Annotated in this window: 88 protein-coding genes and 1 pseudogene (1 of these 89 running past the window's edge); 41 read left to right on the top strand and 48 right to left on the bottom strand. The window is 59.9% G+C overall.

Translation table 11 applies throughout. The annotated features are described in order from the left end of the window. The coding region (locus tag MMG91_RS19440; RefSeq protein ID WP_310660417.1) for a carbon starvation CstA family protein at positions 1-369 on the bottom strand (369 nt) is incomplete at its 3' end. Between the two features lie 158 nt (positions 370-527). Here MMG91_RS19440 and MMG91_RS19435 point away from each other — a divergent pair. After that, on the top strand, positions 528-896 hold the full coding sequence (locus tag MMG91_RS19435) for a PilZ domain-containing protein (protein WP_050681428.1): 369 nt from the start codon (positions 528-530) through the stop codon (positions 894-896). Between the two features lie 36 nt (positions 897-932). On the opposite strand, the gene radA is transcribed toward MMG91_RS19435, so the two are convergent. The 3 genes from radA to katB are packed head-to-tail and all read right to left on the bottom strand — an operon-like array spanning position 933 to position 4,499. Continuing rightward, positions 933-2,300 carry a DNA repair protein RadA gene (gene radA, locus MMG91_RS19430; protein ID WP_007895270.1) on the bottom strand — a complete coding sequence of 456 codons (1,368 nt, stop codon included), beginning with the start codon at positions 2,298-2,300 and terminating at the stop codon, positions 933-935. Between the two features lie 45 nt (positions 2,301-2,345). Next, positions 2,346-2,900, bottom strand: a complete 555-nt coding sequence (locus MMG91_RS19425) for an ankyrin repeat domain-containing protein (protein WP_310660416.1) — start codon at positions 2,898-2,900, stop codon at positions 2,346-2,348. Positions 2,901-2,957: 57 nt separating this feature from the next. Beyond that, positions 2,958-4,499, bottom strand: a complete 1,542-nt coding sequence (katB, locus tag MMG91_RS19420; protein WP_305503371.1) for a catalase KatB — start codon at positions 4,497-4,499, stop codon at positions 2,958-2,960. Between the two features lie 285 nt (positions 4,500-4,784). Here katB and mscL point away from each other — a divergent pair, with 285 nt between their 5' ends. Then, a complete protein-coding gene (gene mscL, locus MMG91_RS19415; RefSeq protein ID WP_305446982.1) occupies positions 4,785-5,198 on the top strand; it encodes a large-conductance mechanosensitive channel protein MscL in 414 nt (137 codons plus the stop codon). A 45-nt stretch (positions 5,199-5,243) separates the two neighbouring features. On the opposite strand, the gene MMG91_RS19410 is transcribed toward mscL, so the two are convergent. Beyond that, on the bottom strand, positions 5,244-6,020 hold the full coding sequence (locus MMG91_RS19410; RefSeq protein WP_305503374.1) for a ferredoxin--NADP reductase: 777 nt from the start codon (positions 6,018-6,020) through the stop codon (positions 5,244-5,246). 294 nt (positions 6,021-6,314) lie between these two features. On the opposite strand from MMG91_RS19410, the gene MMG91_RS19405 reads away from it, so the two are divergent. Further along, positions 6,315-7,022 (top strand): autoinducer binding domain-containing protein, encoded by a 708-nt coding sequence (locus MMG91_RS19405; RefSeq protein WP_310660415.1) that lies wholly within the window; start codon positions 6,315-6,317, stop codon positions 7,020-7,022. Between the two features lie 188 nt (positions 7,023-7,210). Next, entirely contained in the window at positions 7,211-8,335 is a 1,125-nt protein-coding gene (locus tag MMG91_RS19400) for a class I SAM-dependent methyltransferase (protein WP_310660414.1), read from the top strand. 66 nt (positions 8,336-8,401) lie between these two features. Here the strand turns inward: MMG91_RS19400 and MMG91_RS19395 are convergent, their stop codons facing one another. The 3 genes from MMG91_RS19395 to MMG91_RS19385 are packed head-to-tail and all read right to left on the bottom strand — an operon-like array spanning position 8,402 to position 11,072. Then, entirely contained in the window at positions 8,402-8,569 is a 168-nt protein-coding gene (locus tag MMG91_RS19395) for a DUF2474 domain-containing protein (RefSeq protein ID WP_305449862.1), read from the bottom strand. A gap of 49 nt (positions 8,570-8,618) precedes the next feature. Next, positions 8,619-9,626 (bottom strand): cytochrome d ubiquinol oxidase subunit II, encoded by a 1,008-nt coding sequence (cydB, locus tag MMG91_RS19390; protein ID WP_310660413.1) that lies wholly within the window; start codon positions 9,624-9,626, stop codon positions 8,619-8,621. 3 nt (positions 9,627-9,629) lie between these two features. Beyond that, positions 9,630-11,072: a cytochrome ubiquinol oxidase subunit I gene (locus MMG91_RS19385; protein ID WP_305446986.1), complete on the bottom strand. Its 1,443-nt coding sequence runs from the start codon at positions 11,070-11,072 to the stop codon at positions 9,630-9,632. A gap of 403 nt (positions 11,073-11,475) precedes the next feature. Here MMG91_RS19385 and MMG91_RS19380 point away from each other — a divergent pair, with 403 nt between their 5' ends. After that, entirely contained in the window at positions 11,476-12,714 is a 1,239-nt protein-coding gene (locus MMG91_RS19380) for an MFS transporter (protein ID WP_310660412.1), read from the top strand. A 22-nt stretch (positions 12,715-12,736) separates the two neighbouring features. Here the strand turns inward: MMG91_RS19380 and MMG91_RS19375 are convergent, their stop codons facing one another. Together MMG91_RS19375 and MMG91_RS19370 are read right to left on the bottom strand one after the other, a co-directional pair. Further along, positions 12,737-13,288 (bottom strand): DJ-1 family glyoxalase III, encoded by a 552-nt coding sequence (locus MMG91_RS19375; protein ID WP_305446988.1) that lies wholly within the window; start codon positions 13,286-13,288, stop codon positions 12,737-12,739. Positions 13,289-13,355: 67 nt separating this feature from the next. After that, positions 13,356-13,811: a DUF4879 domain-containing protein gene (locus MMG91_RS19370; protein WP_310660411.1), complete on the bottom strand. Its 456-nt coding sequence runs from the start codon at positions 13,809-13,811 to the stop codon at positions 13,356-13,358. A gap of 225 nt (positions 13,812-14,036) precedes the next feature. On the opposite strand from MMG91_RS19370, the gene MMG91_RS19365 reads away from it, so the two are divergent. The 6 genes and pseudogenes from MMG91_RS19365 to MMG91_RS19340 all read left to right on the top strand — a co-directional run. Next, the gene (locus tag MMG91_RS19365; RefSeq protein WP_123498645.1) at positions 14,037-15,332 is read left to right on the top strand and encodes an NCS2 family permease; all 1,296 of its coding nucleotides are present in this window, start codon (positions 14,037-14,039) and stop codon (positions 15,330-15,332) included. Then, positions 15,329-16,408, top strand: a complete 1,080-nt coding sequence (gene trmA, locus MMG91_RS19360) for a tRNA (uridine(54)-C5)-methyltransferase TrmA (RefSeq protein ID WP_310660410.1) — start codon at positions 15,329-15,331, stop codon at positions 16,406-16,408. Before MMG91_RS19365 ends, trmA begins: the two co-directional genes overlap by 4 nt. Positions 16,409-16,542: 134 nt before the next feature. Next, positions 16,543-17,454, top strand: coding sequence for a LysR family transcriptional regulator (locus MMG91_RS19355; protein WP_310660409.1), 912 nt, complete (start codon positions 16,543-16,545; stop codon positions 17,452-17,454). A gap of 133 nt (positions 17,455-17,587) precedes the next feature. Next, positions 17,588-18,028 carry a type II 3-dehydroquinate dehydratase gene (aroQ, locus tag MMG91_RS19350; RefSeq protein WP_030129491.1) on the top strand — a complete coding sequence of 147 codons (441 nt, stop codon included), beginning with the start codon at positions 17,588-17,590 and terminating at the stop codon, positions 18,026-18,028. A gap of 5 nt (positions 18,029-18,033) precedes the next feature. Further along, on the top strand, positions 18,034-18,888 hold the full coding sequence (locus MMG91_RS19345; protein ID WP_310660408.1) for a shikimate dehydrogenase: 855 nt from the start codon (positions 18,034-18,036) through the stop codon (positions 18,886-18,888). A 7-nt stretch (positions 18,889-18,895) separates the two neighbouring features. Next, positions 18,896-19,021: pseudogene (locus tag MMG91_RS19340) on the top strand (shikimate dehydrogenase); the annotation flags it as partial. 104 nt (positions 19,022-19,125) lie between these two features. Here the strand turns inward: MMG91_RS19340 and MMG91_RS19335 are convergent. Both MMG91_RS19335 and quiC read right to left on the bottom strand, forming a co-directional pair. Continuing rightward, entirely contained in the window at positions 19,126-19,803 is a 678-nt protein-coding gene (locus tag MMG91_RS19335; protein ID WP_310660407.1) for a TetR/AcrR family transcriptional regulator, read from the bottom strand. A gap of 103 nt (positions 19,804-19,906) precedes the next feature. Beyond that, a complete protein-coding gene (quiC, locus tag MMG91_RS19330; RefSeq protein ID WP_310660406.1) occupies positions 19,907-21,808 on the bottom strand; it encodes a 3-dehydroshikimate dehydratase QuiC in 1,902 nt (633 codons plus the stop codon). Positions 21,809-22,300: 492 nt separating this feature from the next. On the opposite strand from quiC, the gene MMG91_RS19325 reads away from it, so the two are divergent. Continuing rightward, complete coding sequence (locus MMG91_RS19325) at positions 22,301-23,638, top strand: MFS transporter (RefSeq protein ID WP_405046550.1); 1,338 nt, start codon at positions 22,301-22,303, stop codon at positions 23,636-23,638. Between the two features lie 48 nt (positions 23,639-23,686). Here MMG91_RS19325 and MMG91_RS19320 read toward each other — a convergent pair whose 3' ends face one another. Both MMG91_RS19320 and MMG91_RS19315 read right to left on the bottom strand, forming a co-directional pair. Beyond that, a complete protein-coding gene (locus MMG91_RS19320; RefSeq protein WP_310660405.1) occupies positions 23,687-24,571 on the bottom strand; it encodes a DMT family transporter in 885 nt (294 codons plus the stop codon). Positions 24,572-24,707: 136 nt separating this feature from the next. Next, the gene (locus tag MMG91_RS19315; protein ID WP_048396459.1) at positions 24,708-25,484 is read right to left on the bottom strand and encodes an IclR family transcriptional regulator; all 777 of its coding nucleotides are present in this window, start codon (positions 25,482-25,484) and stop codon (positions 24,708-24,710) included. Between the two features lie 242 nt (positions 25,485-25,726). Here MMG91_RS19315 and MMG91_RS19310 point away from each other — a divergent pair, with 242 nt between their 5' ends. Together MMG91_RS19310 and MMG91_RS19305 are read left to right on the top strand one after the other, a co-directional pair. Continuing rightward, positions 25,727-26,620, top strand: a complete 894-nt coding sequence (locus MMG91_RS19310; protein ID WP_310660404.1) for a neutral zinc metallopeptidase — start codon at positions 25,727-25,729, stop codon at positions 26,618-26,620. Next, positions 26,620-27,579, top strand: a complete 960-nt coding sequence (locus MMG91_RS19305; RefSeq protein ID WP_305446997.1) for an alpha/beta fold hydrolase — start codon at positions 26,620-26,622, stop codon at positions 27,577-27,579. The genes MMG91_RS19310 and MMG91_RS19305 overlap by 1 nt, the downstream gene beginning before the upstream one ends. Positions 27,580-27,611: 32 nt before the next feature. On the opposite strand, the gene MMG91_RS19300 is transcribed toward MMG91_RS19305, so the two are convergent. The 3 genes from MMG91_RS19300 to MMG91_RS19290 all read right to left on the bottom strand — a co-directional run bounded on the left by MMG91_RS19300 (position 27,612) and on the right by MMG91_RS19290 (position 29,747). Further along, positions 27,612-28,205, bottom strand: coding sequence for an HAD family hydrolase (locus tag MMG91_RS19300; protein ID WP_305446998.1), 594 nt, complete (start codon positions 28,203-28,205; stop codon positions 27,612-27,614). Then, positions 28,202-29,071: an acyl-CoA thioesterase II gene (gene tesB / locus MMG91_RS19295; protein WP_305446999.1), complete on the bottom strand. Its 870-nt coding sequence runs from the start codon at positions 29,069-29,071 to the stop codon at positions 28,202-28,204. Before tesB ends, MMG91_RS19300 begins: the two co-directional genes overlap by 4 nt. Before the next feature lie 106 nt (positions 29,072-29,177). After that, on the bottom strand, positions 29,178-29,747 hold the full coding sequence (locus MMG91_RS19290) for a GNAT family N-acetyltransferase (protein ID WP_310660403.1): 570 nt from the start codon (positions 29,745-29,747) through the stop codon (positions 29,178-29,180). A gap of 85 nt (positions 29,748-29,832) precedes the next feature. Here MMG91_RS19290 and MMG91_RS19285 point away from each other — a divergent pair, with 85 nt between their 5' ends. Then, positions 29,833-30,753, top strand: a complete 921-nt coding sequence (locus MMG91_RS19285) for a histone deacetylase (protein ID WP_310660402.1) — start codon at positions 29,833-29,835, stop codon at positions 30,751-30,753. Positions 30,754-30,938: 185 nt separating this feature from the next. Next, positions 30,939-32,180: a TIGR03862 family flavoprotein gene (locus tag MMG91_RS19280; RefSeq protein WP_310660401.1), complete on the top strand. Its 1,242-nt coding sequence runs from the start codon at positions 30,939-30,941 to the stop codon at positions 32,178-32,180. 117 nt (positions 32,181-32,297) lie between these two features. On the opposite strand, the gene MMG91_RS19275 is transcribed toward MMG91_RS19280, so the two are convergent. Continuing rightward, positions 32,298-33,632, bottom strand: a complete 1,335-nt coding sequence (locus MMG91_RS19275; protein WP_305447002.1) for a DEAD/DEAH box helicase — start codon at positions 33,630-33,632, stop codon at positions 32,298-32,300. A gap of 78 nt (positions 33,633-33,710) precedes the next feature. Then, a complete protein-coding gene (gene yedA, locus MMG91_RS19270) occupies positions 33,711-34,637 on the bottom strand; it encodes a drug/metabolite exporter YedA (RefSeq protein ID WP_007895363.1) in 927 nt (308 codons plus the stop codon). A gap of 163 nt (positions 34,638-34,800) precedes the next feature. On the opposite strand from yedA, the gene MMG91_RS19265 reads away from it, so the two are divergent. Next, positions 34,801-35,256 (top strand): Lrp/AsnC family transcriptional regulator, encoded by a 456-nt coding sequence (locus MMG91_RS19265; protein ID WP_052967442.1) that lies wholly within the window; start codon positions 34,801-34,803, stop codon positions 35,254-35,256. A 273-nt stretch (positions 35,257-35,529) separates the two neighbouring features. On the opposite strand, the gene MMG91_RS19260 is transcribed toward MMG91_RS19265, so the two are convergent. The 4 genes from MMG91_RS19260 to MMG91_RS19245 form a co-directional block, all read right to left on the bottom strand. After that, on the bottom strand, positions 35,530-36,045 hold the full coding sequence (locus MMG91_RS19260) for a Bro-N domain-containing protein (RefSeq protein ID WP_310660400.1): 516 nt from the start codon (positions 36,043-36,045) through the stop codon (positions 35,530-35,532). Between the two features lie 466 nt (positions 36,046-36,511). Then, positions 36,512-37,123, bottom strand: coding sequence for a 3'-5' exonuclease (locus tag MMG91_RS19255; RefSeq protein ID WP_310660399.1), 612 nt, complete (start codon positions 37,121-37,123; stop codon positions 36,512-36,514). Between the two features lie 22 nt (positions 37,124-37,145). Next, a complete protein-coding gene (locus tag MMG91_RS19250) occupies positions 37,146-37,625 on the bottom strand; it encodes an NYN domain-containing protein (protein WP_030129509.1) in 480 nt (159 codons plus the stop codon). A gap of 138 nt (positions 37,626-37,763) precedes the next feature. Then, positions 37,764-38,525, bottom strand: a complete 762-nt coding sequence (locus MMG91_RS19245) for a DUF2076 domain-containing protein (protein WP_310660398.1) — start codon at positions 38,523-38,525, stop codon at positions 37,764-37,766. A gap of 177 nt (positions 38,526-38,702) precedes the next feature. Here MMG91_RS19245 and MMG91_RS19240 point away from each other — a divergent pair, with 177 nt between their 5' ends. Further along, complete coding sequence (locus tag MMG91_RS19240) at positions 38,703-39,377, top strand: YciC family protein (RefSeq protein WP_310660397.1); 675 nt, start codon at positions 38,703-38,705, stop codon at positions 39,375-39,377. A gap of 74 nt (positions 39,378-39,451) precedes the next feature. After that, positions 39,452-40,534, top strand: a complete 1,083-nt coding sequence (locus tag MMG91_RS19235) for an endonuclease/exonuclease/phosphatase family protein (RefSeq protein ID WP_310660396.1) — start codon at positions 39,452-39,454, stop codon at positions 40,532-40,534. Positions 40,535-40,579: 45 nt separating this feature from the next. On the opposite strand, the gene hrpB is transcribed toward MMG91_RS19235, so the two are convergent. Next, positions 40,580-43,099 (bottom strand): ATP-dependent helicase HrpB, encoded by a 2,520-nt coding sequence (gene hrpB / locus MMG91_RS19230; RefSeq protein WP_310660395.1) that lies wholly within the window; start codon positions 43,097-43,099, stop codon positions 40,580-40,582. Between the two features lie 109 nt (positions 43,100-43,208). Between hrpB and MMG91_RS19225 the strand changes: the two genes are divergently transcribed. Both MMG91_RS19225 and MMG91_RS19220 read left to right on the top strand, forming a co-directional pair. Continuing rightward, a complete protein-coding gene (locus MMG91_RS19225) occupies positions 43,209-43,628 on the top strand; it encodes a polyribonucleotide nucleotidyltransferase (RefSeq protein WP_237883098.1) in 420 nt (139 codons plus the stop codon). Positions 43,629-43,658: 30 nt separating this feature from the next. Then, the gene (locus MMG91_RS19220) at positions 43,659-44,555 is read left to right on the top strand and encodes a cation diffusion facilitator family transporter (protein WP_310660394.1); all 897 of its coding nucleotides are present in this window, start codon (positions 43,659-43,661) and stop codon (positions 44,553-44,555) included. Here MMG91_RS19220 and MMG91_RS19215 read toward each other — a convergent pair. Further along, positions 44,549-45,547 carry a DUF6515 family protein gene (locus MMG91_RS19215; RefSeq protein ID WP_310660393.1) on the bottom strand — a complete coding sequence of 333 codons (999 nt, stop codon included), beginning with the start codon at positions 45,545-45,547 and terminating at the stop codon, positions 44,549-44,551. The two genes, MMG91_RS19220 and MMG91_RS19215, sit on opposite strands and share 7 nt — an antisense overlap. A gap of 435 nt (positions 45,548-45,982) precedes the next feature. Between MMG91_RS19215 and MMG91_RS19210 the strand changes: the two genes are divergently transcribed. Both MMG91_RS19210 and MMG91_RS19205 read left to right on the top strand, forming a co-directional pair. Then, entirely contained in the window at positions 45,983-46,462 is a 480-nt protein-coding gene (locus MMG91_RS19210) for an Lrp/AsnC family transcriptional regulator (RefSeq protein WP_007894448.1), read from the top strand. A 243-nt stretch (positions 46,463-46,705) separates the two neighbouring features. Then, positions 46,706-46,915 (top strand): DUF2788 domain-containing protein, encoded by a 210-nt coding sequence (locus MMG91_RS19205; RefSeq protein WP_310660392.1) that lies wholly within the window; start codon positions 46,706-46,708, stop codon positions 46,913-46,915. Here MMG91_RS19205 and MMG91_RS19200 read toward each other — a convergent pair. The 4 genes from MMG91_RS19200 to MMG91_RS19185 form a co-directional block, all read right to left on the bottom strand. Then, positions 46,910-47,551, bottom strand: coding sequence for a pseudouridine synthase (locus MMG91_RS19200; RefSeq protein WP_310660391.1), 642 nt, complete (start codon positions 47,549-47,551; stop codon positions 46,910-46,912). The two genes, MMG91_RS19205 and MMG91_RS19200, sit on opposite strands and share 6 nt — an antisense overlap. A 72-nt stretch (positions 47,552-47,623) precedes the next feature. Beyond that, positions 47,624-49,123 carry an AMP nucleosidase gene (amn, locus tag MMG91_RS19195; protein WP_161794734.1) on the bottom strand — a complete coding sequence of 500 codons (1,500 nt, stop codon included), beginning with the start codon at positions 49,121-49,123 and terminating at the stop codon, positions 47,624-47,626. 190 nt (positions 49,124-49,313) lie between these two features. Next, complete coding sequence (locus MMG91_RS19190; RefSeq protein WP_310660390.1) at positions 49,314-50,963, bottom strand: acyl-CoA dehydrogenase family protein; 1,650 nt, start codon at positions 50,961-50,963, stop codon at positions 49,314-49,316. A 75-nt stretch (positions 50,964-51,038) separates the two neighbouring features. Further along, a complete protein-coding gene (locus MMG91_RS19185; protein ID WP_310660389.1) occupies positions 51,039-53,417 on the bottom strand; it encodes a 7TM diverse intracellular signaling domain-containing protein in 2,379 nt (792 codons plus the stop codon). Between the two features lie 343 nt (positions 53,418-53,760). Here MMG91_RS19185 and MMG91_RS19180 point away from each other — a divergent pair, with 343 nt between their 5' ends. The 4 genes from MMG91_RS19180 (at position 53,761) to MMG91_RS19165 (ending at position 57,294) form a co-directional block, all read left to right on the top strand. Then, the gene (locus MMG91_RS19180) at positions 53,761-54,558 is read left to right on the top strand and encodes a hydroxymethylpyrimidine/phosphomethylpyrimidine kinase (RefSeq protein WP_030129523.1); all 798 of its coding nucleotides are present in this window, start codon (positions 53,761-53,763) and stop codon (positions 54,556-54,558) included. A gap of 32 nt (positions 54,559-54,590) precedes the next feature. Beyond that, positions 54,591-55,214: a thiamine phosphate synthase gene (thiE, locus tag MMG91_RS19175; protein WP_305447014.1), complete on the top strand. Its 624-nt coding sequence runs from the start codon at positions 54,591-54,593 to the stop codon at positions 55,212-55,214. 17 nt (positions 55,215-55,231) lie between these two features. Next, positions 55,232-56,515, top strand: a complete 1,284-nt coding sequence (hemL, locus tag MMG91_RS19170; protein WP_052967419.1) for a glutamate-1-semialdehyde 2,1-aminomutase — start codon at positions 55,232-55,234, stop codon at positions 56,513-56,515. 224 nt (positions 56,516-56,739) lie between these two features. After that, positions 56,740-57,294 (top strand): tetratricopeptide repeat protein, encoded by a 555-nt coding sequence (locus tag MMG91_RS19165; RefSeq protein ID WP_305447015.1) that lies wholly within the window; start codon positions 56,740-56,742, stop codon positions 57,292-57,294. Between the two features lie 121 nt (positions 57,295-57,415). Here the strand turns inward: MMG91_RS19165 and MMG91_RS19160 are convergent, their stop codons facing one another. Continuing rightward, on the bottom strand, positions 57,416-57,745 hold the full coding sequence (locus tag MMG91_RS19160) for a DUF1820 family protein (protein WP_007894425.1): 330 nt from the start codon (positions 57,743-57,745) through the stop codon (positions 57,416-57,418). A 134-nt stretch (positions 57,746-57,879) separates the two neighbouring features. Here MMG91_RS19160 and miaB point away from each other — a divergent pair, with 134 nt between their 5' ends. From miaB to lnt, 5 genes are all read left to right on the top strand, one after another. Next, on the top strand, positions 57,880-59,208 hold the full coding sequence (miaB, locus tag MMG91_RS19155) for a tRNA (N6-isopentenyl adenosine(37)-C2)-methylthiotransferase MiaB (protein ID WP_038983596.1): 1,329 nt from the start codon (positions 57,880-57,882) through the stop codon (positions 59,206-59,208). Between the two features lie 204 nt (positions 59,209-59,412). Beyond that, a complete protein-coding gene (locus tag MMG91_RS19150; protein WP_305447017.1) occupies positions 59,413-60,417 on the top strand; it encodes a PhoH family protein in 1,005 nt (334 codons plus the stop codon). Next, entirely contained in the window at positions 60,410-60,904 is a 495-nt protein-coding gene (gene ybeY, locus MMG91_RS19145) for an rRNA maturation RNase YbeY (protein WP_305447018.1), read from the top strand. Before MMG91_RS19150 ends, ybeY begins: the two co-directional genes overlap by 8 nt. 5 nt (positions 60,905-60,909) lie before the next feature. Beyond that, positions 60,910-61,749: an HlyC/CorC family transporter gene (locus MMG91_RS19140; RefSeq protein WP_030129528.1), complete on the top strand. Its 840-nt coding sequence runs from the start codon at positions 60,910-60,912 to the stop codon at positions 61,747-61,749. Positions 61,750-61,763: 14 nt separating this feature from the next. Next, positions 61,764-63,287, top strand: coding sequence for an apolipoprotein N-acyltransferase (gene lnt / locus MMG91_RS19135; RefSeq protein ID WP_305447019.1), 1,524 nt, complete (start codon positions 61,764-61,766; stop codon positions 63,285-63,287). Between the two features lie 37 nt (positions 63,288-63,324). Here the strand turns inward: lnt and MMG91_RS19130 are convergent, their stop codons facing one another. Together MMG91_RS19130 and MMG91_RS19125 are read right to left on the bottom strand one after the other, a co-directional pair. After that, positions 63,325-64,086 carry a YdcF family protein gene (locus tag MMG91_RS19130; RefSeq protein WP_310660388.1) on the bottom strand — a complete coding sequence of 254 codons (762 nt, stop codon included), beginning with the start codon at positions 64,084-64,086 and terminating at the stop codon, positions 63,325-63,327. Between the two features lie 106 nt (positions 64,087-64,192). Further along, positions 64,193-64,513, bottom strand: coding sequence for a hypothetical protein (locus MMG91_RS19125; RefSeq protein ID WP_052967118.1), 321 nt, complete (start codon positions 64,511-64,513; stop codon positions 64,193-64,195). A gap of 280 nt (positions 64,514-64,793) precedes the next feature. Between MMG91_RS19125 and leuS the strand changes: the two genes are divergently transcribed. From leuS to MMG91_RS19100, 5 genes are all read left to right on the top strand, one after another. Further along, entirely contained in the window at positions 64,794-67,400 is a 2,607-nt protein-coding gene (gene leuS / locus MMG91_RS19120; protein ID WP_310660387.1) for a leucine--tRNA ligase, read from the top strand. An 89-nt stretch (positions 67,401-67,489) separates the two neighbouring features. Beyond that, positions 67,490-68,095 (top strand): LPS assembly lipoprotein LptE, encoded by a 606-nt coding sequence (gene lptE, locus MMG91_RS19115; protein ID WP_305447022.1) that lies wholly within the window; start codon positions 67,490-67,492, stop codon positions 68,093-68,095. Positions 68,096-68,134: 39 nt separating this feature from the next. Continuing rightward, positions 68,135-69,172, top strand: coding sequence for a DNA polymerase III subunit delta (gene holA / locus MMG91_RS19110; RefSeq protein ID WP_305447023.1), 1,038 nt, complete (start codon positions 68,135-68,137; stop codon positions 69,170-69,172). 131 nt (positions 69,173-69,303) lie between these two features. Further along, entirely contained in the window at positions 69,304-69,468 is a 165-nt protein-coding gene (gene arfA, locus MMG91_RS19105; RefSeq protein WP_052967114.1) for an alternative ribosome rescue factor ArfA, read from the top strand. A 62-nt stretch (positions 69,469-69,530) separates the two neighbouring features. Further along, positions 69,531-70,853 (top strand): lytic murein transglycosylase, encoded by a 1,323-nt coding sequence (locus tag MMG91_RS19100; RefSeq protein ID WP_310660386.1) that lies wholly within the window; start codon positions 69,531-69,533, stop codon positions 70,851-70,853. A 116-nt stretch (positions 70,854-70,969) separates the two neighbouring features. Here MMG91_RS19100 and MMG91_RS19095 read toward each other — a convergent pair whose 3' ends face one another. The 13 genes from MMG91_RS19095 to MMG91_RS19035 all read right to left on the bottom strand — a co-directional run bounded on the left by MMG91_RS19095 (position 70,970) and on the right by MMG91_RS19035 (position 83,549). Then, positions 70,970-71,920, bottom strand: coding sequence for an LD-carboxypeptidase (locus MMG91_RS19095; protein ID WP_310660385.1), 951 nt, complete (start codon positions 71,918-71,920; stop codon positions 70,970-70,972). 175 nt (positions 71,921-72,095) lie between these two features. Further along, a complete protein-coding gene (gene lipA, locus MMG91_RS19090) occupies positions 72,096-73,118 on the bottom strand; it encodes a lipoyl synthase (RefSeq protein WP_007946663.1) in 1,023 nt (340 codons plus the stop codon). A gap of 1 nt (position 73,119) precedes the next feature. Continuing rightward, positions 73,120-73,767 (bottom strand): lipoyl(octanoyl) transferase LipB, encoded by a 648-nt coding sequence (gene lipB / locus MMG91_RS19085; protein ID WP_105343620.1) that lies wholly within the window; start codon positions 73,765-73,767, stop codon positions 73,120-73,122. Beyond that, on the bottom strand, positions 73,767-74,042 hold the full coding sequence (locus tag MMG91_RS19080; RefSeq protein WP_310660384.1) for a DUF493 domain-containing protein: 276 nt from the start codon (positions 74,040-74,042) through the stop codon (positions 73,767-73,769). Before MMG91_RS19080 ends, lipB begins: the two co-directional genes overlap by 1 nt. Positions 74,043-74,122: 80 nt before the next feature. Beyond that, positions 74,123-75,280 carry a D-alanyl-D-alanine carboxypeptidase family protein gene (locus MMG91_RS19075; RefSeq protein ID WP_310660383.1) on the bottom strand — a complete coding sequence of 386 codons (1,158 nt, stop codon included), beginning with the start codon at positions 75,278-75,280 and terminating at the stop codon, positions 74,123-74,125. Between the two features lie 183 nt (positions 75,281-75,463). Further along, complete coding sequence (locus MMG91_RS19070; protein WP_305447027.1) at positions 75,464-76,474, bottom strand: septal ring lytic transglycosylase RlpA family protein; 1,011 nt, start codon at positions 76,472-76,474, stop codon at positions 75,464-75,466. Then, the gene (gene mltB, locus MMG91_RS19065; protein ID WP_310660382.1) at positions 76,474-77,484 is read right to left on the bottom strand and encodes a lytic murein transglycosylase B; all 1,011 of its coding nucleotides are present in this window, start codon (positions 77,482-77,484) and stop codon (positions 76,474-76,476) included. The genes MMG91_RS19070 and mltB overlap by 1 nt, the downstream gene beginning before the upstream one ends. 17 nt (positions 77,485-77,501) lie before the next feature. After that, on the bottom strand, positions 77,502-78,605 hold the full coding sequence (gene rodA / locus MMG91_RS19060) for a rod shape-determining protein RodA (RefSeq protein ID WP_305449866.1): 1,104 nt from the start codon (positions 78,603-78,605) through the stop codon (positions 77,502-77,504). Positions 78,606-78,636: 31 nt separating this feature from the next. Further along, on the bottom strand, positions 78,637-80,532 hold the full coding sequence (gene mrdA / locus MMG91_RS19055; protein WP_305447029.1) for a penicillin-binding protein 2: 1,896 nt from the start codon (positions 80,530-80,532) through the stop codon (positions 78,637-78,639). 10 nt (positions 80,533-80,542) lie between these two features. Beyond that, positions 80,543-81,010, bottom strand: a complete 468-nt coding sequence (rlmH, locus tag MMG91_RS19050) for a 23S rRNA (pseudouridine(1915)-N(3))-methyltransferase RlmH (protein WP_003185785.1) — start codon at positions 81,008-81,010, stop codon at positions 80,543-80,545. A 9-nt stretch (positions 81,011-81,019) separates the two neighbouring features. Continuing rightward, the gene (gene rsfS / locus MMG91_RS19045; RefSeq protein ID WP_038981377.1) at positions 81,020-81,514 is read right to left on the bottom strand and encodes a ribosome silencing factor; all 495 of its coding nucleotides are present in this window, start codon (positions 81,512-81,514) and stop codon (positions 81,020-81,022) included. 72 nt (positions 81,515-81,586) lie between these two features. Further along, complete coding sequence (gene nadD, locus MMG91_RS19040) at positions 81,587-82,276, bottom strand: nicotinate-nucleotide adenylyltransferase (RefSeq protein ID WP_007894355.1); 690 nt, start codon at positions 82,274-82,276, stop codon at positions 81,587-81,589. A 1-nt stretch (position 82,277) separates the two neighbouring features. Beyond that, the gene (locus tag MMG91_RS19035; protein ID WP_310660381.1) at positions 82,278-83,549 is read right to left on the bottom strand and encodes a glutamate-5-semialdehyde dehydrogenase; all 1,272 of its coding nucleotides are present in this window, start codon (positions 83,547-83,549) and stop codon (positions 82,278-82,280) included. 189 nt (positions 83,550-83,738) lie between these two features. On the opposite strand from MMG91_RS19035, the gene MMG91_RS19030 reads away from it, so the two are divergent. Beyond that, the gene (locus MMG91_RS19030; protein ID WP_310660380.1) at positions 83,739-84,437 is read left to right on the top strand and encodes a DNA-3-methyladenine glycosylase; all 699 of its coding nucleotides are present in this window, start codon (positions 83,739-83,741) and stop codon (positions 84,435-84,437) included. A gap of 176 nt (positions 84,438-84,613) precedes the next feature. Then, positions 84,614-85,930 carry a bifunctional DedA family/phosphatase PAP2 family protein gene (locus tag MMG91_RS19025; protein WP_310660379.1) on the top strand — a complete coding sequence of 439 codons (1,317 nt, stop codon included), beginning with the start codon at positions 84,614-84,616 and terminating at the stop codon, positions 85,928-85,930. Between the two features lie 76 nt (positions 85,931-86,006). Here MMG91_RS19025 and MMG91_RS19020 read toward each other — a convergent pair whose 3' ends face one another. From MMG91_RS19020 to MMG91_RS19010, 3 genes are read right to left on the bottom strand one after another with little or no spacing between them, the layout of a single operon-like run. After that, positions 86,007-86,597: an LON peptidase substrate-binding domain-containing protein gene (locus MMG91_RS19020; RefSeq protein ID WP_310660378.1), complete on the bottom strand. Its 591-nt coding sequence runs from the start codon at positions 86,595-86,597 to the stop codon at positions 86,007-86,009. 10 nt (positions 86,598-86,607) lie between these two features. Then, positions 86,608-87,324, bottom strand: a complete 717-nt coding sequence (locus MMG91_RS19015; protein ID WP_305447034.1) for an LrgB family protein — start codon at positions 87,322-87,324, stop codon at positions 86,608-86,610. Beyond that, complete coding sequence (locus MMG91_RS19010; protein ID WP_183682903.1) at positions 87,321-87,683, bottom strand: CidA/LrgA family protein; 363 nt, start codon at positions 87,681-87,683, stop codon at positions 87,321-87,323. Before MMG91_RS19010 ends, MMG91_RS19015 begins: the two co-directional genes overlap by 4 nt. 194 nt (positions 87,684-87,877) lie before the next feature. Here MMG91_RS19010 and MMG91_RS19005 point away from each other — a divergent pair, with 194 nt between their 5' ends. Both MMG91_RS19005 and MMG91_RS19000 read left to right on the top strand, forming a co-directional pair. Next, positions 87,878-88,333 carry a MaoC family dehydratase gene (locus tag MMG91_RS19005; RefSeq protein WP_305503425.1) on the top strand — a complete coding sequence of 152 codons (456 nt, stop codon included), beginning with the start codon at positions 87,878-87,880 and terminating at the stop codon, positions 88,331-88,333. A 114-nt stretch (positions 88,334-88,447) separates the two neighbouring features. Next, a protein-coding gene (locus tag MMG91_RS19000; protein WP_310660377.1) for a C13 family peptidase crosses the window boundary here: on the top strand, positions 88,448-90,142 show its 5' portion. The gene runs 21 nt beyond the window's last position; the window shows 1,695 of its 1,716 coding nt (coding positions 1-1,695); its start codon is at positions 88,448-88,450; the stop codon falls past the right edge of the window.

Below are 90,142 nucleotides of genomic sequence, written 5' to 3'. Positions count from 1 at the left end.
CAGCCACAGCGTACCGGGCAGGTAGCCCATCTGCGCCGCCAAGACCGGGCCGACCAGAGGCCCTGCGCCAGCGATGGCCGCAAAGTGGTGTCCGAAAAGGATGTGTTTGTTGGTCGGCACGTAGTCCAGACCGTCATTGTTGAGCACGGCTGGGGTAGCCCGACGCGGATCGAGTTGCATCACATTATTAGCGATGAACAGGCTGTAGTAGCGGTACGCGACCAGATAAATGGCCACGGCGGCGACCACAATCCACAAGGCGTTGATCGCCTCGCCTCGGCGCAATGCCACTACGCCCAGGGCGCACGCTCCCAGGATTGCCAGCAGCAGCCAGGGTAAGTGGCGTAGCAGGCTATTATTATTTTTCATTTTATGATTCCAGCCAGAGTGGACAAGAAAGACAGCCATCCGGAGTTTAGCGCTACTGACGGCAAAGGCCATACCCCGACATTGATCCAGAGCCTGTCTTTGCTGGCAGGCTTTAACAATGCGGGTCTATAGTCAGCGGACATTCAGAGGATTGCGCCATGAGTGACCACCCTGCTGATCGCCGCCGCTTCAAACGTATTGCGTTCGATGCCCGAACCGAGCTGAGCCAGGGGGAATTCATCTGGCCGGTGAAGCTGATTGACCTGTCACTCAAGGGGCTGCTTATCGAGAAGCCCGAGCCGTGGCTGGGTAATCCAGACTGGCATTTCCTGGTTGATATTCATCTTAACGAAGACGTCGAGATCAAGATGGATGTGATGTTGACCCACGATGACCATGGTCAACTCGGGTTTGTCTGCAAACACATCAGCCTGGAATCGATTGAACGGCTGCGGCGATTGATCGAGTTCAACCTGGGCGATCCCGAGGAACTGGAGCGCGAATTGGGCGCCCTGATCGAAATCTGAAGGCCAATCCCACAGGGTTTTCGTTCGGGTTACCAGCTATTCGAACAAAGCGTCAAGCGCCTGTTCGAGACGCGTCACCGCAATAATCTGCAACCCCGGCGGCGCCTCTTTCGGCGCATTGCCCTTGGGCACGATAGCGCGCTTGAAGCCGTGCTTCGCCGCCTCTTTCAAGCGTTCCTGGCCACTCGGCACCGGGCGCACTTCACCCGACAAGCCGACTTCGCCGAACACCAGCAGATCATGGGGCAGTGGCCGGTTGCGCAAACTGGACATGACCGCCGCCATCAGCGCCAGGTCAGAAGCGGTTTCCAGCACCTTCACCCCACCGACCACGTTGAGGAACACATCCTGATCGTGAGTCGGGATGCCGCCATGGCGATGCAACACCGCCAACAACATGGCCAAGCGATTCTGATCCAGACCGAGTGTTACCCGGCGTGGATTGGCCATATGGCTGTCGTCCACCAACGCCTGCACTTCCACCAGCATCGGCCGGGTGCCTTCCCACGTGGCCATGACCACGCTGCCCGGGACTTCTTCCTGAGCGCGAGTCAGAAAAATCGCCGAGGGATTGGAGACTTCTTTCAAGCCCTTGTCGGTCATACCGAACACGCCCAATTCATTCACCGCACCGAAACGGTTTTTTACCGCCCGCAGCAGACGCAGGCGGCCATCGGATTCGCCTTCGAAATACAGAACGGTGTCGACCATGTGTTCCAGCACTCGAGGGCCGGCCAGTGCGCCTTCTTTGGTGACATGGCCCACGAGGAAAATCGCCGTGCCGCTTTGTTTCGCGTAACGCACCAGCAACGCCGCGCTTTCCCGAACCTGGGAGACGCCACCCGGTGCCGATTGCAGCTGCTCGGTGAAAATCGTCTGAATCGAGTCGATCACCATCACCTTGGGTTTTTCCTGCCTGGCCGTGGCGATGATGGTTTCGATGCAGGTTTCGGTCATCACCCGCAGCTGATCCTGAGGCAAGCCCAGCCGCCGGGCGCGCATGGCCACTTGCTGCTGGGACTCTTCGCCGGTGACATACAGCGCCGGCATGCTCTTGGCGAGGTTGCACAAGGTTTGCAACAAAATGGTCGACTTGCCGATGCCGGGATCACCACCGATCAACACCACCGAGCCATCCACCAGGCCGCCGCCCAGAACGCGATCCAGCTCGCTGGACGCCGTGGAGAAACGCGGAATCTCTTCAACGCTGACTTCGGCCAGGGTCTTGATCTGCGCCTGCTGGCCGGTCCAACCGGTGCGACCACTGGGGGCTGCGGCGCCGCCGCTCTCGACCATGGTTTCAGTCAGCGTGTTCCAGGCCCCGCATTCGCCGCACTGGCCGGCCCACTTGGGGAAGGTTGAGCCACACTCGGTGCAGCCGTACATGCGCTTGGCCTTGGCCATCTGAACTCCCGGCAAAAACCGCGATGATAGCTCAGCTCGCGCGGATCAGCGCGGCGCCGCCGTACGGATTTCACCGCTGGCCAGACGCGCGGCACTATTGCCCAGCGGATCTTCGGCATTCATGTCTGCCCCTTTGGCCTTGAGTGCGTCCAGCAACTCGACGCGCTTGAACAAGCCGGCATACATCGCGGCAGTCTGTCCCGCGCCGTTACGTTGGTCGGGACTGCACTGGGCGGTCAGCAAGGTCCTGGCGATCTGCACTTCGCCTTTGAAAATCGCGCCCATCAACGCCGTATTACCGCGTTGATCCTGAGCGCAGGCATCCGCCCCGGCAGCGAGCAAACGCTCCACGGCAGCGCTCTGGCCGTGATAGGCGGCCAGAATCAGCGCGGTGTAACCCTTGTTGTCGCGGGTATCGAGGGAATAGCCGGCCTCGATGAAGGTCTCGAGCATGGGCACATCACCGCGTCGAGCGGCATCGAAGTAGTAATCCTGTATTTGGGCTCTCAACTGCGCGGGGTCCTTCGAGACTGGCGCATCAGGCCCGGCGAACACGCTGAACGACACGCACGCCAGAAACACAGACAGATAAAAACGCATGGCGCAACTCCTTGATCAGACGGGACCTCGCATGAGGTCCCGCTTCAGGCAGATGGATCAGTCGACCAGTTTGGCCGCCAGCGCCTTGACCCGAGCCAGATCACCCTTGGCTACTTTGGCCACCCCGGTCCCGTATTCCGGGTCGGCCTTGTAAAGAAAGGACAGGATGATGTGCTTGCTCTCGTCATCGGTGGTGGCCAGCGAGCCACCGAAGCTGTCGATCAGGTCCTGACGTTCCTTCGGGTTGAACGAGCGATACAGATCGCCAGCTTGCTTGAAGTTCTGCTCACGCTGAATCTTCGCCTGCTGCGTGCTGCCCGACAGGGCCGACTGGCTGTAACGCGCGGTTTGCGGTTCTTCACGGGCCAGCAGGCGACTTGGCTGGTAATTCACGCCTGTGCTGCTGGCGCCGATGTTCATTGCGCCATCCTGGTTGCCGTTGTTCACGGCGATTTTGGGTGCATTGATCGGCAACTGCAGAGCGTTGGCCCCCAGACGATACAGTTGGGTATCGGCATACGAGAACACTCGACCTTGCAGTAAGCGATCTTCCGAAGGTTCGATACCCGGCACTAAATTGGCCGGGGCCATGGCCACTTGTTCGGTTTCCTGGAAAACATTCGCCGGATTACGGTTCAACACCATTTGTCCAACTTTCCGTTCAGGCACACCGGGCCAGATCTTGGTCGCGTCCAATGGATCGAAATCAAACTTGGACAAGTCTTGAGGATTTAGAACCTGGATGTACAAGTCCCATTTCGGGAAGTCACCCTTGTTAATATGTGACACCAAGTCGTTAGTCATATGACTGTAGTCTTGGCCTTGAACACCCGTCACTTCTTTAGGGTCGAGGTTTTTTATCCCCTGCAAACTTTTCCAGTGAAACTTTACATAGTGCACATCGCCTTTGGCATTAACCAACTTGTAGGCATGCACACTATTGCCGTCCATTTCCCGATAACTGGCCGGCGTGCCGGAGTTGGAATACAACTCGGTCAAGGTACGAGTGGCTTCCGGAACATGGGAGAAAAAGTCGAAACGACGGGAATCGTCGTCGAGGTTGGTACGCGGATCCGGCTTGAAGGCGTGGACCATGTCTGGAAACTTGATCGCGTCACGGATGAAAAAGGTCGGGAAATTGTTGCCGACCAGGTCCCAGTTGCCGTCTGCAGTGTAGAACTTGGTGGCGAACCCCCGCGGATCACGCAAGGTTTCCGGGGAATGGTTGCCATGGACCACAGCGGAGAAACGCACAAATACCGGCGTACTTTGGCCGCTGGCAAATACCTTGGCCTTGGTCAGGTCGCTGAGGTCGTCGGTCACGGTGAACGTGCCATGGGCGCCCGTGCCACGGGCATGCACCACGCGTTCGGGAATGCGTTCACGGTCAAAACGCTGGAGTTTCTGGATCAGTTGCACGTCTTGCAGCAGCACCGGCCCCGTCGCACCAGCAGTTTGCGAGTTCTGGTTGTCGCCGACGGCGGCCCCGTTATCGCGGGTCAAGGTCGCAGCATTGACGGAGAAGGACAGCAGGCTGGCGGTCAGAACGCCAAACGTACGACGGTGGGGAAAAGCCCCGAGGCCGAGGGGAGTTGTCATGGAAGTTTCCTCTGATTTTATAAGGCGCATCCAGGTGCGCCCTACAGAGGCTAGTGACCCAAAGACCAAAACATAAATAGAAATCCCGCACCGAGGCGATAGAGAAAAGGTTCTGGAAAGCCCGGTCTAGAGCGGGTAATCGCGCGCGACTGGTGGCACTTTGTAAACTAATTGCCGGAAGATGTGTCGATAAGAGCGAGCATTGTAAGACGGTGTTTCGAGCATGAGCCGTTTTGCTGACTTACACTGCGTTCACCAACCTCATCTGTAACAAGGAAATAACCTATGGGCGTGATAAGTGAGTTCAAGGCCTTCGCGGTCAAAGGTAATGTGGTCGACATGGCCGTGGGTATTATCATCGGCGCGGCCTTCGGCAAAATCGTTTCGTCGTTTGTCGGCGACGTGGTGATGCCACCCATTGGCTTGCTGATCGGTGGTGTGGACTTCAGTGACCTGGCCGTTACGCTCAAGGCTGGCAATGGTGAAGTCCCGGCGGTGATGCTGGCCTACGGTAAGTTCATCCAGAGCCTGATCGACTTCATCATCGTCGCCTTCGCCATTTTCATGGGCGTCAAGGCCATCAACCGCCTGAAACGCGAAGAGGCCGTGGCGCCAACCCTGCCGCCGGTGCCGACCAAGGAAGAAGAGCTGCTGGAGGAGATTCGCGATCTGCTCAAGGCCCAGAACAATCAGCCCTGATGACTGATCACCCGGCACAAACGGCGCCTTCGGGGCGCCGTTTGTTTACCAGTAGTTTTCCACCGCCACTTGGCCGGGACGTCGACTGAGGCTCAAGTGCATGTCCCGTTGCTTGAGCAATTTGCGCGTGTCATCGATCATCTGTGGATTACCGCAGAGCATTACCCGCGAATGCTCGGCTGTCAGCGCTACACCGGCTGTCCGCTCCAGCTCGCCACTTTCCATGAGTGTCGTGATCCGCCCATTCAAGGCACCCGAATGCTGCTCGCGGGTAACGGTGGCGATGAATTGCAGCTTGTGCGCGTACTCGGCCAGATAATCACGCTGCGCCAGCCCCGCAATCAGCTCCTGATACGCCAGCTCCCGCGCTTCGCGCACGCTGTAAACCAGGATGATTCGTTCAAATCTCTCCCAAACCTCGAAGTCCTGCAGGATCGACAGAAACGGCGCCAGCCCCGTGCCTGTGGATAACAACCAGAGGTCACGGCCATCGACGAAGCGATCCAGCGTCAGATAACCAAAGGCTTGGCGATCAACCAGCAGCGTATCGCCGACTTCCAGTCGACTCAGTTCACTGGTGAACTCCCCTCCCGGCACAACAATAGAGAAGAACTCCAGAAACTCGTCATAGGGTGACGAGACCATGGAATAAGCTCGCCACACCGTGCTGCCATCTGCCTTGGTCACGCCTAGTCGGGCGAATTGTCCTGCGCGAAAACGAAAGCCTGGATCCCTGGTGGTCCGCAGAGTGAACAGATTCGGAGTCAACGGCCGAACTTCAAGCAGCATTTGGCGCGTGAATTTTTCTGCACTGGCAGTCATGGCTCGCTCCCTTCGACATATGACGCCCAGTGTCCCGCAAAGCGGGCTGCGTAAACACCGGTGATTTGTAATGGCTTTCGTACACGCTCACTAATAATGTAATCAACATATACCAACAGTCGTTTGATCCTGTTTCTTTTAGAGTAACAAACCTAAGAACCGGTTATGCAGTCGCCTGCCTCTTAAAGAACGAAAAATTCGAGCACGCACGTATGAATTCTCCTACACTGCGAAACGTGCAGGATCTTGGATCCAATTAGCACCAATTCAAGTAAGTCCGAATGGAGTTACCCAATGAAAGTGTGGAAGGAATCACAGTTAACGCAGCTTTCTTACGCTCAGACAATAGAGACCGCGTACGAGATTGCCCTCAATCTCGTTAAAAACCTTGGCTTTAATTTCTGTGCCTTTTCAATAACATCTCAAACAAGGGGGATATCCCACAACAGGATCCAGCTGAATAATTACCCCGCAGAATGGAACACGAAGTATGAGCAAGAGCACTTCAGTGAAGTCGACCCGATACTAGCCCATTGCAATCATTCCGAATTACCGATTGTTTGGCAGAAGGAGGTCTTCTCCAAGACACCTATGCTGTGGCAAGCACAAGAAAAACAAGGTTTGCGCTATGGCTGGTCCCAATCCGTTCATGATCAGAACGGTCTTTGCAGCATGTTGAGCCTGGCGAGAAGCCACTGCCCGATTACTACGCACGATCTGTATCAGAATCTGGGCTACGCGATGTTCATCAGCCGTCACCTGCATGGGCTTGTCGCCAAAGAGCTGCCTGCGCCTTCAAAACCGGGGACCGTGAATTTATCATCCCGAGAAGTCGAGGTATTGAAATATTCAGCCGACGGCAAGACAGCAGGCGAGATCGCGATCATCCTCAATTTGAGTGAAAGCACGGTACAGTTCCATATTCGCGGCGCCATCCGAAAATTCGGTGTAAACAACAAGATTGCGGCGGTCATCAAAGCCGCGAGAGTGGGCGCCATCTGAATCTGTTTGAATCCGGTAATCCCCGCGAGTAATCCAAGCGAAAAAAACGTACCATTTGCGATCCATCCTGAGTGATGCCATGTGAAACTCCATGACGCAGTCCATTCGGATGGTTCGCCCGCTACAAGCCCCTGAGCGGCGGGCCACTCCTTGATTATCCTCCGTTGACTACCCAGAGCCCCCGCCTCATGCCTCTGCTCGAAACCCCCTTCGCTCAACTCGATCTGATCCGCCAGCCAGAACAGCAGAACGAACCGTTGCAAGCATTTGATGCCGCAGACGAATACCTGCTGACTCATCTGGCCGAGCAACAACCGGCAGCCGATACTCGTGTGCTGGTGCTCAACGACAGCTTCGGTGCTTTGGCCGCCAGCCTGGTGGGCAAGGTTCGGGTGACCAGTAGCGGCGATTCGTTTCTGGCCTTTCAGGGGCTGGAAAAAAACCTGATACGCAACGGTCAGGCGTTTGATGCGGTGCCGAGGGTGCCGGCCAGCGAAGCGTTCGTCGGCCCGTTTGACCGGGTATTGATCCGGGTACCGAAAACCCTGGCTTTGCTGGAAGAGCAACTGATCAGGTTACAGGGTCAACTGGCTCCCGGCGCTCAAGTGATTGCGGCCGCGATGGTGAAGCATTTGCCACGCGCTGCGGGCGATCTGCTGGAGCGTTACATCGGTCCGGTGCAAGCCTCGCTGGCCGTGAAGAAGGCTCGGCTGCTGATCGCCACAGCCGAAGCCAAAGCCCCTGCTATCTCCCCTTACCCGACCCGCTATCGACTCGACACGCCTGCGATCGAACTGCTCAATCACGCCAATGTGTTCTGCCGCGAGGGGCTGGATATCGGCACGCGAGCGTTTTTGCCGCACTTACCGAAGAACCTCGGCGCAGCGCGGGTGGCGGATCTCGGATGTGGCAACGGCGTGTTGGCGATTGCCAGTGCCCTGCAAAATCCTGAGGCGCACTACACGCTGGTGGATGAGTCATTCATGGCCGTGCAATCGGCCGCTGAAAACTGGCGCGCGGCGCTGGGTGATCGTGACGTGATCGTGCGGGCCGGCGATGGTTTGGCTGAGCAGGAACCGCAATCTCTGGACGTGGTGTTGTGCAATCCGCCATTTCATCAACAACAAGTGGTCGGCGATTTCCTGGCCTGGCGGATGTTCCAGCAAGCGCGTGAATCGTTGGTGGTGGGCGGCGCGCTGTACATCGTCGGCAATCGTCACCTGGGCTATCACAGCAAGCTGGCGCGGTTGTTCCGCGGCGTTGAGCAAGTCGCGGCCACCCCCAAGTTCGTCATTCTCAAAGCACGTAAATAAAAGCGAAAAAAACCCCTCCACCAGGAGGGTTATAAATCCGTGCCGCAAGGCAACGGGATGGGAATTTCAGTGGGTGCTCAAACCGGCGGCATTCATGAACATGCGCATCAACGAGGCCACAATGAACAGTGCCAAGACGCTGCCGGTCCAGATCATCGCCAGCCAGCCGAGTCGCTGCCAGAGCGGCTTTTTCTCGGCTGCTTCAATTTCCTGCAAATCAGGTTTGCCAGCCATCATCGTGATCTCCTCTGCAACGGCGCCGGTAATCCTGCGCCGTAGTCGGCTAGTGGTAACCGTCTTCGTGGGTGACCTTGCCGCGGAATACGTAGTAGCTCCAGAAGGTGTAACCCAGGATGAACGGGATGATGAACAGCGTGCCCACCAGCATGAAGCCCTGGCTTTGCGGCGGTGCGGCAGCGTCCCAGATCGAGATCGACGGCGGTACGATGTTCGGCCACAGGCTGATCCCCAGACCGCTGTAGCCGAGGAAGATCAGCACCAGGGTCAACAGGAATGGCGTGTAGTGCGCATTGCGCGCCACCGCGCGAATCAGACCGAACAGGGTCACCAGCACCAGAATCGGCACTGGCAAGAACCAGAACAGGTTCGGCAGGGTAAACCAGCGTGCTGCGATCTCGGCGTGGGCCAACGGCGTCCAGATGCTGACGATGCCTATCACCGCCAGCAATACGAAGGCCAATGGCCGCGCCAGGTCATGCATCTGCTCCTGCAATTTGCCTTCGGTTTTCATGATCAGCCAGGTGCAACCGAGCAACGCATAGGCCACCACCAGCGCCGCGCCACAGAACATTGTGAACGGCGTCAGCCAGTCGAGTGAACCACCGGCAAACTGACGATTGACCACCGGTAGCCCATCGATGAACGCCCCCAATGCCACGCCCTGGAAGAACGTTGCGGCGATCGAGCCACCGATGAATGCCTTGTCCCAGAGGTGACGCTTGTCGTCCTTGGCCTTGAAGCGGAACTCAAAGGCCACACCGCGAAAAATCAGCCCGATCAGCATAAAAATCAGCGGCAGGTACAGCGCCGAGAGCACCACCGAATAGGCCAGCGGGAAAGCGCCGAACAATGCCGCACCGCCCAATACCAGCCATGTTTCGTTGCCGTCCCAGACCGGGGCGACGGTGTTCATCATGACGTCACGATCGCTCTTGCCCTTGATGAACGGGAAAAGAATCCCGATCCCCAGGTCGAAACCGTCCATGACCACATACATCATGATGCCGAAGATGATGATCACGGCCCAGATCAGCGGAAGATCAATACCCATGATTCAAATCTCCTTGGTCAGGCTGGGGCTGTTATCAGCTTCGGTGCCATCGTCATCGGCTGCAGACAGCGGACGAGCCGGTGTGCGTTTCTGGCCAGGACCACCTTCGTTGGTTTCCTTGCCTTCGTCGATCTTCGGCCCTTTGCGCACCAGACGCATCATGTAACCAAGACCGGCGCCGAACAGCGCGAAATACACCACAACGAACATGATCAAGGTGATGCTCATCTGCACGAAGCTGTGCCCGGAGGACGCGTCTGCCGTGCGCATCAAGCCGTAGACCACCCACGGTTGACGACCGATTTCAGTGGTGAACCAGCCGGCGAGGATTGCGATCAGGCCGGACGGGCCCATCCACAACGCCAGGTACAGGAATGGCCGCGAGGTATACATCTTGTCGCTTTTGCGCAGCCACAGGCTCCACAAACCGGTGAAGATCATCAGCATGCCCAGACCAACCATGACCCGGAACGACCAGAAAACGATGGTCGAATTCGGCCGGTCTTCAGGCGGGAACTCCTTGAGCGCCGGCACCTGTTTATCCAGGGAGTGGGTCAGGATGAGGCTGCCCAGGTACGGAATCTCGACCGCGAATTTGGTCCTCTCTTCTTTCATGTCCGGCCAGCCGAACAGGATCAGCGGGGTGGCTTCATCACCGTGGTTTTCCCAGTGACCTTCGATCGCAGCGATTTTCGCCGGCTGATGCTTGAGTGTGTTGAGACCATGGAAGTCACCGATAACTGCCTGAATCGGGGCAACGATCAGCGCCATCCACATCGCCATCGAGAGCATGGTGCGGATCGCCGGGTTGTCCTTGCCGCGCAGCAAGTGCCAGGCCGCCGACGAACCGACGAAGAAGGCAGTCGCAACGAACGCCGCCGTGGACATGTGCAACAGCCGGTAGGGGAACGACGGGTTGAAAATAATCGCCAGCCAGTCCACCGGAATGACTTGGCCATTGACGATTTCGTAACCTTGCGGGGTCTGCATCCAGCTGTTGGAGGCCAGAATCCAGAAGGTCGAAATAAGGGTGCCGATGGCTACCATGACCGTCGAGAAAAAGTGCAGCTTGCGCCCGACCTTATTCCAGCCGAACAGCATGACGCCAAGGAAACCGGCCTCCAGGAAGAAGGCAGTGAGCACTTCATAGGTCAGCAATGGCCCGGTCACCGAACCGGCGAAGTCCGAGAAACGGCTCCAGTTGGTGCCGAACTGATAGGCCATGACCAAACCGGAAACCACACCCATGCCGAAGTTGACGGCAAAGATCTTCGACCAGAAATGGTACAGATCGCGGTAAGTGTCGTTGTGCGTCTTCAGCCACAGGCCTTCGAGCACCGCCAGGTAACTCGCCAGGCCAATGGTAATGGCCGGGAACAGGATGTGGAACGAAATGGTGAATGCGAACTGAATCCGGGCGAGATCAAGTGCCTCCAAACCGAACATAAGTCTTCCTCTGTCAGGTAATACCGGCTGAAGGCTTGCGGCCTACACCCACTGCCCCCACGGATATGGAGTGTGGCGAATTCGAATTCGTTCTTTTTTGTACCATCATCACAAACGTAGGGAGTCTGGCCATCTGGCCGCCGGATCAGTTCCGCGAAGGGTCTTGATCTGGATCAAGCAACGTTGAAAGAGTAGTCGCATTTTTGCCGATGGACGGTGTGGTCTTTTGCCGCGTGACAGGTTGCCTCATGGGTTTGGTCATGAGCTGCAATACATTCCCAGTAGCGAGGGATTTAAAGGCTGCGTAGATCGGTGTCTAGCTAACTAAATCTTTCCAATCTGCAACTTCTCGTTACAGGTGGTGATAATCTCGCCCTTCCCCTCCGCCCAGACCTGCCCTCAGATGCCCAGCCAAGCGCCCCTGCTGTTACGTCATCACCGCCCGTTTATCGCGTTCTGGCTGGCTCGGGTGTTTACCGCCAGCGGTTTTCAGATGCTCACGGTGGCAATCGGCTGGAATCTGTATCAACTGACCGGCAACGTGCTCGATCTGGGCTTGGTAGGTTTGGTGGAGTTTGCTCCGCGGGTATTGTTCATGCTGCACACCGGGCATGTCGCGGACCGCTATGACCGGCGCAAGGTCGCGGCGATCTGTCAGTCCCTGCAAGCGCTGATTGCCCTGTCGCTGGCCATCGGCAGCGCGACCGACCATGTCACTCGGGAGATGATCTTCATCCTCGCGTTCCTGCTCGGCGCCGCCCGCTCCTTCGAAATGCCGACGACCCAGGCCTTGCTGCCGAGCATCGTGCCAAGCGCGTTGTTCCCCCGCGCGGTTGCCGCCGCACAGTCGGCCCAACAATCGGCGACCATCGTCGCCCCGGCGCTGGGCGGTTTGCTCTATGCCTTCGGTAGCGTCTGGGTGTATGGCCCGACGGTGATCCTTTATCTCATCGCTTGTGCGCTGATGCTCAACCTGCCGGCCCGGCAGACACCGCTGAACAAGGGCAAGGCCACCCTGGATTCGCTGCTGGCGGGCATCCGCTTCATTCGCAGTCGCCCGGACATTCTCGGGGCGATTTCCCTGGACCTGTTTGCCGTCCTGCTGGGTGGCGCGACCGCGCTGCTGCCGGTGTTCGCCAAAGATATTCTGCTGACCGGCCCGTGGGGTCTGGGCCTGCTGCGTTCGGCTCCTGCAGTCGGTGCGCTGCTGATGTCACTGTTTCTGGCGCGATTTGCCGTAGAGCGAAACGTCGGGCGGGTAATGTTCACGGCCGTGGGTGTATTCGGCGTGGCGACCATCGCTTTCGGCCTGTCGACTTCGTTCTGGTTTTCTCTCGCCGTGCTGGTGGTATTGGGTGCAGCGGACATGATCAGCATGGTGATCCGCGCCTCATTCGTGCAACTGGAAACCCCCGACGAAATGCGCGGCAGGGTCAGCGCTGTGAATGGCTTGTTCATCGGCGCTTCGAATCAGCTCGGCGAGTTCGAGTCCGGCCTGACGGCCCACTGGTTCGGCACGGTGCCGGCAGTGGTGATGGGCGGCATCGGCACGCTGATGGTGACCGGGGCCTGGATCAAACTGTTCCCGACCCTGGCCAACCGTGACCGCATGCATGTGCCGGTGGAAGAGGTCAGGGTATGAGGCAGTCTGCCCAGGGCGCTCTCTAAACCACCAACTCTCCCGCCACTGTCGACCGTGTGGCTTTGCCGCAGAGTTGCTCCACCAGCGTCAGCGCAAACGCCAACGCGGCGCCTGAACCCTGGGCGGTGATGCAATTGCCATCGACCACCACCGGCTGATCGATGAAGTTACAGCCCGACAGTTGATTGCTGACAGTGGGCAAGCAAGTCATGCGCCGCTGACGCAAAACGCCAAAGGTTTGCAGCGCCAACGCCGGAGATTCGGCAATACCGGCAAACAGACGCCCGGCGGCGGCCTGGTCCTTGATCAATTGTTGCAAGGGTTGGTGGGCCGCCAAATGCTGCGCCCCCACGGCACCGCCTGGCAGAACGATCAGGTCGAAGGGTTGGGCCAGCAAGTCCACCAACATCGCATCGGCCGTGAGACGAGTGCCGCGGGCGCAGGTGAGCATGCGCCGTGCCTCGATGCTGGCCACCACCACTTCCACCTTGGCGCGGCGCAGCACATCGATCAGGGTCACGGTTTGCAGATCGTCGATGCCCTCGGCGAGGGTAATCAGGGCTCTAAAGGTCATGGGCGCGGTCCACAGGATGATCTTTAAAGCGTAGTCAGCTTTCCTGACCCTTGTTCGAGGCCAGCCGTTACTTGATGTAAAGCTGCGTCGACATCGTGTTGCCGGGTGCGTTGATCGAGGTATTGCTGAACGTGAAGGTGCCGTCCTGCTTGCCCGCCAGGTTGAAGATGTACAGATAGCCGACAGTTTTTTTCCCGGCGGAGCACTCGGTCAGGTTGCCGGTATCAAAAGCACAGACAGGGGTTCGGGTGCCGTCCAGTTTGAAACCGTCCAGTGCGACATGGGCTTCACGGCCGTAACCGACTTCCAGCACGTAGACCTTGATGTTCGGGCCCTTGTGGTCGCAACGGGTTTGCGCCTGGCCGTCCGCGATATTTTCAAAGCCACAGCCTGGCGATTCGACCTTGAGTACTTTTACCTGACTCAACGGTGGCGCCATGGCCGCAGAGGCTGTTTGCGCTCCGATGAAACAGGTGAGCAGCAACCCAAATGCCGCAACCACACGCTTATTAATGCAATACATATCCACCCCCTCCCTCCCCCAAAAAACAGCGCGCAGTATGGCGCAGTTCCCTTTTATGCAAAACATCGACGACGATCGCAGCCATAAGCAGCCATAGCCCCACGCTGCTGGTATGATGCGCGGCTTTTTCCGACCCACAGAAAATACCCAGGCGCCTGTAGCGGTCTGTGCTTTGCTGTTGAGGTCGATACATTCACGGCGCCGGGCGCGCCACGGGGAGCAGACATGCTGGAAAGGCTGTTTCAACTCAAGGCACACAACACCAACGTGCGGACCGAGATTCTGGCGGGCGTCACGACCTTTTTGGCCATGGCCTACATTCTGTTCGTCAACCCGAGCATCCTCGGCGAGACCGGCATGGACAAGGGCGCGGTGTTTGTCGCCACCTGCCTGGCAGCCGCCATCGGCTCGGCGACCATGGGCCTGATCGCCAACTACCCGATCGCCCTCGCACCGGGCATGGGCTTGAACGCCTTCTTCACTTACACCGTGGTCCTGCACATGGGCCACACCTGGCAAGTGGCGCTGGGCGCGGTGTTCATCTCGGCGGTGATGTTTTTCCTGCTGTCGATCTTCCGCATCCGCGAATGGATCATCAACAGCATTCCGCTGGCACTACGCTCGGCGATTGCTGCCGGTATCGGCCTGTTCCTGGCACTGATCGCTCTGCACAACGCCGGCATCGTGGTCAGCAACCCGGCGACCATGGTCGGCCTCGGCGACTTGAAGCAACCGGCGCCGATTCTCGCGACCCTCGGTTTTGCCCTGATCGTGGCGCTTGAAGCCCTGAAAGTGCGCGGTGCAGTCCTGATCGGTATTCTGGCAGTGACCATCGTTTCGATCCTGCTGGGCTTCACCCCGTTCGGTGGCGTGATGTCGATGCCGCCGTCCCTGGCCCCGACCTTCCTGCAACTGGACATCAAAGGCGCACTGGACATCGGTCTGGTCAGCGTGATCTTCGCCTTCCTGTTCGTCGACCTGTTCGACAACTCCGGCACCCTGATCGGCGTCGCCAAGCGCGCCGGCCTGATGGGCAAGGACGGCCACATGCCGAAAATGGGCCGCGCCCTGATCGCCGACAGCACCGCGGCCATGGCCGGTTCCTTGCTGGGTACCTCGACCACCACCAGCTACATCGAATCCGCAGCTGGCGTGAGTGCCGGTGGCCGCACCGGCCTGACTGCCATCGTGGTTGCGATTCTGTTCCTGCTGGCGCTGTTCTTCTCGCCATTGGCGGCCAGCGTTCCAGCCTTCGCCACCGCGCCTGCGTTGCTGTTCGTCGCCGTACTGATGACATCGGGCCTTGCGGAAATAGACTGGGACGACATCACCGTCGCCGCACCGGTCGTGGTCACCGCCCTGGCCATGCCATTCACTTATTCCATCGCCAACGGCATCGCCTTCGGTTTCATCTCCTGGACAGCCATCAAACTGTTGTCCGGTCGCGGCCGTGAGTTGAATTCGGCGCTGGTGATTCTGTCGATTCTGTTCGTGATCAAGTTGGGTTGGTTCAACGCATGACTTTTGATTCCCAGGCTTACGCCGTTCAGCTCGAAGAAAAGGTCACGCGCCTGCGTGATCTGCTGGCCCCGTTCGATGCACCGGAACCTGCGGTGTTTGACTCGCCGCTGAAAAACTTCCGCCTGCGTGCCGAATTCCGTCTGTGGCGCGAAGCCGGCGAGCGCCATTACGCGATGTTTTCCCAGGAAGACAAACGCACGCCGATCCTGATCGAAGAATTCCCGATTGCCAGCCTGCGCATCAACCAGTTGATGCCGCAGCTCAAGGCAGCCTGGCAAGCGAGTGCGGCCCTGAGCCACAAGCTGTTTCAGGTGGAGTTCCTGACCACCCTGGCTGGCGATGCAATGATCACCCTGTGCTATCACCGCCCGCTGGACGAACACTGGCACACGGCCGCATCGAAACTGGCAGCCGACCTGAACGTCAGCATCATCGGTCGCTCGAAGGGCAAACGCGAAGTGATCGGTCACGATTACGTGGTCGAGAAGCTCGAAGTGGGCGGCCGCACCTTCAGCTATCGCCAGCCGGAAGGCGCGTTCACCCAGCCCAACGGCACGGTGAACCAGAAGATGCTCAACTGGGCGTATGACGCTCTCGGTGATCGCCAGGATGATCTTCTGGAGCTGTATTGCGGCAACGGCAACTTCACCCTGCCGCTCGCTACCCGCGTGCGCAAAGTGCTGGCCACCGAAATCAGCAAGACTTCGGTCAACGCGGCACTCAGCAACCTGAGCGAAAACGCGGTGGATAACGTCACGCTGGTGCGTCTGTCTGCCGAAGAGCTGACCGAAGCCCTGAACGAAGTTCGCCCGTTCCGGCGCCTGCATGGCATCGACCTCAAGAGCTACGAGTTCGGTAGCGTGTTCGTCGATCCGCCCCGCGCCGGCATGGACCCGGACACTTGCGAACTGACCCGGCGATTCGACAACATCCTCTACATTTCCTGCAACCCGGAAACCCTCGCGGCCAACATCGCCCAACTGCACGACACTCACCGCATCACTCAATGCGCGATGTTCGACCAGTTTCCGTGGACCCATCACATGGAATCCGGGGTGTTGTTGACCCGTCGTTGATTGCAGCCTCCACCTACAAATCAGCCGTCCACAGGACGGCTTTTTTGTGGGCGATTGAAACGCCCTGTATTTATGCGCTCTTATTTGATAAGTACAGACTCTGACACTTCATTTGATTCCCGGTGTAATCAATCATGCAGCGACATTTCGACGATCTCCAGCTGGGCAGCATCGAACTGTTTTGCCTGGCCGCCGAAGCCGGCAGTTTTACCGCAGCCGCCCTGGTGGCAGGCGTGACCCCGGCCGCCGTCAGCCGCTCGGTGTCGCGCATGGAAGAACGTTTGGGTGTGCGGTTGTTTGCGCGTACCACCCGCAGCGTCAAGCTGACTGACAGTGGCCGGCGTTATTTCGAGGAGTGTCGCGAGGCGCTCGCACAATTGGTCGAGGCCCAGCGCGAGGTAATGGGGCAGCAGCAAGAACCTTCCGGCACCTTGCGCATCAGTATTCCCACGACCTATGCCCATCATCGAATCCTGCCGTTGCTGCCTGCGTTTCGGGCTCGCTTTCCGGCCGTGAAGGTCGAGGCGCACATCAGTAATCGCAATATCGATTTCGTCGGCGAAGGCTATGACATGGCGATCCGTGTGCGGGCCATTCCCGACTCCGGGCTGATCGCACGGCCATTGGAAGACGCCGCGCTGGTGATGATTGCCAGCCCTGATTACCTGAAGCGCGCCGGCACCCCGAAGACCCTGGATGACTTGGCTCAGCACGAATGCATTCAGTACGAACTGCCCAGCAGCGGACGGCGGATTGCCTGGCTGTTCAATGACAACGGCGTGCCGTTGGAGATTCTCGCCGAGGGCAACTATTGCTGTTCCGATGACGTATTGGGCGGCGTGACGCTGGCAAAAAGCGGCGCCGGGATCTTTCAAACCTATCGCTTCATCGTCGAAAAGGAACTGGCGGACGGTTCGCTGGTGGAAGTGCTCAAACCCTATGGCGGACGCTCCCGCCCTTTCACGCTGCTGTACCCGCAAAGTCGCCATGTGCCGTTGCGGTTAAGAGCGTTTATCGATTTTCTGGTTGAGCAGCTGCCGCGCTGATTTGTCCGATTACCGCACAAATAATCCGGCCCTTCCGCCCTCTTCAATTGACCTTGTTAACCAGTTAGTACAATTTCTCCCCCACAGGCTGAAACCCTCGGCCAATGCCAAAAATAATATGTGGAGAGACTCGATGTCCCCTATCGTTCTGGTGCTCAACGGCCCGAACCTGAACCTGCTGGGCACCCGTGAACCGGCGACTTATGGCCACGAAACCCTGGCGGACATTTCCGCGCTGTGCGGTCGCGCTGCCGAAGAGTTCGGCCTGACAGTGGAATTTCGCCAGACCAACCATGAAGGCGAACTGCTCGACTGGATTCACGCCGCCCGTGGCCGTTGCGCCGGGATCGTCATCAACCCGGCCGCCTGGACTCACACCTCGGTGGCCATCCGCGATGCTCTGGTTGCCAGCGAACTGCCAGTGATCGAAGTGCATTTGTCCAACGTCCATGCCCGCGAACCCTTCCGGCATCACTCCTTTGTTTCGTCCATCGCCACGGCGGTCATGTGCGGTTTCGGCAGCCACGGCTATCGTTTGGCGCTGGAGCATTTCAGCCAACGTTTGGAAGGTTAAGCGTCATGACACAGAACACCGTGGTATTGGCCGGGCTGATCGGTGCCGGCATTCAGGCTTCCCGCACCCCCGCGCTGCACGAGCATGAAGGCGATGCGCAGGGTTTGCGTTACCTGTATCGGTTGATCGATCTGGATCAATTGAAACTCGACAGCAGCGCCCTGCCCGACCTGCTGATGGCCGCCGAACGGATGAATTTCACCGGGCTGAACATCACCTTCCCGTGCAAGCAGACGGTCATCCCGTTACTTGACGAGTTGTCGCCGGAAGCCCGCGGTATTGGCGCAGTGAATACGGTGGTGCTCAAGGACGGTAAACGCATCGGCCACAACACCGATTGCCTGGGTTTTGCCGAAGGCTTTCGCCGTGGCCTGCCGGGCGTTGCCCTTGAGCGCGTGGTGCAAATGGGCGCCGGTGGCGCAGGCGCGGCAGTGGCCCACGCGCTATTGAGCGAAGGCGTACAGCTGCTGAGCATTTTCGATGTGGATCAAGGTCGCGCTCAGTCGCTGGCGAACAACCTCAATCAGCATTTTGGTTTCGGTCGCGCCGTGGCCGGGCATGATTTGCCAGGCACGCTGGGTCAGGCTGACGGCCTGGTAAATACCACGCCGATGGGTATGAAAAAATTGCCGGGCACACCGGTGCCGGTGGAGCTGCTTCGGGCGCAGTTGTGGGTTGCGGAGATCGTTTACTTCCCGCTGGAAACCGAACTGCTGCGCAACGCTCGCGCGCTGGGCTGCCGAACCCTGGATGGCGGCAACATGGCGGTGTTCCAGGCGGTGAAGGCGTTTGAGCTGTTCAGCGGCGTGGTGCCGGATGCCCAGCGGATGCTGGCGCATTTTCAGAGCATGAATGGTTGAAAAGTNGGGCTGCCGAACCCTGGATGGCGGCAACATGGCGGTGTTCCAGGCGGTGAAGGCGTTTGAGCTGTTCAGCGGCGTGGTGCCGGATGCCCAGCGGATGCTGGCGCATTTTCAGAGCATGAATGGTTGAAAAGTCTTCGCGGGCAAGTCGGATCGCCGCACCGCTCGCTCCTACACAGGTCGCGTGATCTGCAGGAGCGAGCGGTGCGGCGATCCGACTTGCCCGCGAAGACGTCAGGCCTGCAAATACCGCAAAACCGACTCGCAGATCATCCCCCGATGACGCTGCTTGATGCTTTCGTCCGGCAAGTCGATCTGAAAGATCTCACTCAAGGTATGACGGTTCGACACGCGATAGAAGCAAAACGAGCTGATCAGCAGATGCACATCCAGCGGATCGAGACCGCTGCGGAATACACCCTCTGCAGCCCCGCGCCGCAAGATCTCGTCCAGTGAATCGAGGATGGTGTTGTTCATCGCCTTGATCGCATCGGAGCGCTTCACATACTCGGCGTTATGAATGTTCTCGATGCTGACGATACGCACGAAATCGACGTTGCGATCATGGTGATCGAAGGTGAACTCCACTAGGCGACGAATCGCTTCCACCGGCGCCAGTTCGGTCAGGTGCAATCGGTTTTCGGTGCTGCGAATATCCCCGTAGAGTTTCTCCAGCACCTCGACGTAGAGCTGTTCCTTACTGCCGAAGTAGTAATAGATCATGCGTTTGGAGGTGTGGATGCGCTCGGCGATCGCGTCGACGCGCGCACCGGAAAGCCCCTGCTGAACGAACTCGACAATGGCCTCTTGAAGGATGTTCTCGCGGGTCTTTTCCGGGTTGTTCTTGCGACTCTTGCGAGGCTCGGCAATTGGCTTTTCGGGCGCTGCGGAGAGTTCTGAAATTATTGTCATTGCGGGCTCACGGCCATCACTGCACAAGCTGGCGATTATGGGCTGCCGCGCACAGTGAAGGAAGTCGCGAGGCAGCAGTTTTGTACCCGTGTTTACGATTTTCCTACAACTTTACCTGACGTACGCCACCACTTCGCGATTTGGCCATGGCCGCCAGTCGCACTGCCACGTTGGCCGCGCCGTAACCCGCGTAGCCGTTTTTGCGCTGGATGATTTCAAAGAAGAACCGCCCTTCGAACGGCTCGGTGTACACATGAAACAGCTCGCCGCCCTGAGCATCGCGGTCGTAGAGCACGTTGAAATAGGCCAGTTCACTGAGGAACTCATCATCGAAATCGAACCGCGCGGCGAGGTCATCGTAATAGTTGAGCGGGATATCCAGCAGCGGCACGCCTGCCTCCTTGGCGCGGCTGACTTCGGCAAAGATGTCGTCGCAATCGAAAGCAATGTGATGCACGCCAGAACCGCGATAACTCGACAGCGCGTGTGAGATGGCGGTGTTGCGGTTCTCGGAAATGTTCAGCGGCAGGCGGATCGAACTGCAACGGCTGCGCAATGCACGGCTCTTCACCAAACCATACGGGTCGGGCAACACCACTTCATCGTCGGCTTCGAAATCCAGCAGGCTTTTATAGAACAGCACCCAGCTATCAAGGCTGTCGGCCGGCAGCGCCATCGCCATATGGTCGATGCGTTTGAGGCCACCGCTGGCCACGACCGTCGGTTGCAGGTTGAAATCGGTGCCGTAGACGTCGGCGTCCTTGTCCACCAGGTAAATCAGACTGCCATCCGGCGCACGCACCGCTGCCAGCTCAAGCTCATTGGGGCCTACCAGTCCGCGATAGGGCTGGCCTTTGTACGCAATGGCACGGGCCAGCGCACTGGCGCTGTCCTTCACCCGCACGGCGGTGGCGCACAGCGACGGGCCGTGCGCCTCGAAAAAACTGTGGGCGAAAGAGTAAGGCTCGGAGTTGAGGATCAGATTGATATCGCCCTGACGCAACAGGCTGACGCTCTTGGAACGGTGTTGCCCGGCCTTGACGAAACCCAGCCGCTCCAGCCAATGGGACAGCTTGGCACCGAGGCTTTCGTCCACTGCGAATTCAAGAAACTCGATGCCGTTGTATTCGCTCGCGTTTGGGGTGTCGAACAAAATGTCGCGATTGGTCGGGGGCGTGGCTTCCTGTTCCAGACGTTGGCGGGTTTTCTCTTCCAGATACAGCAACGAACGCAAACCGTCGGCAGCATTGGCCCGTGGCGGTGCGGCGCGGAAGCCATCGTTGAAGATCTCCAGCGACAGTGGCCCGGTGTAGCCACTCTTGATGATGGGCGCGAGGAAGCCCGGTAGATCGAATTCGCCCTGGCCTGGGAAGCAGCGGAAATGCCGGCTCCACTCCAGCACGTCCATGGCCAGGATCGGCGCATCGGCCATTTGCACGAAGAAGATCTTGTCGCCGGGAATCTCGGCGATGGCGCTCGGGTCGCCCTTGAGCGACAGCGTATGAAAACTGTCCAGCAACACGCCGAGGCTCGGATGATCGGCCTGGCGAACGATGTTCCACACTTGTTGCCAGGTGTTCACATGCCGCCCCCAGGCCAGCGCTTCATAGCCGATCCGCAGGCCACGAAGGCTGGCCCGCTCTGCGAGCCGGTGCAAATCATCAACCAGAATCTGCTCATCACCGATGGAATCGGCCGAGGCGTTGCTGCAGACCAACACCAGATCAGTGCCCAGTTCCAGCATCAAATCGAACTTGCGCTCGGCCCGCTCCAGATTGCGTGGCAGGCGATCGCGGCGGCAACCTTCGAAATCCCGAAAGGGTTGAAACAGCGTGATGGCGATCCCCAGATCGGCGCACATCTGTTTGATTTCGCGCGGGCTGCCGTCGTAGTAAAGCAGGTCGTTTTCGAAAATCTCCACCCCGTCAAAACCGGCGGCGGCAATGGCTTCGAGTTTTTCCGGCAGGGTGCCGCTCAAGGAAACGGTGGCAATGGAACGCTGCATGTGTCGACTCCCGATGGTGGGGACATTCTTGTTGGGCAAATTATTGGCTTGACGAATCCACACAGCAATTCAAAGTGTACTACCCGGTTAGTTTTGCGGGCGATTATCGAACACAATGGCGGTTGGCGAATTGACGATTTTTCGTCCACTGCGCAACATCGACTACACATTGAGTCCGGCCAAACCCCATGGACTCGGTTACCAAAGACCCTGAACACCACATAAAAATTTCAAAAAACGGGTACACGCTCATGCGCTCATTCAACGCCTTGTTTGCTTGCTCCATCGCCCTCCCGCCGTACCTGGCATCCATCCGAACCTTGCGCTCTCTCGGCCGAACCGTGCCGCTCGCTGAATAACACGTTGTCGTCAGCCCGACGAAAACACCTCAGCCGATCAATCACACCCGCGCCTGTCGCCGTCGATTGATCACGCGCCCTTGAAGTCCCGACAAGCCTCGCTTGTCAGTCATTGAACGGATGGCACATACACATGATTCCTTCTCAAAGCTCTCGCGTGGCTCCGGCCATGGGCGTCGCCACTGGCGGTATCGGCGACAAAATCCGCGGCGCCATGGCAGTCGGCAAAACCCGTTGGGGGATGCTGGCGCTGGTGTTTTTCGCCACCACTCTGAACTACATCGACCGCGCCGCCCTGGGCGTCATGCAGCCGATCCTGGCCAAGGAAATGAGCTGGACGGCGATGGACTACGCCAACATCAACTTCTGGTTTCAGGTCGGCTACGCCATCGGCTTCGTGCTGCAGGGCCGGTTGATCGACCGGGTCGGCGTTAAACGCGTGTTCTTCTGCGCGGTGCTGCTCTGGAGCCTGGCTACCGGCGCTCATGGCCTGGCCACTTCGGCGGTGGGCTTCATGGTCTGTCGGTTCATTCTCGGCTTGACTGAAGCAGCGAATTACCCGGCCTGCGTGAAAACCACGCGGTTGTGGTTCCCCGCCGGCGAGCGTGCCGTGGCCACCGGCATCTTCAACGCCGGGACCAACGTCGGCGCGATGTTCACGCCAATGCTGTTGCCACTGATCCTCCACGCCTGGGGCTGGCAAGCCGCGTTCCTGTGCATGGCGGCTCTGGGCGGCATCTGGTTGCTGTTCTGGGGCCTGAAGTACTTCAACCCGGAAGATCACCCAAGCGTTAAGCAATCGGAACTGGACTACATCCAGAAGGAAGTCGAGCCGGAACAATCCCGCGTACCGTTCTCACGAATCCTGCGCATGCGTGGCACCTGGGCCTTCGCCCTGGCCTACTCAATCACCGCGCCGGTGTTCTGGTTCTACCTGTACTGGCTGCCGCCATTTCTCAATCAGCAATACAACCTGGGAATCAACGTGACCCAAATGGGTATCCCGCTGATCATCATCTACCTCACGGCTGACTTCGGCAGTGTCGGTGGCGGGATTCTGTCCTCGTTCCTGATTGGTCGCGGGGTCAACCCGATCAAGGCACGACTGATGTCCATGTTCCTGTTCGCCTGCTGCATCATCGGCGTGGTCATGGCCGCCGGCTCGAGCAGCCTGTGGCTCGCGGTGTTTGCCATCTCCCTGGCCATTGGTGCTCACCAGGCCTGGACCGCGAACATCTGGAGCCTGGTGATGGACTACACGCCCAAGCACATGATGAGTACGGTGTTCGGCTTCGGCGGGATGTGCGCGGCAATTGGCGGGATGTTCATGACCCAGTTGGTCGGCCACATACTGACGATCACCAACAACAACTACACCGTGCTGTTCACCATGATTCCGGCGATGTACTTCATCGCGCTGACCTGGATGTACTTCATGGCACCACGCAAGATTCCTACCGTCACCGAGTAAAAAACCCTACTAAGGCAGGCCTGATTCCAGGCCTGCCTTAGTACCTTCCTACCGACGACTCTGTTGCCACGCCGCCGCCAACCCGCTGCAGCAAATCACCGCGATACCGATCACCGTGGTCAGGGTCGGTGTGTGTGAAAACAGCCACCAGCCCAGCAAGCCAGCAAACACGATCTGGCAATAGCCGAACGGCGCCAACAACGCGGGCGCTGCGTGACGGAAGGCCTGAGTCAGAAACAGATGCGCCGTCATCCCACACGCCCCCAGCGCCACCATCAAAAACCCATGGCCCAGGCTTGGGACCTGCCAGAAGAACGGCACCAGCGCACTCATCACCAACGTATTACAGAGCCCGGCGAAAAAGTTACTGGTGGTCGGGCTGTCGATTTCGCTGAGCTTGCGGGTGAGCAGCTGATAGAAGCAGAAAAACAGCGCCGAGCAGAACGGCAGCAGCACCGCAGGCGTGAACAGCTCGCCGCCGGGATGGACGATGATCAACACACCGATAAATCCGCAAATCACCGCCAGCCATTGGCCGCGCGTCACCTGCTCACCGAGCAGTGGCACCGACAATGCAGTCACCAATACCGGTGCAAGAAAATTCACCGCCGTGGCTTCGGCCAACGGAATGAACAACAGCGCACCGGTAAACAGCAGGCTGGTTCCCAATAAGCACAACGCCCGCATCAACTGCAGCAATGGGCGCTTGGTGCGCAGGACGCGCAACCCGGATTGCGGCAGAAAAATCCCGGCCATCAACAAGGTGTGAATCACATAGCGAGCCCAGACCACCATGACGATCGGATAGAACCCGCTGAGGTATTTCGACAAGGCGTCATGGCTGGAAAACAGAAAGGTCGCGACCACCACCAGCAGGATGCCTTTGAAAGGATGATTGACGCCGGAGAGTGGGGTGCTGATAGGCGACGTCAAGGCGAGGTTCTCTTCTGGCGGGACAATTCCAATAATTTAGAACCCGGTTCCAGATTCTTGTAGTCGTAACGCCTGAAAGTGTGCGAACAGCGCACGGTTTTTTAATCGACTTCCAAATCGATGGGTGCAAGCGCTATCAGCTAAAGAGTTCCGACGCCTGACTCGCCGCCGAAAGCTCTTGGGCAAACGCCAACAACGTCGGTGCCAGTTCATGCAGTCGCGCCCCCGGCATCCGCGCGCTCGGTCCGGCAATGCTGAGCACGCCGATCACTCGCCCCTGTAATGGATGACGGATAACGGCAGCAATCGCCGACGTGCCTACCGCCGAACTTTCCTCGACCCAGGCATAGCCCTGCTCGCGCGCCAGGCGCAGCCGCTCCAGCAGTTCGATGTTGGAGCGTGGCGCATTGGGCCCCAGGCCCTCGGGCTTCTCGACCGCCTGGCGCTCAACCAGCGACAACGCTTCGGCATCGCTCATGCAAGCCAGCCACGCATGCCCGGAAGCGGTATAGAACAGCGGCGCATCGCGCCCCATGTCCGGGTCGTAACGCAGGCCGGAACGGGCTCCCTGGGATTTGGCGATCCAGGTCTGGCGCTCGCCTTCGATCACCCCCAGACGCACCAGCTCGCCGGTCTCCCGGGCCAGCCGATCCAGCACCGGCTGCACAATATCCGCACCACTGCCGGACAAGTAACGAAAGCCCATGGCAACCAGTTTGGTCGATAAGTGATAACGCAGGTTTTCCGGGTTCTGCCGCACATACCCCAAACGAATCAGTTCGGCGAGTAAACGGTGGGTCGCGCTCTTGGGAATGTCCAGTTGCTCGGCCAGCGTCTGCATCGGTAGGCCTTGGGGTTCACCGGTGAGGCTTTCCAGCACGCTGAAAACACGTTCGATCTGACTGCCTGCCATGGGAGATTCCAAACGAAATTTGGCTGATTCTAAAAGACAACTCGAAGGAAGCAAAATCTGGAACCTGTCCGGCAGTTGTCTTGACCGCTCTGCAGTGCCCGTCCGTCCATGAAACCGCTAATGTCGCCACTTAGGAGAACCCCTGTCGCCAAGGGCTGTCAGACGACCGGACTGGCGCCATACCTACTCACCGGCAACACTCATCACCATGCGCCTTCATCAGGTAAAAAAGAGGATCCCCCATGCTTTGGAAAAAAGGCCGACGTAGCGACAACGTGGTCGATGCCCGTGGCGATGATGTCGGTGGTGGGGGCGGTGGGATGCGTTTCGGTGGAGGCAAGGGCCTGAGCCTGACGGCGATCCTGTTGATCGTCGGGATTGGCTGGATCACCGGCCAGGACCCGATGCAGATCCTCGGCCAACTGACCGGGCAAATGAGCGAACAGTCAGCCCCGGCCCCCAACCAAACCCGCAAGGCGCCCCCGGCCAATGATGAAGGGGCCGAGTTCGTGCGCTCGATCCTCGGCGATACCGAAGACACTTGGCGCCAGATTTTCCAGCAGGCTGATCGGCAATATAAAGACCCGACCCTGGTGCTGTTCAACAACCGCGTCAACTCGGCCTGCGGCCTGGCGACTTCAGCAACCGGTCCCTTCTATTGCCCGGCTGACCAGAAGGTCTACCTCGATACGAGTTTCTTTCAGGAGATGTCCCAACGCTTTTCCGCCGCGGGCGACTTCGCCCAGGCCTACGTGATCGCTCACGAAGTCGGACACCACGTGCAGACCTTGCTCGGCGTTTCAGCGAAGATTCAGACCGCTCGCCAACAGGGCCGGCAGATGGAAGGCGACAATGGTTTGCTGGTGCGCCAGGAACTGCAAGCCGATTGCCTGGCCGGTGTCTGGGCCAACAATGCGCAGAAACGTCTGAACTGGCTGGAACCCGGTGACATCGAAGAAGCCTTGAACGCCGCCAACGCCATCGGCGACGACCGCTTGCAACAGCAAGGTCAGGGCCGCGTGGTGCCGGACTCCTTCACCCATGGCACTTCGGCCCAGCGAGTGCGCTGGTTCAAGGCCGGGTTCGCACAGGGCCAAGTCGGCCAGTGCGACACCTTTGCCGCGAAGAATCTGTGATGCGTAAATGGCTGCTGGCTCTGTTAATCACCTGCGCAAGCACCCAGGCTGCCGAGCAGGGCGTCAAGGCAATCAGTTCCGGGCGCTTGCTGCTGAGCGCCGGTGAAATCGCGGTGAGCATCGGCCCGACACCGGCGAAAATCGAACGCGTGCTGATCATCGTCCATGGTCGATTACGCAATGCTGAAACCTACCGCCAAAGCGCCGAGCGCGCAGCCGAGCAGGCCGGGCAAAGCGCAAACACGTTGGTGCTCGCCCCGCAGTTTCTCAACGAAACCGACATTGCGAGCCATCCGGTGTCTGACAGCGTTTTACGCTGGCAAGGCAATGACTGGATGGCCGGCGGCTTATCCATCGCGCCGTTTACGATGAGCTCCTATGCGGCCCTCGACGAAATCATCGCTCGACTGGGTGATCGGCGACAGTTTCCGGACGTGAAGCAAATCGTCATCGCCGGTCACTCCGGCGGCGCTCAGGTGGTTCAGCGTTATGCCTTGCTGGGTCACCCTCAGCCAGCCCTCGATACGGAGGGCATAAAAGTGCGCTATGTGATCGCCAACCCTTCGTCGTACGCCTACTTCAATGAGCAACGGCCAGTAGCGTTCAGTCATGCGGGATGCCCGAATTTCAATCGCTGGAAGTATGGACTGGCGGGCCTACCCGCTTATGCCGATGGGCAAACACCTGCGCAACTCGAAGAGAACTATGTCAAACGTGACATCGTTTATTTACTCGGCCAGCAGGACACCGACCCGAATCATCCGGCGCTGGATAAAAGTTGTGAGGCTAAAGCCCAGGGTGCTTCTCGATTGATTCGCGGGCGCAACTATTTCAATTATCTGAAGCGACGCCATCCTCAAGGGTTGAGCCAGCAGCTCATTGAAGTGCCTGGGGTCGGGCACAATGAAGACGGGATGTTTACCTCGCCCGAGGGGCAGAAGGCGTTGTTTGGTCAGTGAGTTTTGTGGCGTCTGATCAGACGCCCCATCTCTCAAGCCGAAAGCAGCTGTCGCAACTCCACGCAATCGCGCGCATGCCAATCGGCCAATTCCGGCCACGGATTATCCGGCAGATTCACCAGCACCGTCCGCGTCCCCGCCGCCCGCCCGCAATCCAGATCGAAGCGGTAATCACCAACCATCACCATTTCGCTCGCAGGAACCTTCCAGGCTTCGGCCAATTTCAGTAAACCACCAGGATGCGGCTTGGGCGGTGCTTCATCCCGGCCCAGTACATCCTCCACCGCGAAGCAGTCGGCCAGGCCAATCGCCTCCAGCGTGACATGGGCCAGCTCACGAGCATTGCGCGTGAGAATGCCCAGACGATAACCGCGCCCGGCCAATTCACGCACGAGTTCCACCGCGCCCGGCGCCGGTTTCGAACCCAACGCCAGATCCCGCTCGTGCTCCAGCAGCCATGCGTGTTTGGCCGCGGCTTCATCGGCCGGCAGCGCCGCGAGGTGGGTGAGGATGTCGTCTTCGGCGGGAATCGCCAACGCCACGCGAATCGCTGCGAAGTCATGCACGGCCACCGTCAGGGTGCCGTCCATGTCGAACACCCAGTGCCGCACCTCGGCCAGGCTCATGCCCAATCCTTGCGATGACGAATCAGGCCTTCCTGGGTGACCGAGGCCACCAATTGTCCGGCACGGTTGAACACGCTGCCGCGGGAGAATCCGCGCGAGTTGCCGGCCCACGGGCTGTCCATGGCATACAGCAACCAGTCATCGGCACGCAGGTCGGCGTGGAACCACAAGGCGTGATCAAGGCTGGCGACCTGCATGTCTTTCTGCCAGACCGATTTGCCATGGGGCAGCATCGAGGTGGTCAGCAGACCGAAGTCCGACGCGTAGGCCAGCAGGTATTTGTGCAATGCCGGGGTGTCAGCCAAGGCACCGTCGGCGCGGAACCATACGTATTTGATGGGATCGGCAGGCTGCGGGTTGTAGGGGTCTTTTTCGGTCACCGGTCGGACTTCGATCGGTTTCGGGCACAGCAATTTTTCGCGCATGTGCTCAGGGATCAGGTGCGCGCGCTGCTGGGTGAGCTCCAGCTCCGACGGCAAGTTTTCCGGGCCGACCACTTGCGGCATCTGCGTCTGGTGCTGGAAGCCTTCTTCGTCGTACTGGAACGAGGCGCTGCAGGTGAAAATCGGATTGCCCTTCTGGATCGCCGTCACCCGGCGCGTGCTGAAACTGCCGCCATCACGCACCCGATCGACCTGATACACCACCGGCAATTTGGCATCGCCCGGGCGCAGGAAATAACCGTGCATCGAATGCACATGGCGCGCCGGCTCAACTGTCTGACTGGCCGCCGACAGGGACTGGCCGAGTACCTGGCCGCCGAACAACTGACGAAACCCCAGGTCCTGGCTGCGGCCACGGAACAGGTTTTCTTCAATCGGTTCCAGGGTCAGCAGGTCTACCAGATCTTCCAACACTTGGCTCATTCAGACTCTCCTCACACAACGCAATGCCGCGCAGTCTTGGCTGCGGCGGTCGATTCAGTTTATGGCCCGGTTCAACATGAGGGTCATTGTAAACGTCCGCGCCTGCTTATCCATGCAAGGTTTGCAGCCATTGCTCACGGGTGATGCGGTACAACACATGCGGGCGCAGCGGATGATCGGCTGCAAGCCGCGGGTGCTCGAAGTCATCGGCGGGGGCATGGTGCATGCCGATCGCTTGCATGACTTTCTCGGATGGCAGATTGGTCTTGGTGGTGAATGCGACGACCTCTTGCAGCGCCAATCGGTCGAACCCGCAGCGCAGAGCGGTCCACGCCGCCTCGCTGGCATAACCCAGCCCCCAGTGCTCACGCGCCAGGCGCCAGCCGATTTCAACGGCCGGGGTGAAGGGCGCGTCGAAGCCGACCACACCCAGCCCGGTAAACCCGATGAACGCCCCGGTGTCCTTGCGCTCCAGCGCCCAGAGGCCAAAACCATGCTCGGCAAAGTGCCCGCGAACCCGCCCGATCAGCGAGGCACTTTCCAGCCGACTCAAGGGCGCCGGAAAATAACGCATCACCTGTGGATCTGCGCACATCACCGCAAACGCCGGTAAATCCTCATCACGCCACTGCCGCAACAACAGTCGTGCGCTTTCGAGTTCCAGTATCGGCTCCATCTCGTCCCCCTTTCCCATCCCGCAAGTCTACATCGCTGGTAGGATCCTTCACTCATTCCTACATGCCTTCCTGTATAAATCAGCCATGCCCCTGCCATTGATCTACCACGAAGACTACAGTCCCGAGTTCCCGGCGGATCACCGCTTCCCCATGGACAAGTTTCGCCTGCTGCGCGATCACTTGGTGGACAGTGGCCTGGCCCGCGACACCGACCTGCTGCGCCCGGACCTCTGCCCAGCGGAGATTCTCGCCCTCGCCCATGACCCTGCGTATATCGAACGCTACATGGGCGGCGAATTGTCCCGCGAAGACCAGCGACGCCTCGGCCTGCCCTGGAGCGAAGCGCTGGCCCGGCGCACGGTGCGAGCGGTCGGCGGTTCGCTGCTGGCGGCCGAACAGGCACTGGAACATGGTTTGGCCTGTCACTTGGCTGGCGGCACTCATCATGCGCATTACGATCATCCCGCCGGGTTCTGCATCTTCAATGACCTGGCGGTGATCAGCCATTACCTGCTGGAAAGTGGCCGGGTGAATCGGGTGCTGATCTTCGACTGCGATGTGCATCAAGGTGACGGGACTGCACGGATTCTGCACAACACTCCGGAGGCAGTGACCGTTTCCCTGCACTGCGAAAAGAATTTTCCTGCACGCAAAGCCGAAAGTGATTGGGATATTCCGTTGCCGATGGGCATGGGCGATGCCGATTACCTGAAGGTGGTGGACGACGCACTCAACTATTTGCTGCCGCTCTACCAACCGGACCTGGTGCTGTACGACGCCGGTGTCGATGTGCATAAGGATGACGCCCTGGGTTATCTGAAGCTGACAGACGAAGGCGTCGCCGCTCGCGATGAAAGCGTGATGCGTCACTGCCTGGGCCGGGATATTCCGGTGGTCGGCGTGATCGGTGGCGGCTACAGCAAGGACCGCAAGGCCCTGGCACGCCGACATGGCATCCTCCATCACAGCGCCCAACGGGTCTGGCAGTCATCAGGTTGTCATTGATCTATGGGTCTTTACCCACAATGCCTGTGGAACCGCCTGTGGATAACCTGAGTGAAAGGGTCTGCAGGCCATGCGGGGTGTAGGCTACAGAGCGGTGGTTGTTTTTTAACCAGCCCTCGAATCCTCCCACAAGGAGCAGGGCTGGTAGAATGCGCCCCCTATTCCGCCACGCCGCAGCTCTCGCCATGACCCAGCCCTCCACTTCCCTTCCCCCTCACGTCGCCATCATCGGCGGCGGCCCCGCCGGTTTGATGGCGGCTGAAGTGCTGAGTCAGGCCGGGATCAAAGTCGACCTGTACGACGGCATGCCTTCAGTGGGGCGGAAATTCCTCCTCGCCGGGGTCGGCGGCATGAACATCACCCACTCCGAAGCCTACCCGGCGTTTCTCTCACGCTATGCCGAACGGGCACCGCAGATTGCGCCGCTGTTACGGTCCTTCGGTGCTGAAGCGTTGTGCCAATGGATTCATGACCTGGGTATCGAAACCTTTGTCGGCAGCTCCGGCCGGGTGTTTCCTACCGACATGAAAGCTGCGCCCCTGTTGCGCGCCTGGCTCAAACGCCTGCGCGAAGCCGGCGTCGTTATCCACACCCGCCATCGCTGGCTCGGTTGGGATCACAACGGTGACTTGCGCGTCGACAGCCCCGAAGGCGAAAAAACCGTTCAACCCGACGCGACCCTGTTGGCCCTCGGCGGCGGCAGTTGGTCGCGCCTCGGCTCGGACGGTGCCTGGATGCTGCCGCTGGAACAGCGCGGTGTAGGACTGGCGCCGTTGCAACCGAGCAATTGCGGCTTCGAGGTGCAGGCCTGGAGCGAATTGATGGTCAGCAAATTCGCAGGCGCCCCGCTGAAAAACATCGCCATTGGCCTCAATGACGACGTGCCACGACTCGGGGAATGTGTGATCACTGCCACGGGGATTGAAGGCAGTTTGATCTACGCCCTGTCGGCACCGATCCGCGAAGCGATCAATCAACATGGCTCGGCAACCGTTCACCTCGACCTGTTGCCAGGCAAGCCTGTGGATAAAATCCAGTCTGCGCTGAGCAAACCGCGCGGTTCACGCTCCATGTCCAAACACCTGCACAGTCAGCTTGGCCTTGATGGCGTGAAAGCGGCGTTGTTGCGAGAGCTGACACCGGCCGACTGTTTTACCGATCCGGCATTGCTGGCCAAGGCGATCAAGGCATTGCCGCTGACGCTGGTGAAAACCCGGCCATTGGACGAAGCCATCAGCAGCGCGGGGGGCGTGATGTTCGAGTCGATGGACGAACGTTTGATGCTCAAGCAACTGCCCGGCGTGTTCTGTGCGGGTGAAATGCTCGATTGGGAAGCGCCGACCGGCGGCTATCTGCTGACCGCGTGCTTCGCCAGTGGGCGTGCGGCTGGGTTGGGGATGGTGGAGTGGTTGAAGCACCGACACTGATCGTTCCCACGCTCTGCGTGGGAATGCAGCCCGGGACGCTCCGCGTCCCTACCGAAGCGGACGCAGAGCGTCCATTGAGGCGTTCCCGCGCAGAGCGAGGGAACGATCCTCAGAGGATCAAGGCTTACGCTTACGCGGCCCAGTGTTAAACACCGGTACTTTACGCACAGGCTTGATCGAAGGCTCCGGCGCCGAAGCATCACCGCTCTCGACCCATTTACCCAGGTTACGCTTGCCGCCACTGGAAGTTTTCGGCTTCTTCGGTTTTTTCGGTTTCTTGATCACCTGACCGCTGGCATCGGTATCCGGCACGCGGTGTTCAGGCTCGAAATCCTGCTCCATCTGACGAGTCAACGTCTGACGGGTCAGCATCTCGATGGCTGACAGCTGATTCACTTCATCAGCACACACCAGCGAAATAGCCTGCCCGGTTGCGCCCGCACGGCCGGTGCGACCGATGCGATGGATGTAGTCCTCTGCCACGATCGGCAGGTCGAAGTTGACCACCAATGGCAAATCTTCGATATCCAGACCACGCGCTGCCACGTCGGTGGCTACAAGGATCTGCACTTCGCTGGCCTTGAAACGATCCAGCGCCCGCTGACGGGTTGCCTGAGGTTTGTCGCCGTGGATGCCGTCGGCATTGATGCCCAGGCCCTGGAGCTTTTCCACCAACGCGTCTACGCCGTTACGGGTCTTGGCGAACACCAGCACCTGCTTCCACTTGCCCTTGCGCATCAAGTGAACAAACAGCTCCGACTTGCGCTTCTTGTCCACCGTCACCACCCATTGCTTGACGGTGTTGGCAGCGACGTTGCGCGGGCTGACTTCGATACTCAGCGGGTCGTTGAGCATTTGCCCGGCCAGCGTGCGGATGGCGTCGGAGAAGGTCGCGGAGAACAACAGCGTCTGACGTTTCTTCGGTAGCGCTTTGTAAATGTTCCCCAGCTCTTCGGAAAAACCCAGATCGAGCATGCGATCGGCTTCGTCCAGCACCAGGGTTTGCAACTGGTTGAACTTGAGCGCGTTCTGGCGGAACAGGTCGAGCAAGCGGCCCGGAGTCGCCACCAACAGGTCGACGCCTTTGCGCAGCTTCATCATTTGCGGGTTGATGCTGACACCGCCGTACACCGCATACGTGCTCAACGGCAGGTTCTCGGCGTACTGGCGCACGGCTTCGTGAACCTGCTCGGCCAGTTCGCGGGTCGGCACCAGGATCAATGCGCGCACGGAGTTGGCGCTGACTTTCGGCCCTTCCATGGCCAGCAACTGCAGCAGCGGCAAGGCGAAACCGGCGGTTTTGCCGGTGCCGGTCTGGGCTGCGGCCATCAGGTCGCGACCGGCCAGTACCGCCGGAATCGCTTGTGTCTGCACCGGCGTAGGGGTCTGGTAGCCGAGCGTCTCGAGAGCGCGCAGCAAGGGTTCGATCAGGCCAAGGGTGGCGAAAGTCATGGGAGTACCGTAGGAAAATTCAGCGCGGGTTGTTCAATACAAGTGTGCAAAACAAGATGCAATGGCGCGCAGTTTACCCTAATTCGCTCGGGATTCTGTCGGCACCACTACGGCAGGCCGATCCGCACCACGGCGCCACTGCGGCAACCCGATCAACACCACGGCGCTGATGATCACTGTCATGGCCAGCGCTTCTTCAATACCAATGGTCTCGCCGACAAATACGATCCCCAGCAACACCGCCACCGCCGGGTTGACGTAGGCATAACTGGTGGCCGCTGCCGGACGCACGTGTTTCAACAGATACATGTAAGCGTTGAAGGCAATGATCGAACCGAAGAACGTCAAATAGGCCAATGCTGCCCAACCTTCGATCGGCGGCATGGCCTCCAGATGCTCACCACTCACCGCGCTGCCGATCAACAACACCACGCCGCCCACCAGCATTTCCACGGCACTGGCCATCGCGCCCTGTGGCAACGGCAAGTGTTTGCTCCACACCGAACCGAAAGCCCAGGACGCGGCCGCGAACACCAGCAACGCCGCACCCAACGGGCTCGATTGCAGATTGGAACCAAGGTTGAGCATGGCGATACCGATCAGCCCGAGCACAATCCCGGCCCATTCGAGACGGGTATTACGCGCCCCCCAGAAATATCCGCAAAGCAAGGTAAACAGCGGCACCGTTGCCACCGCCAACGCGGCAACGCCAGAGGCCACGCCCGTATGCTCGGCGACGCTCACCGCCCCGTTACCGCACGTCAGCAGCAAAATCCCGATGATCCCCGCCGCTTTCCATTGCGCCCACGTCGGTGCCGGTGCCCCGCGCCAGCGCAGGAACGCGTACATCAACGTCCCGGCAATCACGAAGCGGATACCGGCGAGCAACAACGGCGGCCAGTACTGCACGCCGATTCGAATCACCAGGTAGGTCGACCCCCAAATCACGTACAGCGCGAAAAAAGCAGCAATCAGCGGTAAGGAAAAACGGCGTATGCCAGGCATGGGCAGCTCGAGAACAAGACAAAGAGAGCAGCTATTCTAGAAAGGCCAACGGCGGAAAATAAGTTACAAAACCTGTTTATAGCGCCGGTACACTTTTCAAAGCACGGAGTTCGACGCTATAAACCGTGCTTTCGAAAGTCAGTCTTTTTTCAGGAATGCCATGATGGACAAATACGACCGCATGCTCCTCAGCGCCCTGTTGGAAAACGGTCGTGCGTCCTACGCCGAACTGGCGCGCAAGGTAAACCTGTCCGCTCCGGCGGTGGCCGAGCGCGTGGCCAAACTTGAGGCCTGCGGGGTGATCACCGGCTACCAGGCGAAAGTCGACATGGCCAAACTAGGCCTGCCGATCCAGTGCGTCATCGAACTGCGCCTGAACCAGCACGGCAATCAGAAAACCTACGACGAACTGATCAAAATCCCACAACTCACTGAATGCCATCGCGTCACCGGCGACCCGTGCGTGATCATGCAAGCGGCCGTGGGTTCGATGCCGGAGCTGGAAGAGCTGATCAACCGGATCGCCACGTTCGGATTCAGCAAGACCTCGATCGTGCTGTCGAGCGCCATCGAGAAGCGGGTGCCGTTAGGGCAGTTGGAAGGGAACGGAAAATCGTGATGTGGCACGGCCCCTGTGGGAGCGGGCTTGCCCGCGATAGCGGACTGTCGGTCAACAAAGATGTTGAATGTGATGGCCTCATCGCGGGCAAGCCCGCTCCCACAGGTTTTGGGGTGCGTTTCAGAACCCGCGATACCGCTTGAGATGCTCATTGATCTTCGACGCCGGCACTTTCTGCAAGCGTCGGCCATGGCCCAGTGAGCCTGACCAATAACCCGCCCCACAGGAATAACACCATCCCTGTGGGCGCGGGCTTGCCCGCGAAGCGATTTGTCAGACGCCGTTATATCCCGCAGACAACAAACTCGGCATATCTCGCAGACGAACCCAAGGCTCTTTCCGCCAATGCAGCAGTCTTAACGTTCCCCCCGTCCACTCCATCAATCGCAAATGCGGCGTTTGAGTCGAAACAGATCCAGCATCCTCCCGCAGCATCGGCACCACCTGGTGGGTCAACCAACGCCGCAAATGCCGATTTTCCGGACAGTAGTGATACACCAACATTGCATAAACGCCCGACTCACTCAGCATCAATGTCTCTTGCGAGTCGTCGTTTTCAGATAAACACATCATCCGCCGCTGATCGGCATCAAGCTTGAGTGCTTGTCTCCCGTTTATATCCACACCCATTAACCGACCGATATCGCGGGCACAGAACCATGGTTCTGCATGCAGCAAAAGTGCTCGTAGCTGGATGTGATGGCGGATGAATGTTTTGGGGATGAAGTGAGCTTCGCTCGCAACTGATTGCGCAGAGTCTTCTGGGGAATTGGGGGAAACTTTGATCATGGCGAATCTCCTGAGAAAGTCGGAGCTGCCAGCATCACTTGCAGATGATGGGTGGCAGCTATGCGCGGGTCTGCAAGACCGAGTAGGAGACCACCCCGGTAGACCCGAAGGTCTCCCGCACACAGCTACCATAAATCGATGGTCGCTCATTAAAGCGACGCGATTATAGGTGCGCCGGTGGTCTCATAACAAACTGTCGGCGGGCTTGCAGACCCGGTCGCTGAATTGGCAGCGACGTCCCAGAGGTTATCGATGCTGCAGGTACGGGGCAAGACGAACAAATTCCTAATATTTGGTAGGAGTAATCATCGAATTTGAGGCGTGGTTAAACACAAGAACAACGTCAGACACAGCCCCTGTGGGAGCGAGCCTGCTCGCGAAGCGATTTACCATTCAACATTGATGTCGACTGACACTCCGCCTTCGCGAACAGGCTCGCTCCCACAGGAGATCGACGGTGTTTCTGTCAGAACCCACGATGCCGCTTCAAATGCTCATTAATCTTCGCCGCCGGCACTTTCTGCAAACTGACGAGCAGATCATGGGACAACTCCCGCAGCCCATGCTTGCGCCGCAACTCTTCAGCCAGGTGCGCCGTCAGGTTGGCCGCCATTTCGGCATCGGCCATGGCCCGGTGAGCCTTGCCGGTGTGGGGTAGTTGGGCGAAAGTGGTGAGGGTGCCGAGTTTGTGGTCCGGCGCGGCGGGCATCAGGCGGCGGGCGAGTAACAGCGAGCAGGCAAAGTTCTGCAAGCGTGTGCGTTTGATTCGCCCGAGCTCGTAGTCCCAGAACTTCTGGTCGAACGCCGCGTTGTGCGCCAGCAGCGGCGTGATGCCAACAAATTCGTTGACCTCGTTCATCACTTGCTCGGCCGAGGGCGCGGTGCGCAGCATGGCGTTGCTGATGCCGGTGAGTTGCTCGATAAAGGCCGGCACCCGCACGCCAGCGTTCATCAAGCTTTGGTAACGCTCGACGATGCGCCCCTGTTCAAGAATCACCACGGCAATTTCCGTGGCCCGGCAGCTGCTGCTCGGGGAGAGTCCGGTGGTTTCAAAGTCGATGACTGCTATGCGTTCCAAACCTGTTTCAACTCCATAAAAATCAATTCTTGAGCAGCAACGCGCCTTCGATCGGCACATAACGGCTGGCGGCGCGGATCAGCGAATTGGCGGTGAGACCGGGCACGCCATAGGCGACCGCTTGCACGCCGTGCTTGCTGATGATGCGCTCCAGCAGCATGTCGAAATCACCGTCACCGGAGGCCAGCACCACTTCGTCGACATGGTCAGCGGCGTCCATGATGTCGAGGGTGATGCCCACGTCCCAGTCGCCTTTGGCCGAACCGTCGCTGCGCTGGATGTAGGGCTTGAGCTTCACGATGAAACCGAGATTGCGCAGGATCTGCTGAAACTGCTGTTGTTTGCTGTCGCCACGATCGATCGCATAGGCATAGGCCTCGACGATCTGTCCTTCCTTACTGACGTCAGCCCACAGCGCGGCGTAGTTGAAGTGACAACCATAAGCCTGACGCACGGTGTAATAGAGGTTCTGGACATCGGCGAACACTGCGATTTTTTTCACCGTACATCCTCATTAGCGTGCCGAAGCGCGGGCAGGATCAGGCACCAGGGCCCGAAAAGTGGCCCAGTATGCCAGCCCGAAGGATTGTTCCGCGAATAATCGGCCCGGGGCGCCATCGCGCCCCAGACGAATGGTGTATCAGATGAAGGAATCGTCGTCGCCACCGAAGAACGATGAACTGTCATCGCTATAGTCGGCGTCGGCGAATCCGCCTTGATCGCTGGAGTTGTCAGCCACGCGCTGATCGTCGCCCCAGCCATTGCCGCTGTCGCTCTGGTCGTTGACCTGAGCCGGTTCTTCCTTGATGACTTCAACCACTTCCGGCTGCTGATTGTGCTGAAACAGGCTGCTGATGCCTTGCGCCAGCATCACACCACCGGCCACACCCGCTGCCGTTTTCAACGCACCACCAAGGAAACTGCTGCCGGCCGCCGGAGCTTGTTGTTGCGGTGCATAGTTCTGCTGCGGTGCGGCACCGAAGTTTTGCTGTGGCGGCTGCGAGTTGAACGACGGCCGCCCCGGTTCACGCCAGCCCCCATTCGACGGGGCTGCGCTTTGAGCCGGCGCAGGCTGCGGATCACGGGAGCCACCACCGAAGATGCTCGACAAAAAGCCACCGCTGCTCGGCGCCGGAGCGGCCGTCTGAGCCTTGGCCGATTGCAGTTCAGCTTGCAATTGCTGGACTTGTTGGGTGAGTTGCTTGTTCTGTTCGTCGAGGCTTTTGATGGCTGCCTCTTGCACCAGAATCGCCTGGGTCATGAAATAGCCCGCCGCTGGCTGGCGAGTCAGGTGTTCCTTGATCCGCGCTTCGGCCTGGGCGTCGCGCGGGGCTGAATCCGTTTCGGCCTGTTGCAGCCGGGAAAACAGTCCATCGATCAGGGTTTGTTCTTCGCTGTTCATGGCGACCTCATAGATTGCCGGGAAAATCGTCGCCCTCATCCACGGTGGATAAGGTGCTCACCAGTAATGGGGCTGATACAGGATGTTTCAATGACCTTTACCGAACGTTTACGTTTGCGCCCCAAAGGGGTTCATCGGTTAAAGTGAGGCACTGCTTTCAACCTGCGATACCGACTGATGAATCCGTTCGATGTACTGCGTGACTCTCTGTATTTCTTCAAGCGCAATCTGCGCCAGATCGTGCAGCTGTGCCTGCCGCTGGTGATTGTCGAGGCGCTGCTGCAACAAGTGGTCGACCACTCCACCGAGCCGGACAGTTTCCCCGGCATCAGTGTATTGGTCGGCCTGCTGGTGTATCCGCTTTACACCGCCGCGCTGATCCTGTTTCTCGATGCCCGCAGCCGTGGCGAATCGCCGCGCACCCGCGACTTGCTGGCGACCTCCGCGACCCTGTGGCCGCGTTTCGCCGTGCTGACCGCCCTCAATACCCTGCTGATCCTGATCGGCCTGTCGCTGTACTTCCTGCCGGGCATCTGGTTGATGGTGACGCTGGCGTTCGGCGAATACCTGCTGGTGCTGCGCGGCCTGGCACCGCTGGCGGCGATGAAGGAAAGCCTGCGCCTGACCCGCGGGAATTTCCTGCGCATTCTGGTGTGCATTCTGTGCGTGATGGCCCCGCTGTGGGTGCTGAAGGGGGCGACACTGGCGGTTTACCCTGACCCGCAGAACCCGGTGATCTCGCTGCTGATCGACAGCGCCCACAGCTTTCTGCAACTGTTCACCAGCGTGGTGGTGTTCCGTTTGTTCATGCTGATCGCCGATGCGCCCGAGAAAGCCGACGGGGCGCTCTAAGCGCTCTACCCTTGGGCTTGGGCGCTGCTCTCGGTTATGCTCGGGGTCAATTTTGTAACGCTATAAGCCGAGCCATGACCCGTCTACTGCGCTACACCCTGCTGTGCGTGCTGATTGCCATTGGCCTGATTGCATTGATGCTCTACAGCCTGACCTGGCGCCCCGAAGCCAAGGAAGTGCTGCCGGTCAGTTGCAACGCCCAGGCGCCGACGCTGGTGCCCGGCCAGGCGCTGAAGGTGATGACTTGGAACGTCCAGTATCTGGCAGGCAAGCGCTACGTATTCTGGAACGACCTGGCCGCAGGAAACGACGAGCGCCCTACACCTGAAGACATGGCCTTCAGCCTCGACGAAGTGGCACGGGTGATTCGCGACGAGAAACCGGACATCGTGCTGTTGCAGGAACTCGATGACGGCGCCAAAGCCAGCGACTACCAGAAGCAGTTCAAATTGCTTCAGGATCGAGTCACCGACCTGTATCCGTGCAGCGCTCAGGCCTTCGACTGGAAAGCCGACTTCGTGCCAGAACCGCACATCTTCGGCAGCGTCGGCCGGCAATTGGCAACCCTGAGCCGCTACCAGATCGAACACGCCGAACGCCTGCAATTACCGGTCGCATCGGCCAATTTCATCAGCCGTCAGTTCAAGCCGAAAAACGCCTTGCTGGTCACTCACCTGCCATTGAGCAACGGCGGCCAAATGGCCGTGTTCAACACCCACCTGGAACGTGCCACCACCCCGCTCGACGAAACCTTGCAACGCCAGGTGACGGCCGTGGCCAAGGTCCTCGACAAGTATGAAAGCCGCGGCACGCCGTGGCTGATCGGTGGCGACTTCAACCTGTTGCCGCTGGGCCAGTATCGACGCCTGCCCACCGAGCAACGCACGCCCTACTCCGCCGACAGCGCGCTGCATGTGCTGTGGGACAGATACCCGATGATCCCCACCAACAACGAAGCCAGCGGTATCGACCGGGCGCAATGGCTGACTCATTACCCGAATGACCCAGGCTTGAACGGCCCGGACCGGACCGTCGATTACCTGTTTTACAGCCCGCACCTCAAACGGGTTGAGGCGAGGGTGAGGCAGGACGATACGTTGCGCATTTCCGATCACATGCCAGTGATTGCGCGGTTTCTGTTGCCGGCCGCGCCTTAGATTTGCGGCGTTAGTGAAAGATCGCAGCCTGCGATCTTTTGACCTTCAGCTTTTACGCGGTTTGATCCGCGCCGTCGCCTCGGCCACCAGCGGATCATCCGGCCAATAGTGCTTCGGATACCGCCCCTTCAAATCCTTCTTCACCTCGGCATACGTACTGCGCCAGAAGTTCGCCAGGTCCTGCGTCACCTGCACCGGTCGCCGCGCCGGAGACAGCAAATGCAGTTTCACCACTTGCCGGCCACCGGCAATGTGCGGCGTCTCGGCCAAGCCGAACAACTCTTGCAAACGCACCGCCAGAATTGGCGGCTGCTCACTGTAATCCAGACGAATCGATGAACCTGACGGCACGCTCAAATGATGTGGCGCCAGCTCGTCCAGCCGTTGCGGCAGTGGCCAGGGCAACAGGTTATGGATGATGCTCGACAGGTCCAGATTGGCGAAGTGACTGAGCCGCGAGACTTTGCCCAGATACGGCATCAACCAGTGTTCGAGACTTTTGAGCAGAGCGGTGTCGCTGACATCCGGCCACTCACTCTCACCCTTGCTGCCAAGGTCCAACTGCCGCAATAACGCAACTCGTGCCTGCCACTGACGGAGTTCCGGGGTCCACGGCAACAGCTCCAGACCTTTGCGCCGCACCAGATTCACCAGTGCCTGACTGCGAGCGCTTTCATCGAGCCCGGTCAGCGGCTCACGGCTAAGAATCAATTCGCCAACCTTGCGCTGACGCTCAGCCCGCAACACGCCTTCGCGCTCATCCCAATCCAATTGATCGACCACGCGCACTTGCTCGGCCAACACCGAATCGAACAGCGTCGGATCGAAATCAGCCGCCAGATAAATGCGTTCTTCACGCTGGCCCTGGCGACTGCCCAGATCGGCGATCACCAGCCACGGTTGTTTCATCAAACTGTCGGCTTCGGCGAACAGCGCTGCGCGACCGTTGGCCAATCGATATTCAGCGCCACCGGCCCGCCGCTGCAGGGCAACGCGGTCGGGATAGGCCAACGCCAGCAATGCGCCAAGCCAGCGCGGATGCTCGGGATCGCTGACCGGCTCCGTCGCTTTGCCCCGCAGATAACCGCGATACTGCCGCGCCAATTGCCGGGCCCGTTGAACGCCGCCCTGAGCACCACGAGCGGCTCGTTCTTCGCCGGACAGCAGCACCAGTCGACTGTGCAGATCCGCCCCGGCGCCACGCAAGATATCCCGCTCACCGAGCAGTGCCGCGACATCACAGGCCATGTCGGCCAAGCCGAGCGCCTGACCACGCAACAGCAAATGAGCGATCCGCGGATGGGCCGGCAGTTCAGCCATCGCCTGACCATGACGGGTCAGCGCGTCCCCCTCCAGCGCGCCCAAACGCTCAAGCAGATCCTGAGCCTGTGCATAAGCCGCTGCGGGCGGGATATCCAGCCAAACCAATTGACTCGGCGTCACGCCCCAACGCCCCAGTTGCAAGGCCATTCCGGCAAGATCCGCCGAGAGGATTTCCGCACTGGCGTAAGCCGCCAGTTGCTCGTGCTGATCCTGCGACCACAACCGATAACACACGCCCGGTTCCAACCGCCCTGCCCGGCCCGCGCGCTGAGTGGCGCTGGCTTTGGAAATACGCTGAGTATCGAGGCGGGCCATGCCGCTGCCCGGATCGAAACGCGGCACCCGCGCCAGCCCGGCATCGATCACCACGCGCACACCGTTGATGGTCAGGCTGGTCTCGGCGATGTTGGTGGCCAACACCACTTTGCGTTTGCCTGCGGGCGCCGGATCGATCGCCGCACGCTGCGCCGCCAGATCCAGTTCGCCGTGCAACGGGCAAAGCAACACCGGCGTGCCCTCGCCCAGCGCATCGACCAATTGTTGATGCACCCGACGAATCTCTGCCTGCCCCGGCAGGAACACCAGCAGGCTGCCGGTCTCATCGTTCAGCGCGTCGAGGATGGTCTGCACCACTCTTGGCTCAATGAATTCACCTGGCTGAAACGGCCGCCCCCAGCGCATCGCCACCGGGTACATGCGACCTTCGCTGCGCAGAATCGGCGCATCATCCAGCAACCCGGCCAGGCGTTCACCTTCCAGCGTTGCCGACATCAACAGAATTTTCAGCGGTTGGTCGTCGCGAAACAGCTCGCGGCCATTGAGACTCAGGGCCAACGCCAGATCGGCGTCGAGACTGCGCTCGTGGAATTCGTCAAAGATCAGCAAACCCACGCCTTCCAGCGCCGGGTCATCCTGCAAGCGCCGGGTGAGGATGCCTTCGGTGACCACTTCGATCCGGGTGTTGGGGCCGACTTTGCTGTCGAGACGAATGCGGTAGCCCACGGTTTCGCCGACTTTCTCGCCCAGTTCACTGGCCAACCGCTCCGCCGCCGCCCGCGCGGCCAATCGGCGCGGTTCAAGCATCAGAATGGTTTGCCCGGCCAGCCACGACTCATTGAGCAAGGCCAAGGGCACACGGGTGGTTTTACCGGCGCCGGGCGGTGCTTCAAGCACGGCTTCGTGGCGTGTAGCGAGGGCTTCACGCAGGGCGGGTAAAACTTCATCAATCGGCAAAGAAATCATGCTGGCTCCCAAACAGAGCGGCGAGTATAACGGCGAACTGCACGGCGTTTGTCGCGGTCCTAATTCATACAGACGACGCTTCGTTTCCAGATAACTCAGGAGATTTCACATGCGTGCTCCCTTTCGCTTGATTGGCGGTGTACTGGTCGCGACCTTGCTGACCCAAATGACCGCCTGCGGCACGATTTTCTACCCCGATCGTCGCGGTCAGATCGATGGCAAGATCGACCCGGTCATCGTCGCGCTGGATGCCGTGGGTTTGCTGTTCTATATCATCCCTGGCCTGATCGCCTTTGCGGTGGACTTCGCCACCGGCGCCATTTACTACGAGCCCGGCCGAACCGCCCAGGTGGCTCCGGAAAAACTCAAGGAAGCCATCGGTGCCGACGGCAAGGTCGATAACCACAAGTTGCAGACTATTCTCGAAACTGAGTTGGGCCGCAGCTTCCCGCTGGACGATCCACGTCTGATCCAGCACAAGGGCAGCACCCAGCAACTGGCCATGTTCGGCCTGCAACCCGCTGCGTAATCGGTGCACTAAAAAGGAAAAGCCGCACTTATGACCACCAGTACCGAACACGCCCGCCTGCTGCGGCTGGCGACGCGCGCCTCGGTGGCGGTGGCGTGCACGCTGATCGTCGCCAAAGCCATCGCCTGGTGGCTGAGCGGCTCGGTGAGCATGCTCGCCGGGCTGACCGACTCGGCCCTCGACGGCATCACTTCGCTGCTCAACCTGTTGGCTGTGCACTATGCCTTGCGCCCGGCCGATGATGATCATCGTTATGGGCATGGCAAGGCCGAATCATTGGCAGGCATGGCTCAGGCACTGTTCATCGGCGGCAGTGCGGTGCTGATTACCTTGCAGGCGATCGAACGGTTGAAACATCCCGAGCCGGTGAGTGCGCCATGGCTCAGCATCGGGGTGATTGTGTTCTCCCTCGCGCTAACCGTGGCCCTGCTGATATTGCAGCATCGGGTGATCAAGGCAACCGGCTCCAACGCCGTGCGCGCCGACTCCTTGCATTACCGCTCGGACCTGCTGCTCAACGGCAGCATTCTGGTGGCCCTGGTACTGGCCGGGTTTGGCTGGCATCAAGTCGACCCCTGGTTCGGCTTGGGGATTGCCGCCTACATCCTTTGGAGCGCCATTCACATCGCCCGGGAAAGTTTTGCAGTGCTGATGGATGAAGAACTGCCGCCGGATGTCAGCCGCCACATGCTCGAACTGGCCTGCAGCGTGCCGGGCGTTCTGGGTGCCCATGATCTGCGCACACGGATTTCCGGTAACCATTGGTTCGTCCAGTTGCATCTGGAGTTGCCGGGGGAATTGACCCTGTCAGTCGCCCACGCCATCAGCGATCAAGCCGCCGATGCAATTCACGCCGCCTACCCACGAGCCGAAGTGCTGGTGCACGCCGACCCGCAGGAAGTGGTGAAAGCCGCCAGGGTTCAGTAACTCACCTGATAACCGCGACTGCTCAGGCAGTTGCCTTGGGCCTGGCGGTAGGCTTGCACCACCGACGGAGCCGGTTGGTAGGTGACGGCACGTGGATCGAAACCACTCTGCTCCACGGCCCAGCGATAGCATTCGTAACCATCCCGGCTGACTTCCTCCGGCGACTGGCCGTTGGCCGGATACGCCACCACGTCGTAGCCATTGCCGGCCGGTTGCGGCTGCACGGGCGGTTCGACCACCACGTAATCCTGAGTGCTCTCCTGGTAGGCGTAATACGCGCCGGCCGCCAGGAACAGCAGCGCACCACCGATCCATACTTCACGGGCGTAATCGGGCAAGTATCTGACCCGAATTCCGCGAGGCGGCTGAACCACCACGTAACGCGGGCCTTGCGGGCGATACCAGTAACCACCGGAATAGAAATAATCCTGGCCACGATACGGCACACGGTAGTTGCGCTCCGGGAAGCGGTCGATCACGTACCCCGGACGATACTGCGGGCCGGGGCCCCAGCCATTGCCGCGCCCATCCGGGCGACCGGGCCAGCGGCGATCATCGTGACGTGAGCCCTGCCCGCCAGTCTGCCAGTGCTGGTTGTCATAGTTGCGCGGCTGCTCGTCCTGATAGTAGCCACGCCGGGGTTCCTGGGTCTGGCGCACAGTATCGGGCCGGCCCTGAATCGGCAGATTGTTACCGGGTTGTTGCGGCGGGCGGCCCTGAACATTGGGATCGTGCGACGGAAGGTTCTGACGCTCGCTGCCCTGGTTCTGGTCGTGCAGCTCGAACTTGCGGCTGTTGTCGCCAAGAATGATTTCGTTGTTCTGCGGCCGGGGTGGGTTGTTACCGCGATGGCCCTGGTCATTGCCCTGATGATCCGGCCCCCGTTGACCGCCATCGGGCCCACGGATTTGCGGCTCGTCAGCAAGCGATTGCGCAGTGACACTCACACACAGCAAACCAACACCGGCCAAACGCCAGATGCGCGACTTCATGCTTTTCCTCACTGCGGGTTAGGACCTGTACGTAAGACTGGGAAAGCGCAGGCCGGTTCTGCAACAGGTTATCAGTCGCGCAACTTATTTATTGAGGGGCGCCGATAAATTCCGGGCAATAAAAAAGGGAGACCCGTCGGCCTCCCTTTGAGAACTTCGTCCGTGCTCGACGCTTATGACGTCGGCTCACCTCACGCCGTCTTCTGGACAGTGTGTAGCTCGGGGGCCGACACATCCCCTGTGGGGGTGGCGACCGCAGCTGGCCTGATTGGGCGAGCCGCACCGGACTGTTTGTCCGAGCAGTGATTCTGGTGATAAGAATAGGCCCGGAGCGACGACAGAGGATTGCGAAGATTGCTCAAATAAACATCACTTGCGCAATTTTTGACTCAGGATAGATAATCCTCCGCAATAGTTATGACAAAGGCCTGATTGATGAGCAAACTCGACCGATACGACCTGAGCATTTTGGCGGAATTACAACGCGACGCGCGCATCTCCAATCAGGAGCTGGCCGAACGCATCGGCCTGTCGCCTTCACCTTGCTCGCGGCGGGTCAAGCAACTGGAAGACGACGGTTACATCACTCGCCAGGTCGCCCTGCTGGACCGCAAGATGCTCGGCCTGAGCCTGACCGCCTATGTGCTGATCGGCATGGACCGCCATACACCCGAGCGTTTCGAGAACTTCGAAGCCGCCATTCGCACCTTGCCGCAAGTGCTGGAATGCAGCCTGGTGACGGGGATGGATGCGGACTATCAGCTCAAAGTGGTAGTGCCGGACATGGACCACTATCAGAAACTGCTGCTGGGGCATCTCACCCGTATTGAAGGGGTGACCAGTGTGCGGTCGAGTTTTGTGTTGAATCAGGTGCTCAACAGCACCGAGTTGCCTTTAACTCATTTGCGCAGCTGAGACGCCCCTTCTGACCTGATCGTTCCCACGCTCCGCGTGGGAATGCATCCTGTGACGCTCTGCGTCACGATCTACAGCGGACGCGGAGCGTCCATGGCGGCATTCCCACGCAGAGCGTGGGAACGATCACTGCCCAAGACGACGAATGACTGCGGCACACTGCCGCAGGTCAATGCCCCGCCAATCTCCCTTGCCGTATACTCCTCCCGCCCTTTTTAGCCCCACCCGCGCTGGAGATATTCAATGGATCCTGCAGTACTCGAAGAGTGGATGATGACTGGCCTGGTCAGCATCCTGATCATTTTCATGGGTTTCATCGTCTGGGATCTGGCGAAAAAATCCAAGGCCGGGCGCTTCGGCTCGTTCATTCTGTTCTTCGTACTGGGGCTGGGCGTGGCCGCATTCGTGGTCAAAAGCGTGGTCATCGGCATGATCGAAACCGGCACTCTATAAGCGCGCCGGCACTTCCTTCCACTGGCCCTGATCGAGCCCTTCGATCGACCAGTCGCCGATTTTGACCCGAACCAGACGCAACGTCGGCAAGCCGACCGCCGCGGTCATGCGCCGTACCTGACGGTTGCGGCCTTCGCGAATCACCAGTTCCAGCCAACTGGTCGGCACGCTTTTACGAAAGCGCACCGGCGGGTTGCGCGGCCACAGTTGCGGCTCATCCAGTTGTCGCGCTTCGGCTGGCAAGGTCATGCCGTCGTTCAATTCGACACCCTCGCGTAAACGCTGCAACTGCTCAGCGCTCGGTTCGCCTTCCACTTGCACCCAGTAGGTCTTGGCCAGTTTGTGTTTCGGGTCGGCAATCCGCGCCTGAAGCTGGCCGTCGTTGGTCAGCAACAGCAAGCCTTCGCTGTCACGGTCCAGCCGCCCTGCCGGGTAGATTCCCGGAATCTCGATGAAATCCTTGAGCGTCGCCCGCCCTTCGCCGTCGCTGAATTGCGTCAGCACATCGAACGGTTTGTTGAACAGAATCAGCTTCGGCTCGGCCGGCGGCGCTTTGGCGACACGGCGCGGGGCTGAAGTGGATGGCGCAGGCTTCACGCCAGGGCGACGGGAAACGGGACGTTGAGGACGAGACATGGGAAAAGGAACATCTAACGGTCAGGGCTGCTAATGCTAGTGCCCTGACCGCCAAATGACCACGACAAACCGTTAGCGGAACGGCGGCTCGTCGAAGCTGCGCAGTTTGCGCGAGTGCAGCGAGTTGAGCTCGGTGCGCAACAGATCCACCGCTTCGATGCCGATCTTCAAGTGTTGGCTGACCGCGCGTTCATAGAAGGCGTTGGCCGAACCCGGCAGTTTGATTTCGCTGTGCAACGGTTTGTCCGATACGCAGAGCAACGTGCCGTACGGCACCCGCAAGCGATAACCTTGCGCGGCAATGGTGCCGCTTTCCATGTCCACCGCCACGGCGCGGGAGAGGTTGATCAGCGGACGTTCCTGCGCCCAGCGCAGTTCCCAGTTGCGGTCGTCGTAGGTCAACACGGTGCCGGTACGCAGGCGCTTCTTCAGCTCGTCGCCCTTCTCACCGGTGATGTTGGCCGCCGCTTGCTGCAACGCCATCTGCACTTCGGCCAAGGCCGGAATCGGAATGTTCGGCGGCACAACCCGGTCGAGAATCCCGTCGCGGCGCATGTAAGCGTGGGCCAGCACGTAGTCACCAATGGTCTGCGACTGACGCAAGCCGCCACAGTGGCCGATCATCAGCCAGCAATGCGGACGCAGCACCGCCAGGTGGTCGGTGATGTTCTTGGCGTTGGACGGGCCGACGCCAATGTTCACCAGGGTCACGCCATGGCCGTCGCTGGCGATCAGGTGATAGGCCGGCATCTGGTAACGATGCCAGACCACGCCCGCGGCAATCGCCGACGCCTCGCCGTGGTCCATGCCTTTTTCGATGATCACATTGCCCGGCAACACCATGCGCACAAAACGCGGATCGTTGCGCAGTTGCTCCAGGCCATGAACGATGAACTGGTCGACGTAGCGGTGGTAGTTGGTCAGCAGAATCCACGGTTGCACATGGCGCCAATCGCTGCCTGTGTAATGCACCAGCCGGCGCAGGGAGAAGTCCACCCGCGCAGCGTCGAACAGGGCCAGTGGCAGCGGGTCGGTGTTTTCCCAATCGTACAAGCCATCGGCGATGCCATCGGTGGCGGCCGACAAATCCGTACTCGGGAACACGCGCGCCAGCACCGCCGCCGTGACGCCGGAGCCGGCCAGTTCATCACCCTGCTCGACCACGTACGGATACGGAATGTTCTGCTGACTGACGCCGACTTCCACGGTCACGGTGAAGTCGTGCATCAACGGGACGAGTTGTTCCAGCAGGTATTTGCGGAAAGCGCGGGGATGGGTGACGGTGACGCTGTAGGTTCCCGGCAGTTGAACCTTGGCATAGGCGCGAGTGGTCTGTGGGACTTCACCCTGGCAAAGGTAGGTCAGACGCAACTCGGGATATCGAAATAGAGCACGCTGTTCAGCGTCCGGCTCGACGCGATCCTTGAGATAACGCTTGAGCGCCTGATTCAGCGCTGTGGTTGCACGCTCGTGCAAGGCAGCAAGCCGATCCACGGCTTGCTCGGCGGTTTGAACGACAATAAACGCTTCGGTCACGATCAGCTTCCTGTGTTCTGACTTGCAGACCTTCATCTTGCCTGCATCATCGCTTCACGGGAACAGTGGCGTGTTGGCTGCACATCAATTCTGATACACAGATAAACCCTGTGGGAGCGGGCTTGCCCGCGATGACGTACGAACAGTCGACATCAATGTCGTCTGATGCACCGCTATCGCGGGCAAGCCCGCTCCCACAGGTTTTGTGGTGTTTATTCGATTGTGGTCAAAAGCCCTGCGGCGTCGACCGGGCCACAATCGCTTCCACATCCAGCCCGCGAGGCAACGTTCCATACACCCGACCGGCCGAGCCCAGGCGACTGGCGATGAAAGCATCACTGACCGCCGCGTTACCGGCTTCCAGCAACAGCTTGGCCTGAAGCCCCAAGGCGATGTCTTCGGTAAGCTGGCGGGCGCGGTATTGAATGTCGTCGGTGTCCTTGAACGCCGCCTGCAATTGGCTGATGTGCGCGGCCAGGCGTTTGTCGCCATGACCGTCGCCCAACTCGCTGAACAGCACATCAAGCACACCCGGTTCTTTCGACAACGCACGCAACACATCGAGGCATTGCACGTTGCCGGAACCTTCCCACGTCGAGTTGACCGGGGCCTCACGGTACAGACGCGGCAGGATGCTTTCTTCGACATAACCGGCGCCGCCCATGCATTCGGCCGCCTCATTAATCATCGCGGGCGCGCGTTTGCAGATCCAGTACTTGCCCACCGCCGTCACCAGCCGGGCGAATTTCGCTTCGTGGTCGTCATCCAGATGATCCAGCGCCCGGCCCATGCGCAAACTCAAGGCCAACGCCGCTTCGCTTTCCAGGGCCAGGTCGGCCAGCACGTTTTGCATCAAGGGCTGCTCGCTGAGCAACTTGCCAGCGACCTTGCGATGGGCGCAGTGATGGCTGGCCTGGGTCAGCGCCTGGCGCATCAGCGCGCTGGAGCCGACCATGCAATCGAAACGGGTCATGGCGACCATTTCGATGATGGTCGGAACACCCCGGCCCTCTTCGCCGACCATCCAGGCCAAGGCGCCACGGAACTCCACTTCGCTTGAGGCATTGGACCAGTTGCCGAGTTTGTTCTTCAGCCGCTGTATGTAGAACTGATTGCGCGTGTCGTCCGGGCGATGACGTGGCAGCAGGAAACAGGTCAAGCCTTTGTCGGTCTGGGCCAGAGTCAGGAAGGCATCGCACATCGGCGCCGAACAGAACCACTTGTGGCCCACCAGTTCATACGCCTGACCGGGCCCCCTGGCGCCGACCGGATAAGCCTTGGTGGTGTTGGCCCGCACGTCGGTGCCGCCCTGTTTCTCGGTCATGGCCATGCCAATGGTGACCCCGGCCTTGTGGGCCATGGCGACGTTGCGCGGGTCATATTCGGTGGCGAGGATTTTCGGCAACCATTGTTCGGCCAAATCCGGTTGCAGGCGCATCGCCGGGACGCTGGCGAAGGTCATGGTCAGCGGGCAACCGCTGCCGGCTTCAGCCTGACTGTGCAAATAGGTCATGGACGCACGGGCAACGTGGGCACCCGGTTGCGGGTCGGTCCAGGGCAAGCCAGTCAAGCCATGCTCCACCGCCGTGCGCATCAACTCGTGGTAGGCCGGGTGAAACTCCACCACGTCGATGCGATGGCCGTAACGGTCATGGCTGACGAACACCGGTTTGTTCTGATTGGCCGCAAACCCCGCCTCCATCAGCGGCCCGCCGGCCAATGCGCCGTAAGCGTCGATCCGCGACTCGGCCCAACCGGCATCGAAACGCCGCGACCACTCCTGCAAAGGCAGGTCGATGCGATAGAGGTTGGTGCCGTCCAGCGATGGTGGCTGGTTGGTGACTTCGTGGGTTTCGGCGAACTGATGCAGGTTCATGACGGGGCTCCTTTGGTCAGCCAAGGGACTTTCAGTTAAGCACCGCCCCGAGGTTGAACAAAGTGGCATATCTGCCTAACTGTCGGCGCTTTCGCCTTGCCCTGGACAGAGCACCCGCCGATAGAGCGCCGCCTGCAAATCTTCGAATTTCACCGGTTTGCTCAGGTAGTCGACCAAGGTGTCGCTCGGGCAATAGGCCCGGTCCGCACTCAGGGCAATCATGAACACGGGTAATTCGGCGCAACCCGGCAAGGCGCGGATCCGGCCGCAGATCGAGGCACCGTCCAGTGGCGGCAGCTGACAATCGAGCAGCACCGCATCAACGGTTTCACGCTGCAAGTGATCAAGCGCAGCGATGCCACTGTCGGCGGTGCACACGCGGAACCCAAGCTTGAGCAACATGCCACGCATCACCAATTGATTGATGCTGTTGTCATCGACCAGCAACACCGTACAGTCCTGAGGCAAACGCAGGTGGGAGGTTTGCCGGATAATCGAAGGCGCAGATTGCACCACTGGCAACTCGAACTCGACGTCCAGTTGAAAGCGACTGCCGCGACCCGGTTCCGAGCGGTGGCTCAGGCGTCCGCCGAGCAATTCGACCAGTTGCCGACAAATGGCCAGGCCAACGCCCAAACCACCGTATTCACGGGTCATCGAGCCGTCGACCTGGAAGAAACGTTGATACAGCATCGCCTCGTCCAAATCGGTAAAGCCAATGCCGGTGTCGATCACTGCAAAGGACAGTGCCAGCCGATCGGGCGCTGCCGGTTTGCCCGTCACCCGCAGCGCCAACCCGCCGATCCGGGTGAATTTGATTGCGTTATCCAGCAGGCATTCCAGGCATTGCGTCAGCTTGTCGCTGTCGCCGTGCAAGCGATCCGGCAGCCCCGGTGCAACCTCGACCTTGAAGTCCAGCGACTTGCTCGACGCATTGCCATCGAACTGCAGGCGCAAGGCCTCGACCACACTGCGCAAACTGAACGTGTCCGGATAGACCTTGAGCTTGCCGGCCTGCAATTCGGTCAGGGTGAGGATGCCGTTGACCATGCGCATCATCTCCCGCGCCGAACCGGCAGCCGTTTGCTGATATTGCTCCAGCTCAGGGTTCATCTCGACGGTCTGCATCAACTCCAGCGAACCGATCACACCGTTCATGGGCGTGCGCAGTTCATGGGTCAGGGTGGCGAGGAATTCGTCCTTGAGCTTGTTACTGTGAGCCAGTTGCTGGTTCAGCACTTCGAGCTTCTGGCCGGCATCGAACAGGGTTTGAGCCTGTTGCTCACGCATGGCGTTGATGCGATCGGCCAGGGCCAGGGACAGCAGCGCCACTTCGATCGCCGAGCCGATCTGGCTGGCGTACATGGTGAGGAATACGTTGGGCAAATAACCCAGCACCATCAGGGTGTTGACGATGCCTCCGAGCAGGAACGCCGACCAGGCAATGATGAAATACCGCGCGACCCGCAGGCCACGCCACCAGGCGAAAATCCCGGCGGCGAAAATCACCACGGTGAAAACCAGCGCCAGCAGCGTCGCCAGACGCAGGGCCAGGGCGTAACTGGTCATCAATGACAACCCGACCACCAGCGCACTGAACGCAATCAACACCAGCAGCAAACGGTCGAGCCAGCGACTGTGGGTCGCCGTCCGCAAAAAGCTTCGGGCGAACTGGCTGCCGAACAATCCTGAACAGCCGATGAAGAACGGCGTCGCGGCGTTGGCCCACCACGGATTGTTCGGCCAGAAATACTCCACGGCCGCGCCATTCACCGACAGCTGATACAAGCCGAACGAGGCGATATAGACGATGTAATAGAGGTAGCTGGTGTCGCGCACGCTGAGAAAGATAAACAGGTTGTAGACCAGCATCCCCAGCAACACACCGTAAATCAGCCCCAGCACATAAAGCCGCACCGGCTGCTCTTCGAGGTAAGCGGTGCTCGACCACAAGGTGACGGGCGCCTGAACCGACCCTTCGCTTTGCAGACGCAGGTAGACGGTTTGCGCCTGCCCAGGGGCAAAGTTCAGATCGAACAGATAGTTGTTCTGGCGGATCTCGCGAGTGGCAAACGGCAACGCATCGCCGGTCTGTCGGACCAATTGATAGTCACCACCGGCATCGGCCAAGTAGAGATCAAGGTGATCGAGGGGCGGATAGGCCAGTTCCAGCAACCAGGTCTGTTGTGCCGACGGGTTGGTCGGGCGGTACTGCAGGTCGATTTTCAGCCAGAACGCCGAACGCGAATAACCGGCGTTGAGGGTGGCTTTATCGTGGGGTTTAAACTGCCCGGCCGCCGCTTGCGCACGGACATCGGCGATAGTCGCCTGACCGCCCGCATCTTCATAAACCTGCATCGTTCGGCCCAGGGGAAGGCTCTGGGTGAATTCGTCGAATTCGACCGCGCTCGCCAGGAGGGGCAAGCACAACAGCAACATCAGCAAATAGCGCATTTAAGCCCCAGCGTGGCCTGTCCGGTTCTGTCAGGAAGCCCCCCATTCCTTTTGAGTAGACGTAAAACCGGTATTACCTGTTATTGGTTTGGATCCACTCTAGCATAGCCGTTGATGGCCATTGAACACTATTGAAATTTTTCCTAAAAAGGCTCTAGAACGGGCGTTCCAGCGCCATGTATTGAGTTAGAGCTGCTGGTTTGGTCAGGTTGTGACAAGAGCGCCCAGACACATCTCCCCTGTAGCAGCTGCCGGAGGCTGCGTTCGACGGCTGCTACAGGGACCGCGTCACGATTCACGGGGCGACACCCGAAAAACATGTTTGGTGGTAAGCTCGCGCACCATGAATATCTACAGCTCTCGCCCCGTTGTCCTCTGCCTCTCCGGCCACGACCCTAGTGGTGGCGCCGGCTTGCAGGCAGATATCGAAGCCCTGCTCGCTCAGGGTTGTCATGCGGCTCCGGCCGTCACCGCCCTGACTGTGCAAGACACCGTCAACGTCACTGACTTCCGCGTTCTCGATCGCGAGTGGGTATTGGCCCAGGCCAACGCCGTGCTCAACGACTCCGAAGTCGCCGCCGTCAAACTGGGCATGCTCGGTTCCCTGGAAATGGTCGACACCGTGGTCGAACTGCTTTCAGCGCACCCGCATTTGCCGGTGGTCTGCGACCCGGTGCTGCGCGCCGGCGGCGGTGGACGACTGGGCAAGGACGAAGTCGGCTACGCCATGCGCGAACGCCTGCTGCCGCTGTCGATCATCGCCACTCCTAACCTTCCCGAAGCCCGCATCCTCGCCGAACTGCCCGAAGGCACCGCCGATGAGTGCGCGGAAAAACTCCTGCCGTTCGTCAAACACCTGCTGATCACCGGCGGCCATGGCGACGAACACGAAATACACAATCGCCTGTACAGCCGCGACGGTCGCCGCGAAACCTTTACCTGCCAGCGCCTGCCCGGCAGTTATCACGGTTCCGGTTGCACGCTGGCCAGCGCCCTCGCCGGTCGCCTGGCCCAGGGTGAGCATCTCGTCAGTGCCGTACAGAGCGCGCTTGACTACACTTGGCGCACCCTGCGAGATGCGGAACAGCTGGGCAAAGGCCAGTTCGTGCCCCGCCGCCTGCCGCTGGATTTCTGTTCGTAACATTTGATGCGTAAAGCGCAGAGGCTTGTCCGATGAAACTACGTGGCCTGTACGCCATTACCGACAGCCAGTTACTGGCCGGTAAATTTCTTTCGTACGTGGAGGCGGCGCTCGAAGGCGGCGTCACCCTGCTGCAATACCGCGACAAAAGCACCGACGAGGCCCGCCGCCTGCGCGAGGCCGAGGCCCTGCGCGATCTGTGCGAACGCTACAAGACTCAGTTGATCATCAACGACGACGCCGAACTGGCCGCGCGTCTGAACGTCGGCGTGCACCTGGGCCAGACCGATGGCCCGCTGATGCCAGTGCGGGCACTGCTCGGTCGGCAGGCGATCATCGGCTCGACCTGCCACGCGCAAGTCGAACTTGCCGAACAAGCCGCCAAAGAAGGCGCCAGCTACGTCGCTTTCGGCCGCTTCTTCAATTCCAACACCAAGCCCGGCGCACCGGCCTGCAGCCTAGAACTGCTCGATCAGGCCCGCAGCAAGCTGCATCTGCCGATCTGTGCGATCGGCGGCATTACTCTGGACAACGCTGCGCCACTGGTGGCCCACGGGGTCGATCTGCTGGCGGTGGTGCAGGGTCTGTTTGGCGCCGAGAGCACGGCTGAAGTAACGCGCCGCGCCCGCGCCTTTAATGAATTATTCAAATCCTGATTTTTGAGAGCCCGATCATGTCTCGTTCCGAAACCCTGTTTGCCAATGCCCAAAAACACATTCCCGGAGGCGTGAACTCGCCTGTTCGTGCGTTCAAGAGTGTTGGTGGCACGCCGCTGTTCTTCAAACACGCCGAAGGCGCCTACGTCACCGACGAAGACGACAAGCGTTATGTGGATTACGTCGGTTCCTGGGGGCCGATGATTCTCGGCCACAGTCACCCGGACGTGCTGGACGCTGTGCGCAAGCAGCTGGAACACGGCCTGTCCTACGGCGCCCCGACGGCCATGGAAACCGAGATGGCCGACCTGGTCTGCTCGATCGTGCCGTCGATGGAAATGGTGCGCATGGTCAGCTCCGGCACCGAAGCAACCATGAGTGCCATCCGTCTGGCCCGTGGTTTCACCGGCCGTGACAGCATCATCAAATTCGAAGGCTGCTACCACGGTCACTCCGACAGCCTGCTGGTCAAGGCCGGTTCCGGCGCCCTGACCCAAGGCGTGCCAAGCTCGGCCGGTGTACCGGCGGCGTTCGCCAAACACACCCTGACGCTGCCGTTCAACGACATCGACGCGGTAGAAACCATGCTCGCCGAAGTCGGCCAGGACGTGGCCTGCATCATCGTCGAGCCAGTGGCCGGCAACATGAACTGCGTACCACCGGCACCAGGTTTCCTCGAAGGCCTGCGGACCCTGTGCGACAAGCACGGCGTGGTGCTGATTTTCGACGAAGTGATGACCGGTTTCCGCGTCGCCCTCGGCGGTGCCCAAGCCCACTACGGCGTCACGCCGGACCTGAGCACCTTCGGCAAGATCATCGGTGGCGGCATGCCGGTTGGCTGCTTCGGCGGAAAACGCAAGATCATGGAGCAGATAGCGCCGCTGGGCCCGGTTTATCAGGCCGGCACGTTGTCGGGTAACCCGCTGGCAATGGCGGCAGGCCTGACCACCCTGCGTCTGATCAGTCGTCCAGGCTTCCACGCCGAGCTGAGCGACTACACCAGCCGTCTGCTCGATGGCCTGCAACAGCGCGCCGACGCCGCCGGCATTCCGTTCGTGACCACTCAGGCCGGCGGCATGTTCGGTCTGTACTTCAGCGGCGCCGACGACATCGTGACCTTCGAGGATGTGATGGCCAGTGATGCCGGCCTGTTCGGACGTTTCTTCCACCTGATGCTCGAAGGCGGCGTGTACCTGGCGCCAAGCGCCTTCGAAGCCGGTTTCACCTCGATCGCTCACGGCGAAACCGAGTTGAAACTGACTCTGGATGCAGCCGAGCGTGCATTCGCCGCATTGAAATAAAGCTGCAACGCTGACGTTGGCCATTGCCAGCGTCAGCTTTCACCTACATTCGCACCTTTTTTCCTACTCATCTGCCAATAATCCCCCGCAAAGTGGGCGATATATTCCCCGCGCAGCAGAAAAACGAGTAAAGACTTTGTAAGGTTGGCCCTGCTTATTTCATAATGCGCGCTTATTGGATCCCTCGATGGGTCCACGCGCCCCTCAGAGGTAAGTCGATTCCCATGAACCGCACCGGCCGCACCCTTGCATTGGGCTGCCTGTTGCTCCTTCAGCCCCTGCTCGCGCTCGCACAAGCAGGCGGCAACTCGTTGTTGATCCCGGCGATGGGTCGCTGCACCCTCAATACTCAGCCGCAAGACCTGACGCAAGCGCTCGCCGCCTGTCAGAAAGCGTCGGATGAAGGGGATGCGCAAGCGCAATACGAGTTGGGTGAGTTCTACTACGACGGCAAAAACACGCCGCGCGACCTCAATCAAGCCCTGAGCTACTTCGAAAAGGCCTCGCTGCAAGGCCACGCCCAGGCGCAATTCAAACTCGGCACCATGTTCTTCCATGGCGAAGGCGTACCGGCCAATAACGTTCAGGCGTATATCGTGCTGAAAATGGCCGCCGTCAACGGTGCCGAAGAGGCGCTGGACACCGCCGATGAAGTCGCCGAGAAAATGCCTCGCGAAGATCTGGAAGTCGCCACCCAGGTGCTGGGGCAAATTTTCCGTAAATACCTGATGGAATTGCAGAGCGCCGATGGGCGTACGCCGTTTTCGCCACTGCCCTGAATTGCCGGATCCGATAGTTCCCACGCTCTGCGTGGGAATTCATCCCGTGACGCTCCGCGTCACCGACGCAGAGCGTCGAAGGCGGCATTCCCACGCAGAGCGTGGGAACGATCAAATCTACTTACTTCTCAGGCATCGGCATCGGAAACGGCATGACATTGCCGACCGCACCACGGGCTTCGCTGATTTTCGGGGTGCCGAGGCGCTCGACCTCGTCGATGCGCACAATCGAATGCATCGGCACAAAACTGCGCACAACGCCTTCGAACTGAGCCTTGAGCTTCTCTTCGCTCGGATCGACGACCACTTGCGTGCGCTCGCCAAAGACGAACTCTTCCACTTCCAGGAAGCCCCACAGATCACTTTGATAGATCTGCTTGGCGTACATTTCGTACACCTGGCCCTGATTGAGGAAAATCACCTTGTAGATTGGAGCTTCACGTTTGGTCATGGTGGGCGGGTAACACATCGGGGATAAAAATGAGGGCGCGAACTATAGCATAGCCGCCGGACGCACAACGGTAGGAACCTGGGGACATGTTCCCTATAATGCGCGGTTCTTTGAATCACGTGATGACTCTATCCATGGCCAAGAAGCTTTACATCGAAACCCACGGTTGCCAGATGAACGAGTACGACAGCTCGCGCATGGTCGATCTACTGGGTGAACATCAGGCCCTGGAAGTCACCGCTCGCGCTGAAGACGCCGACGTGATCCTGCTCAACACCTGCTCGATCCGCGAACGCGCCCAGGACCGGGTGTATTCCCAGCTGGGCCGCTGGCGCGAACTGAAACTGGCCAACCCGGACATGGTCATCGCCGTCGGCGGTTGCGTGGCCAGCCAGGAAGGCGCGGCCATCCGTGACCGCGCTCCGTACGTGGATGTAGTATTCGGCCCGCAGACCCTGCACCGCCTGCCGGAAATGATCGACGCCGCGCGCCTGACCAAACTGCCGCAAGTCGACGTTTCGTTCCCGGAAATCGAAAAATTCGACCACTTGCCCGAGCCACGCATCGACGGGCCGAGCGCTTACGTGTCGGTCATGGAAGGCTGCAGCAAGTACTGCACCTTCTGCGTGGTGCCTTATACCCGCGGTGAAGAAGTCAGCCGGCCGTTCGACGACGTGATTGCCGAAATCATCCACCTGGCCGAGAACGGCGTGCGTGAAGTGACCTTGCTGGGGCAGAACGTCAACGGTTATCGCGGGACCACTCATGATGGTCGTCTGGCTGACCTCGCGGAATTGATTCGGGTGGTCGCCGCGGTCGATGGCATCGACCGGATTCGCTACACCACCTCGCACCCACTGGAGTTCTCCGACAGCCTGATCCAGGCCCACGCCGACGTGCCGGAACTGGTGAAACACCTGCACTTGCCGGTGCAATCGGGCTCCGACCGGATCCTCGCGGCAATGAAGCGCAACCACACCGCGCTGGAGTACAAGTCCAAACTGCGCAAACTGCGCGCCGCCGTGCCGGGGATCTGCATCAGTTCGGACTTCATCGTCGGTTTCCCCGGCGAGACCGAGAAAGATTTCGAACAGACCATGAAGCTGATCGAAGACGTCGGCTTCGACTTCTCCTACTCGTTCGTCTACAGCCAGCGCCCGGGCACCCCGGCCGCCGATCTGGCCGACGAAACGCCGGAAGAGCTGAAAAAAGAACGCCTGAACGCCTTGCAACATCGCCTCAACCAACAAGGTTTTGAGATCAGCCGACAAATGGTGGGCTCCATTCAGCGGATTCTGGTCACCGATTATTCGAAAAAAGACCCCGGCGAACTGCAAGGCCGGACCGAGAATAACCGTATCGTCAACTTCCGCTGCGACAATCCGACCCTGATCGGCCAGTTCGCCGACGTGCACATCGACGCCGCGCAACCGCACTCGCTGCGCGGCTCGCTGATCCAATAACACCTCGTCACCTGTGGGAGCCGGGCTTGCCCGCGATGAACTACACCGCGGTCTGTCTGACAAACCGCGTTATCGTTCATCGCGGGCAAGCCCGGCTCCCACAGGAACGGTGATTGTCTTTACGGTATTTAAGAGCTTTCGCACCCAGGCGACTGGCGCTATCCTTGATTCATCATAATTGCCCTTGGGCGGCTAAATACGACCTTGAACGCACCCATAGAACCACATCGTTTCATCCTCGAGCCTTTTGAAGCTCGCCGCTTCGCCAATCTGTGCGGGCAATTCGACGAGCATCTGCGCTTGATCGAACAGCGCCTCGCGATCGAGATCCGCAACCGCGGAAACCAGTTCGAACTGATCGGCGAGCCCAAGCACACCACCTCCGCGGAAAACCTGCTGCGCCGCCTGTACCGGGAAACCAAAGGTACCGAGCTGTCGCCGGACATGGTTCACCTGTTCCTGCAGGAATCGGCCGTCGAGGAACTGGACAACCACTCCCCCGCCGAACCGTCCGTCGCCTTGCGCACCAAGAAAGGCATGATTCGCCCTCGCGGCTTGAATCAGGTGCGCTACGTGAAGGAAATTCTCGGTAACGACATCAACTTTGGCATCGGTCCAGCCGGTACCGGCAAGACCTATCTGGCTGTAGCCTGCGCGGTAGACGCGCTGGAGCGCGAGCAAATTCGTCGCATTCTGCTGGTCCGTCCGGCGGTTGAAGCGGGCGAAAAGCTCGGGTTCCTGCCCGGCGATCTGTCCCAGAAAATCGACCCGTACCTGCGCCCGCTCTACGACGCGCTCTACGAGATGCTCGGTTTCGAATACGTCGCCAAGCTGATCGAGCGTCAAGTGATCGAAGTTGCGCCGCTGGCCTACATGCGCGGTCGTACGCTGAACAACAGTTTTATCATCCTCGACGAAAGCCAGAACACCACCGTCGAGCAGATGAAGATGTTCCTGACCCGGATCGGCTTCGGTTCCACGGCGGTCATCACCGGTGACATCACCCAGGTCGACCTGCCACGCGGCACCAAATCCGGGTTGCATCATGTCATCGAAGTGCTCAAGGACGTGCCGGGCATCAGTTTCACGCACTTCCAGCCCAAGGACGTGGTGCGCCATCCGCTGGTGCAGCGCATTGTCGAGGCCTATGAACGCTTCGAAAATCGCGCCGCCGATCCAGCGCCGAAGGACACTCCACGCGATGCTTGAGCTTGATCTGCAACTGGCCACCGATGCGCCTGCTCCGAGCGAAGCCGAGTTCCGTCAATGGTGCGAACTGGCCCTGCGCCAACGCATAGCCGACTCCGAACTGACCATTCGTCTGGTTGACGAAGAAGAAGGTCGGGAGCTGAACCATACCTGGCGCCATAAGGACTATGCGACCAACGTGCTGTCGTTCCCGGCCGACGTGCCCGACGATTTGCTGGATATTCCGTTGCTGGGAGATCTGGTGATCTGCGTGGCGGTGGTCGAGCGCGAAGCCGCCGAACAAGGCAAGACACTCAACGCCCACTGGGCGCATCTGGTCATTCACGGCTGCTTGCATCTGCTTGGTTACGACCATATAGATGACGAGGAAGCCGAAGAAATGGAAGCACTGGAACGAACGTTGCTTGCAGAATTGGGTCATCCGGACCCTTATGCGGACGACGAAACAGACCCATCCCCAATCGTAACAACAAAGGATTCAGAGTAATCGCTATGAGCGAAGATCGATCGAGCAACGGGCAGAAGTCATGGCTGGGTAAGCTCACCCAGGCTTTTGCCCACGAGCCGAAGAACCGCCAGGAGCTGCTGGAGCTGCTGCGCGATGCACATCAAAACAAGTTGCTGGACAGCGAAGCGCTGGCCATCGTCGAAGGCGCCATCCAGGTAGCAGACCTGCAAGTGCGGGACATAATGGTCCCGCGCTCGCAGATGATCAGCATCAAGGCGACCCAGACACCCCGCGAGTTCCTGCCGGCCGTGGTCGACTCGGCCCACTCCCGCTATCCGGTGATCGGCGAAAGCCACGATGACGTGATGGGCGTGTTGCTGGCCAAGGACTTGCTGCCGTTGATCCTCAAGGAGAACGGCGACAGCTTCAACATCAAGGACCTGCTGCGTCCGGCCACGTTCGTGCCCGAGTCCAAGCGCCTGAATGTGCTGCTGCGCGAGTTTCGCGCCAACCATAACCACATGGCCATCGTCATTGACGAATACGGCGGCGTGGCCGGTCTGGTGACCATCGAAGACGTGCTGGAACAGATCGTCGGCGACATCGAAGACGAGCACGACGTCGAGGAAGACAGCTACATCAAGCCGCTGCCCAGCGGTGACTTCCTGATCAAGGCCCTGACACCGATCGATAACTTCAACGAGTTCTTCGACAGCGAATTCTCCGACGACGAATTCGACACCGTTGGCGGCTTGGTGATGAGCGCGTTCGGGCACTTGCCAAAACGCAACGAAATCACTGAAATCGGCGCCTATCGCTTCCGCATCCTCAATGCCGACAGCCGTCGTATTCACTTGCTGCGCCTGTCACCCATTGCCCGGTAATTCTAAGGATTGAAATGCGTCGTCTGACCTGCCCCGGCTGGCCCGGTAACCTGCTGGCCGTGGCGGCCGGTGCACTCACCACGCTGGCTCTGGCACCGTTCGATATCTGGCCGCTTGCGTTGCTGGCGGTCGGTTTCTTTTACGCCGGGCTGCGCGAGCTGAACCCCCGCCAGGCCTTGGGCCGTGGCTGGTGTTTCGGTTTCGGCCTGTTTTCCGCAGGCACCAGCTGGATCTACTACAGCATTCACAACTTTGGCGGCGCCTCGGTGCTGCTGGCCGGGTTGCTGATGCTGGCCTTCACTATGGCGATCGCCTGGTTCTTCGCCCTGCCCGCCTGGATTTGGGCACGCTGGCTGCGCCGTAACGAAGCGCCGCTGGCCGATGCCTTGGCATTTGCGGCGTTGTGGGTGGGTCAGGAAGCCTTTCGTGGCTGGTTCCTTACTGGTTTCCCATGGCTCTATTCCGGTTACAGCCAGCTCGATGGCCCCCTGGCCGGGCTCGCGCCTGTCGGCGGAATGTGGCTGATTTCCTTCACTCTGGCCCTGACAGCTGCGCTGATCTACAACGCTGCACGACTGGTGCGTACTGGCCGTAAAGGCTTCATCGCTGTCGGCGTGTTACTGCTGACTGGCCCATGGGTGGCCGGCATGGCACTCAAGGAACATGCCTGGACCAGCCCGGCGGGCGCCCCCCTGAGCGTCGCAGCGATTCAGGGCAACATCGAACAAAGCATGAAGTGGGACCCCTCGCAGCTCAATGCGCAGTTGGCGCTGTACCGCGATATGAGTTTCAGCTCCAAACGCGTCGACCTGCTGATCTGGCCGGAAACAGCGGTCCCGGTGCTCAAGGAGTCCGCCGAGGGCTACCTGAACATGATGGGAAGCTTCGCCGCCGAGCGTAAATCCGCACTGATCACCGGTGTGCCGATTCGCCAGGAAGTCCATCACGAGAAACGCTTTTTCAACGGCATTACCGTTGTCGGCGAAGGCGATGGCACGTACCTGAAGCAGAAGCTGGTGCCGTTCGGCGAATACGTTCCATTGCAGGAAATCTTGCGCGGCCTGATCGCTTTCTTCGACCTGCCGATGTCCGACTTTGCCCGTGGGCCGGCCGATCAAGCGCTGCTTCAAGCCAAGGGTTATCAGATTGCGCCGTTCATCTGCTATGAAGTGGTCTACCCGGAATTCGCCGCGGGCCTCGCTGCCCGCAGCGATTTGCTGCTGACCATCAGCAACGACACCTGGTTCGGCACCTCGATCGGCCCATTGCAACACTTGCAGATGGCGCAGATGCGCGCACTTGAGGCCGGTCGCTGGATGATCCGCGCCACCAACAATGGCGTGACCGGCTTGATCAACCCGTTCGGTCAGATCACTGTGCAGATTCCGCAGTTCGAACAAGGCATTCTTTACGGCGAAGTGGTACCGATGCATAACCTGACGCCGTATCTGGAATGGCGTTCATGGCCGTTGATTATCTTTTGCATGTTGTTGTTTGGCTGGGCGTTGGTTGCCAACCGGATGGCGAAGACCGTCTGACCTTTTGTGGCGAGGGGGCTTGCCCCCTCGCCACAAATCAACGATAAAACAACGAATACCCGATCTGCCCCACCGCCTCATTCATCAACTGCCCGCTCTGCCAGATCGATTTGAATTCCGGCATCCAGCCGCCCAGCGGCCGGGCATTGTCCACGCCTAAAAACCCCACTGGCGCGGGCACCACTTCAAACCCGGCCTGCTGGAAACTCCAGACCGCCCGCGGCATATGCCAGGCCTGAGTCACAACCACCACCCGTTTGATCCCCTCCGGCAACAACACCTGGGCGCTGAATTGCGCGTTTTCCCAGGTCGTGCGGCTGCGCCCTTCCTGCCAACGCACCGTCACGCCAAAATCATCGAGCAATGAGTCCGCCATCAGCTTCGCTTCGGTCGGTGGCGTGCCGTAATGCAGGCCGCCACTGGTCAGAATCGGCAAACCGGACGCCTTGGCCAGGCGCGCGGCATAGCGTTCGCGCCCCAGGCCTACGCCGGTCGGCTGGTCGACGCCCCACGCCGGGTCGCCACGCTCACGACCTGAACCCAGCACCACGATCGCATCAGCGCGCTGGCCGAGAGTTGCCCATTGCTCGCGCGCCAGCGGCGGCTCTCGCTCCAGGGCCTTGGCACTCCACTCCACCATCACCGGCAAGCTCATCAACCAGAAGCCGCCCACACCCAGGGCGAAGCACAACCCCGCCAGCCTCGGTCTTGAGCGGCGCCACCACCAGGCAAGCACCAACAACAGCAATAAAATGCCGGGCGGCAATAGAAGTTGTTTAACGAAGTAACGAAAAGGCATCGGGCATCTCCATAGATGCCCGAAGCCTAGGTGGGTTGACGCAATGCGACAACAAATGTGGAAGGACTTTGATTCAAAAAACCATATTCCATGGCTTCAAGTGCCCTTACTTGAACTGCAAAGACCGGACCTTTACCGCGCCTTTGCCGGGTGCCTTATCCTTGAGCCAGATGATCTTGGCCGAACGTGGTGCCTCGAGTTGCTTCACTGCTGCTGACAAGCATCCGTGCGTTTCACGTTCACTACGATCCAGATAGGCCTTGACCAGTTCAAACTCTGCGGGGCTCAAGCCACGCAGTTCCAGCTCCAGGGGACGCTCATCACGCAGCCGTCCGGCTGTTTTGGCCGTATCCAGGGCCATTGCGAGACGGTCTATCAGTTTTTCGTACAGCTCCGGTTTTGTAACTTTTTGCTGTGACTCAACCATCCATCACCTCATTGAAGATAAGACTCACTCCCCTTTTAGAGCTTAGCCTCGCTGAAAAAACCGGCTGAGCGCCGCGACCAACGGCCCTCGGAGCGGGTATTGGCCACGTCCTTGCGTGTAATCAGGGTTTCCCTCGATAGAGTGCGGTCATGTATGCTACGGCGCTTCCTGTAACTCCACTTCCAGCTCGCCTGGGCACCGAAACGTCGATTTGGCGTCATCATCGTCCAGCGTTGCATTGAAGAGGATTAGGCCACCCCTATTCAGTTCAAAAGTAGCCATGCACGAACAATATCAGCCCCGTGAAATCGAAGCCGCCGCCCAGTCGTTCTGGGACGAGCAAAAGTCCTTTGAAGTCAGTGAACAGCCAGGCAAGGAGACATTCTACTGCCTGTCGATGTTCCCTTACCCCAGCGGCAAGCTACACATGGGGCACGTGCGCAACTACACCATTGGCGACGTGATCTCCCGCTATCAGCGCATGCAAGGCAAGAACGTTCTGCAACCCATGGGTTGGGACGCCTTCGGCATGCCGGCGGAAAACGCCGCGATGAAGAACAACGTAGCGCCCGCCAAGTGGACCTACGAAAACATCGCCTACATGAAATCCCAGCTGCGCAGCCTGGGCCTGGCGGTGGACTGGTCGCGTGAAGTGACCACCTGCAAGCCGGATTACTACCGCTGGGAACAGTGGCTGTTCACCCGCCTGTTCGAAAAAGGCGTGATCTACAAAAAAAGCGGCACCGTGAACTGGGACCCGGTCGACCAGACCGTTCTGGCCAACGAACAGGTGATCGACGGTCGCGGCTGGCGTTCCGGCGCGCTGATCGAAAAACGCGAAATTCCGATGTACTACTTCAAGATCACCGCTTACGCGGATGAGCTGCTGGAAAGCCTCGACGAACTGACTGGCTGGCCTGAACAGGTCAAGACCATGCAGCGCAACTGGATCGGCAAATCCCGCGGCATGGAAGTACAGTTCCCGTACGACGTCGCCTCCATCGGCGAAACCGGCGCGCTGAAAGTATTCACTACCCGTCCGGACACCCTGATGGGCGCAACCTACGTTGCAGTGGCCGCCGAACACCATTTGGCTACCCTGGCCGCGCAAAACAACCCTGAACTGCAAGCGTTCATCGCTGAATGCAAGGGCGGCAGCGTCGCCGAAGCCGACGTCGCCACTCAAGAGAAAAAAGGTCTGCCGACCTCGCTGTTCGTTGAACACCCGCTGACCGGGGAGAAACTCCCGGTATGGGTCGCCAACTACGTGCTGATGCATTACGGCGATGGCGCGGTCATGGCTGTTCCGGCTCACGATGAACGTGATTTCGAGTTCGCCACCAAGTACAACCTGCCGATCAAATCCGTGGTGCGCACAAGTTCCGGTGACACCAACCCGGCCCCTTGGCAGGATGCGTACGGCGAGCACGGCACGCTGATCAACTCGGGAGAATTCGACGGTCTTGACTTCGTCGGCGCCTTCGACGCCATTGAAGTGGCGCTGATCAAGAAAAACCTCGGTGCCTCGCGCACCCAGTTCCGCCTGCGCGACTGGGGCATCAGCCGCCAGCGCTACTGGGGCTGCCCGATCCCGATCATCCACTGCGACACTTGCGGTGATGTGCCGGTCCCGGAAGATCAACTGCCCGTGGTGCTGCCGGAAGACGTCGTACCGGACGGCGCCGGTTCGCCGCTGGCGCGCATGCCCGAGTTCTACGAGTGCACCTGCCCGAAATGCGGCGCTGCAGCCAAGCGTGAAACCGACACCATGGACACCTTCGTCGAGTCCTCGTGGTACTACGCTCGCTACGCCTCGCCACATTATGAAGGTGGCCTGGTGGAAAAATCGGCTGCCGACCATTGGTTGCCGGTGGATCAGTACATCGGCGGCATCGAACACGCCATCCTTCACCTGCTTTACGCGCGCTTCTTCCACAAGCTGATGCGCGACGAAGGCCTGGTGAGCTCCAACGAGCCGTTCAAGAACCTGCTGACCCAGGGCATGGTGATCGCCGAGACCTACTATCGCCGCGAAGCCAACGGTGCCTACACGTGGTTCAACCCGGCGGACGTCGAACTCGAACGCGACAGCAAGGCCAAGGTCATTAGCGCCAAGCTGATCGCAGACGGCCTGCCGGTGGAAATCGGTGGCACCGAGAAGATGGCCAAGTCGAAAAACAACGGCGTTGACCCACAGTCGATGATTGACCAGTTCGGCGCAGACACCTGCCGCCTGTTCATGATGTTCGCCTCGCCACCTGACATGAGCGCGGAATGGTCCGACTCCGGCGTAGAAGGCTCGCACCGCTTCCTCAAGCGCGTCTGGCGTCTGGCTCAAGCGCACGTCATCCAGGGCCTGCCGGGCAAACTGGACGTCGCCAGCCTGAACGACGAGCAGAAAGCCATTCGCCGCTCGATCCACCAGGCCATCAAGCAGGCCAGCCACGACGTCGGCCAGAACCACAAATTCAACACCGCCATCGCCCAAGTGATGACGCTGATGAACGTGCTGGAAAAAGCCGCGCAAGGCACCGAACAGGATCGTGCACTGATTCACGAAGGCCTGGAAACCGTAGTCCTGCTGCTGGCACCGATCACCCCGCACATCAGCCACGAACTGTGGCATCGCCTGGGTCACGCCGCCCCGGTCATCGATGCCGGTTGGCCGGTGCTGGACGAAAGCGCATTGGTGCAGGACAGCCTGCAACTGGTCATCCAGGTGAACGGCAAACTGCGCGGTCACATCGAGATGCCGGCCAGCGCCAGCCGCGAAGAAGTCGAAGCGGCTGCACGGGCCAACGAAAACGTCTTGCGCTTCGTCGATGGCCTGACTATTCGCAAAGTGATCGTAGTGCCCGGGAAACTGGTCAATATCGTCGCCAGCTAAATTGGATCGGGCGCCAGGTCATGCCTGGCGCCGAGTAAAACCTTTCGGGCCGCTTGACCGGCCCACATGGTTTCAAGGGGAGCAACAAGATGATCAAACGCAATTTGCTGGTGATGGGCCTTGCAGTCCTGCTGAGCGCCTGCGGTTTCCAGCTGCGCGGCACCGGCACCACCGAACTGGCGCTCAAGGAACTCGACCTGAGCGCCCGCAATGCCTACGGCGAAACCGTGACGCAACTGCGTCAGGTGCTGGAAAGCAGCGGCGTCAAGGTCTACAGCGGCGCTGCTCACAAACTGGTGCTGACCGATGAACAGGAAAGCCAACGCATCCTCAGTTACGCAGGCGCCGGTCGTACTGGCGAGTACCAGATGAGCATGGTGCTGAACTACGACATCCGGGGTCAGGGCAACCTGCCATTGCTGAGCGACAAGCTCGAAGTGCAGAAAGTCTTCATCCATGACGGCAACAACCTGGTGGGTTCCGATCAGGAAGCCAACGATGCCCGCAAGGAAATGCGTCGTGAACTGGTTCAACGCATGATGCTGCGCCTGCAACAGCTGACCCCGACTCAGCTGGAACAGCTGCAACAGACCGCTGACGCCAGGGCCAAGGCTGAAGCCGACGCATTGGAAGCGGCGCAGAAGGCTGAAGCGGAGACTCCGCGTCAGTCGCCCATCGAATTGCCGCAGCAATAAGCCTTACGGGGCGCTCAGGCGCCCCGTTCGCCTCTTCTTATGAAACTCGCCCCCGCCCAACTCGGCAAACACCTGCAAGGCGCCCTCGCGCCAGTCTACGTCATCAGTGGCGACGACCCACTGCTGTGTCAGGAAGCCGCCGACGCCATTCGCGCCGCTGCCCGCCAGCAAGGTTTCGATGAACGCCAGGTCTTTGCCGCCGACGCCAGTTTCGACTGGGGTACGCTGCTGCAGGCCGGCGCCAGCATGTCGCTGTTCGCCGAAAAACGTCTTCTGGAACTGCGTCTGCCCTCCGGCAAACCCGGAGACAAAGGCGCCGCGGCATTCATCGAATACTGCTCGCGCCCGGCCGAAGACACGATTCTGTTGATCAGCCTGCCCAAGCTTGACGGCAGTGCGCAGAAAACCAAGTGGGGCAAGGCCCTGATCGAAGGTCCGCAGACCCAGTTCGTGCAAATCTGGCCAGTGGACACCAACCAGTTGCCGAGCTGGATCCGTCAACGCCTGTCCCAGGCTGGGCTTTCCGCCACTCAGGACGCCGTCGAACTGATCGCAGCCAGAGTCGAGGGCAACCTGCTGGCCGCCGCCCAGGAAATCGAAAAGCTCAAGCTGATGGCTGAAGGTGGGCAGATCACGGTTGAAACCGTGCAAGCGGCGGTGGCCGACAGTGCACGTTTCGATGTCTTCGGTTTGACCGACGCGATCCTCAACGGCGAAGCCGCTCATGCCCTGCGCATGCTCGAAGGGTTACGCGGCGAAGGTGTCGAACCACCGGTGATTCTCTGGGCGCTGGCCCGTGAACTGCGCCTGCTGGCCAACCTGTCGTTGCAATACAGCCAGGGCGTGCCGCTGGACAAAGCCTTCAGCCAGGCCCGACCGCCAATCTGGGACAAACGCAAACCGCTGATGAGCAAGGCGCTGCAACGCTACTCGGCGCAACGCTGGGCGCAGTTACTGCTCGAAGCGCAGCGCATCGACGCACAGATCAAAGGCCAGGCAGCGGGCTCGCCGTGGATGAGTTTGAGCCGGTTGACGTTGTTGATGGCGGGCCAGCGGCTGACCTTGCCTGCCGAGTAAGCACGCCCTCTGTAGCAGCAGGCTGCTACAGGGTGGTCGGCGAAAGGTCCTACGCAATGTGTGACTAGACAGAACCCCAACTTCGGCCGATGATTTGCCCCGCAATATCCACTCACTTGCGAGAGATCATCATGAGCAAAAAGCCATCCAGGAATGGCCCCAACAAGGCCAAATCCATCATCGCCCAGCCACTGTTCCGCAGCCGTCAGGAACGAGCCGGCAAGGGCAAAGGCAGCTACCGCCGCGAAGCCTTCCAGTCTAATAGCTGGGAGGCTTCTTACTTTCTGGCGGCCTGAAAGGCAAGCCATCGCTCAACATGTTAAGGTCTGCACCTGATTCGTATCCTCTGGACCTGTGCATGCCCCTTTGTCTTTCCCGTCGTTGGCACGTTCGCCAACTGATAGCTGCCTCCAGCCTCGTTCTGCTTGTCGCCTGCGCGGAAAAACCCACTGCCGCCGACGCCCAACCGCTTCAGACCCGCACCGTTGCGACGGCCCCTGCGGTCATTCCGCCGGTGGTTCCAACCGGTGAAAATCTCGATATCCAGCCTACCCAGACCTTTGCCGAATGGCAGGCGGGTTTTCGTAAAGACGCCCTCGCCGCCGGTATTCACGCCGACCTGTTCGACCGCGCTTTTGCCAATGTCAGCGTGGATGACAGCGTGATCCGTGCCGATCGCAGCCAACCGGAATTTACTCGCCCGGTGTGGGAATACCTCGACGGGGCGCTGTCGCCGCTGCGGGTACGCAAAGGTCAGGCGCTGGTCAGCCAGTACGCCGACATCCTGCAAAGCATCGAGCAGCGCTACGGCGTCGACCGTCAGGCATTGGTCGCGGTATGGGGCATGGAGAGTAATTTCGGTCAGTTCCAGGGCAGCAAGTCAGTGATCAACTCCCTGGCGACCCTGGCCTATGAAGGTCGACGTCCGGGCTTTGCTCATGCACAGCTGATTGCTGCCCTGCAAATCCTGCAACAGGGCGATATCGAACCCGAGAAAATGCTCGGTTCCTGGGCCGGCGCCATGGGGCAGACCCAGTTCATTCCGACGACCTATAACACCCATGCCGTGGACTTCGACGGCGATGGCCGCCGTGACATCTGGAACAGCTCCGCTGATGCATTGGCCTCGACCGCGCACTACCTGCAAAGCTCTGGCTGGCAGAAAGGCCAGCCATGGGGCTTCGAAGCGCAATTACCAAGCGGCTTCGATTACGCCCTGGCCGATGGCGCGATTCGCAAGAGCGTTGCCGAATGGCGACAACTGGGCGTCATCCTGCCCAATGGCGCCCAGGTTCCGGCAGGCTCCGAACACCTGTCGGCCGCCCTGCTGCTGCCCGCTGGCTATCGCGGCCCGGCGTTCCTGGTCCTCGATAACTTTCGCGCGATCCTCAAGTACAACAACTCTTCGTCCTACGCCTTGGCCGTTAGCTTGTTGTCGGAGCGTTTCAATGGCGGTGGCCTGATCAGCGGTCTATGGCCAAAAGATGACTTGCCGCTGAGCCGTACCGAGCGAATCGAGCTGCAAAACTTGCTGAGCGCCCAGAACTACGACGCGGGGATCGCCGACGGGATTATTGGCGCAAATACTCGCAAAGCGATCCGCAGCGCCCAGCAGTCGTTTGGCTGGCCGGCAGATGGTTATCCGACGCACAAGTTGCTGGAAGGGTTGCGTAACCGCTAGAAGCATCGCGGGCAAGCCCGCTCCCACAAATTCAAAGGTGAATGCAACATTTGCGTACACCTTGAACCTGTGGGAGCGGGCTTGCCCGCGATGACTGACTGTCAGGCAGTGACGATTTACCGTTTAATCACCACATCCTGCTCCAACACCAACGTCTTGTCCCCCGCATCCAGCCTGACCAGCGCGCCCATCGGCAGCGTCAAATTCGGATCACAATGCCCGCTTCGCCATCCGGATAGCACCGGTATTCGCAAAGGAGCAAAGGTCTGCTTGAGCAACCTCTCCAGTGCAATCGCATCAACCCCCGCCACATCCCCCACCAGAACCCCGCGCAGCTTGTGCAGCGTGCCCGCCAGACGCAAATGAGTCAGCAACCGGTCAATGCGATACAGCGGCTCGTTAATGTCTTCGATGAACAGAATGACGCCCTCGGCTTCGATCTCGTAAGGCGTGCCCATGGTCGCGGCGATCATCGACAGATTGCCCCCCAGCAAACGTCCGTGAGCGATGCCGGGCTCGATTGTGGTCAATGGCCAGGCCACCGGATGAGAAAGCACACTGCCCGCCTTTACCTGCCCGCGCAGCATGTTGAAAAACGAGAACTCAGTGGGTTGCTGCTTGTCACCCAGCAGATCGGCGTTGAGCATCGGACCGTGAAACGTCACGAAGCCTGCATAACGGCTGATGGCCAAGTGCAGCGTAGTGACGTCGCTGTAGCCGATAAACGGCTTGGCGTTGTTGCGCAGTAATTCGAAATCGATGCGATCGAGCAAACGCGGCGTACCGTAACCGCCACGCAGACAGATGATGGCATCGACCTCGCTGTCGGCGAATGCGCCGTGCAAGTCATTGAGCCGCACATCATCGCTGCCGGCCAGATAACCCTCTTGCTCATAAGCGCCGGGAAACACGCGCAGCGAATAGCCGCGAGCGCGCATCCAGGCAATGGCTTTATCGGTGTCCAGCGCTGCGGGGCCGGCGGGCGCGATCACACCGATCAGCCCTGCAGGCGGCAAGGCCGAAACGGGAGCGTGAGGACGAAGGGTGTGGGTTGGTCGAGCAGTCATCCATGATTCTCCCTGTGAGCGCTTCAGCACACAGTAGTCAGGAACGGGAATAAACAGAAGAGGGTCAATCGCACCACAGCGCGCAGGAAAAGTCTGCAATCGCCGCGGGCACTGCTAAAAAAAGGCCCGCAAGGCCTGAGAAGCCTTGCGGGCCTTTTTTGCTCTCACAGCAGGGTCAGGACGACATCAGCTCGGCCTTGACCAGTTTCGCCTGCTCGTCAGCGTGGTAGGAGGAACGTACCAGCGGACCGGAAGCAACGTTCTTGAAGCCCATCTTGTAACCTTCCTCGGCGAACCAGGCGAAGGTGTCCGGGTGCACAAAGCGCTGGACCGGCAAGTGGCTGCGGGACGGTTGCAGGTACTGGCCCAGAGTCAGCATGTCGATGTCGTGTTCGCGCATGCGCTTCATGACTTCGATGACTTCTTCGTCGGTTTCGCCCAGGCCCAGCATCAAACCGGATTTGGTCGGAATGTGCGGCATCATCTGCTTGAAGCGTTGCAGCAGGGTCAGCGACCACTGGTAATCCGAACCCGGACGCGCAGCCTTGTACAGGCGCGGCACGGTTTCCAGGTTGTGGTTGAACACATCCGGCGGCTCGGCGGCGGTGATTTCCAGTGCGACGTCCATGCGGCCACGGTAGTCCGGGACCAGGGTTTCGAGCTGAACGTTCGGCGACAGCTTGCGGATTTCGCGGATGCAGTCGGCAAAATGCTGGGCACCGCCGTCACGCAGGTCGTCGCGGTCTACCGAAGTGATTACCACGTACTTGAGTTTCAGGTCGGCGATGGCGATGGCCAGGCTTTCCGGCTCGTTGACGTCCAGCGGTTTCGGACGACCATGGCCGACGTCGCAGAACGGGCAACGACGGGTGCAGATGTCACCCATGATCATGAAGGTCGCGGTGCCGCCGGAGAAGCACTCGCCCAGGTTCGGGCAGGACGCTTCTTCGCAAACGCTGTGCAGCTTGTGTTTACGCAGCAGGGCCTTAATGCGGTCGACCTCCGGGGAAACCGGGATGCGCACGCGAATCCAGTCAGGTTTCTTCGGCAGTTCAGTGGTCGGGATGATCTTCACCGGGATGCGTGCAACCTTCTCGGCGCCGCGCAGCTTGACGCCGGCTTCAACCTTGGCACGCGGGGCCGGACGCTCGGTGACATCGAGCGTCGGGATCATGGTTTGCACTGCATCAGTAGTCATATCAGTCGATTCCGCCCGTTAGGGTCGTCTGCTCAGCATAGTCGAGGTGTTTGACGAGCTGCGCGCGCAGCCGGGCACTTACCTCGGCAAATTCAATCGGTCCTGCGTGATCGCGCAGCTGGGTCATTGCCAGCCCGGCGTAGCCGCAGGGATTAATCCGTCGAAACGGTTCCAGGTTCATATCCACGTTCAAGGCCAGGCCATGAAAGGAGCAACCGTGGCGGATCCGCAGACCCAGAGAAGCGATCTTCGCGCCATCGACATAGACACCCGGCGCATCCGGCTTGGCCACCGCGGTCACGCCGTAGCTGGCCAGCAGCTCGATCAGGCATTGCTCCATGCGGCTGACCAGGTCACGCACGCCGAACCCCAGCTTGCGCACGTCCAGCAACAGGTAGGCCACCAACTGGCCGGGGCCGTGGTAAGTCACCTGACCACCGCGGTCGACCTTCACCACCGGAATATCCCCCGGCAGCAGCAGATGCTCAGCCTTGCCGGCCTGGCCCTGGGTGAACACCGGCGGGTGTTCCACCAGCCAGATCTCGTCGGCGGCATCGCTGCCGCGTTCGTTGGTGAAGCGCTGCATGGCATGCCAGACCGGCTCGTAAGCCATCTGGCCGAGCTCGCGAAAGCCCAGCGTGCCAGACATCACAGCACCATGTGCACGAAGCCGGTAGCCCGCAGTGCGCTGTTGATGTCGTACAGCTGGTCTTGACCGGTGGCGATGATGTGCAACTGGATGGTCGTGTATTTGCCGTTGGTACTCTGCCGTTCGGCAAAGGTGTTGTGGTCAACGGTCGCGTGTTTCTCAAGGATCGCGATGATCTTGTCCTTGAAACCCACGCCGGTGTCGCCAATTACCTTGATCGGGTAATCCGCGCAGGGGAATTCGATTTTTGGCGCCTTTACTTCAGTGTCTGTCATGGCGTAACGGCCTCGTAAGCCGTGGCAACGGACATGGCCCCGCTCCGGATTGGAACAGGGCCATGCAGGTCCACACTAATTCAGTTGAACAAGCCGTAGAAGAATAGACGGATGCTATCCCACATGCGGCGGAAGATACCACCCTCGTCGACTGCGTCCAGAGCGATCAGGTCGGCGCTGTGCACCACCTTGTCGTCCAGCTTCACTTCGACTTTACCGATCACATCGCCCTTGGCGATTGGCGCGACCAGTTGCGGGGTCATGGTCATGCTGGCGGCGAGCTTCTTCAGCTGGCCTTTTGGCAGGGTCATGGTCAGGTCTTGAGCCAGGCCGGCCTTGACTTGATTGGTGGTGCCTTTCCAGACAGGTGCCTGAGCCAGCTCGGCGCCTTTCTGATAGAAGGTCTGGGTTTCGAAGAAGCGGAAACCGTAGGTCAGCAGCTTCTGGGTTTCAGCAGCACGGGCCACTTCGCTGTTGGTGCCGAACACCACGGCGATCAGGCGCATGCCATCACGCACAGCCGAAGACACCATGCAGTAGCCGGCTTCGTCGGTGTGACCGGTTTTCAGACCGTCGACGGTCTTGTCACGCCACAACAGCAGGTTGCGGTTAGGCTGCTTGATGCCGTTCCAGAAGAACTCTTTCTGCGAGTAGATCGCGTAGTGAGCCGGGTCTTCGTGGATGATCGCGCGAGCCAGCACCGCCATGTCGTGAGCCGACGAATAGTGCTCAGGATTCGGCAGGCCGGTCGGGTTCATGAAGTGGCTGTTGGTCATGCCCAGGTCGGCCACGGTTTTGTTCATCATGTCGGCGAACGCGTCTTCGCTGCCGGCGATGTGCTCGGCGAGCGCAACACTGGCGTCGTTACCCGACTGAATGATGATGCCGTGCAGCAGGTCGCTGATAGTGACTTGCGAGCCGACCTTGATGAACATCCGCGAACCGCCGGTACGCCAGGCGTTCTCGCTGACGGTCACCGGATCGTTTTCGCCGATCTGGCCGCGACGGATTTCCAGGGTCGCGATGTACGCGGTCATCAGCTTGGTCAGGCTTGCCGGCGGCAGACGCTGGTCACCGTTGTTCTCCACCAGCACGTTGCCGCTGCTGGCGTCCATGAGCACGTAGGATTTAGCGGCCAGTTGTGGCGGTGACGGCATCATCTCGACCGCGAACGCGGCAGGCGAGAGGAGCAGCGGGACTAGCAGGCACAGGCGTTTGGCAAAGGTGGTGATGTTCATCCGTCTCTCGAAATCGCTAATGGAAACTGCCCTCGCGGGCAAAACTAATCAGACAACCCCTAACGGGCCGTCGCGTGTTCAGTTGCTCACTCTGTAACCCTTGCCGGGCTTTTGTTCTTCAACGAGCCAACAACCCGGTTCGCCCCCCAAACCGCAAGCGAACCGTCAAACAAGAACCAGGTATTACTCGGCGCTGACCAGGCTCGGCGAACCGAGATTGGCCAGCCGCACGCTGTTCTGCACCTGCTGGATTTCACCCGCCGAGCCGATCGGCCCCAGGCGCACTCGATGCAGTGTCTGTTGGTTACGCACGATCGAGCTGATGAACACTGGAGCGCTCACCATCCCGCTGAGCTTCGATCTCAGGAGTTCTGCAGCGTCCGGGTTGGCGAACGCGCCCACCTGCAGATACTGGCCAGAGGCTGGTACAGAAGCGTTTTTTTTTGCATCGATCTGCACGGGTACAACGGCCGCGGCGTGTTGCTGCGGCGGTGGCGTCCACTGCTCGACGGTGCCGGCCGAGGCCGTAATCACCGGAGCGCTATTTTGCGCAACTTTCGGCTCGTCAAGCATCAACGGTGCCGGACGGCCCTTGGCTGCCCACCATTGCTGCGGGTCGATGCCTTCGACCTTGACCCGCGCCGTGCCGGTTTCAGCGTAGCCGAGCTTCTTGGCGGCCGCGTAGGACAAGTCGATGATCCGGTCCGAATAGAACGGGCCGCGGTCGTTGACCCGCAGGATCACGCTCTTGTTGTTGTCCAGGTTGGTCACCCGAACGTAACTTGGCAGTGGCAAGGTCTTGTGCGCGGCGCTCATGCCATACAAGTCATACACCTCGCCGTTGGCGGTGTTCTGACCATGGAATTTGGTGCCGTACCAGGACGCAGTGCCCGAGGCCACGTAGGTCTTGGATTCTTGCAGCGGGAAGTAAGTCTTGCCCAGCACGGTGTACGGGTTGGCTTTATAAGGACCGCTGTGCAGGGTCGGCGTGGCATCCGGGATGCGCGATACGTCGACGTCCCACCAGGGTGCGCCATCCTTGTGAGCCCGGTTGATATCCAGGCCCGGTGCCGAACGAACGGCGGTCGGGGACTTCTGAGCCGGCGCACGGCTGGTCGAACAACTGGCGACCAGGACCGTCAACGCGGCAAATGCCATGAGCTTCAGGGGTTTATTCATAGGCAATGCCCGCATTACTTGACGCCCCGTGCTTGGACCAGCTGTTCAGACAGTTGATGTACGGCCATGGCGTACATCACGCTGCGGTTATAACGCGTGATTGCGTAAAAATTCGTCAGGCCCATCCAGTATTCGGGGCCATTGTCACCTTCCAGGCGAAAAGCCGTGACCGGCATATCATCGCGCAGCGCATCATGACTCGACCAGCCCAGCGCCCGCAACTGTCCGACGGTTTTCGTCGGCTCGATGCCTGAGGTCAAACCTTCGTCCACCTGATCGCCACGCACATCGGCGCGGCTGACCACAGGTTCGCCGGTCACCCAGCCGTGACGCTTGAAATAACTGGCGACGCTGCCGATGGCATCCACAGGATTGGTCCAGATATTGATGTGACCATCGCTGTCGAAGTCCACCGCATAGGCGCGAAAGCTGCTCGGCATGAACTGCGGCAAGCCCATCGCACCGGCGTACGAGCCCTTGAGGGTCAAGGGGTCGACCTGCTCTTCGCGGGCCAGCAGCAGGAACTCACGCAATTCCTTGCGAAAGAATTCGGCACGGGGAGGATAGTCGAAACCCAGGGTCGACAAGGCATCGATCACCCGGAAATTGCCGGTATTTCGACCAAAGAAGGTCTCGACGCCGATGATCGAGACGATCACTTGCGCCGGCACGCCATATTCCTGCTCGGCACGAGCCAGGACCGCTTCGTGCTGACGCCAGAAGTCCACACCACGGGCGATACGCGCATCGGTGATGAACATCGGTCGATATTCCTTCCATTGCTTGACCCGTTCGGCAGGCTTCGAGATCGCGTCCAGAATCGACTGCTTGCGCTCGGCTTCGCGGAACACGCCCATCAGCTGTTCACCGGCAAAACCGTAGTCGCGGGTCATTTCACCGACGAATTCGGCCACCTGGGGTGAGCCTTCGTAATCGCCGGCCAACGCTTGCTGCGCTGAGCCAAGGATGCTTACCAGGCCGACCCATGGCGCGTATCGAGTCGCCCAGCCACGCATTGCTTGCATTGAAATCTTCACCTTATTCAAACCTGTGCGATCCACTTACGATGGGTATGGATCGACATCAAAACCCCAAACGCTGACAGTAGCGTCACCAGCGAAGTTCCTCCGTAGCTAATGAACGGCAACGGCACCCCCACAACCGGCAACAGGCCACTGACCATACCGATGTTGACGAAAACGTAAACAAAAAACGTCATGGTCAGGCTGCCCGCGAGCAATTTGCCGAACAATGTCTGCGCCTGGGCGGTGATCACCAGCCCGCGACCGATCAACAGCAGGTAAATCAGCAACAGTGCGCAGATGCCCACCAGGCCGAACTCTTCGCCCAGCACCGCAATAATGAAGTCGGTGTGGCTTTCCGGCAGGAAGTCCAGGTGCGACTGAGTGCCAAGCAACCAGCCTTTGCCGAACACGCCACCGGAACCGATGGCGGCTTTCGACTGAATAATGTTCCAGCCGGTACCCAGCGGATCGCTCTCCGGGTCGAGGAACGTCAGGACGCGCTGCTTCTGGTAGTCGTGCATCACGAAGTACCACATGGCCACAGACACCGGCACGGCGGCAGCAATCACGCTGAGAATCCAGCGCCAGCGCAACCCGCCCATGAACAGCACGAAGGCGCCACCGGCGAGAATCAGCAGTGAAGTGCCAAGGTCAGGCTGACGCACGATCAGAATGAACGGCAACCCGATCAGAAACAGACTGACGCCCACATGCTTGAGCTGCGGCGGCAAGGAGCGCTTGGCCAGGTACCAGGCAATGGTTGCCGGCATCAGGATCTTCATGAATTCCGAGGGCTGGAAACGGATCACCCCGGGAATGTTGATCCAGCGCGTGGCCCCCATGGCGTTGTGGCCCATTACGTCCACCACCACCAGCAACAGCACGCCGATCACATAACCGACCGGCACCCAGCGGGCCATGAAGCGCGGCTCGAACTGGGCGATAACGATCATCGCTACCAGGCCGATGCCGAAAGAAGTCGCTTGCTTGGCCAGCAGATCCCAGCTTTTGCCGCTGGCCGAATACAGCACGAACAGGCTGCCGGCCGCCAGGGTCAGCAGCAGGATCAGCAACGGGCCGTCGATGTGCATGCGTTGCAACAGCGTCGCACGGCGACGCATCACATCCTCGCTGGAGAGGATGCGATCGAAATTACTCTTCACGGGCCGTAGCCTCCGCACTGATAGGGCTGGCGTATTCGGCTTTCAGTCGGCCGTCCTGGTCCAGGAGCCAGGCGTCCATGACTTGACGCACCACAGGCGCGGCGACGCCGGAGCCGGACTCGCCGTTCTCGACCATCACCGACACTACGATTTTCGGGTTTTCGGCCGGGGCGAAGCCAACGAACAAAGCGTGGTCGCGGTGGCGTTCCTGAACCTTGGAGCGGTCGTACTTCTCGCCCTGCTTGATCGCGACCACCTGAGCCGTACCACTCTTGCCGGCAATCCGGTATTGAGCACCGATGGATGCCTTGCGCGCGGTTCCGCGGGCACCGTGCATCACCTGCTGCATGCCGTGGTTGACCTTGGTCCAGTCCGACGGGTCGCGCAGGATGATGTCCGGCATCGGATTTTCGTCCACCGGCTTCGCCCCTTCGAGGGTCTTGGCCAAATGCGGACGATTCCAGACACCCTTGTTGGCCACCAGCGCCGTGGCTTGGGCCAACTGCAACGGAGTGGACTGCATGTAGCCCTGACCGATCCCGAGAATCAGCGTCTCACCCGGGTACCAGGCCTGACGACGGGTCGCGCGCTTCCATTCCCGGGTTGGCATCAATCCCGGCGACTCTTCGAACATGTCGAGGGAGACCTTCTGGCCAATGCCGAATTTGCTCATGTAGGCCGACAGCCGATCAATCCCCAGCTTATGGGCCAAATCATAGAAGTAGGTGTCGTTGGACCGCATGATTGCCGTATCCAGATCCACGTAACCGTCGCCGGTACGGTTCCAGTTACGGTATTTGTGATCGTAATTGGGCAGTTGGTAGTAACCGGGGTCGTAGACCCGGGACGACGCCGTGACCACACCCGCATCCAGGCCGGCAATCGCTACCGCCGGTTTAATCGTCGAACCCGGAGGGTACAGACCGCGCAACACGCGGTTGAACAGCGGTCGGTCGATGGAATCGCGCAGTTCGGCATAGGCCTTGAAGCTGATGCCGGTGACGAACAGGTTCGGGTCGAAACTCGGCTGGCTGACCATCGCCAGCACTTCGCCAGTGCTCGGGTCCAGCGCCACGACCGCGCCACGGCGACCACCAAGCGCGGCTTCGGCGGCTTCCTGCAATTTGATGTCCAGGCTCAGGACAATGTCCTTGCCGGGAATCGGATCGGTACGCTTGAGTACGCGTAATACACGGCCTCGTGCGTTGGTTTCGACTTCTTCGTAACCCACCTGGCCGTGCAACTCAGCCTCATAGAAGCGCTCGATACCGGTTTTGCCGATGTGGTGGGTGCCGCTGTAATTGACCGGATCAAGCGATTTGAGCTCTTTCTCGTTGATCCGCCCCATGTAACCCACCGAGTGCGCAAAGTGCGCGCCCTGCGGGTAATGGCGCACCAGTTGCGCAACCACTTCCACACCGGGCAGGCGGAACTGGTTCACCGCGATGCGGGCGATCTGCTCTTCGGTCAGCTCGAACAGGATTGGCACCGGTTCGAACGGCCGGCGCCCCTGACGCATGCGCTTCTCGAAAATCACCCGGTCTTCGGGCGTCAACTCGAGCACCTCGACGATCACGTCGAGCACTTGCTGCCAGTTGCCGGAGCGCTCGCGGGTCATGCTCAGGCTGAAGCTCGGCCGGTTGTCGGCCACCACCACGCCATTGCGGTCGAAGATCAACCCGCGAGTCGGCGGAATCGGCTGCACATGGACGCGGTTGTTTTCCGACAGGGTCGAGTGGTACTCGTACTGGATCACCTGAAGGAAATACAGCCGCGCGATCAGCACGCCAATCAGCGCCACCACTGCAATGGCCCCGAACACGACGCGGCCACGCACCAGACGGGCGTCTTTTTCGTGGTCCTTGATGCGGATCGGCTGGGGCATGAGGGCAGAGCTACTTGTGGTAAGGGTGGCCGGACAGGACTGTCCAGGCACGATACAGCTGTTCGCCGATCAGAATCCGCACCAATGGGTGCGGCAGCGTCAACGGCGACAACGACCAGCGTTGATCCGCCCGGGCACAGACTTCCGGCGCCAGCCCCTCGGGGCCGCCGACCATGAAATTCACCGTGCGCGAGTCCAGCCGCCAGCGATCGAGCTCAACCGCCAGTTGCTCGGTGCTCCAGGGCTTGCCGTGGACTTCGAGGGTGACAATGCGCTCGTTCGGCCCGACCTTGGCCAGCATGGCTTCGCCTTCCTGACGGATAAAGCGCGCCACATCGGCGTTCTTGCCGCGGGTGTTGAGCGGAATTTCCACCAGTTCCAGCGCCAGCTCGGACGGAAGACGCTTGGCATATTCATGCCAGCCTTCTTCCACCCATTTGGGCATGCGTGAACCGACGGCGATCAGTCGCAGTCGCACAGCGGTCCCTTATTGCTGGTCTTTGTTGAGCTTGATGAAATGCTCATGGGTGTTTTCCGGGCTGTGGTGCGCGGCGCTGCCAGCACGGCTCTGCTCGGCACCCTGCCACAAACGCTCCAGGTCATAGAACTGGCGAGCGCTGGCAGTCATCATGTGCACGATGACATCGTCCATATCCAGCAACACCCAGTCGCTGTCGCCCTTGCCTTCTTCGCCCAACGGTTTGACGCCCTGAGCTTTGACCGCCTCGCGGACCTTATCCAGCATCGCGCCGATCTGGCGGTTGGAAGTACCGGTAGCGATGATCATGAAATCAGTGATGCTCTGCTTTTCACGAACGTCGATCACCAGAACATCCTGGGCCTTGACGTCTTCCAGGGCCGCGACGGCAACCTTGACCAGCTCTTCGCCACGCAGCTCCGGGCCAGTATTAGCCACTACTGGCAGCGGAGCGCTCTTGAACGTGCCCTTGCGCTTTACTTTGTTTACGTCTTTGTCAGTCATATAAAACTCGTTTTGCTCGTGTGTTCGGGCGCTTCGATACACGCGTTCACGTGCCTTGAAGCGCGCCCTTTTTCAGTTCGACGCACGGTAGAGTCCGTGCGCATCGATGTAGGCCAGGACCGCGTCGGGCACCAGGAAACGTACCGACTTACCGCTGGCCAGCAGTTGACGGATCTGGGTGGCGGATACCGCGAGCGGCGTCTGCCAGACGAATGCAATCTGTCCGCTCGGCCCTTTGAGGGCCAGCGGGTCGCTCACCGAGCGCGCTGCCAGCAGGTTGCGCAAGGCATCCGGCGGTTCGCTGTCGGCATCCGGGCGTTGCAGCACCAGGATGTGGCAATGCTGGAGCAACTCTTCCCAGCGGTGCCAAGTGGGCAGGCCGCAAAATGCGTCCCAGCCCAAAAGTAGAAAAACCTGGTCCGGGGCGGCCAGTTCGGCGCGCATCAGCTCCAGGGTGTCGATGGTGTAGGACGGTTTGTCCCGCTGCAATTCGCGGGCGTCCACCACCAGCGGTGGCACACCGGCCACCGCGCACTTGACCATCGCCAGACGGTCCTTCGCCGACACTTGCGGCGTACCCCGATGAGGCGGCCTGGCACTGGGTGTCAGACGCAACTCATCGAGCGCCAGCGATTCGGCGACTTCCAGCGCACCGCGCAAATGGCCGATGTGCACCGGGTCGAAGGTCCCGCCCAGCACGCCAATGCGTCGAGGCTGGGGCTCGCTGGCGGTCACTTGGACTGACGGGTCGAAGTCGCCCAAGTCAGACCGACTCCTGGCCGCGCAACTGACCGTCACCGACCACGATGTACTTCTCGCAGGTCAGCCCTTCGAGGCCCACCGGGCCGCGGGCGTGCAGCTTATCAGTAGAAATGCCAATCTCGGCACCCAATCCGTATTCGAAGCCATCGGCGAAGCACGTCGGGGTGTTGATCATGACCGAAGACGAATCGACTTCAGCCACGAAACGCCGGGTGTCGGCCAGGTTTTCGCTGACGATCGAATCGGTGTGATGGGAGCCGTACTTATTAATGTGCTCAATGGCCTGATCCAGACCGTCGACCACGCGGATCGAGAGGATCGGCGCCAGGTATTCGGTGTGCCAATCTTCTTCGGTGGCAGCAACGGCCTCGATGATCACCCGGGTACGCTCGCAACCGCGCAGTTCGACGCCTTTTTCGCGGAACTGGGCAGCCATCGACGGCAGAAACGCCTTGGCAACCGATTGATCGACCAGCAAGGTTTCCATGGCACCGCAGATGCCATAACGGTAAGTCTTGGCGTTGAGCGCGATGCGCTGGGCTTTCGGCAGATCGGCGTGGGCACTGACGTAGACGTGACAGATGCCGTCCAGGTGCTTGATGACGGGCACGCGGGCATCGCGACTGACCCGTTCGATCAGGCCACGGCCACCACGGGGCACGATGACATCAACGTATTCCGGCATGGTGATCAGCGCGCCAACGGCGGCACGATCGGTGGTTTCGACCACTTGCACCACGGCAGCGGGCAGTTCGGCCTCGGCCAGACCGCGCTGGATGCAGGCGGCAATGGCACGGTTGGAATGAATCGCCTCGGAGCCGCCACGCAGGATGGTCGCGTTGCCGGACTTCAGGCACAGGCTGGCGGCATCGATGGTCACGTTCGGCCGTGATTCGTAGATGATCCCGATCACGCCCAATGGCACACGCATCTTGCCGACCTGGATGCCAGACGGGCGATAACTCATGTCGCGGATCGCACCCACCGGGTCCGGCAGTGCCGCGACCTGACGCAAACCGACGATCATGCCGTCGATGCGCTCCGGGGTCAGTGCCAGACGTTCCAGCAGAGCAGGCTCCAGACCATTGGCGCGGCCGGCGGCCAAATCCAGTTCATTGGCTGCGGTCAGCTCGGCGCGTGCAGCGTCCAGCGCATTGGCAGCCGCCTGCAAGGCGCGGTTTTTCTGCGCGGTGCTGGCACGGCCGATCACGCGGGAAGCTTCGCGGGCGGCGCGACCCAAACGGGTCATGTAGTCAAGAACGGACTCAGTCATGGTCTGCAATGGTCTTTGCTAAGGTCTTGGTAAAGAGTAAAGCGGCAGATTATAGCTGTCGCGTCCCGGGACTAACAGCGGTGACGGGCGGATGGTCGAAATGGAGCGCAATTTGCCGACGTTCAGCCGTGATTAAGCTGCATATTGTTATCATCACCACTCAATCAGCCCTAATAAACGCTGTTCATCATGACCAACCTGCCTGCTTCTGCGTCCGCTACGCGCCAGCCCAACGGGCTGCCGGATGCATTTTTCGACCGCGATGCGCAAACGCTGGCCCGGGATTTACTGGGCAAAATCATCCGCCATCGGGTCGGCGACCTGTGGCTCAGTGCCCGGATCATCGAGACCGAAGCCTATTACTGCGAAGAAAAAGGCAGCCACGCCTCCCTTGGCTACACAGAAAAGCGTAAGGCTTTGTTTCTGGATGGCGGCCACATCTATATGTATTACGCCCGCGGCGGCGATTCGTTGAACTTCAGCGCTCAGGGCCCCGGCAATGCAGTATTGATCAAATCCGCCTATCCATGGGTCGACGAATTGAGCGGGCCGGCGAGCCTGGCGCAAATGCTATTGAACAATCCCGATGCCAAGGGCCGCCCTCGCCCCTCGCAAAAGCTGTGTGCCGGACAAACGCTGCTTTGCAAGGCGCTGGGGCTGAAGGTGCCGGTCTGGGACGCCAAACGCTTCGACCATGAAGTGCTGCTGGTGGAAGATGTCGGGCCAGCGCCCGGCCACATCATCCAGACCACACGCTTGGGCATTCCCCACGGGCGCGACGAACATTTGATGTACCGCTTCGTTGATGCGGCTTACGCACTTTACTGCACGCGCAACCCACTGCGCCGGGGGCAAGTCGAAGGTCGCGATTATTTTTTTCTGACTTGATGATGGAAAAATCCATTGTGGGAGCGAGCCTGCTCGCGATAGCGGACTAACAGTCGAAGTAGATGTCGTCTGACACTCCGCTATCGCGAGCCTGCTCGCTCCCACATGAGACCTGTAATGTTTTGAAGATTGCGCTCGCCCCTTGGACCGATTGATTATTCGATGGAGTTGTTTTTATGGGCCCATGGCTCGATAGCGTGACCGGTTGGCTGACGGTCAATCCTCAGTGGCTGGCCGCGGCAGTGTTCATAGTGGCTTGTGTGGAATGCCTGGCAATTGCCGGGCTGATCGTGCCCGGCACAGTGTTGCTGTTTGCCGTGGCGGTGCTGGCCGGCAGCGGCGCGTTGTCATTGGGTGAAACGCTGTTACTGGGTTTCCTCGGCGGGGTGCTGGGCGACATCGTTTCGTACTTTTTAGGCCGGCATTTCCACCAGAACATCCGGCGCCTGCCAGGGTTGCGCCATCATCCTGAATGGATGGCCGGAGCCGAGGCTTATTTCCAGCGTTATGGCATTGCCAGCCTGTTGGTCGGACGCTTTATCGGGCCATTGCGGCCAATGCTGCCGATGGTCGCCGGGATGTTCGACATGCCGTTCCCGCGCTTCGCCGTCGTCAGCCTGTTGGCTGCCGCGGGCTGGAGCCTCGCCTATCTCCTGCCGGGCTGGGCCACCGGGGCGGCGATTCGCTTGCCATTGCCGGAAGGTTTCTGGCCTGAAGCAGGGATTGTCGCCGGCAGCATTGCGGTGATGGTCGGCCTGAGCGCAAACAGCAGCCTGCGCCGCCATCGCCGGGCGACCATCTGGATCAGCAGCATGAGCCTGTTGATCCTGATCGGGCTGTTCATCGGCTACCCGCACCTGTCCGCCCTCGATCAGGGACTAATGACTCTGATACAGGAACACCGCAGCCCGGCGCTCGATGAAGTGGCCGTGGTGTTCACGCTGATCGGTGAATTCCGCAACATGTTCATGATCAGCGCGCTGCTGACAGTCTTGCTGCTGCTGACACGACAATGGCGGCATGCGATCTTCGCCGGCGGCACTTTGCTTTTCACCGCTTTGGGCAACACCGCAACCAAGCACTTTTTCGCCCGTGTGCGCCCGGAAGTGCTGAGCGATCCACTGACCAGCTACAGCATGCCCAGCGGCCATGCCTCGGGCTCTTTCGCGCTGTTCCTGACGCTCGCGGTGCTGGCGGGTCGCGGACAACCGCCGCGGATGCGCCTGACCTGGTTATTGGTGGGCTGCTTGCCGGCGCTGACGATTTCCTTGTCACGGGTGTACCTGGGCGCGCACTGGCCGACTGATGTACTGGCCGGCGCGATGCTGGCGGCGTGCGTGTGCGCGGTGAGCCTTTGGCTGACTCAACGCCAGACTTCGCTCAACGCCATGCCGCCGAAAATCTGGTGGCTGGTATTACCGTCGTTGGTGGCGTTGTTCGGTTTCTTTGTGTTGAGGCACATGCCGCATGCGATGTTGCGGTATGCGTACTGAAGATCAAAAGATTGCACCTGTAGCAGCAGCCTCGCAGGCTCGACAGCTGCTACGGGCTGCGATCTTCTAGCGGACGTCAGGCAAACAACTCACCCTGCAACTCATCCAGCAACGCCTGAATCGCATCCAGCCGTTGCTGCGGATCATCGAGTTGCAACAGGTCGATCTTGTCCTTCTCGGAGAACGGCAACAGGTACGCCAACTGATTGGCCAGCGACTGTTGCCCGGTCGCTTCGGAGCCCATGCTCAGCGCTTCGACCATCGGGTGTTCCGCCAAGGCCTTGAGCAGCGCGACCAGGTCGGCGTCTTCATCCTGCAGCGGTTGTTCGGGTTCATCTTTGAGCCACTCGACTTCGGCGACGATCAACTGGTCGCGCTGCACCTCGGTGCGCACAACGTGGAAACGCCGCCCACCCTTCACCCGAATGCCCAGCAGGCCATTGTCCTGCTGATGGAAATCGGTGATCAGCGCCTCGCATCCCACCCGTGCGTAGCCTTCAGGGGCTATGCCGACTTCTTCACCGTCGAGGATGCACACCACGCCGAAGCCGCCGCCCTGTTTCATGCAGCGACCGATCATGTCCAGGTAGCGCGCCTCGAAGATCTGCAAGTCGAGGATGCAGTCCGGAAACAGCACTGTGTTCAGCGGAAAAAGCGGCAAACTCATAGACATTTCCTTACACCACCATCGACACCGCCAACGGCAGGAACACCGCCGTGGCCACGCCCATCAGACTCATCGCCAGCGCCGCGAAGGCGCCGCACTCTTCACTTTCCTGCAAGGCCACCGAGGTGCCGACCGCATGGGCGGTCATGCCCAGGGCCATCCCACGGGCCTCCGGGCTGTGGACACCGAGACGGGTCAAAAGACTCGGCCCGAAGATCGCCCCGATCACCCCGGTAATCAATACGAACACCGCCGCCAGCGCCGCGACGCCACCGATTTGCTCCGCCACCAGCATGGCAATCGGCGAGGTGACCGACTTGGGCGCCATGGTCATCAGGATCATGTGTTCGGCGCCGAACCACCAGCCCAGCAGTACTCCCATGCCCGTGGCGACCACACCACCTATCACCAGCGTAGTAAATATCGGCCAGAACAACTGCCGGATCCGCCGCAGGTTGAGGTACAGCGGTACCGCCAGCGCAACAGTAGCCGGCCCGAGCAAGATACTGAGGATCTCGGTGCTCTTGCGGTATTCGGCGTAACTCAGGCCGCAACCGACCAGTACAGCGATGACCAGCAACATGGAAACCAGTACCGGTTGCAGAAAAACCCAGCGGGTTTTCTCGAACGCTGCCAGCACCAACTGATACGCCCCCAGCGTAATACCAATACCGAACAATGGATGATGAATCACCGACGCCCAGGCGCCGTGCCAATCGAACATCATTGGCCGTCCTCGTGATGAGCGTGACGCTTGACCATGCGCTGCATCAGCACGCCGGCGAAGGCCATCGACAGCAGCAGCGACAACACCAGCGCACCGGTGATCGCCCAGAAATCCGCGGCAATGTCGGCGGCGTAAACCATCACGCCCACTGCCGGCGGCACCAGCAGCAACGGCAGATAACGCAACAGGCTGCTGGCCGCGAGGTTCAGCGGTTCGCCGACTTGACCGCGAATAATCAGATACCCCAGCAGCAACAGCAGGCCAATGATCGGCCCCGGCAACACCGGCAAAAACAAATGGTTGAGGGCGGTGCCGAGCAATTGAAAAAGCACCAGCCAGGTCAGGCCACGTAACAACATCCATCATCTCCCGCGCGCGCTCCCCAAAAGAAGGGGCCCGACATTATAAGCACGCCAACGCTATGAATCGGCATTCGCCAACAGCATGGATAGTTGACCGGAGCCATTTGCCATGTTGATCTAAAGTGGTTCGCTGGGAGGTCAAATCCCCCACTCGAAAAACTATAAAACCGATGAACCCAAGGAGAGTCTCAATGCCCTATGTTCCAGTTGCAGAGCTCAAAGATTATGTCGGCAAGGAACTCGGACGTTCCCAATGGCTCACCATCGACCAGGAACGTATCAACCTGTTCGCAGAAGCCACAGGCGATTATCAGTTCATCCATGTCGACCCGGTCAAAGCCGCGCAAACACCTTTTGGCAGCACCATCGCCCATGGTTTCCTGTCGTTGTCGCTGATCCCCAAATTGATGGAAGACATCCTCATCCTGCCTGAAGGCGCGAAGATGGTGGTCAACTACGGCCTGGACAGCGTGCGTTTCATCCAGCCCGTGAAGGTCAATTCCAGGGTTCGACTCAAGGTCGACATGAACGACGTCATCGAGAAGAAACCCGGCCAATGGTTACTCAAGGCCACCGCCACGCTTGAAATCGAAGGGTCGGACAAACCGGCGTATATCGCCGAGCCACTGTCCCTCTGCTTCGTGTAAAGCATCCCGGATGCGAAGCAGCTCACGCTGTTTCGCGCCGTGTCTCTGCCGTGTCTCTATAAATGCGACACATAGCTGCGGCATACTCCGTCGCCTAATTGCCCGGATCCCGCTATGCGCTCACTTGCACTCCTTGCTTTGACCCTGTTGCTCACCGCTTGCGGCGATGGCGAATCGCTGTTGCCCCCCGATGCCCGCTTGCCGGATGGTGGACGCTATCGCGGTGATCTGGTCAACGGCTTGCTGCAAGGCGAGGGCCGCATCGATTACCCGAACGGCAGCTGGTACGCCGGCCAGTTCGACAAAGGCCAATGGCATGGTCAGGGCGAATGGCATGGCAGCAACGGCGAGGTCTATCGCGGGCAATTCCAGCAAGGGCTGTTCGACGGCCAAGGCACCCTGACCACCACCGGCAGCAGCTATACCGGCGGTTTCAAGGCGGGTAAACGAGACGGTGAAGGCACTCTTAAAGAAAACGCCATGACTTACCGCGGCGAATTCAAGGCCGATCAATACTCAGGGCTCGGTCGTCTGGAACTCGAAGACGGCAGCCAGTACCAAGGGCAATTCGCCCACGGCAAACCCAATGGCGAAGGCCAGCGCAGCGATGCCAGCGGAAACCAGTTCACCGGGCATTTCACTAACGGCCAGCTGGAAGGCAATGGCACCTTCAACAGCGCCGATGGCGATATCTATGTCGGCGGTTTCAAGAACAATCAACTGCATGGCAAGGGCCGCTACGAGAACGCAGATGGCGATGTCTGGCTCGGTCACTTCAAGGAAGGCGTGCTCAGCGGCAAGGGCGAGTTGATCGGCGCCGACAGCAGTCACTACATCGGTCAGTTCAGCGACTGGCGTTTCACCGGTCAGGGTCGCTTGAACCTGGCCGATGGCAGCTTCTATATCGGCCAGTTCGACGGCGACAACTATCAGGGCCAAGGCACGCTGGTGCTGACCGATGGCACGGTGCAGAGCGGCACCTGGGTCAACAGTCAGCGCGTGCGCGACGCCGACGGCAAGTTGCTGCCCGACCCTCTCGAACTCGGCTTGCTGGCTCAGGGTCGCTTGCTCGACGATGCACTGGCCAACGTGCCGGCCTCGACCCCGGCGGTCGAACTGTACACCTTGACCTTGGGCGGCGATGGCAAGCAGAGCGTGTTCCTGCGCGAGTCCGACTACGTCGCCAACATGCTCGCCAGCCGTTTCGGCGCCTTCGGCCAGATCCGTCTGGTCAACCATCGCGATCACCTCGGCGACCGACCGATGGCCACCCGGGAAAACCTGCGCCGCGCCGCCCAGACCCTGGCTGAGCGCAGCGGCCCGGAAGACTTGTTGTTCATTTATCTGACCAGCCACGGCACCAGCGAACACGAACTGGTACTCGACCAGCCACGCATGGAACTGGCCGACCTGCCGGCCGACGAACTGGCCGCCGTCCTCGCCCCCCTGAAAAAACGAGACAAAATCATCGTGATTTCGTCCTGTTATTCCGGCGGTTTCATTCCCGCCCTCAAGGATGAACGCACCCTGATCATGACCGCCGCGCGTGCCGATAGAGTGTCCTTCGGGTGCTCGGAGGAGGCCAACTTCACGTATTTCGGCGACGCGCTGTTCGCCCAGGCGCTGAATCAGACCGACAATCTGGAGCAAGCCTTCAAACTGGCCAGCGCCACCGTGGCCGAGCGGGAACTGGCCGACAGCTTCGAAGCTTCCGAGCCACAGATCTGGGCGCCGAAAACCGTTCTCGCCCACTGGCAATCGTTACGCAAACAACAGGCACGAAAGGCGCTGCAAAGTGTCTCTATCAGC

Origin of the sequence: Pseudomonas sp. JL3 (assembly GCF_031570575.1) — a bacterium.
In the GTDB taxonomy this organism is placed as follows: Bacteria; Pseudomonadota; Gammaproteobacteria; order Pseudomonadales; family Pseudomonadaceae; genus Aquipseudomonas; species Aquipseudomonas cucumis.
Note: the sequence above shows the minus strand (reverse complement) of the source record. Positions and strands in the feature narration are given on the sequence as shown.

Excerpts from the sequence above, each read along its gene's own strand:
- MMG91_RS19435 (WP_050681428.1), top strand. The coding sequence starts at position 528 with ATGAGTGACCACCCTGCTGATCGCCGCCGCTTCAAACGTATTGCGTTC.
- radA (WP_007895270.1), bottom strand. The coding sequence starts at position 2,300 with ATGGCCAAGGCCAAGCGCATGTACGGCTGCACCGAGTGTGGCTCAACC.
- MMG91_RS19425 (WP_310660416.1), bottom strand. The coding sequence starts at position 2,900 with ATGCGTTTTTATCTGTCTGTGTTTCTGGCGTGCGTGTCGTTCAGCGTG.
- katB (WP_305503371.1), bottom strand. The coding sequence starts at position 4,499 with ATGACAACTCCCCTCGGCCTCGGGGCTTTTCCCCACCGTCGTACGTTT.
- mscL (WP_305446982.1), top strand. The coding sequence starts at position 4,785 with ATGGGCGTGATAAGTGAGTTCAAGGCCTTCGCGGTCAAAGGTAATGTG.
- MMG91_RS19410 (WP_305503374.1), bottom strand. The coding sequence starts at position 6,020 with ATGACTGCCAGTGCAGAAAAATTCACGCGCCAAATGCTGCTTGAAGTT.
- MMG91_RS19405 (WP_310660415.1), top strand. The coding sequence starts at position 6,315 with ATGAAAGTGTGGAAGGAATCACAGTTAACGCAGCTTTCTTACGCTCAG.
- MMG91_RS19400 (WP_310660414.1), top strand. The coding sequence starts at position 7,211 with ATGCCTCTGCTCGAAACCCCCTTCGCTCAACTCGATCTGATCCGCCAG.
- MMG91_RS19395 (WP_305449862.1), bottom strand. The coding sequence starts at position 8,569 with ATGGCTGGCAAACCTGATTTGCAGGAAATTGAAGCAGCCGAGAAAAAG.
- cydB (WP_310660413.1), bottom strand. The coding sequence starts at position 9,626 with ATGGGTATTGATCTTCCGCTGATCTGGGCCGTGATCATCATCTTCGGC.
- MMG91_RS19385 (WP_305446986.1), bottom strand. The coding sequence starts at position 11,072 with ATGTTCGGTTTGGAGGCACTTGATCTCGCCCGGATTCAGTTCGCATTC.
- MMG91_RS19380 (WP_310660412.1), top strand. The coding sequence starts at position 11,476 with ATGCCCAGCCAAGCGCCCCTGCTGTTACGTCATCACCGCCCGTTTATC.
- MMG91_RS19375 (WP_305446988.1), bottom strand. The coding sequence starts at position 13,288 with ATGACCTTTAGAGCCCTGATTACCCTCGCCGAGGGCATCGACGATCTG.
- MMG91_RS19370 (WP_310660411.1), bottom strand. The coding sequence starts at position 13,811 with ATGTATTGCATTAATAAGCGTGTGGTTGCGGCATTTGGGTTGCTGCTC.
- MMG91_RS19365 (WP_123498645.1), top strand. The coding sequence starts at position 14,037 with ATGCTGGAAAGGCTGTTTCAACTCAAGGCACACAACACCAACGTGCGG.
- trmA (WP_310660410.1), top strand. The coding sequence starts at position 15,329 with ATGACTTTTGATTCCCAGGCTTACGCCGTTCAGCTCGAAGAAAAGGTC.
- MMG91_RS19355 (WP_310660409.1), top strand. The coding sequence starts at position 16,543 with ATGCAGCGACATTTCGACGATCTCCAGCTGGGCAGCATCGAACTGTTT.
- aroQ (WP_030129491.1), top strand. The coding sequence starts at position 17,588 with ATGTCCCCTATCGTTCTGGTGCTCAACGGCCCGAACCTGAACCTGCTG.
- MMG91_RS19345 (WP_310660408.1), top strand. The coding sequence starts at position 18,034 with ATGACACAGAACACCGTGGTATTGGCCGGGCTGATCGGTGCCGGCATT.
- MMG91_RS19335 (WP_310660407.1), bottom strand. The coding sequence starts at position 19,803 with ATGACAATAATTTCAGAACTCTCCGCAGCGCCCGAAAAGCCAATTGCC.
- quiC (WP_310660406.1), bottom strand. The coding sequence starts at position 21,808 with ATGCAGCGTTCCATTGCCACCGTTTCCTTGAGCGGCACCCTGCCGGAA.
- MMG91_RS19325 (WP_405046550.1), top strand. The coding sequence starts at position 22,301 with ATGATTCCTTCTCAAAGCTCTCGCGTGGCTCCGGCCATGGGCGTCGCC.
- MMG91_RS19315 (WP_048396459.1), bottom strand. The coding sequence starts at position 25,484 with ATGGCAGGCAGTCAGATCGAACGTGTTTTCAGCGTGCTGGAAAGCCTC.
- MMG91_RS19310 (WP_310660404.1), top strand. The coding sequence starts at position 25,727 with ATGCTTTGGAAAAAAGGCCGACGTAGCGACAACGTGGTCGATGCCCGT.
- MMG91_RS19305 (WP_305446997.1), top strand. The coding sequence starts at position 26,620 with ATGCGTAAATGGCTGCTGGCTCTGTTAATCACCTGCGCAAGCACCCAG.
- MMG91_RS19300 (WP_305446998.1), bottom strand. The coding sequence starts at position 28,205 with ATGAGCCTGGCCGAGGTGCGGCACTGGGTGTTCGACATGGACGGCACC.
- tesB (WP_305446999.1), bottom strand. The coding sequence starts at position 29,071 with ATGAGCCAAGTGTTGGAAGATCTGGTAGACCTGCTGACCCTGGAACCG.
- MMG91_RS19290 (WP_310660403.1), bottom strand. The coding sequence starts at position 29,747 with ATGGAGCCGATACTGGAACTCGAAAGCGCACGACTGTTGTTGCGGCAG.
- MMG91_RS19285 (WP_310660402.1), top strand. The coding sequence starts at position 29,833 with ATGCCCCTGCCATTGATCTACCACGAAGACTACAGTCCCGAGTTCCCG.
- MMG91_RS19280 (WP_310660401.1), top strand. The coding sequence starts at position 30,939 with ATGACCCAGCCCTCCACTTCCCTTCCCCCTCACGTCGCCATCATCGGC.
- MMG91_RS19275 (WP_305447002.1), bottom strand. The coding sequence starts at position 33,632 with ATGACTTTCGCCACCCTTGGCCTGATCGAACCCTTGCTGCGCGCTCTC.
- yedA (WP_007895363.1), bottom strand. The coding sequence starts at position 34,637 with ATGCCTGGCATACGCCGTTTTTCCTTACCGCTGATTGCTGCTTTTTTC.
- MMG91_RS19265 (WP_052967442.1), top strand. The coding sequence starts at position 34,801 with ATGGACAAATACGACCGCATGCTCCTCAGCGCCCTGTTGGAAAACGGT.
- MMG91_RS19260 (WP_310660400.1), bottom strand. The coding sequence starts at position 36,045 with ATGATCAAAGTTTCCCCCAATTCCCCAGAAGACTCTGCGCAATCAGTT.
- MMG91_RS19245 (WP_310660398.1), bottom strand. The coding sequence starts at position 38,525 with ATGAACAGCGAAGAACAAACCCTGATCGATGGACTGTTTTCCCGGCTG.
- MMG91_RS19240 (WP_310660397.1), top strand. The coding sequence starts at position 38,703 with ATGAATCCGTTCGATGTACTGCGTGACTCTCTGTATTTCTTCAAGCGC.
- MMG91_RS19235 (WP_310660396.1), top strand. The coding sequence starts at position 39,452 with ATGACCCGTCTACTGCGCTACACCCTGCTGTGCGTGCTGATTGCCATT.
- hrpB (WP_310660395.1), bottom strand. The coding sequence starts at position 43,099 with ATGATTTCTTTGCCGATTGATGAAGTTTTACCCGCCCTGCGTGAAGCC.
- MMG91_RS19225 (WP_237883098.1), top strand. The coding sequence starts at position 43,209 with ATGCGTGCTCCCTTTCGCTTGATTGGCGGTGTACTGGTCGCGACCTTG.
- MMG91_RS19220 (WP_310660394.1), top strand. The coding sequence starts at position 43,659 with ATGACCACCAGTACCGAACACGCCCGCCTGCTGCGGCTGGCGACGCGC.
- MMG91_RS19215 (WP_310660393.1), bottom strand. The coding sequence starts at position 45,547 with ATGAAGTCGCGCATCTGGCGTTTGGCCGGTGTTGGTTTGCTGTGTGTG.
- MMG91_RS19210 (WP_007894448.1), top strand. The coding sequence starts at position 45,983 with ATGAGCAAACTCGACCGATACGACCTGAGCATTTTGGCGGAATTACAA.
- MMG91_RS19205 (WP_310660392.1), top strand. The coding sequence starts at position 46,706 with ATGGATCCTGCAGTACTCGAAGAGTGGATGATGACTGGCCTGGTCAGC.
- MMG91_RS19200 (WP_310660391.1), bottom strand. The coding sequence starts at position 47,551 with ATGTCTCGTCCTCAACGTCCCGTTTCCCGTCGCCCTGGCGTGAAGCCT.
- amn (WP_161794734.1), bottom strand. The coding sequence starts at position 49,123 with ATGAAGGTCTGCAAGTCAGAACACAGGAAGCTGATCGTGACCGAAGCG.
- MMG91_RS19190 (WP_310660390.1), bottom strand. The coding sequence starts at position 50,963 with ATGAACCTGCATCAGTTCGCCGAAACCCACGAAGTCACCAACCAGCCA.
- MMG91_RS19185 (WP_310660389.1), bottom strand. The coding sequence starts at position 53,417 with ATGCGCTATTTGCTGATGTTGCTGTTGTGCTTGCCCCTCCTGGCGAGC.
- MMG91_RS19180 (WP_030129523.1), top strand. The coding sequence starts at position 53,761 with ATGAATATCTACAGCTCTCGCCCCGTTGTCCTCTGCCTCTCCGGCCAC.
- thiE (WP_305447014.1), top strand. The coding sequence starts at position 54,591 with ATGAAACTACGTGGCCTGTACGCCATTACCGACAGCCAGTTACTGGCC.
- hemL (WP_052967419.1), top strand. The coding sequence starts at position 55,232 with ATGTCTCGTTCCGAAACCCTGTTTGCCAATGCCCAAAAACACATTCCC.
- MMG91_RS19165 (WP_305447015.1), top strand. The coding sequence starts at position 56,740 with ATGAACCGCACCGGCCGCACCCTTGCATTGGGCTGCCTGTTGCTCCTT.
- MMG91_RS19160 (WP_007894425.1), bottom strand. The coding sequence starts at position 57,745 with ATGACCAAACGTGAAGCTCCAATCTACAAGGTGATTTTCCTCAATCAG.
- miaB (WP_038983596.1), top strand. The coding sequence starts at position 57,880 with ATGGCCAAGAAGCTTTACATCGAAACCCACGGTTGCCAGATGAACGAG.
- ybeY (WP_305447018.1), top strand. The coding sequence starts at position 60,410 with ATGCTTGAGCTTGATCTGCAACTGGCCACCGATGCGCCTGCTCCGAGC.
- MMG91_RS19140 (WP_030129528.1), top strand. The coding sequence starts at position 60,910 with ATGAGCGAAGATCGATCGAGCAACGGGCAGAAGTCATGGCTGGGTAAG.
- lnt (WP_305447019.1), top strand. The coding sequence starts at position 61,764 with ATGCGTCGTCTGACCTGCCCCGGCTGGCCCGGTAACCTGCTGGCCGTG.
- MMG91_RS19130 (WP_310660388.1), bottom strand. The coding sequence starts at position 64,086 with ATGCCTTTTCGTTACTTCGTTAAACAACTTCTATTGCCGCCCGGCATT.
- MMG91_RS19125 (WP_052967118.1), bottom strand. The coding sequence starts at position 64,513 with ATGGTTGAGTCACAGCAAAAAGTTACAAAACCGGAGCTGTACGAAAAA.
- leuS (WP_310660387.1), top strand. The coding sequence starts at position 64,794 with ATGCACGAACAATATCAGCCCCGTGAAATCGAAGCCGCCGCCCAGTCG.
- lptE (WP_305447022.1), top strand. The coding sequence starts at position 67,490 with ATGATCAAACGCAATTTGCTGGTGATGGGCCTTGCAGTCCTGCTGAGC.
- holA (WP_305447023.1), top strand. The coding sequence starts at position 68,135 with ATGAAACTCGCCCCCGCCCAACTCGGCAAACACCTGCAAGGCGCCCTC.
- arfA (WP_052967114.1), top strand. The coding sequence starts at position 69,304 with ATGAGCAAAAAGCCATCCAGGAATGGCCCCAACAAGGCCAAATCCATC.
- MMG91_RS19100 (WP_310660386.1), top strand. The coding sequence starts at position 69,531 with ATGCCCCTTTGTCTTTCCCGTCGTTGGCACGTTCGCCAACTGATAGCT.
- MMG91_RS19095 (WP_310660385.1), bottom strand. The coding sequence starts at position 71,920 with ATGACTGCTCGACCAACCCACACCCTTCGTCCTCACGCTCCCGTTTCG.
- lipA (WP_007946663.1), bottom strand. The coding sequence starts at position 73,118 with ATGACTACTGATGCAGTGCAAACCATGATCCCGACGCTCGATGTCACC.
- lipB (WP_105343620.1), bottom strand. The coding sequence starts at position 73,767 with ATGTCTGGCACGCTGGGCTTTCGCGAGCTCGGCCAGATGGCTTACGAG.
- MMG91_RS19080 (WP_310660384.1), bottom strand. The coding sequence starts at position 74,042 with ATGACAGACACTGAAGTAAAGGCGCCAAAAATCGAATTCCCCTGCGCG.
- MMG91_RS19075 (WP_310660383.1), bottom strand. The coding sequence starts at position 75,280 with ATGAACATCACCACCTTTGCCAAACGCCTGTGCCTGCTAGTCCCGCTG.
- MMG91_RS19070 (WP_305447027.1), bottom strand. The coding sequence starts at position 76,474 with ATGCGGGCATTGCCTATGAATAAACCCCTGAAGCTCATGGCATTTGCC.
- mltB (WP_310660382.1), bottom strand. The coding sequence starts at position 77,484 with ATGCAAGCAATGCGTGGCTGGGCGACTCGATACGCGCCATGGGTCGGC.
- rodA (WP_305449866.1), bottom strand. The coding sequence starts at position 78,605 with ATGCGTCGCCGTGCGACGCTGTTGCAACGCATGCACATCGACGGCCCG.
- mrdA (WP_305447029.1), bottom strand. The coding sequence starts at position 80,532 with ATGCCCCAGCCGATCCGCATCAAGGACCACGAAAAAGACGCCCGTCTG.
- rsfS (WP_038981377.1), bottom strand. The coding sequence starts at position 81,514 with ATGACTGACAAAGACGTAAACAAAGTAAAGCGCAAGGGCACGTTCAAG.
- MMG91_RS19035 (WP_310660381.1), bottom strand. The coding sequence starts at position 83,549 with ATGACTGAGTCCGTTCTTGACTACATGACCCGTTTGGGTCGCGCCGCC.
- MMG91_RS19030 (WP_310660380.1), top strand. The coding sequence starts at position 83,739 with ATGACCAACCTGCCTGCTTCTGCGTCCGCTACGCGCCAGCCCAACGGG.
- MMG91_RS19025 (WP_310660379.1), top strand. The coding sequence starts at position 84,614 with ATGGGCCCATGGCTCGATAGCGTGACCGGTTGGCTGACGGTCAATCCT.
- MMG91_RS19020 (WP_310660378.1), bottom strand. The coding sequence starts at position 86,597 with ATGAGTTTGCCGCTTTTTCCGCTGAACACAGTGCTGTTTCCGGACTGC.
- MMG91_RS19015 (WP_305447034.1), bottom strand. The coding sequence starts at position 87,324 with ATGATGTTCGATTGGCACGGCGCCTGGGCGTCGGTGATTCATCATCCA.
- MMG91_RS19010 (WP_183682903.1), bottom strand. The coding sequence starts at position 87,683 with ATGTTGTTACGTGGCCTGACCTGGCTGGTGCTTTTTCAATTGCTCGGC.
- MMG91_RS19005 (WP_305503425.1), top strand. The coding sequence starts at position 87,878 with ATGCCCTATGTTCCAGTTGCAGAGCTCAAAGATTATGTCGGCAAGGAA.